The sequence below is a fragment of the Streptomyces sp. NPDC087844 genome (assembly GCF_044742785.1).
Lineage (GTDB): Bacteria > Actinomycetota > Actinomycetes > Streptomycetales > Streptomycetaceae > Streptomyces.
This window is the reverse complement of the sequence record NZ_JBIUVD010000010.1, coordinates 228030-311967: the sequence shown is the minus strand read 5'-3', so window position 1 is coordinate 311967 and position 83938 is coordinate 228030. Positions and strand designations below refer to the sequence as shown.

Sequence of the window (83938 nt, the reverse complement as noted above, 5' to 3'; positions counted from 1 at the left end):
GCCCCTCACCGGGACACGGACCCCGATCCACCGTGACGGCGGGCAGCGGGACGCGACGGAGGCCGCGGAGGCCGCCTGAAGACCAGGGACAGGGCATGTCAGACGCGGTCGGCCACGATGAGCAGGTACTGGAAACTGCCGTTCCTGTACGCGTTAAGGAACGTTTCCTCGATGCCGGTGACCAGATGACCGGCCTGCTGTCGCAGCTCCCAGTAGGGGATCGTGTCGGCGGTGAGGTCCTCCACATGGACGGGTACGAGCCGGTTGCGGGCCATCGCGCGGAAGTACTCCGAGCGCGGGTGGATGTCGCAGATGTAGTGGGCGTTGATGAGCGACACCTCACGGGAGGCCCGCCCGTAGGCGTCGTTGTAGCAGCCGGTGATCGTCACATAACGGCCCCCGCGGCGCAGCAGCCGGGCGTGCTCGGCGAAGAGCAGCTCCAACTCCACGTACATGGTGGACTCGTTGTTCCAGGAAGCTGCGTACGCGCCGGTCTCCAGGCCGGTGTCGAGCATGTTCCGGTGGTGGTAGCGCACCTTGTCGTCGATGCCCCGCTTACGGGCCTGCTCGTTGGCGAAGTCGGCCTGTTTCCGGGAGATCGTCACCCCGTCGGCGTGGCAGCCGTACCGCAGATGCGCCACCACGCTGCCGCCGCCGCGCCCGCAGCCGGCGTCGAAGACACGGTCGGTGGGGGAGAGGTCGCCGAGCCGGGAGGCGAGCAGTTCGGCCTGGGCCTGCTCCAGCCGGTGCAGTTCGGCGGTGATCCGGTCAGCACCCGAGCCGGGGCCCTCGTCGAGTGCGGACCGGTCGACGGCTCCGATGCCGTAGTGATGGTGGTACAGGTCGTCGATCTTCCCCAGTTCGAGGTTGACCGGGTTCTCCTCCGCGTTCCAGTAGTCCGCGACGCGGGTCTGGTACGTGGACTGGCTCGGCACCGATGCTGCGGTGGTCTCGGCGTTGGTGATGGTCAAGTGGGCACTCCTCATGGCGCTGTGACGTCGGGCGGGGACGTTGTGCGGGGACGGTGGAGGTCACCAGTAGTTGGGCAGGTGGTAGCGGTGTGAGTTGGTGGCGTGCCACTCGTGGTTTCCGGACACCCACGCGGCCAGGCCCTCGGCGTAGCGCGCGACGAGGGGTGAGGTGGCGGACAGGGCCGCCGACTCCTCCTCGAACGCCTCCATGATCCTGTTGTGGATCTCGACGGCCCGCAGATAGGCGGCCTTCAGCCCGCACCGCTCGTTGGCGGCGACGACCTGCGGCAGGTTCAGATGGGTGGGGTCGGAGGCCAGTTCCTTGGTGAAGGAGTACAGGTCGTTGACGATCGTGGTGGCGTTGCAGGCGAGCGCGGTGATCCGCTGGATCTCGGACCGGGCGTACAGGGCCGCTGGCAGTTCGTAGCCGTCGACGGCGTCGACGATCGACAGACAGGGCCGGAAGTTGTTGAACTGCCGCATCACCAGGTACTCCCAGACCTGTGGCACGTACCGGATCTCGGACCAGGCGGCCTCCGCGAGATAGCCCATGTGCAGCCGGGCCAGGTCGTGCACGATCCGGTCGGTCTGGCTGGGTGTGGCCAGCTCGCGGTAGTCCCGCAGGGCATGCTGGTACGAGCGCAGCGGCCCGTCGGCCTCCATGCCGCGGCGCCACTCCTCCTCCAGCTCGGGTGTGCCGTGGTACGGATCGAGTGCCGACTGGGCGATGACCAGCCGCCCGCCCAGCCCGCGTGCCGCCCCGCCCCTGCCCTCGACCTCCTCGCAGTAGCAGTCGTCGACGACGTTCTCGGCGAGCAGTAGTTTCCCGGCCACCGTGAGGTGGTCGAGGCTGATCGCGCCGGGGTGCTGGAGCACGACGGCCCGGCCGCACTGGAACCCCGCGAAGTCCCCCGTCCAGCTCTGCGGGAACAGATCCAGCTCACGGGCCCAGGCCTCCAGCCTGCGGTCGATCTCCGCGGCCTTCTCCGGGTCCGCGGGCACGGCGGGCCGGTACCGCAGCCCGGGGACCGCGCCGCCCCGGCGGCCGGTCGTGGCGCCGGCGAGATTCGGCGGACCGGGCAGCCGCAGAGCCGTGTGGGGTACGGGCGGGGCGCTCACTCCGCGGCCCGCCCGACCTGGACGTTCTCCAGGATCCCCGCCGCGTCGGGAACGAGGATCGCCATCGAGTAGTAGGCGGTCACCAGATAGTTCATGATCGCGGTGGTGTCGATGTTCATGAACCTGACGTTGAGGCCCGGCTGGTACTCCTCGGGAATGCCGGTCTGGTAAAGGCCGACCACGCCCTGGTCGGCCTCTCCGGTGCGCAGGGCGATGACACTGCTCGTGTGCTGCGGGCTGATGGGAATCTTGCCGCAGGGCAGGAACGGAACACCGCGCCACGCGGGCACTTCGTGCCCTTCGATGGTGGTGGTGCCAGGCATGAGACCGCGCCCGTTGCACTGCCGGAAGAAGGCGGCGATCACCTTCGGGTGGGCCAGGAACACCCGGGTCTTGCGGCGCATCGACAGCAGTTCGTCGAGGTCGTCGGGGGTCGGCGGGCCGGAGAAGGTGCTGACGCGCTGGGCGTGGTCGACGTTGTGCAGCAGGCCGAACTCGCGGTTGTTGACCAGCTCCCACTCCTGCCGTTCGCGGATCTCCTCGATGGTCAGGCGCAGTTGCTGCTCGGTCTGGTCCATCGGGCTGTTGTAGAGGTCCGCGACGCGGGTGTGGACGCGCAGGACCGTCTGGGTGAGCGACAGCTCGTACTCGCGCGGGGAGAGGTCGTAGTCGACGAAGCCGCCGGGGAGGGTCGGCTCGCCCACGTGCCCCGCCTGCATGGGGACGTCGGCCTCGCCCTTGCGGTTCATGGGCTTGCTCTGCCGCTCGGCGAACGCGGCCAGGTGCGCGGCGAGGGAGGGGGTGCGTTCCACGAACAGTTCGAGGCTGTCCCAGTTGAGTGCCAGCACCACGCCCGCGGTGTCGGCCCGTACCGAGTGGTGCCAGCGCGGATCCTCCTGGCCGATGGCCTCGTCGCCCAGCTGGGCGCCGTCCGTGACGACCCCGGTGACCTCCTCCTCGCCGTACTTGCCGGGGGTGTAGCGGGTGAACCGGCCGTGGACGACGAGATACGCCTCCGTGACGGGCTGCCCGGCGCCGAAGAGGATCTGGCCGGCGCGCACCTCCCGCACGCGGAAACGTGCGGCGATCTCCCGGAGGGCCGCCATGTCGGAGTAGCCGCGCAGGGCGGGCAGTTCCGTGAGTGTCTCGGGGATGACCTTGATGTCGTCGGCGCCGTTGTGGTCGAACTGCACCCGGCCCCGGCCGACGCGGAGCTGCAGTCGCCGGTTGACCCGGTAGGTGCCGCCCTTGACGTCCACCCACGGCAGCATCTTGAGCAGCCACCGCGAGGTGATGGCCTGCATCTGCGGTGCGGACTTGGCGGTGGTGGTGAGCTGGCGCGCGGCCCGGGTGCCGAGACTGGTGAACGGTGCTTCGGCGGCGGGCGAACCGACGGCGCTGTCGGGGGGACTTTCCGGGGCGGTCACATGTCCTCCGGGTACGTGATGCGAACAGGCGAACGGTGGTGGGCGGACGCGGGGCGGCAGGCGAGCGCGGGTTCACGGGGCGGTGGCAGTCGGGGCGGTGGCCGTGGGGCTGTGCGGACGACTGGGCAGTGCGGGCTTGATGTAAAGCCAAACAGCCACGGGTGGCGGCCGGGAACCGCGTGAAAGGGGCGTGTTCGCGCCCCGGACGTGGCGCTCGGTCGCGCGAGGCCCGGGACCGCCGACACCGCGCTCCCACGCCGGTCACGACCCCCGTGCGACCGGCGCAGGGGGCGCACGAGCGGCTTGCGTCGGCCCGGTATGCCCCGCCGTGTCCGCCGGCCCCGGTTCAGGGGCCGGGCCGTCCGGTTCGGGGCGACCCGGCCCGCACGCGGGTATCCGCCCCCTCCGCCCCTCGGTCGTGTGATCGAACGTGGGTCTTGCCCGGACGGGGGAAAGGCGGCACACTGGGACCGAACGAATGGTCGGTAGGGAAGCTGGTATCGATGACCACGACACACTCCGCCGGGACGGCCCTCCCGGAGCAGTTGTTGCAGGAGCACTTCGACGCGACGATCGCGCGGGACCAGCGGATCGAGCCCCGCGACTGGATGCCCGACGGCTATCGAAGGACGCTCGTCCGGCAAATCGCGCAGCACGCGCACTCGGAGATCATCGGAATGCAGCCCGAGGGCGAGTGGATCACCCGCGCCCCGTCGCTGCGCCGCAAGGCCATCCTGTTCGCCAAGGTCCAGGACGAGGCAGGCCACGGGCTGTACCTGTACTCGGCCGCCGAGACCCTGGGCGCCGATCGCGCGGACCTGACCGAGCGGCTGATCGAGGGACGCCAGAAGTACTCGTCGATCTTCAACTACCCGACCCCGACGTTCGCCGACGTCGGCGTGATCGGCTGGTTCGTCGACGGCGCGGCGATCTGCAACCAGGTCCCGCTGTGCAGGAGTTCGTACGGGCCCTACGCGCGCGCGATGGTGCGCATCTGCAAGGAGGAGTCCTTCCACCAGCGGCAGGGCTACGAACTGCTGCTGACCATGATGCGCGGCACCGAGGCCCAGCGGGACATGGTCCAGGACTCCGTGAACCGCTGGTGGTGGCCCTCGCTCATGATGTTCGGCCCGCCCGACGGCGACTCGCCCAACTCCGCGGCCTCGATGGCCTGGAAGATCAAGCGGCACACCAACGACGAGCTGCGTCAGCGGTTCGTCGACATGACCGTCCCGCAGGCCGGGAAGCTCGGCGTGACCCTCCCCGACCCGGAGCTGCGCTGGAACGCGGAGCGCGGCCACCACGGCTTCGGTACCCCGGACTGGGCCGAGCTCAAGCGGGTCATCGGCGGCGACGGACCGTGCAACGCCGAGCGGGTGGAGCGCCGCAGGTCCGCCCACGAGGACGGCGCCTGGGTACGGGAGGCGGCCACGGCCCACGCGGCCAAGCAGGCACGGCGCGCGCGTGCGCGGGAAGGGGCGACGGCATGAGTGACTCCACCCCGGGCGCGACTGCGGAGACCGCCAAGGGCGACTGGCCGCTCTACGAGGTCTTCGTGCGCGGCAAGCGCGGACTGAACCACGTCCACGTGGGCTCCCTGCACGCCGCCGACGACACGATGGCCCTCACCCACGCGCGCGACCTCTACACCCGCCGCAACGAGGGCGTCTCGATCTGGGTGGTGCGCTCCGAGCACATCGCCGCCTCGACCCGCGACGAGAAGGACCCGTTCTTCGCGCCGAGTGCCGACAAGGTCTACCGCCACCCGACCTTCTACGACATCCCCGACGACGTCCCGCACATCTGAGGAGCAGGGCATGAGCGACGACCATGTCTATCTGTCCCTCGCCGAGGGACACGAGGACGACACCCGCTGGGCGTACGGCACCGGCTTCGAGGACCCGCTGCACGGGGTGGACACCACCGTGCTCGAAGGCGTCGCCGCCGACCTGCTGGCCGCGGACTGCGTGGCCCTGGCCGACGACGCCCTGGTGAGCGCCCAGCGGCTCGCCGAGTGGACCACCCGCGCCCCCGAGCTGGAGGAGGAGGTCGCCCTCGCCAACATCGGCCTCGACCTCCTCGGCCAGGCCCGCCTGCTCTACGCACGCGCCGGCCAGGTCGACGGCACCGGACGCGGCGAGGACGCGTACGCCTACTTCCGGGACGCGGACGACTTCAGGAACGTCCGGCTGGCCGAACTGCCGGGCGGGGACTTCGCGTTCTCGGCCGTCCGGCTGCTGGTGCTGTCCAGCTGGCGGCTCGCCCACTTCGCGGAGCTGTCGTCGCACCCCGACCCCGTCCTGGCGGCCGTCGCGGCGAAGGGCGTCAAGGAGCTGACGTACCACCGGCAGTACGCGGCCGAGTGGGTCGTGCGCCTGGGTGACGGCACGGACGAGTCCCACCGCCGTACACGCAGGGCGATGGAGCAGGTCGCCCCGTACTTCGGCGAGTTGTTCACGGCGTACGACGTACGGGACGAGGTGGTCGCCGTCCTGCGGCAGGTCACCGAGGCGGCCGGGCTGCCCATGCCGGTGTACCGGCCGCTGCCCGGCACCGGCAGGGCGGGGGAGCACACCGGGCATCTCGCGCCGCTCCTCGCCGAGTTGCAGAGTGTGGCCCGCGCACACCCGGGGGCGACATGGTGACCGCGGTACAGAACGCGCAGCGCGCCTGGCACATCGCCGAACAGGTGCCGGACCCCGAACTGCCCATGCTCACGCTGGCCGACCTCGGCGTCCTGCGCGGGGTCGAGGTGGCCGGGGACGGCACCGTGGTCGCGCGACTGACACCCACCTACTCGGGCTGCCCCGCGATGGCCGAGATGCGCGCGGACGTGGCGGCACGGCTGCGCGGCGCGGGGTACACGCGCGTGGAGATCCGTACGGTCCTGGACCCGCCGTGGACCAGCGACTGGATCACTCCGGAAGGCCGCCGCAAGCTCATCGAGCACGGGATCGCACCGCCGGGAGCCGCACCCCGGCGCGCCGCCGGTCCGGTGCCCCTCGTGCTGAACCCCATCCGCCGCACGGTGGCCTGCCCGCGCTGCGGCGCGACGGACACCGAGGAGACGTCCCGCTTCTCGGCCACGTCCTGCAAGGCGCTCCACCGCTGCCGCGCCTGCCGCGAACCGTTCGAGTACGTCAAGGAGATCTGATGGAAGGCCTGAGGCAAGAGCGGGCGGGAGACACCACGGACCCGGCGGCCCGGCCCCCGGCACCGGCCGCGGTCGCTGCGCCCTCCGCCCCCGCACCGGCGGTGCCCGCGCGCGTCCGCCGCCGCCCGGCCTTCCACACCCTGCGCGTCGCCGCCGTACAGCCGCTGTGCGAGGACGCGGCCGCCGTGAGCTTCGTGATTCCCGCGGAGCTGGCGGAGGAGTTCGCCTTCGCACCCGGTCAGTCGCTGACGCTGCGGCGCGTGGTCGACGGACGGGACGAGCGGCGTTCGTACTCGATCTGCGCGCCGGCCGGTTCGGCGCCGCGCATCGGGGTGCGTGTGGTGCCGGGCGGTCTGTTCTCGGCCTGGCTCGTGCGCGAGGTGCGCCCCGGCGACACGGTCGAAGTGATGGCCCCCACCGGCACGTTCACGCCCGACCTCGCCACGCCCGGCCACCACGTGCTGGTCGCGGCCGGTTCCGGGGTCACGCCGATGCTCTCCATCGCCGAGTCCGTCCTGGCGGCCCACCCGCGCTCGACGGTCACCCTCTTCTACGGCAACCGCCGCACGGACACGGTGATGTTCGCCGACGAGCTGGCGGATCTGAAGGACCTGTATCCGGCGCGACTCCAGCTCGCCCATGTGCTGTCCCGTGAGCCCCGCGAGGCCGAGGTGCTGTCCGGCCGCCTCGACGCGGAGCGGCTCTCGGCACTGGTCGGCTCGCTGGTCGACGTGGAGTCGGCGGACCACTGGTGGCTGTGCGGGCCGCACGGCATGGTCGTCGACGCCCAGAGGGTCCTGACCGGCCTCGGCGTGCCCGGCGACCGCGTCCACCGGGAGCTGTTCCACGCCGACGACGAGCCCGTACGGGAGGTGCGTCACGAGGAGGCGGCCGTGGAGGGGCCCGTCAGCCAGGTCACCGTCACGCTCGACGGCCGCTCCACCACCTCGGCCCTGGTCAGGGACCGGAGCATCCTGGAAGGCGCCCAGCGGACCCGTCCCGACCTGCCCTTCGCCTGCAAGGGTGGCGTCTGCGGCACCTGCCGTGCTCTGATCACCGACGGCAAGGCCGACATGCGCCGCAACTTCGCTCTGGAGGACGCCGAGGTCGACGCGGGCTATGTACTGACCTGCCAGTCGTACCCGGTCTCCGAAACCCTGACCGTGGACTACGACAGCTGAGGCGGCGACACCTCATAAGTCGGCCTTATGAGGTCATAGATCCAGCCCGGCTACAGACTTAGGATAGCCTTAGTTTAGGCTCCCGGTGAGTACTTCTGATCACCGCTCGAAGGGAACCTGATCATGCCTCGCCCCCTGCGGGTAGCCATAGTCGGAGCCGGCCCCGCCGGGATCTACGCCGCCGACGCGCTGTTGAAGTCCGCAGTGGCCGTCGAGCCCGGTGTCTCCATCGACCTCTTCGAGCGGATGCCGGCCCCCTTCGGCCTGATCCGTTACGGCGTGGCCCCCGACCACCCGCGCATCAAGGGCATCATCACGGCCCTGCACCAGGTGCTCGACAAACCGCAGATCCGTCTCTTCGGCAACGTCGACTACCCGGGCGACATCAACCTCGACGACCTGCGCGCCTTCTACGACGCGGTGATCTTCTCCACCGGGGCGACGGCCGACCGGCACCTCGACATACCCGGCATCGGGCTCGACGGCTCGTACGGCGCGGCGGACTTCGTGTCCTGGTACGACGGGCACCCGGACGTGGAGCGGACCTGGCCGCTGGAGGCCGAGAAGGTCGCCGTCCTCGGCGTCGGCAACGTGGCGCTCGACGTGGCCCGCATCCTCGCCAAGACCGCGGAGGAACTGCTGCCGACGGAGATCCCGCCGAACGTCCACGAAGGGCTCAAGGCCAACAAGGCCCTGGAGGTCCACGTCTTCGGCCGCCGCGGCCCGGCGCAGGCGAAGTTCAGCCCGCTGGAGCTGCGGGAGCTGGACCACTCCCCGAACATCGAGGTCATCGTCGACCCCGAGGACATCGACTACGACGACGGCTCGATCGCGACCCGGCGCGGCAACAAGCAGGCCGACATGGTCGCGAAGACCCTGGAGAACTGGGCGATCCGCGACGTCGGCGACCGGCGGCACAAGCTGTTCCTGCACTTCTTCGAGTCGCCGACCGAGATCCTCGGCGAGGACGGCAAGGTCGTCGGCCTGCGCACCGAGCGCACCGCCCTCGACGGCACCGGCAACGTCAAGGGCACCGGCGAGTTCAAGGTCTGGGACCTCGGCGCGGTCTACCGTGCCGTCGGCTACCTCTCCGACAAGCTGCCCAAGCTGCCCTGGGACGTCGACTCGGGCACCGTTCCCGACAAGGCCGGCCGGGTGATCGAGGAGACCGGCGAGCACCTGACGTCGACGTATGTCACCGGCTGGATCCGGCGCGGCCCGGTGGGCCTCATCGGCCACACCAAGGGCGACGCAAACGAGACGGTCGCCAGCCTGCTCGACGACCACGGGAACGGCCGTCTGCAGACGCCCGCCTCACCGGACCCCGAGGCGGTGGACGCGTTCCTCACCGAGCGGAACGTCCGCTTCACCACGTGGGAGGGCTGGTACCGCCTGGACGCCGCCGAGAAGGCGCTGGGGGAGCCGCAGGGCCGCGAGCGGGTGAAGCTCGTGGAGCGCGAGGACATGCTCGGCGCCAGCGGAGCGTAGGCGCAGGACGTACCGTCGACGGGAGTGGCCCCAGCTGTGACAGCTGGGGCCACTCCCGTTTTCGCGTCCGCTTCCCGTCCGCACGGCTTGCATTGTGAAACCGATCGGTTTACCTTTCCAAGGAAGGGAAACCGATCGGTTTCCATGCCGATGTGCTGAGGTTTTGGAGAGAGTCATGACCGCGATCGAGGGTTCCGTCGTCCTGGTCACCGGTGGCGGCAGGGGAATCGGCAAGGCGCTGGTGGAAGGGCTCTTCGAGCGGGGCGCGAGGAAGGTGTACGCCACCGCCCGCGACCCGCGGACCGTCAAGGACACCCGGGCCGTACCGCTGGCCCTGGAGGTCACCGATCCCGCCTCCGTCGCGGCGGCCGCGGAACGAGCCCAGGACATCACCGTCCTGATCAACAACGCGGGTGTCTCCATGCACACGTCGTTCCTGGACTCGCCGGTCGACGACGTGCGCAAGGACTTCGAGACGAACTTCTACGGGCCGCTGCTCACCGCCCGCGCGTTCGTCCCCGTGATCGAGCGCAACGGCGGCGGCCACCTCCTGAACGTCCACTCCGTGCTGTCGTGGATCGGCCTGGCCGGCTCGTACAGCGCGTCCAAGGCGGCGCTCTGGTCCCAGACCAACTCCCTGCGGCTCGACCTCGCCCCGCGCGGGATCAGCGTCACCGGGCTGCACGTCGGATACGTCGACACCGACATGACCGCGGCGATCGACGCGCCCAAGTCCTCGCCCGTGGACGTGGCGGCGCAGGCGCTCGACGGCATCGAGAGCGGGGCCTTCGAGGTGCTCGCCGACGACCTGACCCGCCAGGTCAAGTCCGGCCTGTCGGCCGACCTTTCCGTCCTGTATCCGCAGCTGGTCGCCTGACCGGCACCCGGTAGACCGATCGGTTTCTACCGACCGTGCGACGGAGGTAGCCTCGCCCCATGGCCACCACCACGGACAAGACATCCACGAGGGACCGGCTGCTCGACGCGGCCACGGAGCTCTTCTACCGCGACGGCGTCTCCCTCGGCGTCGAGGCGCTCTGCCGGGCCGCCGGGGTGTCCAAGCGCTCCATGTACCAGCTCTTCGCGAGCAAGGACGAGGTGCTCGCGGCGAGCCTGGAGCGGCGCGCACCCGAGTACGGGCGCATGCTGCACCTCGGCCCGGAGGACCCCCGGCCGCCCCGGGAGCGGATCCTGTACGTCTTCGAGCAGCTGGAACGGGTGTCGGCGCGGGACGACTACCGGGGATGTCCGTACCTGTCGGCGCTGGTCGAACTCAAGGACCCCGAGCACCCGGCCAGCGTCGTGGCCCTGCGCGTCAAGGGCGCCCTGACCGCGGCCTTCCGCGCGGACGCCGAGCGCGGCGGCGCCCGCGACCCGGAACTCCTCGCCCGCCAACTCACCCTGGTCTTCGACGGAGCGAGCGCGCGGGCGGGTGCGCGGGCGGAAACCCTGACGGGCCTGACGACGACGACAGCCGCGGCGCTGCTGGACGCGGCAGGCATGTAGCGGGCCGGTGGGGGCGGGCCGCGCAGTTCCCCGCGCCCCTGAAAACGGGGCTGCGCCCCAGCTGTCCCGCTCCGCGGGGGCGCGGGACATATAGGGGCGCGGGGAACGGCACAGTTCTCTGTCTTTCAGGGGCGCGGGGAACGGCGCAGTTCTTTGTCTTTCAGGGGCGCGGGGAACGGCGCAGTCTTTCGTCGTCAAGGGCGCGGGGAACGGCGCAACCCTTCACACCGGCGACCCCACAAGCCACTCGTACGCACCCCGAGCCGTGAACTCCCCCTGCCCACCCCGCAAAAGCAGCCCCGCCGCGGCGCATCCGCGGGTAGACCGGAAGTCCATGACGCCCTGCTCGGCGAGCGTCTGCCGGCCCACCTCGTAGTGGTTCGGCTCGCCGTCCACGAGTGTTCCGTCGAGGTCGCTCATGGGATCCAGGATGCCGATGATCAGCTCCGGGCAGTACGGCCGATCGACTCCACGAGCGGCAGCACCCGCTGCGGCACCCGTTCCCGCAGCGCCACCTCCGTCCGCGTACGAACGACCCCGGGCAGACTGATCAGCGCCTGGATCACATCCTCAAGGTGGCCGTTGTCCCGCGCCACGACCCGCGTCAGCAGATCCCCGCCACCGGTGATCGAGAACGCCTCGATGATCTCCGGCACGGCGGCCAGCGCGTCCCCCACGTCGTCGAGATTTCCCTGGGTGACCTCGATGTGCACGAACGCGAGCACCGGGTGGCCCAGGGCGGCGGGGGAGAGCGAAGGGCCCGTACCGGTGATCACACCGTCCCGCTCCAGCCGGTCGAGCCGCGCCTGCAGCGTGCCGCGCGCGACCCCGAGGACACGGGCGTACTCCCGCACGCTGGTGCGCGGCTGTTCCAGGAGCAGCCGGAGGATGCGGGTGTCGAGCTCGTCCACGGCCATGGTCCGTTGGTCTCCCTGCGGTACGGAGTGATCGTTCCCGACTGTACCAATGGACCAGTGGATCAGTGGCCTGTTGAGCCGTTGCCCCTCTCCTGCTTAACGTGGGCGTATCGATGGCGTCGTGCAGCGCCGGACGGCAAGGAAGCCGGACCGGACACACGACGCCATTCACATGCCTGTGAGCCGTGGCCGCAGGGCCACAGGCGCAAGGTGTCGTCGACGCGGGACGGGGGCGGGCAGCCGACGGTGAAGAAGATGTTCATGGCTCCGGATCCGGGCCTGGTACGGCTGCGGATCTCGCTGCGCGCGGTGCTCGGCATCGGTCTCGCGGTGGCCCTGTCGGAGCTCGCCGGGCTCTCCCTGCCCGCCTCGATCACCGGGGGTCTCACCGCGCTCCTCGCGCTGTTCACGGTCGGTGACACGACCGTGCGGGGCCAGGCGGTCACCACCGCCCTGCTGCCCGCCGTCGGCTTCCCCGTACTCGCACTCGCGGCCGTACTGCACACGGTGCCGACCGTCCGCGACGCCGTCTGGCTGGCCGTCGTCCTCGGCGGGGTGTACGCCCGGCGCTGGGGCCCTCGCGGCCACGCGCTCGGCATCTTCGCGTTCATGACCTTCTTCATCACCCAGTTCCTGCACGCGGTCCCGGGCCAGCTTCCCCAGCTGTACGCCGCGATGGCCCTGTCGCTGGCCGCGTCCTCGGCGGTGCGGTTCGGCGCGTGGTGCATCGAACGGCGCACTCCGGCCCCGGTCGCGCCCGTGCCGCCCACCGGCCGCGGTCTCGCCCGGCCGACCACCCGCCAGGCCTTCCAGGCGACGGCCGCCTGCGCGTTCGCGATCGGCGCGGGCCAGGTCCTCTCGCACGAGCGCTGGTACTGGGCCGTCGGGACCGCCTGGTGGATCTTCGTCAACACGTCCTCGCGCGGCGAGACCCTGGTGCGGGGTTTCCGGAGGGTCCTGGGCACCGTCATCGGTATCGCCGTCGGTCTGGTGATCGCGGTTCCGCTGGACGGAGCCGGCGCTCCGACCGCGGGGCTCGTCGCGGTCTGCGTGTTCGGCATCTTCTACGCGGCCGCGGTGTCCTATACGTGGATGATGCTGGCGGTGACGGTGATGGCGGGCCTGCTGTACGGGCTGCTGGGGGTCCTCGATCCGGGGCTGCTCGTGCTGCGTGTGCTGGAGACGGGGGCGGGGGCACTCGGCGCGGCGCTCGCTGTCCTGCTGGTGCTGCCGGTGACCACGCATGCCACCACCGACGCCTGGATCGAGCGCGCGTTGCACTGTGTCCACGCCTGCACTTCCGAGGCCGCCGCCCGCCTGGCCGGGTCCCCGGCCGCCGACCCGGCCCGGTACGTCGCCGAGCTGGAACCGCTGTTGGGCCGGGTGCGGCTCTCGCTGGCCCCGCTGGTCCATCCGCTCGCCCCGCTGCGGGCCCGCAGGACGAGGGCCCGCCAGGTGATCGAGCTGCTGGACCGGTGCGCTCAGGAGGTCCGCGGTCTGGCATCGATCGCCGCGGATCCCGATGCCTCCCACGACGCCAGGCTCGCTGCCGCCTGTTGGCGGGTGCAAGCGGCGGTGGAGGCCCTGACCGGGCCCGCTGCGGCACGCGGTGAGATCGACGTGCCCGTCGCCGAGGCGCACCCTGCCGGTGGTGGGCAGGCTCTGACTCATCTGCATGGTCTGGAGCAGGCGCTGAAGGCACTCGCCGTACCCCTGCGGGGCCGCGTCACCCTCGCCTGACGGCGCCCTGGCCCTGCACGAGTGGCCCAGGTGCGGGCGTCGGCACAGCGACCCGCACGAACCGACGGCGGGCCGTGCCATTCGGGTCCGCCTTCCGTGTGCCACCGTGGACGTCGGTCATGCGGAGGATCACCGCGAGGGCCGCGAGGGCCGCGAGAGAGGCAGGGGCCGCCCGGTGGGCGCGGACTGGACCTGGAATCGCGCCGCCCGTCTCTGACAGCGCCCCTCCGGTGTCCCACCGCACCTACGAGGCGGCAAGGCGGTGGGTCGGCGGGTCGGCGGGTCGGTGGAGCAGCGTCCCGCGTACGTGCGCCATCCGGAGGCAGGCGCCCTGCGCGCGGTGGGACGCCATGGGGTCCGGTCCGGTCCAGCCGTCTGGTCTAGGCCATTCGCTGCTACCGTCGCCCCAAGAACGTGTGAAGCGTGGGGCGATGACGTGGCACCGAGAGGGGACGCAGTGACGGACGGCGGCGGGCGGCAGCGGCGGGCGTACATCGGCTCCTTCACGGCGGCGGGGGGCCTGGGCGTGCTCACCGCCGCCGTGGACGGGGACACCGGCGCGCTGACGCTGCTGAGCGCCGTGAACAGCGTCGCCGACCCCTCGTACCTGGCCCTGTCGCCCGGCGGAGACATGCTCTACGCGGTGAGCGAGACGACACAGGGCGCGGTCGCCGCCTACCGGGTGAAGGGCGACGAGCCGTCCCTGGCCGGCCCGTTGACACGGGTCGGTGGCAGCGGACCCACGCATCTGAGCCTCTTCGACGGTCATGTGCTGACCGCCAACTACGGCTCCGGCAGCGTCAGCGCCCTGCCCGTGCGCCACGACGGAAGCCTCGGCACCGTGTCCGGAGTGCTGAAGCACGAGGGCGCGGGACCGCACACCCAGCGCCAGCAGGGCCCGCACGCCCACCACGTCCAGCCCGATCCGAGCCGCCGGTGGGCGGTGAGCGTCGACCTCGGTACCGACTCGGTCCGGGTGTGCGCGCTGCGCGACGGCACGCTCGCGCTGCACCGGGAGATCGCGCTGCGGCCCGGTTCGGGGCCCCGCCATCTGGCGTTCCACCCGGACGGCGAACGCGCGTACGTCCTCAACGAACTCTCGCCGACCGTCACCGCCTGCCGCTGGGACGCCGTCAAAGGCGCGCTCAAGCCGGTGGCGGAGACCTCCGTGCTGGCCGACCTCCCGGACGGCGACGCCTACCCGTCCGGCATCGTCGTGTCGCCCGACGGCCGCTTCGTGTGGACCGCCACGCGCGGCCAGGACGTCGTCTCCGTGCTCGTGCCCGGCACGCCCGACGAGGGCCTGAAACTGGTCGCCACGGTGTCCTGCGGCGGCATCTGGCCGCGCGCACTGGCTCTGGACCCGACGGGCCGCTTCCTGTACGTGGCCAACGAGCGGTCGGGGCATGTCGCGTGGTTCTCGGTGGACCCCGACACGGGCATCCCGCGGCGCGGCGGGTCGGTCAAGGCACCCGCGGCGTCCTGCGTGGTGCTCGACTGAGAGTTCCGCCCGAGGGGCTGCCGAAGGGCTCCCCGGGAGGTTCGGCAACCCCGAAGGGCCCGGCTCCGGAGACGGAGCGGGCCCTTCGGGGTTGATGCCTGTACGGGACCGCCCGGCCGGCGCGTCAGCGGACCGGCGCGCCCTGCGGCTGCGGCGGCGCGATACCGAGCGCCGACGTGTACTTGGCGAGCGCCAGCTTGCCGATCGCCGGGTACGGGCCCAGCGCCTCGGCGGCGGAACAGCCCGCCTCCTTCGCGGCCTCGTCGAGCAGCCCCGGGTCGAGCTCGGGGCCGATCAGATACGGGGCGAGCGCCAGCTGCTGGGAACCGGAGCCGCGCAGCTGCTCGGCGGTGGCCGCGATCGAGCCCTCCTCGTCCAGCGCTGCCGCCATCACGGGCACGGCGAGTCTCGCGGCGAGCAGCATGCCGGTGATCCCCGCCGCCTGCACGGCCTCCTCCCCGCCCACGGACGCCAGGATGATGCCGTCCGCGGCGGTCGCCACGGTGAACAGCCTGGCCCGGTCGGCGCGCGCCAGGCCCGCCTCGGACAGGCGCACGTGCAGCGCCTCGGCGAGCAGCGGGTGCGGGCCGAGCACATCCGTCAGGTCGGCCGCGACACGGCTGTCCATGACGGCCTGGCGGACGCGGCGCAGCAGCGCGTTGTCCGGGCCGGCGAGCAGCGGTACGACCACGGCGACGGGCCCGTCGGGCTCCACCACGTCCGCACCGGCCGCGCGGGCCTGCTCGAAGCGCTGCGCGCGCTCCTCCGAGGCGTGCGCGAGCACCGACTGGAGGGTGGGGAACTCGGAGTCGTCCCCGTCGAGGTACCCGATCCTGGCGTCGAGGCCGGGCAGCTCGGAGCGCGCGATGCTCACGACCTCCTCGACGAGGCTGCGGGTGGCGGCGCTGGGCGTGCCCGGCACCGCGAGGACGAGCGCGGGCGCGCCCTCGGGAGCCGCCAGCGGTTCCGGCCGGCGGTGCCGACCGGGCTGGCGGGGTCGCGGCATTCGTACTGGCAGGCCGGACGCGGGCCCAGTGGGGGAGCTCATGGCGCCGAATGTTACTGGTTTCCTGGGCTCCCCTGTTCGGGGAGGGTGCAGGTGAGCGGTATCCGTCCGGTTTTGTCTGATGAGTTACGCGCGGAGCGATCTCGCTGGTTATCTGTGGATCACGGAGAGCGATCTTGCGAACGGATGTCCGAGGCACTCGCGGCATCCGAGATGTCCCGAACGACGAACAGCATGCTGTCGTCGCGCGGCAGCGTGAGCCGGTCGTCGGCCAGCTCGATGGCGATGCCGACGGCACCGTCGAGCGGGTCACCCGCGGCCGGCACCTCCCGTACGTACGGGAGTCGCTCCGCCAGTGCGGCCCGCAGCGGTACGAGGAGGGGGTCGCCCATCCTGAACAGCCCGCCCGTGAGCGCGAGGCGCACCTCGCCCGCCCCCTCGGCCCCTCCGGGCGGCACGACCGCCTCCAAGGGGCACACCGCGGCGGCCGTGTCGGCGATGTGCCGGGCCGCGGCGGCCAGGACACCGATCGCGGCCGGGTCGCCGCCGTCGGCGCAGACGGCCACCTCGGGCGCGAAGGACGCCAGGACGGCCGGCCGGTCCGGGCGCGGATAGAGCCGGCCCGGCACCGCCGGTGCGGAGCCGAACACCGCCTCGACGCGGGCCAGGAGCGGCGCAGAGCCGCCGGGCCGCCGGTCGTAGGCGCGCAGGGCCGCGTCGAGGCCGGCCCGGCCGATCCAGGCGCCGCTGCCGCTGTCACCGAGCAGATGGCCCCAGCCGTCCGCCCTGCGCCACTCGCGCAGGTCCGTGCCGATCGCGATCATCCCGGTGCCGGCCGCGACGACCGCGCCCACCCGCTGCCCCAGCGCACCTGTGTACGCCGTGACGGCGTCGGCGACCAGGGCCAGCCGCCGTACGCCGAGTTCGCGGGCCAGCGCCGAGGGCAGCTCGGCGCGCAGCGAGTCACCCAGAGTGGTGAGGCCGGCGGCGCCGACGGTGACGGCCCGGAGCGTGCCGACCCCGGCGTCTGCCATCAACTGCCGGGTCATCGGCAGTAGTTGGCCGAGCAGATGTCCGGCGTCGATGCCGCGCGGTCCGGTGCGCACCGGCTCCCCGGACGTCAGGGGAGCCGTGATCCGACCCCCGTCGACAGCCAGGACGACCCGCAGCCCCGACCCGCCGGAGTCCACCCCCAGGACGCCGGACCCGCTGCCGGACCCGCCGGCCGACCCGCTGTCGGGACCGGTCACGGCAGCCGCCAGTCCACCGGTTCGCCGCCCTGGCGGGTCAGCAGGTCGTTGGCTCGGCTGAAGGGCCGTGAGCCGAAGAAGCCGCGGTCCGCCGACATCGGCGACGGATGCGCGGACTCCACCGAGGGCAGGTCGCCGAGCAGTGGCCGGGCATTGCGGGCGTCGCGTCCCCACAGGATCGACACCAGTGGTCTTCCCCGGGCGGCCAGTGCCCGGATCGCCTGTTCGGTGACCTCTTCCCAGCCCTTGCCGCGGTGTGCGGCCGGCTTGCGCGGGGCCGTGGTGAGCGCCCTGTTGAGCAACAGCACGCCCTGCTGGGTCCAGGGGGTCAGATCGCCGTTCGACGGCGGGGGCAGGCCCAGGTCGGTGCTCAGCTCCCGGTAGATGTTGATGAGGCTGCCGGGCAGCGGCCGCACCTCGGGTGCGACCGAGAACGACAGCCCCACGGCGTGTCCCGGGGTCGGATAGGGGTCCTGGCCGACGATGAGGACCCGGACGTCGTCGAAGGGCTGTTGGAAGGCGCGGAGCACGTTCGGGCCCGCGGGTAGGTAGGTGCGTCCCGCGGCGATCTCCGCCCGCAGGAAGTCCCCCATCTCCGTGATCCGTCCGGCCACCGGTTCGAGGGCCTTGGCCCAGCCGGGTTCGACAATCTCATGCAACGGTCGTGGTGCCACGGCGTCACCCTACTGCCGTACACGGGCCGTCGATCAACCCGAGGCCGCCGCACACCCCGCGGTGACATGTGCGGTGCCACCGACGGGTGTTGACGCCCGGACGGACCACGCCGCCCGCGCGACCGTGACAGACCGGCCGCGTAACGGAGACCGGTCGTGCGGCGTGGAGCGAGCGCACGGCGGAGGCCCGTCGTGGGCGCGGGCTCAATCGATCACCGCGGCCCGTACGCAGAGCACGTCCGGCAGATGGGACGCCAGTTGCTGCCAGGTGTCGCCGTCGTCGGCCGACGCGAACACCTCGCCGTTGCGGTTGCCGAAGTACACGCCCGCCGGGTCCGCGCCGTCCGTGCACAGGGCGTCCCGCAGCACCGTGCCGTAGTGGTCCTCCTGCGGCAGCCCCGCGGTCAGCGGCTCCCAGCTCTTGCCCGCGTCTGCCGTGCGGAAGACACGACATCGGCGGTCCGCCGGCACCCGGTCGGAGTCGGCGGTGATGGGGAACACGTACGCGGTGCCGCCGCTGTGGGGGTGCGCGGCCGCGGCGAAGCCGAACGTGGACGGCAGGCCCTCGCCGATGTCCGTCCAGTGCGCCCCGGCGTCGTCACTGCGGTACACACCCCAGTGGTTCTGCAGATAGAGCCGGTCGGGTGTGGCCGCGTCCTGCGCGACCTTGTGGACGCACTGGCCGAACTCCGGGTTCGGATCCGGCAGGAACACCGCCGAGACCCCGGAGTTGGACGGCGCCCAGCTCTTACCGCCGTCCGCCGTACGGAAGACACCGGCCGTGGACACGGCGACCGTCACCGCCCGCGGGTCACGGGCGTCGGTCAGAATCGTGTGCAGACCCTCACCGCCGCCGCCCGGCACCCACCGCGAGCGGGTGGGGTGCTCCCAGAGCGGGCGGACGAGCTCGAAGGACTCGCCGCGGTCCGTCGAGCGGTACAGCGCGGCGGGCTCCGTGCCCGCGTACACCACGTCCGGCTCGGCCGCCGCCGGGTGCAGCTGCCAGACCCGCTCCAGCGAAGCACCCGTGTCCTGGGGGAACTTGACTGCTGCCTTGGCCGGTTCGGTCCAGGTGAGCCCCAGGTCGTCGGAGTGGAACACCGAAGGGCCCCAGTGCGCGCTGTCGCCTCCCACGAGAAGTCTCGGCACGTCACGACGGGTGTCGATCGCGACGGAGTAGACCGCCTGGGCATTGAAGTACGGGCTGTCGTCGAACTCCCACGCGCCGCCGCGCCGCCTCCCGACGAACAGTCCCTTGCGCGTGCCAACCGTGAGCAGAACCTCGGTCATGCCGATCCACCTCCGGACGTCGTTGTCTCAGATGTCGGCCAGTCTGCACCCCACCACTGACAGTCACCCCCGAACGGGTCATCGGTGCAGGTCAGGGCGGTTCGCGAGAGGCAGCGGCGGAGCACCGGCGATGTGGGGCAGGTCTCGTGAGCAACCGGGCGGCCTCTCCCGTATGGGAGGGGGTCCGGTGTGCGCGTGTGGAGAGGGGCCTCGATGGCGGCTTTGCGTGGTCCGAGGGCGTTGCTGTGGCGTTGGTGGCCCAATCCGCTGCGGCGGCGCAGCGACAGGATCGAGGCCTGGACCTTGCTCACCGCCGGGCTCCTCGCCCTGCTCGCGGGGACACTCGCGGGCCTGTGGGCGACACGGTCGGTCGAACTCGGGCTCGCGCGGGAGCGCGTCGAGTGGCGCCCCGTGACCGCGCTGCTCACCGAACGCGCGCCCGGCACGGCCGCCGGCTCCGAGCAGGTGTGGGCCGAGGTCCGCTGGTCCGTCGCGGACGGCTCCACCCACGAGGGGCAGACCCGGGTCGATCCGGGCAGCGCCGCGGGGACCCGGGTCACGGTGTGGAGCGATCTCCAGGGGCACCTGGTCACCAGGCCCGCCACACAGGCACAGGCGAGCCTGCGGGCGGGACTGATCGGAGTCCTGGTGGGCACGACCGCGGCGCTCGTGCCCCTCGCGGGCGGGCGGCTGGTCACAGGGCGCCTGGAGCGCCGGCGGCTCGACCGGTGGGACACGGAGTGGGAGCGGGTCGGCCCCCAATGGAGGTGGAAAACCGGCTGAGGCGGCCCGGCTGTCACAGGTCAGGCCCTTGTCACAGGTCAGGCCTCTGTCACAGGTCAGGCCCCTGTCACAGATCAGGACCCTGTCCGGTCAGCATGGTGAACACGTCCGATTCCGACGGACGAAACCGGAAAGGTCGCACCATGAAGATCGTAGTGATCGGCGGTACCGGGCTCATCGGGTCGAAGCTGGTGGACAGGCTCCGGACGGACGGCCACGACGTCCTCCCGGCCTCCCCGAACACCGGCGTCGACAGCATCACCGGCGAGGGCCTCGACGAGGCGCTGAAGGGCGCGGCGGTCGTCGTCGATGTGTCCAACTCGCCCTCCTTCGAGGACAGCGCGGTGCTGGAGTTCTTCCGGACCTCCACGGGCAACCTCGTCGCGGCCGAGGCCGCGGCGGGCGTGGGACACCATGTCGCCCTGTCGGTCGTGGGCAGCGACGCGCTGCCCGCCTCGGGCTACCTGCGCGCCAAGGTCGCCCAGGAGGAACTGGTCAAGGGGTCCGGAATCCCGTACTCCATCGTCCGTGCCACGCAGTTCTTCGAGTTCGTGAAGGGCATCGCGGCCGGGTCCACCGAAGGCGACACGGTCAAGCTGCCCTCCTCGCTCCTTCAGCCCCTCGCGTCCGACGACGTGGTCGCGGCGGTCGCCCGGGTCGCCGTGGCGGCTCCGCTGAACGGCACCACCGAGGTGGCGGGCCCCGAGGAGCTGCACCTCGACGAGTTTGTCCGCACGGGCCTCGCGGCCGAGAAGGACCCGCGCGAGGTCGTCACCGACGAGTCCGTCGGCTACTTCGGCGGCCACCCCCAGGGGCGCGAGCTGCTGCCCGGCCCCGACGCCCATGTCGCCGGGACCCGTTTCACGGAGTGGCTCGCCGGGCGGAAGTAGACCGCGCCGAGGCGCCGGAGGCAGGCCGTGCCGAAGGCGCCACGGGCGGGTCCCGTCAGACCGAACGGTGGTACTGGTCCGGTACGTGCACGGCGCCACCGAGTTCGCGGGCCGCGTGCCGGGCCCACGAGGGGTCGCGCAGCAGTTCCCGGCCGAGGAGCACGGCGTCCGCCTCGCCGTTGGCGAGGATCTTCTCGGCCTGCTCGACCTCGGTGATGAGACCGACGGCGGCGACGGCCATGGAGGTCTCGTTCTTGACGCGGGCGGCGAAGGGGACCTGGTAGCCGGGCCCGACCGGGATGCGTACACCGGCCGCGTTGCCGCCCGTGGACACGTCGACAAGGTCGACACCGTGGGCGGTCAGTTCGGCGGCGAGACGGACCGTGTCATCGGCCGTCCAGCCGTTCTCCTCCAGCCAGTCGGTGGCCGAGACACGGAAGAACAGGGGCTTGTCGTCGGGCCACACCTCGCGCACGGCGTCGACGACCTCAAGGGCGAAGCGCACCCGGTTCTCGTACGAGCCGCCGTACGCGTCCGTGCGCCGGTTGGAGTGCGGGGAGAGGAACTCGCCGATCAGGTAGCCGTGCGCGCCATGGATCTCGGCGATCTCGAAGCCGGCGTCCAGCGCCCGCCGTGCGGCGTCGGCGAACTGGCCGACGACCTCGCGGATCCCGTCCACCGTCAGCTCGGTGGGCACGGGGTGGTTCTCGTCGAAGGCGAGCGGGCTCGGGGCGAGCGCCTGCCAGCCGTGCGCGTCGGGTCCGACCGGCGCGCCGCCCGTCCAGGGGCGGTCCGTCGAGGCCTTGCGGCCGGCGTGCGCGAGCTGGATCGCCGGGACCGTGCCCTGCGACACCAGGAAACGAGTGATCCGCCGGAACGCCTCGACCTGGGTGTCGTTCCAGATGCCCAGGTCGTACGGAGAGATCCGGCCCTCGGCGCTGACCGCGGTGGCCTCGACGATGATCAGGCCGGTCCCGCCGGCGGCGCGCGCCCCGTAGTGCTGAAGGTGCCAGTCACCGGGGGCGCCGACCGAGGGGCCCTCCGGCGCGGCCGAGTACTGGCACATCGGCGGCATCCAGACCCGGTTCGGGACGGTCAGCTCGCGCAGGGTGTAGGGCTCGAAGAGCGCGCTCACGGCGGACTCCAATCATGGCGGGGCGGGGTGGTCGACTCATACGATAGACATCGTAGTACGGTGGATGTCAAACTACGATGGTTCTCGTATAATGGGGAACTCCGGGGAGACCTCCGGACCCGACGCACTGGAGCCGCCGTGACGATCGCCGCCCCGACCGGCAGCAGCCGCGACCTGCCGCACCCGCAGCGCGCGGAGATCCGGCTGGAGGCCGTGCTGCACGCGCTCTCCGACCCGCTGCGGCTGCAGGTCGTACGGAAGCTCGCCGTCGACGGCGACGAGCTGACCTGTTCGCACTTCGACCTGCCCGTCACCAAGTCCACGACCACGCACCACTTCCGGGTGCTGCGTGAGGCAGGGGTGATCCGGCAGATCTACCGGGGTACCGCCAAGATGAACGGACTGCGCAGGGGCGACCTAGACGGCCTCTTCCCGGGACTTCTCGACAGCGTTCTCGCCGCTGCCGCCCGCCAGGCCGTCCGGCTCGGGGGCCGCTGAACCGCCCTGCGCGGGAATTCCGGGACCCGTCGCACCGTCGAGGCCCGCCGCACCGACGGGGTCCCTTGCACCGGCTTTCGCCGCGAGGTGGTTGAAGAGCAGGTTCAGTGCGATCGCGGTGAGGCAACCCGCGCTGATACCGCTGTTCATCACCGTCTGGAACCAGTCGGGGAACTTCTCGTACACCGTCGGGACGCCGACCGGCAGCATGCCCACGGCCACCGAGACGGCCACGACCGTCAGGTTGTCGTTGCCCTTGAAGTCCACCTGGGACAGGGTCCGCAACCCGCTCGCGGCGACCGTGCCGAACATGACAAGACCCGCGCCGCCGAGCACCGGAGCCGGTATCGCCGCGACCACCGCGCCCAGCTTGGGCAGCAGGCCGAGCAGGACGAGGATGCCGCCCGCGGCGGCCACGACCCAGCGGCTGCGGACCCGTGTCATGCCGACCAGGCCGACGTTCTGCGCGTACGCCGTGTACGGGAAGGTGTTGAACACGCCGCCCAGGACGGTGGACAGGCCGTCGGCGCGCAGCCCGTCGCCGAGTGTCCGGGGCTCGATCCTGCGGTCCGTCATCTCGCCCACCGCGATGAAGTCACCGGTCGTCTCGGTCATCGTCACCAGCGCCACGACCAGCATCGACGCGATGGCCGACGCCTCGAAGGTGGGGGCGCCGAAGTGGAACGGCGTGCTGATGCCGAGCCAGTGCGCGTCCCCGACCCCGCCGAAGTCCGTGAAGCCGAACGGGACCGCGACCGCGAGACCCACGGCGATGCCGATCAGCACCGCGATCCGGCTCAGGAACGCCGGCGCGAACCGCTGCACGCCGAGCACCACCGCGAGCACGAAGGCGGCCAGTGCCAGGTTTCTCGGCTCACCGAAGTCCGCCGAACCCGCCCCGCCCGCCGCCCAGTTGCCGGCCACCGGCAGCAGTGAGAGCCCGATGATCAGGATCACCGTGCCCGTGACGAGCGGCGGGAAGAACCGCAGCAGCTTCCCGAAGACCGGTGCGAGCAGCATGATCGCGAGACCGGCGACGATCACCGAGCCGTAGATCGCGGGCAGTCCGCCGCCGCCCGTCCCGATCAGCACCATCGGCGACACGGCCGCGAAGGTGCACCCCTGCATGATCGGCAGTCGCACCCCGAACCGCCAGAAGCCGACGCACTGGATGAGCGTCGCGATGCCGCACACCAGCAGGTCCGCGGTGATCAGGTACGCCATGTCCGCCGGCGAGAGTTTCATCGCGCTGCCGACGATCAGCGGGACCGCGACGGCGCCCGCGTACATCGCGAGGACGTGCTGGAGGCCGAACGCGGCGAGTTTGTGTACGGGCGGGATCTCGTCCACGGGGTGCACGGCGTGCACTCGCCGTGCGGGCTCGGGGGCAGGGGTTGCCATGGGCGCGACTCCAGGAAGGGCGGGGGAGGGGGTGTACGTGACCGTACGGGGATTGAACAGTTTGTTGATTTCAGGGGTGTTGCCGGCTGGTGTCCTGCCCGGAGCGGTGGTTCGTGACCTGCGGGTCGTGTGTGGCTGGGCGCGCAGTTCCCCGCGCCCCTACAGGGGCCCGTCGGCCCCGGCGGCCTGCATCAGTGCCTGCCAGTCGGGGAGTTTGACCACACCTCTCCCCAGGGAGGCTCCCAGCGCCGCCTCGGCCCGTTCGATCGCCTGCCAGCCCGACCAGTCGACCGGGCGCAGGCCCTCGGACCGGAGGGCGGCGAGCGGGTCGGCCGGGATCTCGCGGTGTACGAGGGCGGGGGCGTCCTCCAGGAGGGAGGTCACCGTTTCCTTGGCGCAGGGGCGGTTGGTGCCGATGACGCCCGTCGGGCCGCGCTTGATCCAGCCGGCCACGTACTCGCCGGGCGCGACCGAGCCCGCCCGCAGGACACGGCCCGCGAGATGCGGGACGGTGCCGCGGTCCGCGTCGAACGGCAGGCCCTCCAGCGGAACCCCCCGGTAGCCGACCGAGCGCAGGACCAACTGGGCCTCGACGTCCTCGTACCGCCCCGTGCCCGTCACGCCGCCGAGACCGTCCGGGAGGGTCCGTTCGAAGCGGACCGTGCCCACGCGCCCGCCGCGGTCCGCGAGCAGTGCGACCGGCCGCAGGAAGAAGCGGAGCCGGATCCGCCGGGAGCCGACGGCCGGCGGACGCTCGGCCCACCCGCGCAGCACCTCGACGTTGCGTCGCTGCGCGGCGGGCAGGGCCGACGGATCCAGGTACGCCGGATCGAGCGCCAACTCCGCCGGGTCCACGACGACTTCGGTGTCCGGCAGGCCGCCCAGCTCCCGCAGTTCCTTGGTGGTGAAACGGGCCTGTGAGGGTCCGCGCCGGCCCACCATCTGGATCTCCCGCACCTGACTGGCGGACAGTGCGTCGAGCGCCGCCTGGGGCATGTCGGTCGGACTCAGTTCCGCGGCGCCGCGGGCCAGTATCCGGGTCACGTCCACCGCCACGTTCCCCACACCGATGACGACCGCCGCCCGGGCGCCGGCCACGAAACCGTCGGACACGACGTCCGGATGCGCGCTGTACCAGGACACGAAGTCGGTCGCCGACCAGCTGCCCGGCAGCTCCTCGCCCGGCACTCCGAGACGACGGTCGGTGGCGGCGCCCACGCAATAAACGACCGCGTGGTAGAGGTCCCGGAGACGGGTGGCGGGCAGTCCTTCGGGGCCGATCCGCACTCCGCCGAGGAACCGCACCCGCTCGTGCTCCAGGACCGTGCGCAGCGTGCCCTGCAGCGACTTGATCTTCTCGTGGTCGGGCGCCACTCCGTAGCGCACCAGGCCGTACGGGCACGGCAGCCGGTCCAGCACATCGACCCGGACTCCGGGCACCTGGTCCTGCTGGACGAGACCCTGTGCGGCGTACACCCCACTCGGCCCCGAGCCGACGACGGCGACCTGCAGCACGGCACAACCCCTTCCCCGAGGAGAACGAGGAGCTCGCTGGTGCTTCCAGCATCGCACCGCACCGCCCGCCGGGGGAGGGGTGGGAGAGGACCGGGACGAGGCGCTGCGCCGACAGTGTGCCGCGCGGGCCTCGCGCGCGTGCCTGTCCGCGATGAATGTGATCATGCGGTTACGTTGCGTATGTGCTGGAAACATCCTTTCTTAATCTTTCTGATCGTGATGAGCCGGACGGGGCGGTGTCCGTGCGGCGCGCCTGGGAAGTGCGCGAGAACGACACCGCCACGACGTGGTGCGACGTCCGGCTGAGCTTCGCCGACGGCGCCGGTGTCGACCTGCTCGCGGCGGTGTGCGAGGGGTGCGTCTGCATCGAGGACGTACGCGCCCGGCCCGCGCTCTCCCTCGACGACATGGCGGTGCTCGCGGACTGGATCGAGGGGCCGCTCCTGGAGGCGTGCGGGGGCGCGGCCGTGGCGGCGGGCGCCGCGGGTGGTGACGGGAGCCCCGACAAGCGGCACGCACGTCCTGTGCTGCCGCGCGGTGTCGAGAGCCGTCGGCTCGTCGCCGGGGAGTATCTGGCGGCTCAGCGGGCGGGGCGGGATCCGGTGCTCGCGGTGATGGCCGCGACGGGGCACAGTCGGCGGCGGTCGCTCAGGCTGATCGCGGGGGCGCGGGACGCGGGGCTTCTGGCGCCGCGGCATGTCCGGCGCTGACGCCTGCGGCGGGCCGGTCGGTGGGTTGTCGCGCGAGTGCGAGTGCGAAGTGCGGGTGCGGGTGTGTCGTGGCCGGGCGCGCAGTTCCCCGCGCCCCTTGCGGGGCGCCCCTGCGGGGCGGCCCCCGCGGGTCTGTCATGCTGCCGCGTCACATCTCGCGCATCCTGCTGATCTCGGTCGTCTGCTGGGCGATCACGTCGTCGGCCATCTCGCCGATCTGGATGTTGTTGCCCTGGGAGAGGACGTCCGTGGCCATGGTGATCGCCCCGTTGTGATGGGTGATCATCAGTTTCAGGAAGAGCTCGTCGAACGCCTTGCCCTTCGCCACGCGCAGCGTCTTGAGCTGCGCCTCGGTCGCCATGCCCGGCATCACGTCGTGGTGGTGTTCCCCGGACTCCTTGTCGCTCTTCTTGTCGCCGCCGTGGTTCTTGAGCCAGGCCTTCATCGTCTCGACCTCCGGCCCCTGTGAGGCGGCGATCCGCTCGGCGAGCCGTTTCACCGGCGTCGACGAAGCCTGTTCAGGAACGAGTTCGGTCATCTCGATCGCCTGGGCGTGATGCTCGATCATCATCCGGGCGTAGTCGAAGTCCGCGGAGTTGGGGGTGTCGTCGTCGGAGCGCTGCTTCGCCGCGTCCGCGGCGGAGAGCGTCTCGGCGGCCTCGCCCGGTTTGCCCGGTGCGATCACCGAAGGGCCTGTGCCCGGAGCGGACTTGGCGTCGTCGTCGGAGCCCGTGCAGCCGCCGAGGGCGAGAACGGCGGCCGTCACGGACGCCGTGATCAGACGGCGGGACGTACGGCGAGCGAGCACAGTGACCTCCTGTGGCACATGAATCGGCAGACACCTTGTGAGTCTTGTGAGTGCGGACACCTTGTGAGTGTCGATGACCGTCCTAGCATGCTTCCGCGCGCCAATGATCAAAAACATTCATTACGAATACGTTGCCACCTGTTGATCTGTGCATGCTGAAGACGATACTGCGGAGGTACCTGAACCGTTCGACCACGAACGGCTACTAGGGAGGACGCAGTGACCCTGTTGAACAATCACCGAACGCGGCGCAGACGCCTGGGAGTTGCCGCCACCGCGGCCGGTCTGCTGGCCGCGCTGCTCACGGCGGGACCCGCGGTCGCGACCCCCGACCCCGGGGACGCTCCGGTGACTTCGGAGAAGGTCTCCAGGAGTGAGGCGGCCGAGGCCCGAGCGGCGATCGCGAGCGGCGAGATACCCGGGCAGGACGAGATCGTCCACTCGGACAACATCCAGCACCTCGCGAACATCCCCAAGGACGCGTTGCCCGGCACCAACTCGGACCTCGCCTTCCAGGGCAAGTACGCGTTCGCCGGCAACTACGACGGCTTCCGCATCTTCGACATCAGCAACCCGAAGGCCCCGAAGACGGTCTCCCAGGTGCTCTGCCCGGGTTCGCAGAACGACATCACCGTCTCGGGCGACCTGCTCTTCCTGTCCACGGACTCCTCGCGCAGCGACAACTCCTGCAGCAGCACCACGCAGCCCGCGACCGAGAAGTCCTCCTGGGAGGGCATGAAGGTCTTCGACATCAGCGACAAGAAGAACCCGAAGTACGTCGCCGCCGTCGAGACCGCCTGCGGCTCCCACACCCACACGCTGGTGCCGGAGCGCAAGAACGTCTACGTCTACGTGTCCTCGTACTCGCCGAGCGCCACGTTCCCCGACTGCCAGCCGCCGCACGACGGCATCTCGATCATCAAGGTGCCTCGCAAGGCTCCCGAGAAGGCGGCGATCGTCAACTTCCCCGTCCTGTTCCCCGGTGAGGGCGCGGACGGCGGCGGCAACCCGGGCGGGCCCACCAACCCGGGCGTCTCCAAGACCACCGGCTGCCACGACATCACCGTGCTGCCCTCCAAGGACCTCGCCGCGGGCGCCTGCATGGGCGACGGCATCCTGTTCTCCATCAAGGACCCGGAGAACCCGAAGATCATCGACCAGGTCCAGGACAACGTGAACTTCGCGTTCTGGCACTCGGCGAGCTTCAACCAGAAGGCCGACAAAATCGTCTTCACGGACGAACTCGGCGGCGGCGGTGCGGCCACCTGCAACGAGACCGTGGGCCCGAACCGCGGCGCGGACGGCATCTACGACATCGTCGGCAAGGGCGACAAGCGCGAGCTCGTCTTCAAGAGCTACTTCAAGATCCCGCGCCACCAGGCCGACACCGAGAACTGCGTCGCCCACAACGGCTCGCTGATCCCGGTCAAGGGCAAGGACATCATGGTCCAGGCCTGGTACCAGGGCGGCATCTCCGTCTGGGACTTCACGAACTCCTCGAAGCCCAAGGAGATCGCCTTCTTCGAGCGCGGCCCGCTGAGCACCACGACCATGGTCACCGGCGGCTCCTGGTCCGCGTACTACTACAACGGCTACATCTACTCGAACGACATCGCCAAGGGCTTCGACGTTCTGAAGATCAATGACCGTCGTACGGATCCGGCGAAGAAGAACCGGCTGAACGAGCTGAACGTCCAGACGCAGCCGGACTACTTCGACTGACCGGCCGTGTCCGTCTCCTGGTTCGCCACGCCACCGTGACCGCCGCCTTCTTCCAGCTCGCGGCTGCCGGGGGCGAAGAACCGTGAGAGGTCCCCGTGGTACGTCCCGCCGGGCGCTTCGGCGCCCGGCGGGGCACCCCGCTCCCAGTCGAGTCCGTAACGCCGGAACAGCTCGGCCCGCAGCACCGGCACCGGCATCGGGACCCCGGGCACCAGGGCCGCGTACACCGCGCCCATCAGCAGCGCCCGCAGCATGGGGTAGTCGGCGGCGGTGTCCGGCGAGCCGTAGCGGGACATGGTGTCGCTCAGCAGCTCCGCCAGCCGGCGCTGCTCCGGACACTGCTTGAACCCCTCGCCCTGCAGAATGCCCGCCATGTGCTGGCGCATCAGCACCGGGTGGTCCCGGGCGAGGCCCAGAATCGCGTCGATGGCCCGCGCCATCCGCTCCTGACCGTCCTCGGTACGCGGCTCGCGCTCCAGCGCCTCGTCCAGCGTGCGGTGCATCAACCGGTGCACGGCGGACTGAACGAGCAGACGCTTACCGGGGAAGTAGTACGAGACGAGACCCCGGGCGGAGCCCGCGCGGTCCGCGATGTCGCCCAGCGTCGTGGCGTCGTATCCCCGCTCGCCGACGAGCTCCAGCGCCGCCTGCAGAAGCCTCTCGCGGGAACGCCGCCGCAACTCTTCATTGACCGATGCGCTGCGAGGGGACATCCTATGTACTCCTGCGTTGACTGGCTGCCAGCCAACTATACTCAGCGCGTCCGGGCCGGTCCCCTCGGGGATCACTTCCGGGCTGCCGTCCGTCCGGGGCGACGCGGGGGATCGTCCCGGGCGGTCGGGAAGGAAGCAGCGCGCCCCACCTGTGGTGACTGCCAGGTGGCGACCGCCGGAGGGGCGGCCTGCCGTTCGGCGCTGTCGCCGAGCCTTCGTCCGCTGCTTACAGTGGGCTGGAGTGCCGAGGAGGCGTACCCCCATGGATCAAGAGCAGATCCTTGCGAGGATCACGGCGATGGTCGACGACGAACGCGTACTCCGGGACGCCCTCGCGTCCGGGAAGATCGACAGCGCGACCGAACAGGAGCGACTCGGCCAGTTGGAGCGCGATCTCGACCAGTGCTGGGACCTGCTGCGTCAGCGGCGCGCGAAGTCCGAGTTCGGCGAGAACCCGGACGACGCGCGTGTACGACCGTCGTCGCAGGTCGAGGGCTACCGGAACTGAGGGACGGCCCGCGGGATCCGGCCCGGATCAGGCCCGGATCAGGCGGGGGTCAGGTCCAGCACCGGCCGCAGTCCGTTCGGCCGGTCGGTCACCGGCAGATGGTCGACGAAGTACACCCCGCACCCCAGGGCCGCCGCTCCGCCGTCCGCCGACCGGTCGTCACCGACCATCAGGGTGTCGCGCGGATCGGCTCCCAGCGCGTCGCAGGCGGTCGCGAAGAGCCGGGCGTCCGGCTTCTGGACGCCGTGCTCGTACGACAGGACGTAGGCGCCCACGTACGGGTCGAGGCCGTGCTCGCGGAAGACGGGCCGCAGATCCCAGCCGATGTTGCTGACCACGCCGATGGCGACCCCGCGGTCGCGAAGCGTGTGCAGTACGTCGATCGCGTCGCCGTACGGCCGCCAGGCCGCCGGGTCCATGTGCCGGTCGTACAGCGCGTCGTACAGTTCCGGAACGGGCAGCGCCACCTGGCGGCAGGCTCCGGTGTACGCGGCCCGGTGCGCCTCGGCGCTCTCGTCACGGATGCCCCACAGCGTGGTCAGCTCCGGCGGCACCGGCCCCCTGTGCGGAGCCCCGCCGGGCAGCGCACCCGCCGCCTCCAGTTCCTTCGCCGTCCGGAGCAGCTCCTCCCCCGGCAGGGAGGTCCCGGCCTCGGCCAGTACGGTGCGCAACCAGGTCTCGGTGGATTCGATGCGGAAGAGGGTCCCGGAGAAGTCGAACAACACGGCAGCCATGCGGGGGAAGTTACCCGCACCGCGGTCGGGGTATGTCCTTCCGCGTTCCTCCGCCCCTGGTCAGGGAGGTGCCGTTCCATGCCGTAGGGTGGAGACATCGACGCGGGGTGGAGCAGCTCGGTAGCTCGCTGGGCTCATAACCCAGAGGTCGCAGGTTCAAATCCTGTCCCCGCTACTCGTTCATGAGGGCCCGTGCAGCTGATGCTGCCGGGCCCTCAGGCGTCGCGTCGGTGACCGGTCCACCGTCGTGCCCGACGCCTGACGCGTACTCAGGGCCTGCGGCCCCGGAAACTCAGGGCCTGCGGCTCCGGAAGGTGCGGCGCAGGTCGTTCACCCAGGCGTCGGGGTTCTCCCACGGGATGAAGTGACCGCCGTGGTCGTGGGCGTTGACATTGACGTGGTTGAACCAAGCGGCCTGTGGGCCGGTCTCGAACGCCCGGACGCGCTCTTCGGCGGTGTGGATGCCGGGCGGGTTCTCGTACGTGACGAAGGTCAGGCCGACCGGGGCCCGCACGACCGGGGTGCGGTCATGGGCGGGGGCCCACGGGTGGCGGTTGGCGTTGGCGTAGTAACGCATCGACGTGGCGATGGAGTTGTTCACCCAGTAGATCGTGGCGTGGGTGAGCAGGTCGTCCTTGGTGAAGACGGACTCGACGTCACCGCCGTTGTCGCTCCAGGAGTTCCAGCGCTCCAGCAGCCAGGCGAGCAGTCCGGCGGGCGAGTCGCTCAGTCCGTGGGCGAGGGTGGCGCCGTCGAGCATGTGCACGGTGAGGTGGGACGCCGAGCGGTGGTCCAGCTCGATGACGCGGGCCCGGACGTCGGCGGGCTGCTCGTCGGTGAGGGGCCGGTTCCGGGCGAAGTCCCAGGCGCGGGGGCCGGTGAAGAAGTCCAGCGGCAGCCCCGAGCCGATGTGGATGCCGTACAGCTCGTCGGCGTACTTGTGGCCGAGCTGGCTGGAGACGAGCCCGCCGATGTCACAGCCCCCGGCGGCGTACTTGTCGTATCCCAACGTCTCGGTCATCAGGGTGTGCCAGAGGTCGGAGACCTTCCAGAAGTTGACGTCCGCGAAGCCGGTGAGCGGGCCCGGGAAGCCGAAGCCGGGCAGGGACGGCACGATGACGTCGAACGCGTCGGCGGGGTCACCGCCGAACGCGGCCGGGTCGGAGAGCGGGCCGATCACCTTCGACCAGTGCCAGAACGTCCATGGCCAGCCGTGGGTCAGGATCAGCGGGATCGGGCGGGGGCCGCGGCCCGGCTCGCGCATGAAGTGCACCGGGACACCGTCGACGTCCACGCGGTAGTGCTCGTGGACGTTGATGGCGGCCTCGGCCTCGCGCCAGTCGTAGCCGTCCCGCCAGTAGGCGACCAGCTCACGCAGATAGCTGTCCGGGACGCCGTAGGACCAGTCCCCGTTCCCCTCGTCCAGCGGGGGCCGGGTCGACGCGAGACGGGCGCGCAGGTCCTCCAGGGCCTCGTCGGACACGAGGATCGGGGTGGGCTCCAGGGGGAAGGAGCGCGGAGTGGTCATGGCATGGGTCCTTACGGGGCGGAGGAAACCGTGTCGTCGGTCTGCCGGTCTGCCGGTCTGCCGGTCGGGTCGGTCGAGCGGCAGACCGGCACGCTGCCGATTCGCTCCTACTCCGCGGGTGGCAGCGGGCCGAGGACCGGGTTGGTCAGATGCTGATAGATGATCGAAGTGCGGAAGGCGATGATCTCGCGGCGGTTGGTGAACTGATCCAGGAGGAAGGCGTGCAGGTGGTCGATGTCCTGTGCCGTGACATGCACGAGGAAGTCGTCGCTCCCGGTCATCGTGTACACGGAGACCACCTCCGGCAGTTGGGTCACCGACTGCTCGAACGCGGTGACGACGTCCCGGCGCAGGGGGCGTACCTGGGTGAACACCATCGCCTGGACCGACCGGTTGAGGGCCTTGAAGGAGACCTCGGCCCGATAGCCCCGGATGACGCCGCGCCGCCGCAGGAGCCTCGTGCGTTCCAGACAGGTGGAGGGGGCTATGCCGAGTTTCCCGGCGAGGGCGCGATTCGACTGCCGACCGTCGGCCTGCAGTTCGCGCACGATCGCCGAATCAAGTTCGTCCACGGCTTCCTCCACTGTCCGCCTGCCGAATTGGGTTCGGTGCAACTCCCGATGGTCCGCGCATCAGCCTAACTTCGGCGCCATGAGTCGAGCATTCGCACACGAAGAGGTCGTCGTCCGCCGCGGACGTCGCTCCGGCCTGCCGCTGATCGTCGCCATCCACTCCCGCGTACTGGGGCCGGCGGCCGGCGGCTGCCGGATGCGCCGGTACGACACCTGGCAGGACGGACTGACCGACGCGCTGCGCCTGTCGGAGGCGATGACGTACAAGTCGGCGGTCGCCGGTCTGGACTTCGGGGGCGGCAAGAGCGTGATCGCCCTGGACAGGGACACCGAACTCACCCCGGACCTGCGGGAGGCCGCACTGGAGGACCTGGGCGAGCTGGTGGCCTCCTTCGACGGTTCCTACCGCACCGGTCCCGACATCGGCACCGGCCCCGAGGACATGGTGGTCCTGCGGCGGTTCTCGCCGTACGCGTACTGCGCGCCCGAGGAGCACGGTGGCACCGGGGACTCCGGCGGGCCCACCGCCACCGGTGTCCTGGCCGCTCTGCGGGCCGGCGCCCGGCATGTCTACGGCGACGCCTCCTGCACCGGCAGGGTGGTGATCGTCAGCGGGTTCGGGTCGGTCGGCAGCCGGGTCGCCGCCGGTCTGGTCGCAGATGGGGCGCACGTCGTGGTGTCGGACGTGGACCACTTCCGCAAGGAGGCCGCGCTGGCGAGCGGGTACGGCTGGGTCGAACCCGACCGGGCTCTGTCGGCCCCGGCCGACATTCTCGTTCCGGCCGCCGTGGGCGGGGTGTTCGACGAAGCGAGTGTTCCCCGGCTCACCGCGCCGCTGATCGTCGGACCGGCCAACAACCAGCTCGCCGACGAGTCGATCGCCGACGCCCTCGCGGAGCGCGGCATCGTCTGGGTACCGGACTATGTGGCCGGCGCCGGAGGTGTCGCCTACACGCTCAGCAGGGAGTCCGAGGGCTACGGCCACGAGGCCGCCCTGAAGCGGGTGGAGGGCATCGGTGACACCGTCGGGCACCTTCTCGACCTCGCGCGCACGACCGGCGTCACCCCGATGCGGGCCGCCCGGCAGTTGGCCGAGTGCCGCCTCACCGCGGCCGGCTCCCCGGCAGCGACAGCGGTAGAGACAGCGGTAGAGACAGCGGTAGAGACAGCGACTGTCCGGCCTCTCAGCCGATCGTGACGACTCGTGCCCAGGACGGCGGAGTGTCCGGGACGTAGTCGGGGTCTTCTTCCCCCGCCGCGCGGGCGGGGCGCGGGAAGAGACCGAGGACCGTACGGCAGGGCGGTGGCGCGGAGGGCCAGGGGGTCTGGCCGCCGGTGAGGGCGGCGATCACGTCGGGGCGCGGCCTGGACCCCAGTGCCCGGGCGAAACCGGAGCGCAGGTCCGTGCCCCCGCCGCCGACCAGCTCGATGTTCTCCGCGCGGCAGAGCGGCACGGCGACCCCGGCCGCCGCGTCGCAGGAGATCACCGAGACCAGGTCGCGCCGCCCGCCCACCGCCCGAGAGATCGCCGCGACCTCCAGCAGCGCGCTGCCCAGTTCGGCGTCGCTCACCGACCCGGAGGTGTCGATCACGACGCAGACGCCGGGCGGCGTACGGCGCAGGCTCGGCAGCACGACTCCGGGGACACCGGCCGAGCGCCGGGACGGGCGCCGGCAGCTGTGGTTCTCGCCCGTGCCCGGCGCACCGGACGCCCTCCCCAGCAACCGCCGTCACGCATGCGGCGGTCGGCACGCCTCGTCCGCCCATCGGCGCCATCCTCGCGAGGCCTCGCCCGGCCGGCCCTTGATCCCCTCCGCGACCCGGAAGCGGACCGCGTCCTGCTTGTGCTTACTCAGCCTGTGGAGAGGTTGTTCGCGCCGGCGTGGTAACCACGCCGACGAAGATCTGGGCTGTGCCGGATCCCGGACGGGGGCTGTCGACCGTGTCGCGGTGGCAGCCCCCGTCCGGGTCATGGGCGTCGCGCGTGGGCGAAGCCCCGTCGGTGCCAGAGCAGGCCGCCCGAGTGCGCGGACTCGCCGCGCACAGCGGTCACCCGTCCCACGAGGATCGTGTGGTCGCCTCCTTCCAGGACGTCGTGGCGGACACAGTGCAGGGTGAGGGAAGCGTCCCTGATGACGGGCGCCCGGTGGGAATCCGCCGCCAGGGGTACGCCGTCGAAGCGGTGTTCGGCCGGCCGCATGAAGCGTTTGACGAGGTGTTCCTCGCCCGGGCCGAGGAGGTGCACGGCGAAGTCCTCGGCGCCGGTCAGCGCCTCGTGCGTACGGGAGTTGCGGTCGAGGCAGACGAGGAACAGTGGCGGGGCCAACGACAGCGAGCTGACGGCGCTGGCCGTCAGGCCGCGTGGCCTGCCCAGGTCGTCGTAGCAGGTGACGAGGGTGACAGGGGCGGCCAGGGCGGACATCGCGGCGCGGAAGGCCTCGGCGAGGTCCTGAGCCGGCGTCGCGGACGGAGATGTGCCGGACGGAGATGTGCCGGACGGAGACGCGCTGGGCGGGGACTGGGATTCGAGCAGCGTCGAACTCATCGGGCCACCTCCAGAGGCCGGGCCGAGCCCTGCAGCCAGCGGCCCTCGGGGCGGCCGGAGAATCCGTCCCGGATGTCCCAGGCGACCTGGCCGCCCTTCACCGTGGTGGTGAAGCGTCCGGTGAAGGTCCAGCCCTCGTACGCGGACCAGCCGCACAGCGCCTGTACGTCGTGCGCGGAGAACTGCCAGCGGTCGGACGGGTCCAGCAAGGTCAGGTCCGCGTCCGCACCCGCTTCCAGGCGGCCCTTGCCGGGCAGGTCGAAGAGCCGGGCGGGTCCCTCGCCCATGAGCCGGGCCAGGTGTCCGGCCGCCTCGTCCGGGGCGATGTCCCTGGTCCGCAGGCCGGTCCAGACAGCCGTGGCCAGTTCCTGGACGCCGGGGAGGCCGGGCGGCGCGTCGGCCGGCGGACGGTTCTTCTCCTCCACGGTGTGCGGGGCGTGGTCGCTGCCCAGGGTGACGACCTCGCCGCGCAGCAGGGCCTGCCACAGCCGCTTCTGGTCGCGGCACTCGCGGATGGCGGGGGAGAGCCGGGTACGCGGACCACGCCGTGTGGTGTCGTCGTGGGTGAACGAGAGGTGATGGCCCGTCACCTCGTAGGTGAGCGGCAGCCCCTCGGCGGCTGCGGCCGACAGCAGATCGGCCTCCTCCGCCGACGACACATGCAGGATGTGCGTCTTCGTGCCGTACTCGCGGACCAGGCGCACGACATGGGCGACAGCGACGATCCCACCGGATCGCGGCCGGTGCGGCTCGTACCCACCGTACGAGTCCGGGGCGCCCGCACTCGCGTCGAGGAGGTCGAAGACGTGCTGGTCCTCGGCGTGCAGGACGAGCCGGACCCCACCGCGGGCGGCGGCGGCGAAGGCCCGCCGCAACTGCTCGCCGTCGCGGAACACCACCGGGGCCGTGTGGTGACCGGCCATGAACACCTTCGCCGAGCTCGCGATCCGCGGGTCCAACTCGGCCAGCAGCTCGGGATGGTCGGGGTCGGCGCCCATGTGGAAGCGGTAGTCGATCCACGAGGTGCCCTGGATCACCGCGGCCTTGGCGAGCATGCTGGTCTCGTCCAGGGACGGCGGACGGGTGTTGGGCATGTCCATCACGGTCGTCACACCGCCGACGAGGGCGGCCCGGCTGCCGTGCTCCCAGTCCTCCTTGTACTCCAGGCCGGGTGTGCGGAAGTGGACGTGGGAGTCGATCAGGCCCGGCAGCACGTACCGGCCACGGGCGTCGAGGCGGGGGCCCGGTGGCAGCGGCTCGCCCGGCGCGTGCAGGGACGCGACCCGGCCGTCGCGGACGACCACCGTTCCGTCGCGGACCCCGTCGGGGGTGACGAGGCGGCCTCCTTCGACGACCAGATCGGCAGGAAGGTCGGCAGGAAGGCCGGTGGGAGGGGCGGCGGGAAGGTCGGCGGATCGGGGCTTCAACGGTTCCACGTCAGACTCACCAGTTCCTTGCAGAGGTCGTTGGTCGGTCCCATCAGGGCGACAGCACGGGCGTCGCGGCCGTAGCGGTTGATCTCGTTCGAGGCGACATAGCCGGCCGAACCCAGCAGCCGCTCGACGGCGTTGATGACACGCTCGGCGGCCGAGGAGGCGACGAGCTTGGAGTGCAGCGTGGCGATCCCCGGGTCGGCGGCGGTCCGGCGGCCGGCCCGCTCGACGACCGCGCGGGCGGCCTCGACCTCGCCCGCGATGTCCACCAGCCGGTGCCGGAGGGCCTGTTGGGTCAGCAGACCGCGCCGTTCGGCGTGCCGGTGGGCGAGTTCGAGGGCCGCCTCGGCCAGGCCGACGGACACGGCACCGAGCGTGGCGCCGCTGTCCCGGACCCCGGCGATGATCGAGGCGGCGGCGCCGACCGGGCCGAGCCGCGCGGTGTCGGGTACGCGGCAGTCGTGCACGGAGACGAAACCGGTCGCCGAACCGCGCATGCCGGTCAGCCGCAGCGAGGTGTCGGGCTCCAGACCGGGGGCGTCCGCCGGTACGAGGAAGAAGGTCTGGCCGGCGGAGCCGTAGCCGGTGTCCGGGGAGGCGTCCGGCGCGGGCTCCTCGGTCTGGGCCAGCACCAGGTAGATGTCGGCGAGTCCTGCGCTGGTGGTGAAGGACTTGGCGCCGTTCAGGACCCAGGCGCCGTCGGACGTGCGGCGGGCGACGGTGGACAGGTGCTTCTTGTTGGCGCCCGCACCCGTCTCGCTCCAGGCGGAGGCGGCGAGCCAGTCGCCGTGGGCGAGTTGGGGCAGCAGCCGGCGCCGCAGGGCCGGACTGCCGTGTTCGAGGATGCGCCTGCTGACCGCGTAGTGCTGGAACAGCATGATCGAGGCGGAGGCGTTGACCTGCGCCACCTGGGCGACCGCCGAGTTCAGGCCGTGCGCGTCGGCGCCGGTGCCGCCGTACTCGTACGGCAGTGCCAGACCGAGCAGTCCGCTCTCGCGCAGCAGGGCCAGCGCCGGCCGGTCGGGTGCGCCGCTCGCGTCGGCGTCCCGGGCGGCGGCGGCGAGGCGCTCACGCATCGGCGCGGTCAGACCGGTGGAGGGGCCGGTGGGAGGAACGGCGGGCAGATCGCCGGCCGGCGCGGGCAGCGGCAGGCCGGTCTCGGTCGGTGCCGGGGCTTCGGGCACGGTCAGGCTGTCAGCGGAAGCCATGACAACTCCTCGGAGGTGGGGGCGGGCAGGAAGAGGCCGCGGTAGTCGACCTGCTTCTCCGCGACGGAGATCCAGGCGAGCCGGCGGTCGCCGTCGTCGCCCGTGATGCGGGCCGAGGCGCGGACCGTGGCGCCCGGGGTGCGCAGGGCCAGCAGGTCGTTGTCCGGCTGCTCCGAGACACCGGACAGCAGGTGGGGGATCGTGCCCTCCACGGCGGCCCCCGCCGCGAGGCAGGTGGCGCCGGTGAGCGCCACCGTCGGGTGCCAGGAGGGTACGGAGATGGCGCGGACCGCGAGGGCGCCCGGACCGTCGGGGAGCAGCGTGGCCACCTTGGGGAAGGCACCGGTGGTGTCCCAGCCCTGGGCCCGGCAGACCGCGAGACGCAGCCTGGTCATCCGGTCGAACAGCACGAGGTCGTCGGCGAAGAGGTCCTCGACCGTGTGGACGCCGAGCTCGGCGGCGTGCACGAAGAGGTACGGATTGCCCATGGAGACCAGCGAGACGGGGACCGTACGCCCCTCGAAGGGGATACCGGTGACGGGCTCACCGGTGATCAGGAGGTCGTTCACCGGTCGCGGCGGCGAGCAGAGGAAGTGGGCCGTGAAGCGGGTGCCCCCGTCGTCGGTCTCCTCCGCCTCGCACACCACGTTGTCGCCGTTGTTGAGGACGTTGACCCGGACCCGGCAGCCCGCGACGAGGGGCTGGATCATGCCGGTACGGGCCGCCGCCTCGACCGCCGCCAGGATGGAGTGGCCGCAGGATCCGCGCAGGTCGAAGCTGTCGAGACTGTCCGGCATCGACTGGACGAAGCGGTAGTCCAGGTCGAACAGGGGATGCCGGGAGGGCTGGACGAGCGCGTTCTTCAGGATGTCCGCGGCGCCGTGGTCGGCCAGCGCCGTCCGTAACTCGGTGAGCCGGGCGAGCAGTTCGGGTTCCGAGGTGGGCAGAGTGCGCGCGTCCATCACGGCGGTGGGGCAGGGGGTGCCGTGCGCACGGGCGAGGCTGACAGTCACGCCGCCTCCTGGAGAACTCGTACCGGAGTGTGGAGTGTGATCGGGGCCTTGGCCGTGGCGAAGAACTCCTGGCGCCACAGCTGGTGCGACATCAGGGACCACAGGGCCAGGGAGACGGTGTCGCTGGGCCGGGTGGCCTGCTCGTCGAAGAGGGCGTCGACCCGCTCGGGGCGGATGCGGCCGTCGGCGCGCAGGGTGTGGGGGGACAGGACGTCTCGGGCGAGGGTCCACAGCCGCTGGCCGGGCGTGAGCATCGCGGTGACGGGAAGGGTGAAGGGCTGCTTGGGCCGTTCCAGCACACTGCGCGGGATCAGTCCCTGCGCGGCCTGGTAAAGGGCCCGCTTCACCCCCAGGCCCGGTACGAGCCGCTGCTCGTCGGTGAGGGTGGAGGCGAAGCGCACGACGGACGGCTGGGTGAACGGCAGCCGCACCTCCACCGAGCTGGCCATCGACAGGTGGTCGACGCGCCGCAGGTGGTATGCGGGGAGCCGGTAACGCTGCTCCACCGCGCCGATGCGCTGCAGCCGCGTACCGGGGCTGCTGTGCAGGATCCGCCGGATGCCGGGCGGCAGGGCGGGGCCGACGGCGTTCACGGCGAAGGCGTACTCGTCGGTGTACAGGCTCTGGCGCAGGGCCCGCGGGACGGCGGCGAGGTGGTCGAGGTAGCCGTCGATCCAGTTCGAACCGTGGTGCGCGGCGACCGCCTGGGTCATCCGGGAGTAGCCGCTGAACAGTTCGTCGGCCGCGTCGCCGGTGAGGGCGACCTTGAAGCCGGCGTCGCGGACCGCGCGGAAGAGGGAGAAGGTGGAGAGGGTGATGGGGTCGGCGTTGGGCTGCCCCAGGTGGCGTACGACGTCGGTCATGAGGTCCGGGAAGGTGGCCGGATCGACCTCGACCTGGTGGTGGGTGGTGCCGGCGGCACGGGCGACCTCGGCGGCGTAGGCGCGTTCGTCGCTGGGCCAGGTGCCGGTGTAGGCGATGTTGAAGGTGTGCAGGCTGCCGGTGCCGCCGCCGTCCCGCAGTGCCTGGGCGGCGAGCGCGGTGACCAGGCTGGAGTCGAGGCCGCCGGAGGTGACGGCCGCGACGGGGGCGTCCGCGATCAGGAGCCGTGACACCTCCTCGGACAGCAGGGCGCGCAGCTGGTCGCCGGCCTCGGTGAGGGTGCGGTCCTTGTCGGGGCGCAGGCCCTGCTCGTGGGCCATCGGGCGCTGCTTGATCCGCAGTCCGTCCCGGTGGTTGAGGAGGACGGTGGCGGCCGGCGGGAACACCCGCACCCCGCGGAACATGGTCCGATCGCCGAACGGAGTCTTGGAGGTGAGGTAGGCGTCGAGACCTGCCTCGTCCTCCTCCGCCTGCACCCCCGCGAAGCCGAGGAGCGCGGGCAGTTCGGAGGCGAAGTGGAAGCGGCCCGCGGCCCGGTCCCAGTGGTAGTAGAGCGGCTTCATGCCCGAGCCGTCGGTGGCCAGCACCATGCGGGGGGTCTCCCGCAGGTCCATGACCGCCACCGAGTACATGCCGTCCAGGTGCTCGGCGAACCGGTCCCCGTAGGTGACGTACAGCGCGGGCAGGATCGAGCCGTCGCACTGGTCGTCGAAGTGGAAGCCGAGGCCGGCCAGGCGTGTGCGCAGTTCGCGGTGGTTGTAGATCTCACCGTTGAAGACGACGGTGACCCGGCCGAGGTGGTAGGGCTGGGCCCCGCCTTCGGGGTCCATGATCGACAGGCGGTTGTTGCCCAGTGCCCAGTCGGGCCGGTGGGCGACACCCTGGGCGTCGGGACCGCCGTGGTGCATCAGGTCGGCGACGCGGCGCAGTTCGGCCTCGTCGGAATGGACGTTGAAGGTTCCGTATATGCGGCACACGCTGCGTTCACCTGACCTGTGAGGAGTAGCCGGCGGCGGAGTAGAGCGCCGGGTCGAAGGGGCTGGGCCCGCCGCAGGTCACGAAGCGGCGGGCGGTGGGACCGGTGTGCGGGTTGCGGGCGCCGTGCAGCACCCCGGGTGCCGCGTACAGGACGTCACCGGCGCTCACGTCGATCCAGCGGTCGCGCAGATACATCTGGCCGACGCCCTCGAAGGCGATGAACGCCTCGTCGCTGTCGGGGTGGAGATGGACGTTGAAGGTCTCGCCCGGCTGCTGGATGCCGCAGTGCAGGCACAGGCGGCTGCTGCCGTTGCCGGGCCAGAAGACGAAGTTCATGGTGGCCCGGCGTTCGGCGGCGTCGACCTGCCCGGTGCCGCCGAAGCCGCGCAGCTGGGTGGTGTCGTCCCAGAGGGAGGAGTGCAGGACCGGATCGCTCCCGACGGGTGCGTCCGCGAGCGGGGTGCGCCACACGTAGGCGGTCAGGCCCCTGCCGTCCGCCGTGAGGGTGAGCGCGCGGCCGGTGGGGGCGTAGGCGGCGGCTCCGCGCTCGACGGGGAGGGCAAGGTCGCCGACGGCCGCGGTTCCCGTCCCCGAGAAGATCACGGCGGTGTTCTCCTCGGCCGCGCTCTGCTCGGGGGAGTAGGACTCGCCGGCGGCTATCCGGACGACGTGCAGGGTGACATGGGTGGCGCCCGCGGCCGGGCTGACGGGGGTGGCGACCGTGGTGCGGGCGGTGGAGTCGGCGCCGGCGACGGCGTGGAACTCGAACTCCGCCGCGGTGATGATGCGGGCGTCACCGAGGGCGGTGGCCGGAGAGGACGCGGCGGCTGAGGCGGATACGGATGCGGATGCGGATGCGGATGCGGTGGATGGGGGCATGCCGGTGGCTGCTTCCTGTGTACGAAGGCCGGTGCGGTGGCGTCGGCCCGCTGGTGCGGTGGGGGAGTTGGGGGAGTTGGGGGAGGGACGGGGGATGGGAGAGGTGAATGGGTGGGGCCACAGGGGCTGGAGCGGCTGGAGGGGCTGCTGTGGGCCTTTTTCTCTACCTCCCGCAGGTTCGCGCGGCGGGTTCCCGGTCGTGTCCCGCGTCGCTCCCGGCGTACGGAGCGGGCACGGGAACCGGGCGGTCGGCAGGGAAGCGGGGCCGGCAGTGGACAACCGGCGGCCGGCTGCACACGAACGCCGCACGGCGCGCCCCGTGAGCGGGGGCGCGCCGTGCGGCGTGCTTGCTGCTGTGCGTGGAGGTGCCTGTGGAGGCCCGAGCCGGCCCGGGTGGGCCCGAACAGGCCGGGTCAGCAAGCCTCCCTGGCGACCACGGGCTGGGCCCGGTCGGCCCGGTCGGCCCGGTCGGTCGGGTCGGTCGGGTCGTTCGGGTCGGCCCGGTCGGTCGGGTCGTTCGGGTCGGGAACGAGGGGTGCCGGAGCGGCGGCAGTCGGCGGCTCGGCCGCGCGGCGCGCGGGCAGCGGCAGCCGCCCCTCCGCGAGAGCCAGCGCGGCGATGACCACCGCGCCGCCCACCGGCACGTTCCAGGTGACGGACTCGCCGAGGGCCGCCGCGCCGACGATCACGGAGAACACCGGGACCAGGTAGTTGACGCCGGAGGCCGTGGTCGGTCCCGCGTCCGCGATGAGCCGGTTCATCAGGACGAAGGCGATACCGGTGGAGGCGCCGCCGAGGACCAGGAGGGACAGCAGCGGGCCGGCCGTCAGCTCGCCCGGCAGGTCCCAGCCGATGCTGAAGGTGGTGATCAGACCGGTGATGACCATGGCCGAGGTGAGCTGCGCCGCGGTCACGGAGAGCGCCGGGATCTTGTACGGGGAGATGAACCGGCGGAGATAGACGAAGCTGATCGCGTAACTGACCGCCGCCCCGACACACGCGAGCTGGCCGCCGAGGGAACCGAATCCGTCGGTCCGCCACGGTCCCACCACGACGATCAGCCCGACGAAGCCGATCACGAGACCGGTCACCTTGCGGGCCGTGGGCCTCTCCGTGCGGATGGCCAGGGCGGCGAGCCCCAGGGTGACCAGCGGCGTCGCGCCCTGGATGACACCGGCGATGGTCGCGGTGGTGTGCTGCTCGCCCACGGCGAAGAGGGTGAACGGCACGACGTTGCCGAACACCGAGGCGACGGCGATGTGTCCCCAGACGGCGCGGTCGGGCAAGGAGCCCTTGGTCACGGCGAGGATCAGGCCGACGACGAGGGCGCCCACGAGGAGCCGCCCGAAGGCGAGTTGGAGAGGGGCGAAGGCGTCCAGCGACACCTTGATGAAGGCGAAGCTGCACCCCCACAGGGCGGCGAGCAGGCCGAAGCGGGCCCAGTTGACGGGATGCATGTGATGACTCCTGAGAGTTGTCGAACGGACGGGGGGAACGCGGAAGTACGGGTGCCGGCAGCGCGCGTAGCGGTCGGCGCGCGTGACGGTCAGGGCTCGTGATGGTCGGGGCGCGTGACGGTCAGGGCTCGTCGATCTCGAACTGGTCGTACTTCTCCATGAGCGCGACCATCTCGGCCCGGGACGGGGTGTTCCCGTCGGCCAACAGCTCCGCCAGACCCGTGAAGTAGGCCTCGCGGTTCTCCGCGGGCGTGAAGAGGATCAGCATCTCCGCCGGTGCGTCGCTGTCGTTGCGGAAGCCGTGCACGGCGTGCTCGGGCACGTGGAGGAAGTCGCCGGCATGGGCCTTGTGCCAGCCCGTGCCGTCGTGGACGGTCACTTCTCCGGAGATGACGTAGAACGACTCCGAGATACGGGTGTGGTAGTGCGGGGCGGCTCCGGCGGCGCCCGGCAGCATGTGGTGGTGGAAGAGGCCGAGGCGGCCGTCGGTGGTCTCGGCGAGCGCGATGTACCGGGTGGTGGTGGTCTCCCCGATGCGGACCTTGACGGCGTCGCCGAACCTCTTCAGGGTCGAGACCAGCAGCGTCACGACGGGTCCTCCCACATGCTCAGGTACCGCTCGCCGGTGTCCGGCAGGACGGTGACGACGGTCTTGTCCCGGTACTCGGGGCGGCCGGCCACCGACTGCGCGGCGTGCACGGCCGCACCGGAGGACACCCCGACGAACAGGCCCTGCCCGGCGGCGAGTCGTCGAGCGGTGTGCAGCGCGTCCGCGTCGCTGACGGCGATCACCTCGTCGATCAGGGAGACGTCGGTCGTCGGGGCGATGAAACCGCCGTTGAGGCCGGGGATGCGGTGCCGCCCGGCCTGCCCGCCCGACAGCAGCGGGGACCCCTGCGGCTCGACCGCGACGATCCGTACCCCCGAGTCGTGCTCCCGCAGGTGACGGGCGATGCCGGTGAGGGTTCCGCCGGTGCCCACCGCGCAGACGAGGGTGTCGACGCGGCGGCCGGTGGCCGTGAGCGCGGCGGTGATCTCGGGACCGGTGGTGGCGTAGTGGGCCTCGACGTTGTCCGCGTTCTCGTGCTGGCAGGGGAACCAGGAGCCCGGGGTGGACGCGTGGATCTCCTCGGCCTTCTCGATCGCTCCCGGGTAGCCCCGGTCGGCGGGGGTCTGGACGACCTCGGCGCCCAGCGCCGCCAGCAGACGCACCCGCTCGGTCGTCGCGTTGTCGGGCAGCACGATGACGCAGCGGTGACCGCGGGCCGCCGCGAGTGCGGCGAGCGAGATACCGGTGTTGCCCGAGGTGGCCTCGACGATCGTGCCGCCCGGCGCCAGATCGCCGCGCGCCTCGGCGGCCCTGAGCATGTACAGGGCCGCCCGGTCCTTGCTGCTGGACATCGGGTTGGCGGCCTCCAGCTTGGCCAGTATCTCGGCGCCCGGCGCCAGGCCTTCGAGCCTCAGCCGGACCAGCGGGGTGGCGCCCACCAGGTCGTCGATGCCGTCGGCGACGGCCGGCCGTACCAAGGGCGGTCGGGAGGTGTGCGGTGCGAGGGTGCGCATGGTGTGATTCCTTGTCAGATCTGGGCCTGCGGGCGGGGAGACCGAAGGGCGGCGGAGTGGTGGCGCGGGAGGCGGGGGAGCGGCTACCAGGAACCGGCCGAGGCGATACTCGCGATGGTGTCCTCGGACGGGCGGCCCGGCGTGCGCCCGGAAGCGGTGGCGGCCAGCATCCGCGTCCCCTCCGGCACGTCCTTGTTGACCAGGGCCTGCGCGCCGATGATCGCGTCGTCGCCGACGGTCACCGGGCCGAGCACGGTGGCGTTGGTGCCGAGGATGACGTTGCGGCCCACGACCGGATGCCGGCGATCGCCCTGCGGCCTGTTGTTGTCGCTCCACCAGCCGACCGCGCCGAGCGTCACCTGGTGGTAGATCGTCACGTCGTCGCCGACCACGCACGTCTCGCCGATGACCACCGCGGCTCCGTGGTCGATGAACACCCGGCGGCCCAGTGCCGCTCCGGGGTGGATCTCGACGGCGGTCAGCCGGCGGGCCCAGCGGGCCAGCAGACGTGCCGTCATCCGGTGTCCGCCCGTGTGCAGCCGATGTGCGACCCGGTGCGTCCACAGGGCGGTCAGCGCGGGGTGCAGCGCGGCTTCGAGACGGCCGCGGACGGAGGGGTCGCGCTCCACGACGACGCGCAGGTCCTCCCGCATGACCCGGATCAGGCGCAGCGGGCCGGTACCGGGGAGGGACGGAGGGGTGGCCGTCGGTGCGGCGGCCCGGGTGCCGGCCGCGTCGGTCCGCCGGAAGGGCAGGACAGCGGCGGGCTCCTTGTCAGTGGGCTCCTTGTCGGTGGCGCTCATGAGGGCTCCAGTCGGTGAGGGAAGGGCGGCCGTGGACGGGGCCGGGACGGTGTGCGGGGGCACGTTCCGCTCCCGGTGCGGAGGGGGAGCCCGACGGCCGCAGCGGTGGTCGAGGTCCCGAGAAGACCGTGACCCATCCCGTTCCCGCTCTCTTCCCGCCCCGTTCCCCCTGCCCAGCGGTGCGCGGGAGCCGGTCGGCGGCCCGGCCGGGAACGTACGGGGAGGGATCCGGGAACGGGCGGCGGGACACTCCCTGCGAGCGCCACTCCGCGCGGGAACGCGTGGGCACGACCGGAACAGTCGGTCCGGCGCCCTCACGTAGCAAGGAAGCATCCACACATGTACGAACCATCAGTTGACGGGCCGTCAGTTGCCCGGCCGTCAGTTGTCCGGGGCACGCGGGACATGGGCGAGCGCGACAGCCGCCGGATCCCGCCCGCCGTCGAGGAGACGAGGAGCCAGCCATGAGCGCGACGGCCGACCGCTACCCAGAGCCTCACCCCCCGGACAGTGCTCCGCAGCGCCTGCTGCTGCTCTGTCCTTCCACCCGCCTCGTCCGCGAGGCCGTCGCGGCGGGTTTCGCCGTACGGGTGCTCGCGGACGCCTCACTTCCCCCGAACTCCCCGCATTCCCCGCATTCCCCGCATTGTTCGAACCCCCCGGACGACGACGTTCCCCCCGGGATACCGGCGGACCTCGTCGACCTCGTCGACCTCACGGACGAGACCGCGCTGGTCCAGGCGATCGAGGCCTCGGTCCGCGTTTACGGGACGCAGCGGTTGCTGGCCTTCGCGGGCACGGCAGCCCTTCCCGCGGTCGCCAGGACCGCGGCCCGCCTGGGTGTGACCCCCAACCCGGTCGACGCGGCCCGGCTGCTGGGCGAGCCCGCGGCCATGAGGGCCCTGCTCAACGGCAGCAGGCACTCGTACGTGCCCGCCGCACAGGCCCGTACGGCCCAGGAACTGCCCGCCGCGGTCGAGGAGATCGGCGCGCCGGTCACCGTACGCACCCTGCCGCCCGCCGCGGACGCCGCGGCCTTTCGCAGCGAGTCGGCGGGTGAGCGTTCCTATCTCGTGGAGCAGTATCTGGAGGGACCGGAGTACGGCGTCGTGACCCTCACGGTCGACGGCATGCACCTTGTCGTCGGCGTGGTGGCACTGCACGGCGCCTGGCATCCGAGCAGTCATCTCTTCCCGGCACCCCTGGGGGAACGGGACGGGGCGGAGGCCCGCGCGATCGTGACCGAGCTGCTCGACCTCGCCGGATACGAGTTCGGCTACGCCTACACCGTGGTCGTGCTGACGGCCGACGGTCCACGCGTGGTGCGCTCCCGGGCGGACTACCCGGACGAGCCGCTCGCCTCGCTGATCGAGCTCGCGACGGGCTTCCGCGCCGAAGCGGAACTCGTACAGGCGCTGGCCGGGAAACCCGTGAACGTGCCGACGGCCGACCGGTACGCCGCCGTCGCGTCCTACCGGCTGCCCGTGGGGCGGCTGTTGTCGGTGTCGGGCCTCGAACCGGTGTCCGAGCTGCCCGGCGTGCACCGGGTCCACTTCCCGTACGCGTCAGGGGACGACATCCCCGGCCACGGCGGCGGCGCCGAGGGTTACGTGCTGCTGAGCGCGGAGTCCACGCAGGAGGCCGCGGAGACGGTCACCGCGGCGGCACGGCTGCTGCGCGCGGAGGTGAGCCGGCGCCCCGACCACCTCTGAGGTCCGGCACACCGCTGTCGCACACCCCTGTCGTACGCGTCCTTCGTACGCCGCCCGCACGGCCCGAGGCAGGCCGTGCGGGCGGTCGTCGTCGTCGGCGTGCGCGGGCAGTACCGATCAGGTTCCCGGGTGCTTCCCCGCCGCACCCGTGGGGCCGGTAACGGAAGCGGAACGGGCCGGGAGCGCCTGACGCGACCTTTCTCTCTGTCAGCACCGCAGATCGCGACGACAGAAGGCGGACATCATGATTCTCAAGGGCTTCGGAACCTCGGCCGGTCTCTTCGCCTCCGCGGCGGTCACTCTGGCTCTCGCAGCCGGTGTCGCCGCCGGGACGGCCGCCGCGAGCCCCGCCTCGGACGAGGGCCCCAACTTCGTCTCCGGCCTCTCGCTCGCCCGGGACACCGCCTCGGACCGCGGCCCGGCCCCGACACTCGCCTCCGACGAGGGCCCGAACGTCATCACGATCGGCATAGAGGGCGACGAGGGCCCGAATGTCGTGACGGCTGGTGTGGAGGGCGACGAGGGTCCGAATGTCGTGACGGCTGGTGTGGAGGGTGATGAGGGTCCGAATGTCGTGACGGCTGGTGTGGAGGGTGATGAGGGTCCGAATGTCGTGACGGCCGGTGTGGAGGGCGACGAGGGTCCGAATGTCGTGACGGCTGGTGTGGAGGGCGACGAGGGGCCCAACGTCGTGACGGCTGGTGTGGACGGTGACGAGGGGCCCAACCTCCACGCCGCCTGAGCCGCTTGAGGTCCGACCCCGGACGTCGCGTCCACCCCGCCCCATCTGCCGATGCCCGCCGTGACGAACGGCGGGCATCGGCATGCGGCCGTTCATCCGGCATCCGGCCGGTACGTCAGTCCGCTCGGCGGTGACGGCCGGGGATACCCATGGCCCGGAACGCCTCCTCGGCGGCGGCCCCCCGCTCGGCCGCCCCCTCGGCGTCACCCAGTGCCGCCAGGGCCCGGGCGATGCCGTCCAGGGCGTAGGCCTCCTCCACCCGGTGGCCCAGCCGGGCCGCGGACACATGGGCCTGCCGGTGCAGGCCCAGCGCCCGTTCGACGTCGCCGTCCCGGTGGAAGAACCGTCCCGCGGTGTTCCACACGGTGACCTCCCGTACGGGCGCGTCCTCCAGCCCCTTGGTGGCGAGGGCCTCCTCCACCCAGGTCAGCACCTGTTGCCGCCGCCCGAGCCGGCCCTCGGCCTCCGCGGAGAGGACGAGCTGCAGCGCCCGGTCGGCCGGGGCCAGCGCACCGGGGGCACGCTCGCGGGCCGCCGCCAGCGTGCGGGCGGCCGTCGCCGCCTCACCCATGGCCAGCTGGACCTGCGCCAGATCGCTCAGCCCCACGAGTTCCTTCTCCGACGCGCCGAGTTCGCGGGCGAGTTCGATGGACCGGGTCGCCGCGCTCACCGCCTCCTCGAAGCAGCCGCGTTCCATGTAGACGCCGCTGACGTTCGACAGGGACTCCGACTCGGCGCGCTGGGCGCCGAGTTCGCGCTTGAGGGCGATCGACCGCTCCAGCCGGGGCAGTGCCTCGTCGAAGCGGCCGGTGGTGGCGAGCAGCAGGCCCAGTACACCGGTGTCCTTGGCCTGGCCGCGCCGGTCACCCAGTTCCACCGCCAGTTCGTGGGCCTCGACCGCCGCCGCTATGCCGTCCTCGAACCTGCCGCGCTTCCAGCAGGCGACCGCCAGATTGGACAGACTCAGCCGCAGGAGATCGGCCTCGTCCAGGCGGCGGGCCGCGGCGAGCGCGGTGCGGCACAGGGCGAGGAAGTCGTCGAGCCTGCCCCGCAGATCGAGGTGGAAGACGACGTTCGCCGCGAGCAGGGCGACCTCGCGGTCCAGGCCCCGGCGGAAGGCCAGGGCGATCGCCGCGAGCAGACTGTCCTGCTCGCGCTCGCACCAGTCGCGGGCGGCTTCCGGTGTGGACAGCGGTGCCAGTTCCGGCCGGAACGAGGGTGCCGGGCGGGGCATCCGCACCCGGCCGGGGAAGAGCAGGTCGCAGGCGGCGTCCGAGGCAGCGAGCGAGAACTCCAGCAAGCGGCGTACCGCGCCCGCGGCCTCCTCGGAGAACTCGCCGGTGCCACCGGAACTCCGCGTGTGCGACAGCATGAGGGCGAAGCTGCGCACGAGGTCGTGGAACGCGTAGCGGCCCGGCTCGTGCTGCTGGACGAGGTGCATGTCGAGGAGGTACTCCAGGACGTCCTCGGCGTCCCTGACCCCCAGGTCGAGCAGGGCCGCCGCCGTGTAGACGTCGAGATCGGCGCCCGGGTACTGGCCGAGGAGCCGGAAGGATTTGCGGTAGTCGGCGCCCAGACCCTCGTACGACAGCCGCAGGGTGACCTCCACGCTGCGCTCGCCGGCGCTGAGTTCGGCGAGGCGGTGGGTGTCGTCGCGGAGCCGGTCCACGAGGTAGCGCACGGTCCAGCGGGGTCGTTTGCGCAGCCGTGCCGCGGCGATGCGCAGGGCGAGCGGCAGATGTCCCGCCAGGTCGGCCAGGTCGGCGACGGCGGCGGGCTCGGCCTCCGCACGGCGTTCCCCGATGATGCCGACGATCAGGGTGACGCTGTCCGGCGGCGCCATCGTGCCCAGGGACACCGAGTGCGCCGCGTCGAGGTCCACGAGCAGGGCGCGACTGGTGATCAGGACGACCGTGCCGGTGGGCGAGGCGAGGAGCGGCTTCACCTGAGCCTCGTCGACCACGTTGTCAAGGAGCAGGATCATCCGGTGCTTGGTCATGGTGGAGCGCCACAGGTTGATACGGCCCTGCGGGTCGTCGGGGATGCGTTCGCCCGGGATGCCGAGCATGCGCAGCAGGGCCTCGGCCGCGGCGGGCGGGGCGAGGGGCTCCTCGCCCGGGGTGTAGCCGCGCAGGTCGAGATGGAGCTGTGCGTCGGGGTACCGCTCGGCGAGACGGTGTGCGGCGCGCACGGCGAGGGAGGTCTTGCCGCTGCCTCCCATGCCGTCGATGGCGATGATCAGGGGGCCGGAGCCGGTGGCGCCCTCGACGAAGCCCAGGAGCTTGTGCAGTTCCTCCTCGCGGCCGGTGAAGTCCCGCAGATCGTAGGGCAGGGTGGAGCGGCCGCCGGTCACCGCCGGGGCCGCTGTCGGCGAGGGTGCGGCGGCGACGGTCAGCGAGGACTCGTTGCGCAGGATGGCCTGGTGCAGCTCGCGCAGGGCGTCGCCCGGCTGGATGCCGAGTTCCTCGTCGAGCAGGGCGCGGATGTTCCCGTACTCCTCCAGTGCCTCGGCCTGGCGGCCCGAGCGGTACAGGGCCAGCATGAGCTGGCCGCGGAGGGTCTCGCGCAGCGGGTTGCCGCCGATGGCCTCGCGGATCCCGGCGACCAGTTCGGCGCCCTCCCCGGCCTCAAGTCTGAGGTCGAAGAGCTGCTCCACCGCGGTCATGCGCCGTTCCTCCAGCGAGGCGGAGGCCGCGTCGACGACCGCTCCGCCGTTGCCGGACAGCACCGGGCCGCGCCACAGGGCGACGGCTTCGCGCAGCAGCGCCGTCGCCTCCACGGCCAGACCGGCGGCGGCGTGGTCGCGGGCCCGCCGCAGGGCGTCGGTGAACTGCAGCAGGTCCAGTTGCTCGGTTGTGACGGCGGCGCGGTAGCCGGGTCCGTCCGTCGCGATGAGGGTACGTCCGTCGGGGATGCGCTGACGCAGTTCGGCGACGGCCTTGCGCACCTGGTGTGCCGCGGTGGCGGGGGCGTCCTCGTCCCAGACGGCTTCGACGAGCCGGTGCACCGGCAGGACGCGCTGGGGTTCCAGGAGCAGCGTCACCAGGACGCGTTCGCTGACGGGCCCGCCGACGTGGACGCGCTCGTCACCGTCCCAACATTCCAGGGATCCGAGGATGCGAAAGCGTACGGGCGGTGTTTGGCGCATGGCGCGTGCCCTCTCCTCGGTCCGGGGGCGGCCGCCGCCCCACTGCTCGCCTGCGGGGAGGAGCTCGCGGAGGGACCGCGGAGCGCTTCCCGTTCCTCGATCTTCCGCAGGGAACCGCGCTGGGCGGCCATCGTCGTCGTGTACATCCTGGCCCACAATGTGTACCGACCGGTGCGGCTTCCTGTGTCTCGTGTCGGCGACGGGGGGCGCGCTGGTGGATATCGGACAAGTTTTCGTAGGGGTTTAGGCTTTGCGCAGGTCGCCGACTGGTGAACGGGCCGGGCGCAACGGTCCTATCGCAGACGGGTGTTGCCGGCCGGATGCATCTGCCGGGAAGGGCCCCGCCCGGGGCGCGGGAACGGAGCGGCGGGAGGCATCGTTTCTGCGCCGCCCGTGTCGCGGAGCGTAGTTCCCGTACGCTTCCCGGTCCCGCGTCCGCGCCACCGGCCGAGCATCAATCGGTCGTCGTATGCCCATGAGAGGCGCGGGCGCACGCGGCCGGTGGCTGGCGGACAGTGGGAACCGTCGGCCACCGGCCGTGTGCGTCCGTTGTTGTCAAGGGCGCCTCGACAGCGCGGGTTCGGCGTCCGGGGGCACCGGCGCGCGGTCCGCAGTCACCTCGATCGGCGTGTCGGCCAGGAGGCCTCCACGGCCCCAGTGATCCTGCTCGACATCCCGCACGAGCACGGTCACGACGTCTCTCGGGCATCCCGCGATCCGGGCCACGGTCGTGGTCAACTCGTCCACGAGATCGGCTCGTTTCTGTCGGTCGTTGCCCTTCCACCAGTCCACGGTCACCACAGGCACGGTTCTCTCCTTATTCGTCGAAGGGATTGTCGGGAGACTTCCCAGGGGTGATGAGGCCCTCGTCCGCCGGGAACTGGTCGAATCTGCGCGCCAGTTCCGCCATCATCTCGGGGGTCGGTCCGGGCGACGAGTTCAGCAGTTCGCCCAGTTCGCGGAAGTACCGCTCCCGGCCGCCGTCCGGGGTGAACATCACCAGCAGGGTGGCGGGGTCGGCGCCGGGGTTGCCGAACGCGTGGCTGGTGCCGGGCGGCACCATCATGAACGTGCCGGGACCGGCGACGCGCCGCTCCTCGCCCAGGGTGAGCAGGACGTCGCCGCTCGCCACGTAGAACATCTCGGTCAGTTCGTTGTGGAAGTGCAGGGGGGCTCCGGGAGCGCGGGGCGGGAGCCGGTGTTCGGTGAGGCCGAAGCGGCCGGCCGTGTCGTCCCCGGTGACGAGGAAGGAGACGGGGGTGCCGCCGACGACGGTGGTCGGACCGCCTCCGGGCCCGATCACTCGGGGGAGCGTCACCGCTCGTCCCCGTCCCCGGCGTCCGCCCGGGCAACCGCCGTACGGGGTGACAGCGTCCGCAGTGCCACCGCGGCGGCCACCAGGGCGAGGAGGGCGGTCAGCGCGTACGCCCGGCCGAACGCCCCGCCGGCGGGCGCGTCGCCGAGTACGAGGACCAGTACGGCCAGTCCCATGGAGCCGCCCGTGTACTGCGTCGCCGTCAGTACGGCGGACGCGGTGCCCTGCTCGCTGTCCGGCACGTCCTTGGTGCCCGCGATGTACATCCCCGCGAAGGCCATGCCCTGGCCCAGCCCGCTGACCAGCAGGCCCGGCAGTACGGCGGTCCAGTAGTCGGAGCCGCCCGTCCCCAGGCCGAGCAGGGCGAGGCCCGCCGCGCCGACCGCGAAGCCGGTGGCGAGGGTGCGGCGGATGCCCCAGGACCCGGCTAGCCGCCCGGTGACGAGGTTGCCCGCCACCACGCTTGACGCCAGCGGCAGGAAGGCGATACCGGCACCGAGCGGACCGTAGCCCCACACGTCCTGGAGGAATAGCGTGATCAGGAAGAACTCGGCGCCGACGCTCGCCATGTAGAGCGCCGACATCGTGCTCGCACCGGCCAGCGAGCGCACCCGCAGCAGGGCCGGCGGGATGAGCGGCGTGGCGGCCGGGCGCCGGTCGTACGCCGACCAGGCCGTGCCCAGTGCGACGGCCGCGGCGAGGCAGCCGAGGCAGGACGCGGAGGCCCAGCCGTCGACCGCGGCCTGGGTGAGCGCCGCCACCAGGAAGAGCACGGCGCCGGTGAAGAGGGCGGCGCCGGGAAGGTTGAGGTGCCTGACCGAGGCCCTGGTGCGCGCGCCGGCCGGCAGTACCCGCAGCGCGAGGACGACGGTGACCGCGATGAGCGGCACGTTCACGAAGAACACCCACCGCCAGGAGAGCGCCGCGGTCAGCACACCCCCGATCAGCACACCGGCCGCGAGTCCCACCGCGCCGATCGCGCCCCAGACGGCGAGCGCCCGGGAACGGACGGGACCTGCCGGGAACGCGGTACCGATCAGGGCCAGCATGGCCGGGGTCAGGGCGGCGGCGCCGATGCCCTGGGCAGCCCGGGAGGCGACCAGCAGCCACTGGTCCCCGGCCAGTCCGGCCGCGAGCGAGCCGAGACCGAACAGGGCCAGCGCGCCGAGGAAGAGCCGGCGCGGCCCGGTCAGGTCGGCGGCCCGGCCCCCGACCACGAGGAAACTGGCGAAGAAGACGGCGTAGGCCGACACGACCCACTGGAGCCGTTCCGGAGCGAGGCCCAGGCCCGATCCGATGCTGGGCAGCGCCACGTAGATGATCGAGTAGTCGAGTGCCACCAGGAACTGGGCGATGGACAGGGCCAGCAGCGCGGCCACCATACGACCGCTGAACCGGGTGGACGCGGGAGAGGGAGCGGAGGAGAGGGCGGAGGTCTCGGGGGAGGGGCGGGGGGTCTGGGCGGTGGTCATGACAGGGCTCCGGTCGGTTCCGGGCTGGTCCCGGTGAGGGCTCGGGTGGTGACGCGGGTCGTGGCCCGGGTCGTGGCTCGGGCGCTGAGCGGTGTTCCGTGCAGGAGAACGTCGATCACCGCGGGGAAGTCGGCCACGATGTGGTCGGCACCGGCGGCCCGGAGTGCCTCGGCGGTGTCGACGCCGTAGGAGACGGCCACGGTCCGCAGGGCGGCGGCACGGGCCATCGTCATGTCGGTGACGGTGTCGCCCACGTACCAGGACCGCGAGGCCGGTGCCCGGAGGTCGGCCAGGGCCCGCAGCGCCATGTCGGGGTGGGGCTTGCCGCGTTCGACCATGTTGTGGCAGATGACGGTGTCGAACCGGTTGAGGATGCCGGTGGCGTCCAGCAGCGCGTGGGCACTGGCGTAGACCTTGGAGGTGGCGATGCCGAGCGGATGCCCCGCCGACCGCAGCCGGTCCAGCCCTTCGGCCACGCCCGGCAGCAGGAGCTCCGGCCCCCGGCTGAGGACGTCCGTGGTGAAGCGGCGGCGGTAGCGGGCGGCGGCCTCGGCGGTCACCGTGTCGTGTACGCAGGTGCGCAACAGGCCCGCGAGAGAGGCCTCCAGCGGCTTTCCGACCGTGGCCAGCACGTCCGCGTGAGAGGGATCGGCGCCGAGACCGCGCACCACGTCACCGATCAACTCGGCGATGGCGGACGGGGTGTCGGCGAGGGTGCCGTCGATGTCGAAGACGAACGCGGTGGTCATGCTGCGGCCCCCTGCCCGTCCGGCTCGGCGGTGGCGGCGTAGGCGACCGCGAGGTGCCCGGCGAGCCGGGCGGTGCTGATGAGGACCTCGCGGTTGGCGGTGGCGGAACGGCCCTCCGTGGCCCGCGAGACGGCCTTCATCAGGTACGGGGTCGCGGCGGGACCGCGTACCCCGTCGTCCTCGGCGGCGCGCAGCGCTTCCTGGATGACACCCTCCATGAGGTCGCCGTCCAGGGCGTGTTTCTCGTCGATGGGTGCGGTGATCAGGGCACCGCCGGGCAGCCCGGCCGCCCAGTGCGTCCGTACCGCGCGGGCGATGTCGCCCGGGTCGTCGATCCGCTGGGGAACGCGCAGGCCGCTGGAACGGCAGTAGAAGGCGGGGAAGTGGTCGAAACGGTAGCCGATCACCGGAACGCCCACTGTCTCCAGGTACTCCAGGGTCAGCCCCAGGTCCAGGATGCTCTTGGCGCCGGCACAGACGACGGCCACCTTGCTCCGCGTGAACTGCACGAGGTCGGCGGAGACGTCGAAGCTCTCGCCCGCACCGCGGTGGACGCCGCCGATGCCCGCCGTGGAGAAGAACGGGATGCCCGCGAGATCCGCGGCGACGAGCGACGAGGCCACCGTGGTGGCACCCGGGCCGCCACCGGCCAGTACGACACCGACGTCCCTGCTGGACACCTTGGGCACATCGGTACCGACCGCGAAGCGCTCCATGTCGTCGGGGGACATGCCCACGGTGAACCGGCCGCCGTCAAGGCCGACGGTCGCCGGCACGGCACCCGACTCCCGGACCGCCTTCTCGACGGCGAGCGCGGTCTCCACGTTGCCCGGATAGGGCAGTCCGTGCGCGATCACCGTTGATTCCAGGGCGACAACGGGCCGCTTCTCGGCCAGCGCGTCACCTACTTCCTCACTCGTACGCAGCAATGGGTGCACTGGGGGTCTCCTGAACGGTTCGTCGAACGACGGTCGGGGGCGGAGGCGGTGTGCGCGACCCGGGTGGCGCGGGAGCTTCCCGTCCTCCGAGTCACCCGGACTGTCCCGAACCCGGTTCCCGTTCCGTTCCCGCCCCGCGGTCGCCCGGCTCGACTCACCGCAGGGCGCGCTGCTCACCGGCTCGTACCCCGCGGACGACGGATCGGCCTGGCTGGCGTCGTCCAAGGAGCACAACATCCCGCAGCCGCACCGGCTGACCGCCTTCGCGATCGGAATGAGGATCGACGGAGTCAGCCGTGAGCGGCTGGCCGGGGAACTGCTGACCGTCGTCCGGACCCGGAGCGGCCACGCGGCGCACCCCTTCGCCTCCGTCCGGGTCCCGCAGGGGCACACACTGATCGGCGGGGGTTTCCGCGCCAACTGGCGCGATCCGAGGGGCGGTCACACCGAGGGCAACCGCGCCACCGCCTCCTACCCGCGCTCCCAAGGCGCCTGGACCGCGCGTTCCAAGGACCACCGGGTCTCCGGCTCTTGCACCATCGACGCGTACGCGGTCTGCGTGAAGTCCTCTTTCGTGGTCGCCGGTGTCCGGTACACCGTCGACGTCCGGACGGACTTCGCCGAAAGCGAGGGCGGCCCCGTGCCGCACCCCTCCGCCGCCCTGGCGCTGCCCGCGAGCGGACACGTGCTGACCGGTATCGGCGCCGAGGCCCTCCCCGCCGAACCGGGCTCCCTGCTGTGGCGGTTGGGACCCACCGCGGACGGTACGAGCCCAGGTCTCGGGTCGCGGAACGCTCCAGGCCGTGCCGTCACTCGCCGCCGGTTGTCGTCATGTGCCCTTTCGTGCCCTCACGTGCCCTGCCGTGCCCTCATGTGCCGAACAGGCCGGTGACGATGTCCGCGATCCCGTCGAGGAGACCGCCGGAGGGTGTACCGGTCGGCGAGGGTTCGGCCGAGGTGTCCGGTGGAGTGGAGTCGGCCGGAGTCGGAGTCGGTGTCGGCTCCTGGGCCGTGTCGGGGGACGTGCCGGGCTGAACGGCGACCGCCTCGCCCTCGTCCGCGGGCACCACCCCGGCGTTGCTCGCCTTCGAGGACGGGCTCGCCGCGGACGGCTTGTCGGCCGAGGTGTCCCAGCCCTTCTCGTCCGAGGGCGAACCGGCCTCCGCCTCCGCGGCCGTGGTCTCGGACGGCGGCCGGATCGCCGACCCCGCGGCGGTGGACGAGGGGCCGTCGGCGGTCGGTGCACCGGATTCCTGCCGCTCCGGCTGCCGCGCCTCGTCCACGCTCCGGTTCTGGTTGCTGCCGCCGAGCACGCCGGGTATCTGGAGCCAGGGCGCGGTGGAGTTGCCGTCGGCGATCGCGACGCCGAGGGTGGCCGCGCAGCACACGCACCCGGCTGCCACGAGCCAGCCCATCCGGCGCATCCGTCCGGCCCGCCGACCGCTGGGATCGACGAATATCGGTGCACCGCCCGCCGAGTCGGACCCCGCCGAGTCGGACCCCGCCGAGTCGGACCCCGCCGGGTCGGACTCGCTTACCGTGCCGCGGTCCATGACGTCCGTACCGCGCTCCGGGCGTATGTGCCCTTCCTCGCCCGCCTTGCCTGTCATGCAACTGCCCTTTCACCGTGCTGTGGTTCGTGTGCCTTCGGTCTGCGCAAGTGATCCGTTGCCACCGCGGTGGGCGGATTGGTCCGAAGAGGCAAAGTTTCTGCGGGATCAGTCTGCGGGTTCGCTTCGCCAATGACACGCCACTGACACTCCATTGACAGATTTGGCTAACGGTATTAGCTTTTAGCTAACAAGGTTAGCCAACGGGCCGGTCGAGAGATCAGCCATCCGAACTGGGAGATGTCATGACCGAGTACCTCGCTGTCGACGGCGGCACGATCGCTTACGAGGTGGCGGGGTCCGGCCCGCTGATCGTGCTCGCGCACGGCATCGGCGACAGTCGCGCCGCCTACCGCGCGCTGATCCCGCGGTTGGTGGCGGCGGGCCACCGCGTCGCCGCCGTCGACCTGCGCGGCTGCGGCGAATCCAGCACCGACTGGCCCGCCTGGAGCCGCACCGCGATCGCCGGCGACCTGCTCGCCCTGATCCGCCACCTGGGCGGCCCGGCCGTGCTCGTCGGCCACTCGATCTCCGGCGGTGCCGCCACCGTCGCCGCGGCGCGGGAACCCTCGCTGATCACCGCGGTCGTGGAGCTGGCGCCGTTCACCCGCAAGCAGTCGGTCCGCCTCGGCGACCTGCGCCTCAAGCGCTACCGGCAGGGCATGCTGCGGCTGCTCGGCGCCGCCGTGTTCGGCAGCGTGCGGCAGTGGCGCTCGTACCTCGACGTGGCCTACCCCGGCACCAAGCCGGCCCACTGGGCGGAGCGGCTCGGCCGCATCGACTCCCTGATGCGCGAGCCGGGCCGGATGAAGGCCATGCAGGGGATGGGCCGCAGCGCTCCGACCGACGCCGGCGCGCAGCTCGGCAGCGTCCGCTGCCCGGTCCTGGTCGTGATGGGCACCCTCGACCCCGACTGGGCCGACCCGCGCGCCGAGGGTTCGGCGATCATCGATGACCTGACGGCCGGCCTCGGCCGCCTTGAGATGATCGAGGGTGCCGGACACTACCCGCACGACCAGTTCCCCGACGAGGTGCTTTCGCTCATGCTCGACTTCCTCCGCTCGGCCGCCACCCGTGCCTAGGGCCGGCCTGGACCCGGCGGCCGTCGTCGCGGCCGGGGCCGCCCTCGCCGACGAGGTGGGCTTCGCCCGGCTGACGATGGGTCTGCTGGCCGAGCGGCTCGGTGTGCGTACGCCGTCCCTGTACAAGCACGTGGGCGGCCTGGACGACCTCAACCGGCGTATCGCGGTCCTGGCGGTGAGCGAGGCCGCCGACAGCGTCGGGGCCGCGGTCCAGGGGTACGCGGGCCGCGACGCCCTGGCAGCCGCGGCGCGCGCCTTCCGCGCCTTCGTCGTGGAGCATCCCGGCCGGTACGCGGCGACGATCGGCGTGGTACCGACCGGCCCGGACGATCCGATGGCCGTCGCGAGCCTGCGGCTGCTCGGCGCGTTCACCGCGGTCCTGCGCGGCTACGAGATCGCGGAGTCCGACGTGGACCACGCCCTGCGCATGCTCCGCAGCCTCTGCCACGGTTTCGCCACGCTGCAGGCGGGGGGCGGCTTCCAGTGGAGCGCCGACATCGACGAGAGCTTCGAGTGGCTGATCGCCTTCGCCGACCGGGGCCTGCGCGCGCTCTGAAGCCGCGACGTCAGTTCTTCCGCCCCGTCCCAGCGAGCGAGGCCCGTTGCCGCGCGGCGCTCACCGCCGCGGACAGCGCGGCGATGTCGTAGGCGCCGTGGTGACGGCGGCCGTTGACGAAGAACGTGGGCGTGCCCGACACCCCGCTGAGGTCGGCGGACTCCACGTCCGCGGCGACCCTGGCGGCGCCCGTGCCGGCCCGGAGGTCGGCGCGGAAGCGGTCGGTGTCGAGGCCGATCTCCTCGGCGTAGCGGAGCAGGTCCTTCGGCAGCAGATCCCCCTGGTGCCGCATCAGCTGCTCGTGCATGTCCCAGTAACCGCCCTGCCGGGCGGCGGCCTCGGCGGCCTCCGCGGCGAGCTGCGCACCCGGATGCACGTCCGGGAGCGGCAGATGCCGCCATACGTACCGCACGTCGCCGAAGTCGGCGAGCAGTTCGCGCACCACGGGCTCGGCCAGTCCGCAGTAGGGGCACTCGAAATCCCCGTACTCCAGGAGTGTCACGGGTGCGTCCCGGGGGCCGCGCACATGGTCGCGGTCCATGTCGACGGGGTCGCTGAGATCGACGATGGTCTGCCCCGTGCCCAGCAGGGCGCGGGCCCGGGACGGCGCGGAGAGGGCGCCGGTCACCCCGGTGACCAGCCAGGCGAGGAGGAACGAGCAGAGTACGGCGCCCAGGATGCCGATCTTCGCCTGCTCCAGCCGGTCGCCGTCGAAGGCGAGCGTGGCGATCAGCAGGGACACGGTGAAGCCCACCCCGGCCAGGGTGCCGCCCGCGGAGATGGCGCCCCAGCCGACCGGCGGATGCAGGCGCCCTTTGCTGACACGTGTCGTGAGCCAGGTCGCGCCGATGATGCCGATCGGCTTGCCGAGCACGTAACCGAGGAGGATGCCCAGGGTGACCGGTGAGGTGAACGCGCCGGTCAGCTGGTCGGCGCTGAGGACGATGCCGGCGTTGGCGAGGGCGAACAGCGGCACGATCACATAGCTCGTCCAGGGATGGAGCATGCGCTGGAGCCGGTCGTTGGGGGAGAGCGTCGAGGCGATCTGGCGGCGTACGGTGCGTTCGAGTTCGGGGGTCGGCTGCTCGCGGAAGCGCCGGAACTGTCTGCTGGCCTGTTCCAGGTCGCCGCGCTCCGCCGGACGGGCGTACGTCAGCAACCCCATCGCGAGGCCGGTCACCACCGGGTCCACCCCCGACTTCAGGAGCGCCACCCAGATCGTCACGCCCAGCACCCCGTACAGGGAGGGGACGCGCATGCCGAGGGTGCGGCGCACCAGCAGGACGACGGCGAAGAGGCCGAGCGCGGTCAGCAGTGCGGGCAGCGCGATGGCTCCGCTGTAGGCGAACGCGATGACGGCCAGGGCCAGGAAGTCGTCGACGACGGCGACGGTGAGGATGAAGACCCGCAGGCTGCCGGGCAGCCGGGACCCGAAGACGGCGAGCATGCCCAGCGCGAAGGCGGTGTCCGTGGACATGGCGGCGCCCCAGCCGTGCACGGAATCCTCGCCCGCGTTGAGCGCCAGATAGATCGCGACGGGTACGAGCATGCCGCTGAGCCCGGCGAGCAGCGGCAGGGTGATCCGCCGCCGTTCCCGCAGTTCGCCCATGTCGAACTCGCGGCGCGCCTCCAGGCCGACGACGAAGAAGAACAGCGTCATCAGCCCGCTGTTCAGCCATTCGCGCAGTTCGAGGGAGACTCCGCCCGATCCGACGCGGACCGACAACTCGGTCTCCCACAGGGACTCGTACGAGCCGGCGCCGATGTTGGCCCAGACGAGGGCGGCGAGCGCGCCGACCAGCAGGACGGCGGCGCTGCCGGTCTCCGTCCGCAGGAAGGCGCGCAGGGGGCTGCGGGGGGCGGCGCCGCACAGGGTCTGCAGCGGGGGCGGTGAGGTCTCGGACGGCACGGTCACTCCCTGATTCTGACCCCACTCGTGATCCGGTACCCGACGGGGGCGCCGGGCAGCGATGTCAGCGGCGTGCGGCCGACGACAGAAGCATCGGCAGCGAGACGAAGTCGGCGAGTGCCCGCTGGCCCGCGATGTTGGCGTGCACGCCGTCGCCGGTGTCGTACGCCGGGTTGATGCTGTTGGGCTTCAGCGGGTCCTTGAGCACCTGGTCGAAGTCCGTCACGCCGTCGCACGTCCCGTCGCAGGTGTTCCCCTTCTTGACGTGAGTGCCGACGGCGTGGCGGTCGAGGTTGTTCTGGTCGGTGTAGCCGGGCCGCGAGGTGATCGGAGTGACGTACACCTTGATCCCGGCGGCCCGCAGACGCTCGAACACCGCGTCGTAGCTCCGCAGGATCAGCTCGGCGTCACAGCCGTTGGCGAGGTCGTTCGTGCCGTAGTAGTAGAGGACCCCGGTGACCCCGTGCAGGGCGAGGACGTCACGGTCCAGCCGGGCCGCCGCGTCGAGACCCCGTAGGCCGGCGGGATTGCGGGGGCAGTCGGCGGAACTGGTCGTGCCGGCGATGCCCGCGTTGGCGATCGTGAGCTGCCGGGTGCGGGGGAGTTCGGCGGTGACGCGGCGGGCGAGGTCGTCCGTCCAGCGGTGATCGGTTCCCTCCGGCGTGCAGCCGGGTCCGCAGTCGGTGCTGCCGGTCCCGTCGACCACCGAGCTGCCGTACGCCACGATCGTGCCCCTGAGCTTCGGGTTGTGCACGTCGACGGCGCTGACCAGGTACGTGGAGCCGACCGTCCGCGTGTACGCGTCGCCGCTCACCTCGGCCGTGTGGTCGCCGGAGCCGGGCGCGGTCAGGTAGTTGGAGCGGAAGGCGCTGGTGTGCCGTCCCGGTGTGACCGTGCCGGACACGGACAGGGAGACCGCGACATCGTCCTGCGCACGGGTCTTCAGCGCCGCCGCGTCGCTCCACACCTCGCCGCCGGCCGGTACGACGACCTCGCGCCGCCCGTCGAAGGTGACGGCGAGGACGTCACCTTCGACAGCCGCGCTGTCACCGCCGCTGTGGCCGACGGTGGCGGCGTCCACGGTGAGCGGGGTCTCGCCGAAGGTGTTCTGGATCCGGACCCGCAGCGCCCCGCCGCCCTGGCCGAGATGGGTGATCATGCGAACGGACTGATCGCGCAGGGGAGTCGGGGCGAGTTCCTGCTGCGACTGCGCCCAGGACGTGAACCACGCGCGTCCGGTCGGCGTCGTGGTTGCTGCGGTGTCGGCGGCTGTGGTGGTGTCCACTGTCGCGGCCGTGGTCGCGGAGACCGCCGACCCCGACGCCAGGAGCGCCAGGGCCAGGGCCAGTGCGGCGCGGCGCAGGGAGGGCGTACGGAAAGGGGGCATGGGGGTCCCTTCGATGTCGTACGGTCCCGGCGCGCAGGTGCCACCGCCGGGACCGCGGCTCTCGTCCCGTATGGACTGCCCCTGGGGCTCCTGCGTCAGACGTGACGGCCGGTGCCATTACCGGATCACATCGGGGAGTTGCCGCCTCGCCCGGCTCATGGCGAAGGTCCATGGCGGAGCCGGAGCCGGTACCGAAGCCGGTGCCGAAGGCCCACGGTCACGTGATGCGGGCCACACCCGTGTAGATGCCGCTGCCGTCGGCCGCCTCGACCTTGCCCGCCGCGTCCCACTCCGTCGCCGTCACCAGGCCCGGCGGCACGAGATCGAGGCCGTCGAAGAAGCGCTCCACCTCCGCGCGGGTGCGGAAACCGAGCTGGATACCGCCCTTGGCGTACTCGGCGGTGACCTGGGCCGCCAGTTCCGGATACAGGTCGGAGGCGGCGTGCGACAGCACCAGACAGCTGCCCGGCGGCAGCGTGGCGACCAGGTCACGGACGATGGAGTGGGCGTCCTGCTCGTCGGGGATGAAGTGCATCAGCGCGATCAGCGACAGCGCGATGGGACGGCTGAAGTCCAGGACGCGCCGGGCGTGTTCGACGATCGCCTCCGGCTGCCGCACATCGGCCTCGATGTAGTCGGTGACTCCGCCGGGACGGCTGACCAGCAGCGCCTCGGCGTGACGCAGCACGATCGGGTCGTTGTCGGTGTAGACGACCTTCGCCGTCGGCACGATGTCCTGGACGATCTGATGGAGGTTGGGCTCGGTGGGGATGCCCGTGCCGATGTCCAGGAACTGGTCGACGCCCTGGGTGGCGAGCCAGGCGGCCGCCCGGTGCATGAACTGCCGGTTCTGCCGGGCCGCGTCCTTGGCCTCGGGCGGCAGTTTCTCGCCCACCGCCTCGTCGACCGGGTAGTTGTCCTTGCCGCCCAGCAGCCAGTCATAGACACGCGCGGGATGCGCCTTGTCGGTAACGATCTGCGGGAACCGCTGTGGGCCGGTCGACATGACAAGCAACTCCATCGCGCCAATGAACGGGTTGGATCAACTATTCGATCACGTCGGTGGAGTACATCATGTGCTACGCGCGGGAGGGAAGCACCGGGCGTACGAGACCATCGCCAGTGCGACCGCCAACGCGCCCAGGAGCCAGCCGCCGAGCACGTCCGACGACCAGTGCACGCCCAGCCAGATCCGGGTGAACCCCACACCGACGACGGACACCACCGACACGGCCAGCGCGATCCGCCACAGGACGCGCCCGGCGCCGTACAGCCGCAGGACCCACAGCAGCAGGCCGCAGGCCACCGTGGCCGTCAGGGCGTGCCCGGAGGGAAAGGCGGCGAAGTGGGCGGAGTCCACCGGGTCGGGCCAGACGGGGCGCTCGCGGTCGACCGCCGCCTTGATCCCCTGCGAGAGGAGGGCGCCGAGGACGCAGGTGGCCGTCAGCCACAGGGCGAGCCACCACGCGCCGTGGTGCAGCACCAGCCAGAGCACGGTGACGGCGATCAGGGCCCGCATCGTCCAGGGGTCCCACACCCAGTCGGTCAGGATGCGGAACGCCTGGGTCAGGTCCGGATCGTCGACCGCCCAGCGGTGGGTGGTGCGGGCGATGTCGCCGTCGAGGGCCATGAGCGGGTCCCAGGAGGCCGTGACCAGAACGAGCAGCAGCACGGTGGGCGGAGCGAGAGCCACGGCGACGCGCAGGGCGATCCCGGGGCCGGTCGCGTGGGGCGGCGAGTCGACGGGAGAGTGCATACGTCGATCCTCGCCGACGGGTGGGGCCCGAGGCGAACCCGGGGGTTTCCCGCGCGTGCTGCCTCCGTTCACCCCAGCGCGCGCAGACCCGGTCCGAAGGCCACCACGACCGGGATCACCGGCACCAGCGCCGCCGCCGCGGTGAGCTTCAGCCGGCGGGTGGGCGGGAGGCGGTCCGGGGGAGTGAGCAGCCGATGGACCCGCTGCGGGACATGCGCCTGAGGGGTCGGGCACGGGCCGAACACGCCGCGGTCCTCGTTGAGTTCCACCAGCGCGAGGGCGGTCGTCAGCCGGCCGAACCGGCGTGAGGCCATGTCGTCGGCGGCGAGTTCGACCAGTCGGTGCATCTCGTCGCGGAACGCCGCGAACACCGGAACCTGCGGAAAGCCGCCCGCCAGCGCCGCCGAGGAGTGCAGCAGCCAGTTGTGCCGGGCGCGCGCGTGTCCCTGTTCATGGGCGAGCACGGCGTCCAGCTGCTGTCCCTTGAGGCGACGCAACGCGGCGGTGGTGATGACGAGTCGGGGCGCGGCGCCGGGCAGCCACCAGGCATCGGGGCGCTCCCCCTCCAGGACGACCAGCCGCTCACCGCCCGGCTCCTCACCGGGCAACAGCGGTGCGCGTGCGAGGAGTTCGGCGCGCCGACGACGGCGCCGGGCCCCGGCCCGGCCGATCTCGCGGGCCAGCATGGCCGCGCTCCACACCCCGCCGAGTGCCAGTGTCACCGCCGTCGCCGCGGCCCAGGGGCCTGGGGCGAGCGCGTAGGCCTCCACCACGGCGTGCGGGGCGGGGGCGAACAGTCTGCCGCGCACCACCTGCCAGGCGGCGGCCGCGCTGAGCGCCATCGACAGCGCGCAGCAGAGCAGGACGGCCACCACCACGCACTGCCACGCCCACAGGGCGACCACCGGTTCGCGGTCCTGCCAGTCCGCCCGCGCGAGCAGCCGCGGGGCGAGAACGGAGGCCAGGGCGCCGAGCAGCAACAGTGCCGCGGGGACCATCATGGACGCAGCCTATGTATCCGGCGGCGCCGCCGGATACGGCCGGTCGCGGCAAGTGACGCAGACCACGGCTGCGTACAGGCGTGCATCCCCTCAGCGAATCCCCGCAGCGGGTGCCCTCGGAGAGTGCCCTCAGAGCGTGAGAAGCATCGCCAGCATCCCGATGCCCATGGAGAGCCGGCAGGCCCGCGCCAGCTCCAGCCGGTCACCCCAGCCGGGCGCGCCCGGACCTCCGGTCGGCCCTCTCGCCGGACCTCCCGCCGGCCCGCCGGCCGCGACCGGCACCAGTCGTGTCCCGGTCCACAGCACGTAAGCCGTGAAGTACAGGAGCAGTACCCCGGTCAGGACGGGTATCCCGGCGTGTGTCCCGCGCGCCGTCATCGCGGCCATGTAGACCATCGCGAAGGCGCCCACCAGGTGGTGCAGATGGTGTGTGCCGCTCCGAGCCGCCCACAGGGCACGCAGGGCCGCCGCCCCGAACACGGCCGCGTAGACGGCCCAGGCCCAGCGCGGTGGCGCCAGTACCGCCGCGGGCACCGCCATCGCGGCCATGCCGAAGCCCATCAGCGCCTCGCCGCCCGCGGTGCGGCGCTGCTCCTCGACCCCGCTGCGCATGCGCAGCAGGCAGTAGGCCCCGGTCGCCGCGCACAGCGCGACGAGCAGCCAGCCGGACGATCCCGCCCCCGGTCCGTGCACCGAGCACCTCCCCGCTCGACGGTGTCGGACAGTCCGGTCGAAGAGATGCCCCGGCCGGACGGGGTACAAGCGGAGGAAAGCGGGCGCAAGCGAGCGCAACGGCGTACATGGGGAGCGTGCGGGGGGTGCGCAGCAGGCCGGGGCTCCGGGTCACGCATATTTTACAGGTAAAACACCTGCTAACCTTATGGGTATGAGCAGTGTCCGCCCCCGCCACCGCGCCACCCCCGTCCGCCGGCTGCCCCTCGCGGGCGCCCTGCGCCTCAACCGGCCCTCCGACATCTGGTTCAAGCCCGCGCTGAGCGTGGTGGTCGCGGTCGGGGTGCCGAACCTGACGCTGCTGGCGCTCGGCCGGCTGGACCTCGCCCTGTACTCCATGGCCGGCTCGCTCTGCGCGCTCTACGCCCACAACCTGCCGTACGCGGCCCGCGGGCGCGCCCTCGCGTGGGTCGTCCTCGGCATGCTCGCCTCGGTCGCGGTCGCCCTGGTCACGGCGTCGCTCGCGTCCTCCGCCGTGCTCCTGGTCGCTGTCGGAGCGCTGCTCGCCGCCGCGCACAAGGCGGTGAGCGACCTGACCCGCATAGGCCCGCCCGGACCGGTGATCTTCACCTTCATCAGCTCCGCCTCGCTCTTCGCGCCCCAGACGCTCGGCCAGGTCCCCGGTCATCTCGCCCTCGCCGCCGCGGCCGGCGCCTGGGCCTGGCTCGTCGGCATGGCGCCGGGCCTCGTACGCCCGCACGGCCCCGAGCGCCGGGCCACGGCCCGCGCCCTGAACGCGGCTGCCGGATATGTGGACGCGTACGAGCCGGTGTCCACCTCCGGCGGGCGCGGCGAGGCAGGCCACGAGCGGGCCCGCGCCGCCGCTGCCGCCGCGGTGCACGCCGCCTGGCAGTCGCTCCTGGCCACCGGCGCGCGCCCGGAGCCCCGCCGCGCCCTCGAAGGGCTCGTCGTGCGGGCCGAGGTCGCTCTCGCGGCCCCCGCCGACACGGACCCCGCCCGGTTGCGCACCTGGGCGCGCGACCTGCGCGGCACACAGCCCGTACCCCGGGTGGCGCCCGGACGGGACGCCGACGAACTGCTCGGCGTGGAGGTCGAACTGGCGGAGGCCGGACCGGCTGCCGGCAAGAGCGGACAGAGGTGGTGGACCGGCAGGCTGGGCCCCCTCCTTCCGCTGGCCCTGCGCACCGCGCTCGGCTGCGCCCTCGCCGGTTACGTGTCGCTGGCGCTCGGCGTCGGCCGCCCGTACTGGGCCCTGGTCACCGCGGCCTCGCTCTACCAGGCGAACCTCACGCTGACCTGGAGCCGGGGCGTCCAGCGCGTCGTCGGCAACCTCGTCGGCGTCCTCCTCTTCGCGGCCGTCGCCCCGCTCGCCCACCTCGGCCCCGCCGCCCTGGTCCTGTGCTGCCTCGCCTTCAACTTCGGCGCGGAAGCACTGATCACCCGCAACTACTGGCTCGGCAGCATCTGCGTGACCCCGATGGCGCTGCTGATCACCGAGTTCACGGGCTTCCAGGAGCCCGGCGGGCTCATCACGGACCGGGTCGTGGACACGCTGGTCGGCGCGGTCGTCGGATTCGTGGCCGCGGTCGCCGTCACCAACCGGCGCGCCGGAGACCGCATCGAGGACGCGCTCGACACCGTGGAGCGCGCCCGTGAGCACGCGGCACGGCTGATCGCCGCCGAGCGTCCAGGGCCCGGCGCCCTGGAGGCCGCCCGCCGACGCCTGGCCGCCGCGCTCGTCGAACTGCGCGCCACGGCCGAAGCCGCGGCCGGCGAATGGTGGCAGCGCGCCCTGCCGCAGGAGCGGGTGATGCTGGCGGAGCAGGCCGGACACCGTACGCTCGCGGCGACGGTACGACGGCAGGGACCGCACGTTCTGGAGGACGCAGAGGCATGACGGCAGCGAACGGTCCAAGGGCGGTCGGCGCCGATGCCGCCGGAGGAGGGCCGCACGGGGACGCCGGGGCGGGACGGCCGGTCCCGGGCGACACGGTCGCCGCGGTGGTCCGGCAGTGGCGGACGGTCCATCCCGAGCTCGACACCGGACCCATGGAGGTCATCGGCCGTATCAACCGGTGTGCCGCGCTCCTCCAGCAGGCCGAGGACGCGCCGCTGCGGCACGCCGGACTCACCCGCCCCGAGTTCGATCTCCTCGGCGCGCTGCGCCGCACGGGCCTCGAACTGACACCCGGCGAGCTGGCCCGGGAGACCTTCTCGTCCGGCGCCGCCGTCACCAAGCGGCTCAAGCAGCTGACCGAGCGCGGTCTCGTCGAGCGGCGCGGCGACACCCGCGACCGCCGCGTCGCCCATGTCCGCCTCACGGACGCAGGCCGCGCCCTCGTCGACGGCATCCTCCCCGAGCAGCTCTCGTACGAGACGACGGTCCTGTCCGGACTCGACGGCACCGGGCAACGGGAACTCGCGGTCCTGCTCGGCGACCTGCTGGTCCAGCTGGAGGGCCGCCTGAGCGTTCCGCGCGTCTGACCCCTCTTCGGTCACCGCTGCCCGGGTGGCCCCTTCACAGGCGCGGCGGACCGCGCGACAAGCCCCCACCGGCCCGCGCTTCGAACGAACCCCGCGCGCCCGCCTCCGCAGGCCGCGCTGTCAGGTCCGTGCCGGTGCCGTGCTGGACCGTACGACCAGTTCCGTGGCCAGTTCCACCCGCGGCGAGTCGAGTTCCTCGCCCCGGGTGAGCCTCAGGACCGTGCGGACCGCGAGTTTGCCCATCTCCGCGAGGGGCTGGCGGACCGTCGTGAGCGGCGGAGCCGACCAGCGCACTTCCGGAAGGTCGTCGAAACCCACCACACTCATGTCCTGAGGGACGCGCAGCCCGCGTCGGCGCAGCGCCTCGACGGCGCCCATCGCCATCTGGTCGCTCGCGGCGAACAGGGCCGTGGGCGGCCGGTCGAGGTCAAGAAGCGCGGCGCAGCCGGTGAACCCGGACTCGGGGTAGAAGTCGCCGGGCACGATCAGCGAGTCGTCGACGGCGATCCCCGCCCGGTCCAGGGCCGCGCGGTAGCCGTCCAGGCGGGCCCGCGAGCAGAGCAGCCGGGGCGGCCCCGCGACGAACCCGATCCTGCGGTGACCGAGCCGCACCAGATGCTCGGTGGCGGCCATCCCGCCGGCCCAGTTGGTGACGCCCACCGTGGGCGCGTCCAGGGCGGGGGAGCCCGCCGGATCGACCACCACGAGCGGGACCCCGAGACGGCGCAGCTCGTCGTGGAGGACGGGTTCCAGGACGGACGTGACCAGGATGACGCCGTCCGAGGCGCGCGCCCGCAGGTTCGTCATCCACCGGCGGGCATCCCCCGAGCGTCCGTGGATCGCGGAGACGACCGTTCCGACGCCCGCCGCGTGCGCCACCTCCTCCACGCCCCGGATGATCTCCACCGCCCAGGGGCTGTCGAGATCGTCGAAGACCAGGTCGATCAGCGCGGCGCGCACCCGCGCGCCGGGCGGCCGTCTGCGGTAGCCGTGCAGACGCAGCAGGTCCTCCACCCGGGCACGCGTGCCCGGCGCCACGTCCGACCGGCCGTTGACCACCCGCGACACGGTCGGTACGGAGACCCCGGCCGCCCGGGCGATCTGCGTGATCGTGACCTTGCCCCGGCCCTCCCGAGCCCTGCCGTCCACGGCGTCCCCGGTGTACTCCTCGGTCAACTGCCCCACCTCCGTTGACGGTCCCCCCGTACGCCTCTACCGTTCCGGACGCACTCTCGAAACTTTGCAGAGGTCTTCCGGAAATTCCGGAAGCGACGTGAAGCCATCATGAGAGGGACGTCCATGAAGCCCCAGAGCTTACGGAGAGCCGCGTCCGCGATCCTGGCCGCGGCCTCGCTCGTGATCGGGGGAGCCGCCTCCGGTCACGCCGCCGCCGGCCCGGAACCGGCCGCCACGGGCCGGCGGGCCGCCGCCGAGCCCGTACTGCGGGACCTCGCCGCCGCACAGGGCATCTACTACGGGACGGCCGTCACGGCCTCCAAGCTCAACGGCACCTACGGCACGATCACCGGCGAACAGTTCGACTCCATCACGCCGGGCAACGAGATGAAGTGGGGCTCGGTCGAGGCGACCCGCGGCAGCTTCAACTGGTCCGGCGCCGACGCCGTGGTCGCCTTCGCCGAGGCGCACGCCCAGAAGGTGCGCGGCCACACCCTGGTCTGGCACAGCCAACTGCCCGCCTGGGTCAGCGACGGCACCTGGACCGCCGACACCCTGCGGACCGTGATGACCGACCACATCGCCACGGAGGCCGGCCGCTACCAGGGCCGCATCGACCACTGGGACGTCGTCAACGAGCCGTTCAACGAGGACGGTACGCGCAGGCAGTCGGTCTTCCAGACGGCGATCGGCGACGCGTACATCGCCGACGCGCTGCGGGCGGCCCGCGCCGCCGACCCGGCCGCGAAGCTGTACGTCAACGACTACAACGTCGAGGGCGTCAACGCGAAGAGCACCGCGCTGTACAACCTCGTCAAGTCGCTCAAGGAGCAGGGCGTCCCGATCGACGGCGTGGGACTGCAGGCCCACCTGATCCTCGGGCAGGTGCCGTCCACGCTCCAGGCCAACATCCAGCGCTTCGCCGACCTCGGCGTGGACGTCGCGATCACCGAACTCGACATCCGCATGACCGTCCCGCCCACGAGCGCCCAACTCGCCCAGCAGAAGGCGGAGTACAAGGCGGTCACCGCCGCCTGCGTCGCCGTGGCGCGCTGCGAGGGCGTCACCGTCTGGGGATTCACCGACTCCGACTCATGGATCCCGGACGTGTTCACCGGGTACGGCGCGGCGACCCCGTACGACGAGAACTTCCAGCCCAAGCCCGCCTACTACGGCATCGCCGAGGCGCTCGGCTGGGTCGACGACGGTACGCCCGACCCGGTGGGAGCCTGCGCGGTCGCGTACGCCGTGCAGAGCCAGTGGAACACCGGCTTCACCGCGCAGGTGACGGTGAGGAACACGAGCACCACCGCTGTCGACGGCTGGCGGCTGGCGTGGAGCTGGCCCGCCGGGCAGAGCGTGACGCAGGCGTGGAACGCGACCGTCACCCAGTCCGGCTCGGCCGTCACCGCCGCCAACGCGAGCTACAACGCGGCCCTCGCACCGGGCGCGGCGGTCACCTTCGGCTTCAACGGCTCCTGGTCCGGCGGCAACACCGCACCCACGGCCTTCACCCTCAACGGGACGGCCTGCACCACGTGACGGCCTGCCTGACGTGAACAGCCCGCACCGCCGGCGGGAGCGCCGACTGTCAGCCCGGGCGTCGGGCCGAGGACGAGGGGGCCGGCGCGGAGGTCGCCTCGGCCCCGCGCAGAGGGCGGAGCACCAGCGGTGTCGCGGTCGGCGCCGCGTTCTCCTGGGCCTCCGAACTGTACGAGTCCCACCACTCGGAGCTGCCTTCCTCGATACAGCGCAGCAGCACCCCTTCACGCAGCGCCCAGGGGCAGATGGTCACCTCGTCGATGCCCATCAGTTTCATCGTGGTGTGCGCGACGATCGCTCCGGCCAGGGACTGCCCGGAACGCGCGAGGGAGATACCGGGCAGGAGAGCGCGCTCCGCGGCCGGCAGCACAGCCAGCTGCTCCACGGCCCTGCCCAGGTCGGAGCGGGTCATGGTCCGGGTGGTGAAGGGCCCGGACCGGCCGGGAGCCGCCCCGCACAGCCGTCCCAGCTGCTGGAACGTCCGCGAGGTGACGACCGCCGTCCGCGGCGCCTCCCAGCGGATGCGGGCCGCGACATCGCGCAGCTGATGGCGTACGTGCCGACGCAGCAGCCGGGTCCGGTGCGGCGACGGCGGGTCCTGGCCGCGGAAGAACTCGCGGGTGAGCCGGTTGGCGCCCAGCGGCAGCGCGATGGCGAAGTCGGGCAGTCTGCTCCGGCCGAAGGCGACCTCGAACGAACCGCCGCCGATGTCCAGCAGAGCCAGCGGCCCGGCGCGCCAGCCCATCCAGCGCCGGGCGGCCAGGAAGGTCAGCTCGGCCTCCACCTCGCCGGGCAGCACCTGCAGCGGTACCCCCGACTCGGCGGCGATCCGGCTGAGGATCTCGTCGCGGTTCGGGGCGTCCCGCACGATCGCGGTGGCGAACGCGAACGGCTGGCTCACCCCCCACCGCCTGCCTTCCGCCCGGGTGTCCTTCACCGCCTCCACCAGCCGGTCCACCTGTTCCGTCGGCAGACGGCCGCCCCGCTCCACATGGGCGGAGAGGCGCAGCTGACGCTTTGCGGTGTGCACGGGAAGCGGGACAGCTCCATCCGTTTCCGCGATCACAAGCCGCACCGTGTTCGAGCCGACGTCTAGTACACCCATTCGCATCCCCTCCCCGTACCCCCGGCAGACCCCGGCACACCGCGACGCGCGTACCGATCCCGCCCTGTTTGGGTCGTTCTGTGCGGGTACTCGCACCTTTATGGAGAGCTTCGGCAGGGACCCAGCGATCCCGCACGAGGTCGTGGCCGGTTCGGCGCCCTTCGTCGTGGGACCCCTCGTGGTGGGACTTCTGGTCACGGCCATGCTGGTCGCCGCGGTGTGGTGGGGCATGCGGGTGCGCAGTCGGGAGCCAGGACCGCCGCGTCCCGAGGACCAGCCCCGGCTGCCCGACACCGGCGCGGTCCACGAGATCTCGGAGATGCGCGAGCCCGACGAGATGCCGCACGACGGCAGTGTCCTCACCCCGCATGAGTTGCGTTCCTCGGGCAACATGTCCACGCGGCGGGCCAGGAACCAGAAGCGGCGCCGGTGGAGCCGTAACAGCAGCGGCGGCTTCGGGAGCGGCGGCCTCGGCAGCCACTGAGACGTCGGGTGCGGAGCGCTCAGGGGTGGCGGAGCGCTCCGCGCCGACCGGGACTTCGGTGAAGGGCGGGGGATTCGGGGATGACGGGGTCTTCGGGGGCGGCCGGGTCCATGGAGCCGTTCCTCGACCGGCTCGACACCCCGGTCTACGTGGTGACGGCGCACGCCGGCGGGGAGCGGGCGGGCTGTCTGGTGGGCTTCGCCGCGCAGGGCTCGATCCGGCCGGCCCGCTTCATGGTGTGGCTGTCGAAGGTCAACCGCACCTACCGTGTGGCGCGCTCGGCCCCGCGGCTCGCCGTGCATCTGCTCGGCCGGGACCAGTACGCGCTCGCGGAGCTGTTCGGCGGGGAGACCGGGGACGGCGTCGACGGGAGCGGGCGCCGCGTCGACAAGTTCGCCCGCGCGGCGTGGACCCCCGGGCCGGGCGGCGTCCCCGTGCTGGACGGCGTGCCCGCCTGGTTCGTGGGGCAGGTCGAAGGGCGCGTGGACGCCGGTGATCATGTGGGCTTCCTGCTCGGCCCGATCGCGTCCGGAGCCGGTGACGGACCCGGCGGACCCGGCGGACCCGGCGGAACAGGCGGAACAGGCGGACCCCGCGAGGAGCCGTTGCGGCTGAGCGATGTGAGCCATATCGCCGCCGGCCACCCGGCCGGCTGACCCGCACCCGTACCCCTCGTATCCGCGCCCGCGCGCGTTCGCCCCGCTGGATGACTGGATCGTCGAGGTACGGGCACTCGGGTGCCGCCCGCAGGGAGGACGTTTCGGGTGACCCCGACCGGCTAATAGGAATATATGGTGCAAATCGGATACACGATGATGACCGAACAGGCCGGGCCGCGTGAGCTCGTACAGCACGTGGTGGCTGCCGAAAGGGCGGGCTTCGACTTCTCGGTCACGTCCGACCACTACTTCCCCTGGCTGGCCGAGCAGGGACACGCGCCGTACGCGTGGAGTGTTCTCGGGGCCGCCGCGCAGGCCACGTCCACGATCCCCCTCATGACGTACGTGACCTGTCCGACGACCCGCTACCATCCGGCCGTCGTCGCGCAGAAGGCCGCCACCACGCAGCTGCTCGCCGAGGGCCGCTTCCGGCTCGGGCTCGGCTCCGGCGAGAATCTCAACGAGCATGTGGTGGGCGGCGGTTGGCCCGCCGCGCACGTGCGCCTCGAAATGCTGGAAGAGGCCATCGAGATCATCCGCGCGCTGTTCGAGGGCAAGAACGTGAACCACCACGGAACGCACTTCGACGTGGAGAACGCCAAGCTCTTCGATCTGCCGGACGAGCCGACGCCCATCGGTGTCGCCGTCTCGGGCGAGCGCTCCTGCGCCCTCGCGGGGCGGCTGGCCGACCTGGTGATCGCGACCGAGCCGAAGGCCGAACTGATCGAGTCCTTCGACCGGCACGGCGGCAGCGGCAAGCCCAGGGTGGGCCAGCTGCCCGTCTGCTTCGACACCGACAAGGACGCCGCGGTGGCGCGGGCGCACGAGCAGTTCCGCTGGTCGCTCGGCGGGTGGCCGGTCAACTCCGAACTCCCGAGCCCGGCGAGCTTCGACACGGCCACCCAGCTCGTCCGGCCCGAGGACGTCGCCGAGAGCGTTCCGTGCGGCGACGACGTGGACGCCTTCGTCGAGGCCGTCCGCCCCTACGCCGAGGCGGGCTTCACCGAGGTCGCCCTCGTCCAGATCGGGGGAGACCACCAGTTCCCCTTCCTGGACTGGGCGGAGAAGAAGCTGCTGCCCGCGCTGAAGGACCTGTGAACTTACGAAGTGAAGGGATCACCATGGCCATCGCCACGTACAGCCTCGTAGCGCTCGACTGCCCGGATCCGCCCGCGCTGGCGCAGTTCTACGCGAGCGTCCTGGGCGGCGAGGTGAGTCGGTACAGCGACGACTGGTACGACCTCCACGCGCCCGGCGGCCATCGCATCTCCTTCCAGCGGGCCCCGGACCACCGCCCGCCCGACTGGCCGAGCGCCGACGGCGGGTCCCAGCAGCTGCACCTGGACTTCGACGTGCCGGACATGGACGAGGCCGAGGCCCAGGTACTGGCTCTCGGCGCCACCCCGCTCGACCTGGACGACGAGGGGGGCCGCCGCGGCTTCCGGGTGTACGCGGATCCGGCGGGCCACCCGTTCTGCCTCTGCAGGCAGTGACGCCCGGCCGACTCGGGCTGTCGGGCTGTCGGGCCCGCCGGGCCACCGCGCTCGTCCCTCACGGCCGGTACCGCAGCGGATGGTCGGACGGCACCTCCACCACCGCGATCCGCGTGCCGTCCGGATCGGTGAGCCACATCTCCACGAGCCCCCACGGCTCCTGTACCGGCGGCCGGTCCACCTCGACACCGGCGGCCACGAGTTCCTCGTACGCCGCCCGCACGTCGGCCACCTGAAGCCACAGCCCGACGGCGGGGGAGGGCGGTTCCGCGGAACGGCCCGAGATCTCCAGGAAGCCGCCGCCGAGGAAGTAGACGGTGCCGCGCTCGGGGCCCGTGCCGAACTCGCGGTAGACGGGCAGGCCGAGCTTCTCGCCGTAGAAGGCGCGGGAACGCTCGGGATCGGTGGGGCGGAGCAAGGTCCGGCTGCTCAGTGCATGCACCATGCGTCCCGAGCGTAACGGGGGCGAACGGGAGCGTTACTCTCGTCCGTGGCCGAGCCGCGCCCGAGATCGGAGAACCGCTCCCATGCCCACCGCTCCCGACGGACTGACCTTCCGAGACGCCGTCGACACCGACGTGGACGCCCTGGTCGCACTGATCGAGTCGGCCTACCGAGGAGACTCCAGCCGGACCGGCTGGACCACCGAGGCGGACATCCTCCAGGGGCAGCGGACGGACCCGGAAGGCGTCCTCGCCGTCATCAAGTCGCCCGACAGCCGACTGCTGACCGTCGAGCGCGACGGCACGACGGTCGCCTGCTGCCAGCTCGAACACCGTGGTACGCACGCCTACTTCGGCATGTTCGCGGTCAGCCCCGCACTCCAGGGGGCAGGTCTCGGCAAGATGATCATCGCCGAGGCGGAGCGGCTGGCCCGCGAGACCTGGGACGCCAAGGAGATGCACATGACCGTGATCTCCGTGCGCGAGGACCTCATCGCCTGGTACGAGCGACGCGGCTACCGCCGTACGGGAGAGATGACTCCCTTCCCGTACGGCGACGAGCGGTTCGGTCTGCCGCAGCGCGACGACCTGCAGTTCGAGCTCCTGGCGAAGCCGCTCGCATAATCGTTACGCCGCCGATCGGCTCGCCGGCGGCGGCTATGCCGTGAAGCGGCCGGTGCGCTTGATCTCCGGGTAGTCGGTGGTCGCGCCGTCCAGCTCCAGGGCGCGCACGAGCCGCAGATGGTCCTGGGTGTTCACGACCCAGCCGATGACGCGCAGGTCCGCCTTGCGCGCACGCTCGACGATCTCCAGGGTCAGCCGCCGGATGTTCAGCACCAGGGTCGTGGCGCCGACCGCGGTCGCCCGCTCGACGACATCGATGCCGTAGCGGCTGGCGACCAGTGCCGTACGGACGCCGGGCACGAGCCGCGCGATCTCGGCGACCGCCTCGTCGTGGAAGGACAGCACCTCGACCCGGCCCACCAGGTCGCGCCGGTTCATCACCTCGGCGAGTGCCCGGGCCGCGGCCACGTCCTTGATCTCTGCCTGGAGCGGGGCCGTGACGGCGTCCAGGACCTCCTCGAAGACCGGGACGCGCTCACCGCGACCCGCGTCCAGCACGCGCAGCTCCGCGAGGGTCTTCTCGGCGATCGGCCCCGAACCGTCGGTCGTACGGTCCACGTCGGCGTCGTGCATGACGACGAGCGCGCCGTCCTTGCTCAGATGCAGATCCAGTTCGATCAGGTCGAGGCCCGCCTGCTGTGCGGCGGTGAAGGAACGAAGGGTGTTCTCCGGTTCGACACCCATGATCCCGCGGTGACCGATGGTGAGGAAGTTCAAGGGTTGACTCCGCTTCCGTCGACGGCGGCTCGGCTGCCGCGCGCTGCGGTCCCGTGCCCACGCGGCAAGGCCGCAGCCTAGTGGCCCCGACGGACGTTGTACCCGCTCCGGTGGCCGGGAATGAGCCCCGCCGGCCGGGGGAACGGGCCCTGCCGACCCCTTTGCGGCTCACCCCCGCGTGGGCGAGTCCCCGGCCGGTTGACCGGACGCCGGGCCGGCCTTCGGGAGCCGGTCGCCCGAACTCCGGCGGATACCCGGCCGACGGTGGAAGTATTCGCCTTCGCGGTGTCCTGCAGGAAAAAGAGCGGTGAAGTCACGAGGGGGCAGGATAATCTCCCGAGACTCCACTTGTTTCCGAGAGTCCCACACGCATACGGTGTCCATATGCGAGGTTCTCCCGTGGAAGGTGGGTCATGACGGAAATTCTTGTGCAGGTGGGTGCGGAGGAGCGGATTCCTCCTCGGAGCAGGGTGGTGAGCCACCCCGCCTGGCCCGTCCTCAAGGATGCCGTGGAGCGGATCCGGCCATGGCAGTCCAAGGACGGGTCGATCGACTTCGATGCCGAGAGCGCCCCCGATCCGGCCGACGCCGACCTGGCCGTGCGCCGGGTCATGGACGCCGTCCAGGAGCTCTCGCCGCTCGTCGCGCACGACGCCGAGTACCACGCGGCGCTCGTGGAGGACCTGCGCCGCTGGGCCGACGGGGGCTTCCAGGTGCCGGACTTCCTCGACTCGCTGCTGGCCTTCCAGCCGGCGGCACACCGCGAGGACGGTCTCGAACACCTCGTCCTCTTCCCCATGTATACGCAGAACGGGAATCCGGACCGCAACTTCGAAGCGGTCGTCCTGCGCATGGTCTGGCCCGACTGGCTGGCCGAGCTGGAGCGCACCCGCTACGACAACCCGCTGTTCTGCGGCATCACCTTCGAGGACTTCACCGCCGGGTACGACACCAACTCGGCCGTCCTCTTCCCCGAGACCATCGCCGTGCGCGAGGCCCCCGAGCGGTTCAGCTGGGGCGGTATCTTCTGCGACCGCGAGGCGGCCCGATTCCGCAAGGTCACCGAGGCCGCCGTCGGCACGCTCGGCCTCGAACTGCCCGACGACATCCGCGAGATGGTCGCCGACCAGGCCCGCTGCGAGGAGGCCTTCGTCCTGTGGGACATGGTCCACGACCGCACCCACAGCCACGGCGACCTGCCCTTCGACCCCTTCATGATCAAGCAGCGCCAGCCGTTCTGGATGTACGGCCTTGAGGAGCTGCGCTGCGACCTCACCGCCTTCAGGGAGGCCGTGACGCTGGAGGCCGACGGCTTCCCGCAGGGCCGTGACGTGCAGTACGCGGTGCTCTTCGACCGGATGTTCCGCTTCCCCGTGACCGGCGACCGCGTCCGCAACTACGACGGCCTCGGCGGCCAGCTGCTCTTCGCCTACCTGCACAAGCACGATGTCGTCCGCTGGACCGACAACAAGCTCTTCATCGACTGGCAGCGCGCCCCGCAGGTCACCAACCAGCTGTGCGCCGAGATCGAGAAGCTGTACCGCGACGGCATCGACCGTCCGAAACTGGTCCACTGGTTCGCCGCGTACGACCTGGTCTCCCAGTACCTCTCCCCGCACCCGGGATCCCGCTGGGCCAAGGGCCCCGACGCCCTCGATGTGACGCTGCCGCCGCGCAAGCTGGTGGACGAGGTGCTTCCGGACGAGTTTCCCCTGAGCATGTTCTATGAGGCACTCTCCAAGAAACTCAAGGTTGTCATCGCGTCGACGCGTGGCATCACGGCGGCGAGTGCCGAGCGGGTGGCCGCGTGAGCGACCGCGTCCGGAACACTGCTCAGGAGGCGAAGACCATGGCGAACGGTAATGGGGCACTGAGCGGCGCGGTGATCGCGGTGGCCGGCGCGGGCGGGCCCGTGGGCCGGGCGACCCTGCTGCGGCTCGCCGAGGCCGGGGCCGTCGTCGTCGGGTCCGACAACGACCCGGAGCGACTGGCCGAGGCCGTGGACGCGGCCCGCTACGCGCACGGCGGCGCCACCGTCGTCGGCGACACGGTCGACCTGCTCGACAGGGACTCGGCCAGGGACTGGGCCGCGCGCACCGAGAAGGAGTTCGGGCGCGTCGACGGCCTTGTCCACCTCGTCGGCGGCTGGCGCGGCAGCGAGACCTTCACCAAGACCAGCCTCGACGACTGGGATCTGCTGGAGCTGCTGCTCATCCGTACCGTGCAGCACACCTCACTCGCCTTCCACGAGGCACTGCAGCGCAGCGAGCGCGGCCGGTACGTCCTGATCAGCGCCGCGGGCGCCGGCAAGCCCACCGCGGGCAACGCCCCGTACGCCGCCGCCAAGGCCGCCGCCGAGGCGTGGACGCTGGCCATGGCCGACTACTTCCGCAAGGCGGGCATCGCCGAGGGTGCCGAGGGGCCGACGTCCGCGGCCGCCATCCTGGTCGTGAAGGCGCTGGTGCACGACGCGATGCGCGCGGAGCGCCCGAACGCGAAGTTCGCGGGCTTCACGGACGTCAAGGATCTCGCCGAGTCCATCGCCGGTGTCTGGGAGCAGCCCGCCCCCGAAGTGAACGGAAAGCGTCTGTGGCTGACCGAGAAGCCGTGAACCGGCCGAGGACGGATGCCCGGCGGCGCCACGACCCGCAGGTGCGCGGCTTCGCCAGCGACAACTACGCGGGCGCCCACCCCGAGGTGCTCGCCGCCCTGGCCCTGGCCAACGGAGGGCACCAGATCGCGTACGGCGAGGACGACTACACCGGCCACCTCCAGCAGGTAATCCGCGGCCACTTCGGCGCGGGCGCCGAGGCGTTCCCCGTCTTCAACGGCACGGGCGCCAACGTCGTGGCACTGCAGGCGCTCACCGACCGCTGGGGTGCGGTGATCTGCGCGGAGAGCGCGCACATCAACGTCGACGAGGGCGGCGCTCCCGAGCGCATGGGCGGGCTCAAGCTGCTCACGGTGGCCACGCCGGACGGCAAGCTCACGCCCGAGCTGATCGACCGGCAGGCGTACGGCTGGGACGACGAGCACCGGGCGATGCCACAGGTGGTGTCGATCACCCAGAACACCGAACTGGGCACGGTCTACACGCCCGACGAGGTCCGCGCCATCTGTGAGCACGCCCACGGGCACGGCATGAAGGTGCACCTCGACGGCGCCCGGATAGCGAACGCGGCCGCCTCCCTGGACGTACCGATGCGGGCGTTCACCAACGCGGTCGGCGTGGACGTCCTGTCCTTCGGCGGCACCAAGAACGGCGCGCTGTTCGGCGAGGCCGTCGTCGTCCTGAACCGGGACGCCGTCAGCCACATGAAGCATCTGCGCAAGCTGTCGATGCAGCTCGCCTCCAAGGCGCGCTTCGTGTCGGTGCAGTTGGAGGCCCTGCTCGCCAAGGATCTGTGGCTGCGCAACGCCCGCCACGCCAACGAGATGGCCCTGCGCCTCGCCGAGGGCGTGCGCGCGGTGCACGGGGTCGAGATCCTGTACCCGGTGCAGGCCAACGCGGTCTTCGCCCGGCTGCCCCATGACGTGAGTGAGCGCCTGCAGAAGCGGTACCGCTTCTACTTCTGGGACGAGGCCGCGGGAGACGTGCGCTGGATGTGCGCCTTCGACACCACCGAGGACGATGTCGACGGTTTCGTGGCGGCGCTCAAGGAGGAGACGGCGCGCTAGCGGACGCGGAGTCCGACCTTCTGACCCGACGCACGGACAAGGCCGTCGACCCGCACCGTCCGGTGGTTCGTGAGGCCGCCGCGCGACTGCCGGTCCGCCGACCCGTGTGCCTCTGCGCAGGCCGCCTTCGAGTTCATGCGTGACGCTCTCCCGCACTCCCGCACTCCCGCATTCCCGGGACCCCGGCGGCCTGCGCGTCACCTGACGCGCCTCCGGCGTGCCGGAGCAGGGCACCGGCATCTGTCATGCCAAGGCCCACGCCCCGGCCGCCCTGCTGAGGGCCGAGGACATTGCCAGGACCCCGGGGCGGCAAGCCGGGCGCAGGCGCCCGGTTCTTCCCTGTCGGCGAGCGTTTGGCATCCGGGGCCGCTCGTCCGCGTGCGGGGTGTCGGTTCTTGGGGCCATCCGCCCCTCTGCCGCAGCGCGTCTCGTGGGAGGGCGCCCTCGTGCACTCCGGTCCATCCGGAAGGGAATGAACCACGGTCGACCGCCCGCCGTAACTGGATACGAACAGGAAGCAGAAACGCATTACGCGAGTCTGGAGAAATATGAGTAACCCCCAGTACAACGCCGCATGGAATGCTTATATGACCCTCACTGAAGACGAACGCAAGAAATCCAAGAGGGATATTATCGCACGTATACTTCCTGTCGCCAATAACGCGCTGCGCGACGCGGGTTGGGCCAATATGCCGGCTTCCAACCTGGCCAATGGAATGTTGATCACGATCGAATCTGGCTACGCGCGTGGGAACCGGGATCTGATGCCGGTTCTCCGGCCCGAAGAATTGAGGCAGGAGGCGGCACAGAGGCAAGCGCAGGAGCAGGCGCAGAGGCAGGCACAGATGCAAGCGCAGGAGCAGGCGCAGAGGCAGGCGCGGGCAGGACAGGGAGCGGCCGTGCCGATGCCCGTGCCTGGGCGGGCGCCCGCACAGACCTGGGCGCGGAACCCGGCACAGCAAATGCAGTGGCCTCATGCGGGCCCGGTGCAGCCACAGGCGGGGCCCATGCGGATGGGCGGTTTCCCCGCCGGTCCGCCGGTGGCATACGGACAGGCGGAGGCGCAGGCGCGGCTACAGGCACAGGCGCAGGCGCAGGCGCAGGCACGGGTACAGGCGCAGGCGCAGGCACAGCGCATGTGGATGGGTGGTCTTCCCGCCGGTCCGCAGCCGGTGGCCACCTACGGACAGGCGCAGACGCAGGCACAGACACAGGCTCAGGCACAGGCGGAGGAACGGGCACGTGCACAGGTGGAGCGCATGTGGATGGGCGGCCTCCCCGCCGGTCCGCCGGCGGTCCACGCCCCGGTGCCCGCTCGGGGCGAGCAGTGGGGGAACGTGGCTCATGGCGTCCCGGAAGCGCATTCTCCCGCCGCCCCCTCGCCGAACAGTGTCGCGTCCGCGGCGGGACTGGCCTCTCCCGGCGCCCGCAGTGCGTCGTCCGCCGGCGTCAGTGAGAGCGGGGTGGGCGCTGATCCGGTCCGCACGACATACCAGACGTCGAACGTCCGCAGCGAACCCCGCCCCCAGCCTCGACGCGCGCTGTGACCGGTCGGGATTCGGAATTCGTCCGAGGGCGGGTCGGACGATGCCCCGTCCCGGCACGTCGGACGGCCTGACGGCCGTATCCGGGCCGTGCCTGAACTTGTTCTTCATGGTCCGAGCCGTCCTGAAGGACAATCAGCGCGGGTTCGAAAAAGTCCGTAGAAGTCCATGACCACCACCTGGGCCGAGGGCTTTTTTCGCGAAAGGTACCCGCAAGCATTACTGCAATGCGGAATGCGAAAAAGCAGGCCGGGAACGGAACAGGGACAGGCGCTTGTCATGAAGTGAGGGGCCGGAGTCGAATGCCCTGACTCCGGCCCCTTCTTTGGAGGTACAGCGATCTGGTATCCCTGCTCCTGCCGTTCCTTCGGCGAATTCCCATCACTTCACAGCCCGCACGGCCGGTTCGACGGTCGGTGAAGTCGGCGGCGAGTACCTCGACCGGGGCCGGGACGGGACGCGGCCCATGCGGACCACCGGTGACGAGGGCCTTGTCACTGTCGCCGCAGGCCGGGCGACCGTCGAGCGGCCCGACACCGGCGAGGTGGTGTGGTGCGACGGAGGGAGTGCGACCTGCCGCCGCTGGAACCGGCACCCAGGGCCGGGCACCCGGTTCACGGGATGGTCGACCCCGGCGATCTTCTTCTGCATCTGCGGGGCCGTCCCCGATCCCGGTGGCCGATATCGAAGGCGCACGGCCTCACTCACCGAGCGGCTCGATCGAGAAGGTCGGCCCGGGGGCGCGGATCACCGTCCGGGATCCCCGGTAGCGCCTCCGGAGCCGCGGCTCAGCGGGCCTCGGCGGCCTTCACCTCTTCGGGGGTCGGTGCCGTACCGCCGAGGTGTGCCGGCATCCACCAGGTGTCGTCCGGGCCCTTGGGGCGTACGGGATAGGCGCGCTGCGCGGCTTCCAGGAGCTCCTGTACGCGCTCGCGCACCTGGCGGGTGATCGCGCCCGCGTACTTGTCGCGGGAGGCCTCGATCGCCTCGCCGACCCGGATGGTGATCGGGATGTGGCTGCGCTTGAAGTTGCGCGGGTGGCCCTTGGTCCACAGTCGCTGCGTACCCCACACGGCCATCGGGATCAGCGGGACGCCCGCCTCCTGGGCCATGCGCGCCGCGCCCGACTTGAAGCTCTTCAGGGTGAAGGACTGGGAGATCGTGGCCTCGGGGAAGACCCCGACGATCTCGCCGGAGCGCAGCGACTCCAGCGCGTGCGCGTACGCCGTCTCGCCCTGCTTGCGGTCCACGGGGATGTGCTTCATGTTGCGCATCAGCGGACCGGAGATCTTGTGCCGGAACACCGACTCCTTCGCCATGAAGCGGACCAGGCGCTTCTGCGGCAGGGCGGCGAGACCGTCGAAGATGAAGTCGAGATAGCTGATGTGATTGCTCACCAGCACGGCGCCGCCCGTGCGCGGGATGTTCTCCGTTCCCCTGAGGTCGATCTTCAGGTCCCAGGCCTTGAACAACGTCTGGGCGAGACCGATGGCGGGACGGTAGGCAAGCTCAGCCATGGACGGCGTGGACCCTTCTCTCTGGTCTGCCTGGAAGGGGGGCTCCCGGCGGGGAACTTACGCTGCCGTAGGTTTACGGCATTGCGCAGATCGTGCCCGAAGAACGGACGAGTGACCAGCCCTGGTGCCCGGGTTTGACGAGATTCTCGTCACGTCATCCCTTGATCCACCTCGGTGTTTTACGCCGCCTTTACTCCGCGCGAACCGTCACGCGTCGTACGAGCAGGTACATCTCGCACCCGAGGCAATACCCGAACGCCGCATTGAGAAACGCCGCCGCGAGCGCCGCCCCGGTGGCCGCGAGCCCCAGCCACTCGGGGCCCGCCGTGAAGCCGAGAAGGCCCACCACCGCGAACGCCAGGCCGACCGCCTGCGCGAACCGCGGCGGCTGCGGCGCCTCGAACTCCGTCGGCGGCCCGATCCGCGGACGGACGGCCCGGCGGAACAGCAGGCCGTACGGCGAGCGGCCGACGCCGCCCGCCGCGCCCAGCGCGAACGCCAGCGTCTGCCAGGCCAGCAGCCAGGCGCTGCCGGTGATCAGCACGACCGCCAGAACCGCGGTCGTCACGGCCGCGCCGAAGCGCGGCCCTCTCACGTCGATGTCCATGAGGCAAGCATTCCGTATGCAGATCTTTCCGGGACGGCGGGAATCTTTGCAGTCGCATGAACGCTGAAGGCGGAGATGACCGGACTCGTGGTGTGTGTGCTGGTGCTCGCGGCGGCGAGCGCCTACGGAGTGCTGAACCGGCGGCGGAGCGGGAGGGTCAGAGTGCGCGGACGGGACGACGGGAAGCGGCTGGGCGCGGCCGAACTGGGCGAGAACCTCGGCGAGCGGGCCACCCTCGTCCAGTTCTCCAGCGCCTTCTGCGCACCGTGCCGGGCGACCCGCAGGGTGCTCGG

The 83938-nt window shown here is 71.8% G+C and carries 81 protein-coding genes, 1 tRNA gene and 1 pseudogene (1 of these 83 running past the window's edge); 36 read left to right on the top strand and 47 right to left on the bottom strand.

What is annotated here, in order from left to right:
- Positions 1–98: 98 nt before the first annotated feature.
- The 3 genes from ACIOKD_RS21875 to ACIOKD_RS21865 are packed head-to-tail and all read right to left on the bottom strand — an operon-like array spanning position 99 to position 3517.
- Positions 99–971 carry a geranyl diphosphate 2-C-methyltransferase gene (locus ACIOKD_RS21875; RefSeq protein WP_402086405.1) on the bottom strand — a complete coding sequence of 291 codons (873 nt, stop codon included), beginning with the start codon at positions 969–971 and terminating at the stop codon, positions 99–101.
- A 60-nt stretch (positions 972–1031) separates the two neighbouring features.
- Positions 1032–2090, bottom strand: coding sequence for a family 2 encapsulin nanocompartment cargo protein terpene cyclase (locus ACIOKD_RS21870; RefSeq protein WP_402086403.1), 1059 nt, complete (start codon positions 2088–2090; stop codon positions 1032–1034).
- Positions 2087–3517 (bottom strand): family 2B encapsulin nanocompartment shell protein, encoded by a 1431-nt coding sequence (locus ACIOKD_RS21865; RefSeq protein ID WP_402086400.1) that lies wholly within the window; start codon positions 3515–3517, stop codon positions 2087–2089. The genes ACIOKD_RS21870 and ACIOKD_RS21865 overlap by 4 nt, the downstream gene beginning before the upstream one ends.
- A gap of 503 nt (positions 3518–4020) precedes the next feature.
- Between ACIOKD_RS21865 and paaA the strand changes: the two genes are divergently transcribed.
- From paaA to ACIOKD_RS21825, 8 genes are all read left to right on the top strand, one after another.
- Positions 4021–5007 (top strand): 1,2-phenylacetyl-CoA epoxidase subunit PaaA, encoded by a 987-nt coding sequence (gene paaA, locus ACIOKD_RS21860; RefSeq protein WP_402086397.1) that lies wholly within the window; start codon positions 4021–4023, stop codon positions 5005–5007.
- Positions 5004–5324: a 1,2-phenylacetyl-CoA epoxidase subunit PaaB gene (paaB, locus tag ACIOKD_RS21855; RefSeq protein WP_402086394.1), complete on the top strand. Its 321-nt coding sequence runs from the start codon at positions 5004–5006 to the stop codon at positions 5322–5324. Before paaA ends, paaB begins: the two co-directional genes overlap by 4 nt.
- 10 nt (positions 5325–5334) lie before the next feature.
- Entirely contained in the window at positions 5335–6162 is an 828-nt protein-coding gene (gene paaC, locus ACIOKD_RS21850; RefSeq protein ID WP_402086391.1) for a 1,2-phenylacetyl-CoA epoxidase subunit PaaC, read from the top strand.
- On the top strand, positions 6156–6671 hold the full coding sequence (gene paaD / locus ACIOKD_RS21845) for a 1,2-phenylacetyl-CoA epoxidase subunit PaaD (RefSeq protein WP_402086388.1): 516 nt from the start codon (positions 6156–6158) through the stop codon (positions 6669–6671). The genes paaC and paaD overlap by 7 nt, the downstream gene beginning before the upstream one ends.
- Entirely contained in the window at positions 6671–7852 is a 1182-nt protein-coding gene (gene paaE / locus ACIOKD_RS21840; RefSeq protein ID WP_402086385.1) for a 1,2-phenylacetyl-CoA epoxidase subunit PaaE, read from the top strand. Before paaD ends, paaE begins: the two co-directional genes overlap by 1 nt.
- 123 nt (positions 7853–7975) lie before the next feature.
- Entirely contained in the window at positions 7976–9340 is a 1365-nt protein-coding gene (locus ACIOKD_RS21835) for an FAD-dependent oxidoreductase (RefSeq protein ID WP_402086382.1), read from the top strand.
- Positions 9341–9515: 175 nt separating this feature from the next.
- Positions 9516–10217, top strand: coding sequence for an SDR family oxidoreductase (locus ACIOKD_RS21830; protein WP_402086379.1), 702 nt, complete (start codon positions 9516–9518; stop codon positions 10215–10217).
- A 59-nt stretch (positions 10218–10276) separates the two neighbouring features.
- Positions 10277–10846 (top strand): TetR/AcrR family transcriptional regulator, encoded by a 570-nt coding sequence (locus ACIOKD_RS21825; RefSeq protein WP_402086377.1) that lies wholly within the window; start codon positions 10277–10279, stop codon positions 10844–10846.
- Positions 10847–11068: 222 nt separating this feature from the next.
- Here ACIOKD_RS21825 and ACIOKD_RS21820 read toward each other — a convergent pair whose 3' ends face one another.
- Together ACIOKD_RS21820 and ACIOKD_RS21815 are read right to left on the bottom strand one after the other, a co-directional pair.
- Positions 11069–11266 (bottom strand): hypothetical protein, encoded by a 198-nt coding sequence (locus tag ACIOKD_RS21820; protein ID WP_402086374.1) that lies wholly within the window; start codon positions 11264–11266, stop codon positions 11069–11071.
- 20 nt (positions 11267–11286) lie between these two features.
- Positions 11287–11763, bottom strand: coding sequence for an Lrp/AsnC family transcriptional regulator (locus ACIOKD_RS21815; protein ID WP_402086373.1), 477 nt, complete (start codon positions 11761–11763; stop codon positions 11287–11289).
- A gap of 255 nt (positions 11764–12018) precedes the next feature.
- Here ACIOKD_RS21815 and ACIOKD_RS21810 point away from each other — a divergent pair, with 255 nt between their 5' ends.
- Positions 12019–13503 (top strand): FUSC family protein, encoded by a 1485-nt coding sequence (locus ACIOKD_RS21810; RefSeq protein WP_402086438.1) that lies wholly within the window; start codon positions 12019–12021, stop codon positions 13501–13503.
- Positions 13504–13960: 457 nt separating this feature from the next.
- Complete coding sequence (locus ACIOKD_RS21805) at positions 13961–15004, top strand: lactonase family protein (protein ID WP_402086370.1); 1044 nt, start codon at positions 13961–13963, stop codon at positions 15002–15004.
- A gap of 124 nt (positions 15005–15128) precedes the next feature.
- Here the strand turns inward: ACIOKD_RS21805 and ACIOKD_RS21800 are convergent, their stop codons facing one another.
- The 4 genes from ACIOKD_RS21800 to ACIOKD_RS21785 form a co-directional block, all read right to left on the bottom strand.
- Positions 15129–16052, bottom strand: coding sequence for a sirohydrochlorin chelatase (locus tag ACIOKD_RS21800; RefSeq protein WP_402086368.1), 924 nt, complete (start codon positions 16050–16052; stop codon positions 15129–15131).
- Positions 16053–16171: 119 nt separating this feature from the next.
- On the bottom strand, positions 16172–17260 hold the full coding sequence (locus tag ACIOKD_RS21795) for an N-acetylglucosamine kinase (RefSeq protein ID WP_402086366.1): 1089 nt from the start codon (positions 17258–17260) through the stop codon (positions 16172–16174).
- Positions 17257–17934: a uracil-DNA glycosylase gene (locus ACIOKD_RS21790; protein WP_402086364.1), complete on the bottom strand. Its 678-nt coding sequence runs from the start codon at positions 17932–17934 to the stop codon at positions 17257–17259. The genes ACIOKD_RS21795 and ACIOKD_RS21790 overlap by 4 nt, the downstream gene beginning before the upstream one ends.
- Before the next feature lie 204 nt (positions 17935–18138).
- On the bottom strand, positions 18139–19224 hold the full coding sequence (locus tag ACIOKD_RS21785) for a WD40/YVTN/BNR-like repeat-containing protein (protein ID WP_402086362.1): 1086 nt from the start codon (positions 19222–19224) through the stop codon (positions 18139–18141).
- 213 nt (positions 19225–19437) lie between these two features.
- Between ACIOKD_RS21785 and ACIOKD_RS21780 the strand changes: the two genes are divergently transcribed.
- Both ACIOKD_RS21780 and ACIOKD_RS21775 read left to right on the top strand, forming a co-directional pair.
- Entirely contained in the window at positions 19438–20007 is a 570-nt protein-coding gene (locus tag ACIOKD_RS21780; protein WP_402086359.1) for a hypothetical protein, read from the top strand.
- A 143-nt stretch (positions 20008–20150) separates the two neighbouring features.
- Positions 20151–20897 (top strand): SDR family oxidoreductase, encoded by a 747-nt coding sequence (locus tag ACIOKD_RS21775; RefSeq protein ID WP_402086357.1) that lies wholly within the window; start codon positions 20151–20153, stop codon positions 20895–20897.
- A gap of 55 nt (positions 20898–20952) precedes the next feature.
- Here ACIOKD_RS21775 and ACIOKD_RS21770 read toward each other — a convergent pair whose 3' ends face one another.
- The gene (locus ACIOKD_RS21770) at positions 20953–22032 is read right to left on the bottom strand and encodes an NADH:flavin oxidoreductase/NADH oxidase (RefSeq protein WP_402086354.1); all 1080 of its coding nucleotides are present in this window, start codon (positions 22030–22032) and stop codon (positions 20953–20955) included.
- A gap of 138 nt (positions 22033–22170) precedes the next feature.
- Between ACIOKD_RS21770 and ACIOKD_RS21765 the strand changes: the two genes are divergently transcribed.
- Positions 22171–22530 carry an ArsR/SmtB family transcription factor gene (locus ACIOKD_RS21765; protein WP_402086352.1) on the top strand — a complete coding sequence of 120 codons (360 nt, stop codon included), beginning with the start codon at positions 22171–22173 and terminating at the stop codon, positions 22528–22530.
- On the opposite strand, the gene ACIOKD_RS21760 is transcribed toward ACIOKD_RS21765, so the two are convergent.
- Both ACIOKD_RS21760 and ACIOKD_RS21755 read right to left on the bottom strand, forming a co-directional pair.
- The gene (locus ACIOKD_RS21760) at positions 22450–23931 is read right to left on the bottom strand and encodes a nucleobase:cation symporter-2 family protein (protein ID WP_402086349.1); all 1482 of its coding nucleotides are present in this window, start codon (positions 23929–23931) and stop codon (positions 22450–22452) included. The two genes, ACIOKD_RS21765 and ACIOKD_RS21760, sit on opposite strands and share 81 nt — an antisense overlap.
- A gap of 159 nt (positions 23932–24090) precedes the next feature.
- Positions 24091–25446: an FAD-dependent oxidoreductase gene (locus ACIOKD_RS21755; protein WP_402086347.1), complete on the bottom strand. Its 1356-nt coding sequence runs from the start codon at positions 25444–25446 to the stop codon at positions 24091–24093.
- A 236-nt stretch (positions 25447–25682) separates the two neighbouring features.
- Here ACIOKD_RS21755 and ACIOKD_RS21750 point away from each other — a divergent pair, with 236 nt between their 5' ends.
- Positions 25683–26156, top strand: coding sequence for a DUF6214 family protein (locus ACIOKD_RS21750; protein WP_402086345.1), 474 nt, complete (start codon positions 25683–25685; stop codon positions 26154–26156).
- Positions 26157–26304: 148 nt separating this feature from the next.
- On the opposite strand, the gene ACIOKD_RS21745 is transcribed toward ACIOKD_RS21750, so the two are convergent.
- Entirely contained in the window at positions 26305–26964 is a 660-nt protein-coding gene (locus tag ACIOKD_RS21745; RefSeq protein ID WP_402086342.1) for a DUF305 domain-containing protein, read from the bottom strand.
- Positions 26965–27183: 219 nt separating this feature from the next.
- On the opposite strand from ACIOKD_RS21745, the gene ACIOKD_RS21740 reads away from it, so the two are divergent.
- Positions 27184–28686, top strand: a complete 1503-nt coding sequence (locus ACIOKD_RS21740) for an LVIVD repeat-containing protein (RefSeq protein ID WP_402086339.1) — start codon at positions 27184–27186, stop codon at positions 28684–28686.
- On the opposite strand, the gene ACIOKD_RS21735 is transcribed toward ACIOKD_RS21740, so the two are convergent.
- Complete coding sequence (locus ACIOKD_RS21735) at positions 28674–29399, bottom strand: TetR/AcrR family transcriptional regulator (protein WP_402086336.1); 726 nt, start codon at positions 29397–29399, stop codon at positions 28674–28676. The two genes, ACIOKD_RS21740 and ACIOKD_RS21735, sit on opposite strands and share 13 nt — an antisense overlap.
- Before the next feature lie 262 nt (positions 29400–29661).
- On the opposite strand from ACIOKD_RS21735, the gene ACIOKD_RS21730 reads away from it, so the two are divergent.
- Positions 29662–29907, top strand: a complete 246-nt coding sequence (locus ACIOKD_RS21730; RefSeq protein ID WP_402086333.1) for a DUF2630 family protein — start codon at positions 29662–29664, stop codon at positions 29905–29907.
- Between the two features lie 38 nt (positions 29908–29945).
- Here ACIOKD_RS21730 and ACIOKD_RS21725 read toward each other — a convergent pair whose 3' ends face one another.
- Positions 29946–30641: an HAD family hydrolase gene (locus ACIOKD_RS21725; RefSeq protein WP_402086330.1), complete on the bottom strand. Its 696-nt coding sequence runs from the start codon at positions 30639–30641 to the stop codon at positions 29946–29948.
- Positions 30642–30742: 101 nt separating this feature from the next.
- On the opposite strand from ACIOKD_RS21725, the gene ACIOKD_RS21720 reads away from it, so the two are divergent.
- Positions 30743–30816: transfer RNA gene (locus tag ACIOKD_RS21720), tRNA-Met, on the top strand.
- A gap of 117 nt (positions 30817–30933) precedes the next feature.
- Here the strand turns inward: ACIOKD_RS21720 and ACIOKD_RS21715 are convergent.
- Both ACIOKD_RS21715 and ACIOKD_RS21710 read right to left on the bottom strand, forming a co-directional pair.
- On the bottom strand, positions 30934–32169 hold the full coding sequence (locus ACIOKD_RS21715) for an epoxide hydrolase family protein (protein ID WP_402086327.1): 1236 nt from the start codon (positions 32167–32169) through the stop codon (positions 30934–30936).
- 107 nt (positions 32170–32276) lie between these two features.
- Positions 32277–32741, bottom strand: coding sequence for an Lrp/AsnC family transcriptional regulator (locus ACIOKD_RS21710; protein ID WP_402086325.1), 465 nt, complete (start codon positions 32739–32741; stop codon positions 32277–32279).
- 79 nt (positions 32742–32820) lie between these two features.
- On the opposite strand from ACIOKD_RS21710, the gene ACIOKD_RS21705 reads away from it, so the two are divergent.
- Positions 32821–33939, top strand: coding sequence for a Glu/Leu/Phe/Val dehydrogenase dimerization domain-containing protein (locus ACIOKD_RS21705; RefSeq protein WP_402086323.1), 1119 nt, complete (start codon positions 32821–32823; stop codon positions 33937–33939).
- Here ACIOKD_RS21705 and ACIOKD_RS21700 read toward each other — a convergent pair.
- The 11 genes and pseudogenes from ACIOKD_RS21700 to epsC form a co-directional block, all read right to left on the bottom strand.
- A pseudogene (locus tag ACIOKD_RS21700) lies at positions 33926–34588 on the bottom strand (VWA-like domain-containing protein); the annotation flags it as partial. The gene ACIOKD_RS21705 and the pseudogene ACIOKD_RS21700 sit on opposite strands and share 14 nt — an antisense overlap.
- Before the next feature lie 122 nt (positions 34589–34710).
- The gene (locus ACIOKD_RS21695; RefSeq protein ID WP_402086320.1) at positions 34711–35286 is read right to left on the bottom strand and encodes a flavin reductase family protein; all 576 of its coding nucleotides are present in this window, start codon (positions 35284–35286) and stop codon (positions 34711–34713) included.
- Positions 35283–36722, bottom strand: coding sequence for a dihydroorotase family protein (locus tag ACIOKD_RS21690; protein WP_402086318.1), 1440 nt, complete (start codon positions 36720–36722; stop codon positions 35283–35285). The genes ACIOKD_RS21695 and ACIOKD_RS21690 overlap by 4 nt, the downstream gene beginning before the upstream one ends.
- Complete coding sequence (locus ACIOKD_RS21685; RefSeq protein ID WP_402086315.1) at positions 36710–37927, bottom strand: acyl-CoA dehydrogenase family protein; 1218 nt, start codon at positions 37925–37927, stop codon at positions 36710–36712. The genes ACIOKD_RS21690 and ACIOKD_RS21685 overlap by 13 nt, the downstream gene beginning before the upstream one ends.
- Entirely contained in the window at positions 37906–38940 is a 1035-nt protein-coding gene (locus tag ACIOKD_RS21680; RefSeq protein WP_402086312.1) for a PrpF domain-containing protein, read from the bottom strand. Before ACIOKD_RS21680 ends, ACIOKD_RS21685 begins: the two co-directional genes overlap by 22 nt.
- Positions 38937–40799, bottom strand: a complete 1863-nt coding sequence (gene asnB / locus ACIOKD_RS21675) for an asparagine synthase (glutamine-hydrolyzing) (RefSeq protein WP_402086310.1) — start codon at positions 40797–40799, stop codon at positions 38937–38939. Before asnB ends, ACIOKD_RS21680 begins: the two co-directional genes overlap by 4 nt.
- Positions 40800–40806: 7 nt before the next feature.
- Positions 40807–41679: a cupin domain-containing protein gene (locus ACIOKD_RS21670; protein WP_402086308.1), complete on the bottom strand. Its 873-nt coding sequence runs from the start codon at positions 41677–41679 to the stop codon at positions 40807–40809.
- A 413-nt stretch (positions 41680–42092) separates the two neighbouring features.
- Positions 42093–43136, bottom strand: a complete 1044-nt coding sequence (locus ACIOKD_RS21665; protein WP_402086305.1) for a DMT family transporter — start codon at positions 43134–43136, stop codon at positions 42093–42095.
- 121 nt (positions 43137–43257) lie between these two features.
- Positions 43258–43725: a cupin domain-containing protein gene (locus tag ACIOKD_RS21660; protein WP_402086302.1), complete on the bottom strand. Its 468-nt coding sequence runs from the start codon at positions 43723–43725 to the stop codon at positions 43258–43260.
- Entirely contained in the window at positions 43722–44699 is a 978-nt protein-coding gene (locus ACIOKD_RS21655) for a PLP-dependent cysteine synthase family protein (RefSeq protein WP_402086299.1), read from the bottom strand. The genes ACIOKD_RS21660 and ACIOKD_RS21655 overlap by 4 nt, the downstream gene beginning before the upstream one ends.
- Before the next feature lie 83 nt (positions 44700–44782).
- Positions 44783–45352 (bottom strand): serine O-acetyltransferase EpsC, encoded by a 570-nt coding sequence (gene epsC, locus ACIOKD_RS21650; protein ID WP_402086435.1) that lies wholly within the window; start codon positions 45350–45352, stop codon positions 44783–44785.
- 614 nt (positions 45353–45966) lie between these two features.
- On the opposite strand from epsC, the gene ACIOKD_RS21645 reads away from it, so the two are divergent.
- Together ACIOKD_RS21645 and ACIOKD_RS21640 are read left to right on the top strand one after the other, a co-directional pair.
- On the top strand, positions 45967–47214 hold the full coding sequence (locus tag ACIOKD_RS21645) for a hypothetical protein (RefSeq protein WP_402086297.1): 1248 nt from the start codon (positions 45967–45969) through the stop codon (positions 47212–47214).
- Between the two features lie 244 nt (positions 47215–47458).
- Positions 47459–47956: a hypothetical protein gene (locus ACIOKD_RS21640; RefSeq protein ID WP_402086294.1), complete on the top strand. Its 498-nt coding sequence runs from the start codon at positions 47459–47461 to the stop codon at positions 47954–47956.
- Between the two features lie 115 nt (positions 47957–48071).
- Here ACIOKD_RS21640 and ACIOKD_RS21635 read toward each other — a convergent pair whose 3' ends face one another.
- The 6 genes from ACIOKD_RS21635 to ACIOKD_RS21610 form a co-directional block, all read right to left on the bottom strand.
- A complete protein-coding gene (locus tag ACIOKD_RS21635; RefSeq protein WP_402086292.1) occupies positions 48072–51104 on the bottom strand; it encodes a BTAD domain-containing putative transcriptional regulator in 3033 nt (1010 codons plus the stop codon).
- A gap of 555 nt (positions 51105–51659) precedes the next feature.
- Complete coding sequence (locus tag ACIOKD_RS21630; RefSeq protein ID WP_402086289.1) at positions 51660–51911, bottom strand: 4-oxalocrotonate tautomerase family protein; 252 nt, start codon at positions 51909–51911, stop codon at positions 51660–51662.
- A 10-nt stretch (positions 51912–51921) separates the two neighbouring features.
- A complete protein-coding gene (locus ACIOKD_RS21625; protein WP_402086287.1) occupies positions 51922–52407 on the bottom strand; it encodes a cupin domain-containing protein in 486 nt (161 codons plus the stop codon).
- An 11-nt stretch (positions 52408–52418) separates the two neighbouring features.
- The gene (locus ACIOKD_RS21620; RefSeq protein ID WP_402086284.1) at positions 52419–53891 is read right to left on the bottom strand and encodes an MFS transporter; all 1473 of its coding nucleotides are present in this window, start codon (positions 53889–53891) and stop codon (positions 52419–52421) included.
- Complete coding sequence (locus ACIOKD_RS21615; RefSeq protein WP_402086281.1) at positions 53888–54640, bottom strand: HAD family hydrolase; 753 nt, start codon at positions 54638–54640, stop codon at positions 53888–53890. Before ACIOKD_RS21615 ends, ACIOKD_RS21620 begins: the two co-directional genes overlap by 4 nt.
- On the bottom strand, positions 54637–55578 hold the full coding sequence (locus ACIOKD_RS21610) for a pseudouridine-5'-phosphate glycosidase (RefSeq protein WP_402086278.1): 942 nt from the start codon (positions 55576–55578) through the stop codon (positions 54637–54639). Before ACIOKD_RS21610 ends, ACIOKD_RS21615 begins: the two co-directional genes overlap by 4 nt.
- 274 nt (positions 55579–55852) lie before the next feature.
- On the opposite strand from ACIOKD_RS21610, the gene ACIOKD_RS21605 reads away from it, so the two are divergent.
- A complete protein-coding gene (locus ACIOKD_RS21605) occupies positions 55853–56470 on the top strand; it encodes a hypothetical protein (protein WP_402086275.1) in 618 nt (205 codons plus the stop codon).
- Here ACIOKD_RS21605 and ACIOKD_RS21600 read toward each other — a convergent pair.
- Positions 56448–57188 (bottom strand): hypothetical protein, encoded by a 741-nt coding sequence (locus ACIOKD_RS21600; protein ID WP_402086273.1) that lies wholly within the window; start codon positions 57186–57188, stop codon positions 56448–56450. The two genes, ACIOKD_RS21605 and ACIOKD_RS21600, sit on opposite strands and share 23 nt — an antisense overlap.
- Positions 57189–57433: 245 nt before the next feature.
- Between ACIOKD_RS21600 and ACIOKD_RS21595 the strand changes: the two genes are divergently transcribed.
- Together ACIOKD_RS21595 and ACIOKD_RS21590 are read left to right on the top strand one after the other, a co-directional pair.
- Positions 57434–58270 (top strand): alpha/beta fold hydrolase, encoded by an 837-nt coding sequence (locus ACIOKD_RS21595; RefSeq protein ID WP_402086271.1) that lies wholly within the window; start codon positions 57434–57436, stop codon positions 58268–58270.
- On the top strand, positions 58263–58826 hold the full coding sequence (locus tag ACIOKD_RS21590; RefSeq protein ID WP_402086269.1) for a TetR/AcrR family transcriptional regulator: 564 nt from the start codon (positions 58263–58265) through the stop codon (positions 58824–58826). Before ACIOKD_RS21595 ends, ACIOKD_RS21590 begins: the two co-directional genes overlap by 8 nt.
- A 10-nt stretch (positions 58827–58836) precedes the next feature.
- Here ACIOKD_RS21590 and nhaA read toward each other — a convergent pair whose 3' ends face one another.
- The 6 genes from nhaA to ACIOKD_RS21560 form a co-directional block, all read right to left on the bottom strand.
- The gene (gene nhaA, locus ACIOKD_RS21585; RefSeq protein ID WP_402086433.1) at positions 58837–60735 is read right to left on the bottom strand and encodes a Na+/H+ antiporter NhaA; all 1899 of its coding nucleotides are present in this window, start codon (positions 60733–60735) and stop codon (positions 58837–58839) included.
- A 64-nt stretch (positions 60736–60799) separates the two neighbouring features.
- Positions 60800–62122, bottom strand: coding sequence for an SGNH/GDSL hydrolase family protein (locus tag ACIOKD_RS21580; protein WP_402086266.1), 1323 nt, complete (start codon positions 62120–62122; stop codon positions 60800–60802).
- Between the two features lie 217 nt (positions 62123–62339).
- A complete protein-coding gene (locus ACIOKD_RS21575; protein WP_402086264.1) occupies positions 62340–63128 on the bottom strand; it encodes an SAM-dependent methyltransferase in 789 nt (262 codons plus the stop codon).
- A gap of 66 nt (positions 63129–63194) precedes the next feature.
- Complete coding sequence (locus ACIOKD_RS21570) at positions 63195–63878, bottom strand: phosphatase PAP2 family protein (RefSeq protein WP_402086261.1); 684 nt, start codon at positions 63876–63878, stop codon at positions 63195–63197.
- A gap of 68 nt (positions 63879–63946) precedes the next feature.
- On the bottom strand, positions 63947–64879 hold the full coding sequence (locus ACIOKD_RS21565; protein WP_402086258.1) for a M56 family metallopeptidase: 933 nt from the start codon (positions 64877–64879) through the stop codon (positions 63947–63949).
- Between the two features lie 129 nt (positions 64880–65008).
- Positions 65009–65572: a DUF5134 domain-containing protein gene (locus tag ACIOKD_RS21560; protein ID WP_402086255.1), complete on the bottom strand. Its 564-nt coding sequence runs from the start codon at positions 65570–65572 to the stop codon at positions 65009–65011.
- A gap of 193 nt (positions 65573–65765) precedes the next feature.
- Here ACIOKD_RS21560 and ACIOKD_RS21555 point away from each other — a divergent pair, with 193 nt between their 5' ends.
- Both ACIOKD_RS21555 and ACIOKD_RS21550 read left to right on the top strand, forming a co-directional pair.
- Entirely contained in the window at positions 65766–67469 is a 1704-nt protein-coding gene (locus tag ACIOKD_RS21555; RefSeq protein ID WP_402086253.1) for an FUSC family protein, read from the top strand.
- Positions 67466–68056 (top strand): MarR family winged helix-turn-helix transcriptional regulator, encoded by a 591-nt coding sequence (locus ACIOKD_RS21550; RefSeq protein WP_402086251.1) that lies wholly within the window; start codon positions 67466–67468, stop codon positions 68054–68056. The genes ACIOKD_RS21555 and ACIOKD_RS21550 overlap by 4 nt, the downstream gene beginning before the upstream one ends.
- Before the next feature lie 120 nt (positions 68057–68176).
- Here the strand turns inward: ACIOKD_RS21550 and ACIOKD_RS21545 are convergent, their stop codons facing one another.
- Positions 68177–69232, bottom strand: a complete 1056-nt coding sequence (locus ACIOKD_RS21545; RefSeq protein ID WP_402086431.1) for a LacI family DNA-binding transcriptional regulator — start codon at positions 69230–69232, stop codon at positions 68177–68179.
- A gap of 123 nt (positions 69233–69355) precedes the next feature.
- Between ACIOKD_RS21545 and ACIOKD_RS21540 the strand changes: the two genes are divergently transcribed.
- Entirely contained in the window at positions 69356–70774 is a 1419-nt protein-coding gene (locus tag ACIOKD_RS21540) for an endo-1,4-beta-xylanase (protein ID WP_402086249.1), read from the top strand.
- A 49-nt stretch (positions 70775–70823) separates the two neighbouring features.
- Here the strand turns inward: ACIOKD_RS21540 and ACIOKD_RS21535 are convergent, their stop codons facing one another.
- Positions 70824–71885, bottom strand: coding sequence for a Ppx/GppA family phosphatase (locus tag ACIOKD_RS21535; RefSeq protein WP_402086246.1), 1062 nt, complete (start codon positions 71883–71885; stop codon positions 70824–70826).
- Between the two features lie 94 nt (positions 71886–71979).
- Here ACIOKD_RS21535 and ACIOKD_RS21530 point away from each other — a divergent pair, with 94 nt between their 5' ends.
- The 4 genes from ACIOKD_RS21530 (at position 71980) to ACIOKD_RS21515 (ending at position 74515) form a co-directional block, all read left to right on the top strand.
- On the top strand, positions 71980–72363 hold the full coding sequence (locus ACIOKD_RS21530) for a DUF6479 family protein (protein WP_402086244.1): 384 nt from the start codon (positions 71980–71982) through the stop codon (positions 72361–72363).
- A gap of 80 nt (positions 72364–72443) precedes the next feature.
- Positions 72444–73019 carry a flavin reductase family protein gene (locus ACIOKD_RS21525; RefSeq protein ID WP_402086241.1) on the top strand — a complete coding sequence of 192 codons (576 nt, stop codon included), beginning with the start codon at positions 72444–72446 and terminating at the stop codon, positions 73017–73019.
- 135 nt (positions 73020–73154) lie between these two features.
- Positions 73155–74120: an LLM class F420-dependent oxidoreductase gene (locus ACIOKD_RS21520; protein ID WP_402086237.1), complete on the top strand. Its 966-nt coding sequence runs from the start codon at positions 73155–73157 to the stop codon at positions 74118–74120.
- A gap of 23 nt (positions 74121–74143) precedes the next feature.
- On the top strand, positions 74144–74515 hold the full coding sequence (locus tag ACIOKD_RS21515) for a VOC family protein (RefSeq protein WP_402086234.1): 372 nt from the start codon (positions 74144–74146) through the stop codon (positions 74513–74515).
- 58 nt (positions 74516–74573) lie between these two features.
- On the opposite strand, the gene ACIOKD_RS21510 is transcribed toward ACIOKD_RS21515, so the two are convergent.
- On the bottom strand, positions 74574–74960 hold the full coding sequence (locus tag ACIOKD_RS21510; protein ID WP_402086232.1) for a VOC family protein: 387 nt from the start codon (positions 74958–74960) through the stop codon (positions 74574–74576).
- A gap of 82 nt (positions 74961–75042) precedes the next feature.
- On the opposite strand from ACIOKD_RS21510, the gene ACIOKD_RS21505 reads away from it, so the two are divergent.
- The gene (locus ACIOKD_RS21505) at positions 75043–75582 is read left to right on the top strand and encodes a GNAT family N-acetyltransferase (protein WP_402086229.1); all 540 of its coding nucleotides are present in this window, start codon (positions 75043–75045) and stop codon (positions 75580–75582) included.
- A gap of 33 nt (positions 75583–75615) precedes the next feature.
- Here the strand turns inward: ACIOKD_RS21505 and ACIOKD_RS21500 are convergent, their stop codons facing one another.
- Complete coding sequence (locus ACIOKD_RS21500; protein ID WP_402086226.1) at positions 75616–76299, bottom strand: glycerophosphodiester phosphodiesterase; 684 nt, start codon at positions 76297–76299, stop codon at positions 75616–75618.
- A 413-nt stretch (positions 76300–76712) separates the two neighbouring features.
- Here ACIOKD_RS21500 and ACIOKD_RS21495 point away from each other — a divergent pair, with 413 nt between their 5' ends.
- The 4 genes from ACIOKD_RS21495 (at position 76713) to ACIOKD_RS21480 (ending at position 81524) form a co-directional block, all read left to right on the top strand.
- A complete protein-coding gene (locus ACIOKD_RS21495) occupies positions 76713–78110 on the top strand; it encodes a DUF6421 family protein (protein WP_402086223.1) in 1398 nt (465 codons plus the stop codon).
- Between the two features lie 38 nt (positions 78111–78148).
- Positions 78149–78910, top strand: a complete 762-nt coding sequence (locus tag ACIOKD_RS21490; RefSeq protein WP_402086221.1) for an SDR family NAD(P)-dependent oxidoreductase — start codon at positions 78149–78151, stop codon at positions 78908–78910.
- On the top strand, positions 78907–79977 hold the full coding sequence (locus ACIOKD_RS21485; RefSeq protein ID WP_402086428.1) for a threonine aldolase family protein: 1071 nt from the start codon (positions 78907–78909) through the stop codon (positions 79975–79977). Before ACIOKD_RS21490 ends, ACIOKD_RS21485 begins: the two co-directional genes overlap by 4 nt.
- 1040 nt (positions 79978–81017) lie before the next feature.
- Entirely contained in the window at positions 81018–81524 is a 507-nt protein-coding gene (locus ACIOKD_RS21480) for a hypothetical protein (protein WP_402086219.1), read from the top strand.
- A gap of 785 nt (positions 81525–82309) precedes the next feature.
- On the opposite strand, the gene ACIOKD_RS21475 is transcribed toward ACIOKD_RS21480, so the two are convergent.
- Entirely contained in the window at positions 82310–83038 is a 729-nt protein-coding gene (locus ACIOKD_RS21475; protein ID WP_402086217.1) for a lysophospholipid acyltransferase family protein, read from the bottom strand.
- Between the two features lie 190 nt (positions 83039–83228).
- Positions 83229–83645, bottom strand: a complete 417-nt coding sequence (locus ACIOKD_RS21470; protein ID WP_402086215.1) for a DUF4395 domain-containing protein — start codon at positions 83643–83645, stop codon at positions 83229–83231.
- A gap of 75 nt (positions 83646–83720) precedes the next feature.
- On the opposite strand from ACIOKD_RS21470, the gene ACIOKD_RS21465 reads away from it, so the two are divergent.
- Positions 83721–83938: the 5' portion of a TlpA family protein disulfide reductase gene (locus tag ACIOKD_RS21465; RefSeq protein ID WP_402086213.1), read on the top strand. The gene runs 205 nt beyond the window's last position; only the first 218 of its 423 coding nucleotides appear in the window; its start codon is at positions 83721–83723; its stop codon lies beyond the right edge, outside the window.

Coding starts and splice junctions, on each gene's coding strand:
- ACIOKD_RS21785 (WP_402086362.1), bottom strand. CDS start 19,224: ATGACCGAGGTTCTGCTCACGGTTGGCACGCGCAAGGGACTGTTCGTC.
- ACIOKD_RS21505 (WP_402086229.1), top strand. CDS start 75,043: ATGCCCACCGCTCCCGACGGACTGACCTTCCGAGACGCCGTCGACACC.
- ACIOKD_RS21600 (WP_402086273.1), bottom strand. CDS start 57,188: ATGACAGGCAAGGCGGGCGAGGAAGGGCACATACGCCCGGAGCGCGGT.
- ACIOKD_RS21800 (WP_402086368.1), bottom strand. CDS start 16,052: ATGAGCTCCCCCACTGGGCCCGCGTCCGGCCTGCCAGTACGAATGCCG.
- ACIOKD_RS21730 (WP_402086333.1), top strand. CDS start 29,662: ATGGATCAAGAGCAGATCCTTGCGAGGATCACGGCGATGGTCGACGAC.
- ACIOKD_RS21835 (WP_402086382.1), top strand. CDS start 7,976: ATGCCTCGCCCCCTGCGGGTAGCCATAGTCGGAGCCGGCCCCGCCGGG.
- ACIOKD_RS21775 (WP_402086357.1), top strand. CDS start 20,151: ATGAAGATCGTAGTGATCGGCGGTACCGGGCTCATCGGGTCGAAGCTG.
- paaE (WP_402086385.1), top strand. CDS start 6,671: ATGGAAGGCCTGAGGCAAGAGCGGGCGGGAGACACCACGGACCCGGCG.
- ACIOKD_RS21540 (WP_402086249.1), top strand. CDS start 69,356: ATGAAGCCCCAGAGCTTACGGAGAGCCGCGTCCGCGATCCTGGCCGCG.
- ACIOKD_RS21595 (WP_402086271.1), top strand. CDS start 57,434: ATGACCGAGTACCTCGCTGTCGACGGCGGCACGATCGCTTACGAGGTG.
- ACIOKD_RS21515 (WP_402086234.1), top strand. CDS start 74,144: ATGGCCATCGCCACGTACAGCCTCGTAGCGCTCGACTGCCCGGATCCG.
- ACIOKD_RS21580 (WP_402086266.1), bottom strand. CDS start 62,122: ATGCCCCCTTTCCGTACGCCCTCCCTGCGCCGCGCCGCACTGGCCCTG.
- ACIOKD_RS21645 (WP_402086297.1), top strand. CDS start 45,967: ATGAGCGCGACGGCCGACCGCTACCCAGAGCCTCACCCCCCGGACAGT.
- ACIOKD_RS21670 (WP_402086308.1), bottom strand. CDS start 41,679: ATGCCCCCATCCACCGCATCCGCATCCGCATCCGCATCCGTATCCGCC.
- paaA (WP_402086397.1), top strand. CDS start 4,021: ATGACCACGACACACTCCGCCGGGACGGCCCTCCCGGAGCAGTTGTTG.
- ACIOKD_RS21640 (WP_402086294.1), top strand. CDS start 47,459: ATGATTCTCAAGGGCTTCGGAACCTCGGCCGGTCTCTTCGCCTCCGCG.
- paaB (WP_402086394.1), top strand. CDS start 5,004: ATGAGTGACTCCACCCCGGGCGCGACTGCGGAGACCGCCAAGGGCGAC.
- ACIOKD_RS21525 (WP_402086241.1), top strand. CDS start 72,444: ATGACGGGGTCTTCGGGGGCGGCCGGGTCCATGGAGCCGTTCCTCGAC.
- ACIOKD_RS21780 (WP_402086359.1), top strand. CDS start 19,438: ATGGCGGCTTTGCGTGGTCCGAGGGCGTTGCTGTGGCGTTGGTGGCCC.
- ACIOKD_RS21615 (WP_402086281.1), bottom strand. CDS start 54,640: ATGACCACCGCGTTCGTCTTCGACATCGACGGCACCCTCGCCGACACC.
- epsC (WP_402086435.1), bottom strand. CDS start 45,352: ATGCGGGAGGACCTGCGCGTCGTCGTGGAGCGCGACCCCTCCGTCCGC.
- ACIOKD_RS21825 (WP_402086377.1), top strand. CDS start 10,277: ATGGCCACCACCACGGACAAGACATCCACGAGGGACCGGCTGCTCGAC.
- ACIOKD_RS21695 (WP_402086320.1), bottom strand. CDS start 35,286: ATGAGTTCGACGCTGCTCGAATCCCAGTCCCCGCCCAGCGCGTCTCCG.
- ACIOKD_RS21555 (WP_402086253.1), top strand. CDS start 65,766: ATGAGCAGTGTCCGCCCCCGCCACCGCGCCACCCCCGTCCGCCGGCTG.
- ACIOKD_RS21565 (WP_402086258.1), bottom strand. CDS start 64,879: ATGATGGTCCCCGCGGCACTGTTGCTGCTCGGCGCCCTGGCCTCCGTT.
- ACIOKD_RS21530 (WP_402086244.1), top strand. CDS start 71,980: ATGGAGAGCTTCGGCAGGGACCCAGCGATCCCGCACGAGGTCGTGGCC.
- ACIOKD_RS21575 (WP_402086264.1), bottom strand. CDS start 63,128: ATGTCGACCGGCCCACAGCGGTTCCCGCAGATCGTTACCGACAAGGCG.
- ACIOKD_RS21830 (WP_402086379.1), top strand. CDS start 9,516: ATGACCGCGATCGAGGGTTCCGTCGTCCTGGTCACCGGTGGCGGCAGG.
- ACIOKD_RS21535 (WP_402086246.1), bottom strand. CDS start 71,885: ATGCGAATGGGTGTACTAGACGTCGGCTCGAACACGGTGCGGCTTGTG.
- ACIOKD_RS21620 (WP_402086284.1), bottom strand. CDS start 53,891: ATGACCACCGCCCAGACCCCCCGCCCCTCCCCCGAGACCTCCGCCCTC.
- ACIOKD_RS21470 (WP_402086215.1), bottom strand. CDS start 83,645: ATGGACATCGACGTGAGAGGGCCGCGCTTCGGCGCGGCCGTGACGACC.
- ACIOKD_RS21550 (WP_402086251.1), top strand. CDS start 67,466: ATGACGGCAGCGAACGGTCCAAGGGCGGTCGGCGCCGATGCCGCCGGA.
- ACIOKD_RS21820 (WP_402086374.1), bottom strand. CDS start 11,266: ATGAGCGACCTCGACGGAACACTCGTGGACGGCGAGCCGAACCACTAC.
- ACIOKD_RS21520 (WP_402086237.1), top strand. CDS start 73,155: ATGGTGCAAATCGGATACACGATGATGACCGAACAGGCCGGGCCGCGT.
- ACIOKD_RS21570 (WP_402086261.1), bottom strand. CDS start 63,878: ATGCACTCTCCCGTCGACTCGCCGCCCCACGCGACCGGCCCCGGGATC.
- ACIOKD_RS21760 (WP_402086349.1), bottom strand. CDS start 23,931: ATGGCAACCCCTGCCCCCGAGCCCGCACGGCGAGTGCACGCCGTGCAC.
- paaD (WP_402086388.1), top strand. CDS start 6,156: ATGGTGACCGCGGTACAGAACGCGCAGCGCGCCTGGCACATCGCCGAA.
- ACIOKD_RS21810 (WP_402086438.1), top strand. CDS start 12,019: ATGTTCATGGCTCCGGATCCGGGCCTGGTACGGCTGCGGATCTCGCTG.
- paaC (WP_402086391.1), top strand. CDS start 5,335: ATGAGCGACGACCATGTCTATCTGTCCCTCGCCGAGGGACACGAGGAC.
- ACIOKD_RS21685 (WP_402086315.1), bottom strand. CDS start 37,927: ATGGCTTCCGCTGACAGCCTGACCGTGCCCGAAGCCCCGGCACCGACC.
- ACIOKD_RS21665 (WP_402086305.1), bottom strand. CDS start 43,136: ATGCATCCCGTCAACTGGGCCCGCTTCGGCCTGCTCGCCGCCCTGTGG.
- ACIOKD_RS21705 (WP_402086323.1), top strand. CDS start 32,821: ATGAGTCGAGCATTCGCACACGAAGAGGTCGTCGTCCGCCGCGGACGT.
- ACIOKD_RS21635 (WP_402086292.1), bottom strand. CDS start 51,104: ATGCGCCAAACACCGCCCGTACGCTTTCGCATCCTCGGATCCCTGGAA.
- ACIOKD_RS21725 (WP_402086330.1), bottom strand. CDS start 30,641: ATGGCTGCCGTGTTGTTCGACTTCTCCGGGACCCTCTTCCGCATCGAA.
- ACIOKD_RS21605 (WP_402086275.1), top strand. CDS start 55,853: ATGAGGATCGACGGAGTCAGCCGTGAGCGGCTGGCCGGGGAACTGCTG.
- ACIOKD_RS21735 (WP_402086336.1), bottom strand. CDS start 29,399: ATGTCCCCTCGCAGCGCATCGGTCAATGAAGAGTTGCGGCGGCGTTCC.
- ACIOKD_RS21510 (WP_402086232.1), bottom strand. CDS start 74,960: ATGGTGCATGCACTGAGCAGCCGGACCTTGCTCCGCCCCACCGATCCC.
- ACIOKD_RS21475 (WP_402086217.1), bottom strand. CDS start 83,038: ATGGCTGAGCTTGCCTACCGTCCCGCCATCGGTCTCGCCCAGACGTTG.
- ACIOKD_RS21495 (WP_402086223.1), top strand. CDS start 76,713: ATGACGGAAATTCTTGTGCAGGTGGGTGCGGAGGAGCGGATTCCTCCT.
- ACIOKD_RS21490 (WP_402086221.1), top strand. CDS start 78,149: ATGGCGAACGGTAATGGGGCACTGAGCGGCGCGGTGATCGCGGTGGCC.
- ACIOKD_RS21655 (WP_402086299.1), bottom strand. CDS start 44,699: ATGCGCACCCTCGCACCGCACACCTCCCGACCGCCCTTGGTACGGCCG.
- ACIOKD_RS21715 (WP_402086327.1), bottom strand. CDS start 32,169: ATGACCACTCCGCGCTCCTTCCCCCTGGAGCCCACCCCGATCCTCGTG.
- ACIOKD_RS21815 (WP_402086373.1), bottom strand. CDS start 11,763: ATGGCCGTGGACGAGCTCGACACCCGCATCCTCCGGCTGCTCCTGGAA.